This is a genomic window from Maribacter cobaltidurans (assembly GCF_002269385.1).
Classification (GTDB): domain Bacteria; phylum Bacteroidota; class Bacteroidia; order Flavobacteriales; family Flavobacteriaceae; genus Maribacter; species Maribacter cobaltidurans.
Genome location: NZ_CP022957.1, coordinates 3,424,043 through 3,539,385, shown reverse-complemented (window position 1 = coordinate 3,539,385; position 115,343 = coordinate 3,424,043). Strand labels below are relative to the sequence as shown.

Here is a 115,343-nt window from a genome sequence, read left to right as displayed (position 1 = left end):
GACCTTGAACAAGCGGTGGATGTGGCTACATTTGCCCACGGTTTGGTTTTGGTGGCCTCAGCTGACCGAAAAATAAAATGACTTAACGCAGAAATTTATGGCTCAATAAAAACTGAAATCTGCAAGGGATCAGGCAAGAAAAAATAAGAGTGCCGACTGGATTAGAACCTAAAAGGAATTTTACAAACCGAATTATTGATAATGCACCCTTGTTTCGGCCTTGTCCGTGGTGTTTAATTTACTGCGCAACGAACGCATATCCGATGACACTTTTTGTTCGATGACCCTCGCGTAGATTTGCGTTGTGGAAAGCTTTGTATGCCCCAACAATTTTGAAACGGTCTCAATGGGCACCCCGTTGGAAAGCGTGACGGTGGTTGCAAACGTATGCCTTGCCGCGTGGAACGTAAGCTTTTTATTAATTTTTAGAATTGCCGCAATTTCCTTCAAATACTTGTTGATTTTCTGATTGGAAAACACCGGCAACAGTTCTTCTTGCTTGCCTTTAGGTTCTTGGTCATACTTTTTCAGGATGTCAAGGGCTTTATCCAACAGGGGGATTTTAACCGCCTCACCGTTCTTTTCCCTCTTAGTAAATATCCAGTAATCCCCATCAATGCCACGTACAATATGGTCATCACAGAGCAATTTCACATCAATATAGGACAAGCCCGTATAACAGGCAAAAACAAAAACGTCCCTTGTTTTCTGGTGCATCCCTTTGGAAAGCTTACCGGATTCCAAAACTTCAAGTTCCGACTGGGATAAAAATGCCCGTTGGTGTTTTGTGAACTTTAGCGAGAATCTCACAAAAGGGTCTTTCTCGATCCATTCCAATCGAAGTGCAAGGTTCATCATCTTTTTCAAACGTTCCAGATGTTTCATAACCCCGTTGTTCTTTAGGGGCTGGGAACGGTTTATGGATTTTCCGTTGCGCAGGAACTGTTCAAAGTCAATGATGAATTTATAGGAAAGATGTTTCAGGAAAACGTCATTGGTTTTCAATTTGTGCTTCAAATACCTTTTAATGTAGCGTTCCGTAGTGAAATAATTTTTCAGCGTTCCCGGCTTGAGTACCGAAACCATATTCTTGTTGTGGTAGGTAACCAGTTGAAGCAGCGATTTGTGCTGTTCATCTTCCCCAAGGTAACGGGCCTTGATTGCTTGGGCGGTAACATATTTGGATTCGCCCAGAAGCTGTTTGTGGCAAGCCAACAAATCGGAATACACTTGGTCAAGGTAAACATTTAGTGCCTTGCCATCGGAAGTCCTAAGTGTTGACCTTTTGGAACGGGTATCCCAATAGGTAACCGATGTAAATCGTTTTAAACTGATTTCTGCACGTTTTCCATCGACCGTGATTCGGGCATAAATGGGGGCGAAATCATCTTTTTTCTTGGCCATACTCAGCCAAAAATGAATGGTAAAAGTCTTTGAAGTCTGCATAAACTCTCGCTTTAAGTGAATAATCGATTTGTTTACGAAAGTCAAATCGCTGCGAAAGTCAAGTATATTGAATTACCAATGTAGTAAAAATTCTGGTAACAATTTAGGTAACCGAATAGGTAACCTTTGAATTGATATTAAAGCCAATCTTAGGATTTCAAGAAAAATGAAAATCCTTGATTTTCATAAGATTAGCTATAATTTGGTGTCCATTGACACCGTAATTGTCGGGGTGGCAGGGTTAGCCCCTCATTTCCACTCCCCTATGTATCAATGTTTTATATTTCAGTATTCTCAATAGGGCACCTATTAAGGCACCTTCAAAGTTCTTTAGAACTTTCGAGAAAACAAATTTAACCAAATGATTTCAAATAATATCATGCGGCTATTTTTTGTTCGGCAGTTCCGCTGCGTTTTTACCTTTCATTCTTTCGACTACCAAATCTCCCAAGAATTTTGCAAACGGCCCGATATCCTGCCTTACACTGGCCTCTTCCAATGCCTGCATATATTCGTCCCGCTTTTCTACGGGAATTACGGTCCACGGATAGCCACCGGAGGCCAGCATTGCATTCATCAGGAATCTGCCCATACGACCGTTTCCATCCATATACGAGTGGATAAAAACAAAGACAAAATGACCCAGCACGGCACGTACGGAAGCCTCGGGCTCTTCCTCCAGCAGTTCAAATAGGATGGGCATGGCATCGCGCATGGCATCCACATTTAGGGGGACATGCTTGGAATTACCGATATATACTTGGTTATTACGGTAACCGGAAAGGTCGGAAGCCTTCAACAGGCCTGCCACCACACTTGGGTCGAACAACTGCCTGTACCATGCGGCATGGTCTTTATCGACCTGTGTTCCTGAATTTGCACCTTCCAATATGGCTTTGATGCTTTGCTTTACGGATTGGAAAGCCTGATAATACCCCCGGGCGGCCATAGCATCCCGTTGTTTCCTGTCCCCTTCGTTTTCCTCGGTGTCCCATTCGCCAGAACTCACCTTTTGGATCAATTCGGGGGTCACCCGATAGCGCTCAATGGACAGCGAATGGTAGGCATCCGTTATGTATATATCGTCCACGTCCTTCATATAGGATTCATGGTCGGTCCGTATGCCGGGAGCTTGGGGGAAATTGGCCATTACCGCCCTGCGCATCTGTAGCCATATCAGGCGTATACGGTTGGCATAGGGAGAACGTTCCCTTGCCGACAATTTCAATTCCAACCTGGTATCAAAGGGATCTTCCTCCCGGATATCATAATCGGCCTGTTTGAAGGTCTCCATGATCTGGTCGGCTATTCTGTCACGTTGAATGTTACGAAAGGCCCCGGCCAATCGGCCAGCCAATGTGGTATGCCCATTTTCCAATAGTATGGGCAATAATTCCGAAGCATCCCGTATCAACGACAGCGTGGTACGCGCATCGATGGCATTGCTTGTATACACCGACACCCCTGCATAGATGAGGGAGGCCTGTAAATCATACATGCGGATGCCTTCTTCCATTACGGTCTGTTCCGAAGGAGGGATATCGGTCTTCAAATTGAACAGGGAAGTGTTATGGGGTAACGGGGTGGGCTTGTTATTGCCCTTGGGCGACCGTATAAGCAATTGCTGCGGCACCGACCGGTTCCCGGCATGGAGCAGCAAGGACTGGTCTGCCGAAAGCGACCAATCGTCTCCATATTTTCGATTAAGAAACCGTGCTATAAATTCCCAATAGGAACTGTACCACGCTGTGGTCTCACCATCTTTCTCATTGGGGTCCGTGGCAATATACCATCCTTTGGAGACTTCCCGTAAAAAACCATTTTTGACAAGCAATTGACGGTGTTTCACATTAGGGATATCATCGGTATGAATTCCTACCATACCCTGGTCCTGTAACCCTTTCAAAAAGGTAAGGGCCTCTGCGAATCGTTCTCTGGGGGTTGCCATGTTGTTGAATTTATTTTTTTAATCTTTGCTTTTGGGCTAAAATTAGTTTTTTCTGTCGTGTTAATATTAGTAAAACCAAATGTACTAAAATTAGCAAATATAACCGTGGTAAAATTAGTAAATGTATGTCGGTGCATTTTGGAAGCACACAACATAATGGCCCGACTTTGTCAATATATCCCTCTATTTCATCTTGTAATTTTTATTTTACTCTCGATACTTTACATCATTTGAACAGTCCTGTTTTGTAACATATTCAGCAAATATTTGTTACAAATCATTTTGACGGTGGTTTATTTATTTCTCCATTTACAAACCAATAGTTTGTGTATTCGAACATTTTTAAACCATTTGAAAGAATGTGCCCAGGAAAAAGTATGGCAATAGATAGTATTCATACAATATTTCCGAAAATTAAACGTCGCAAAATGTTTGCGTTCAAATTTGTCCGCCTAAAAAATCGGTACCCCCTAAAGGTCTCCCCCAATTTTTCACTTGAAAATTTGAGACAAAATTTTGGCTTCCGTTTGTGTTGTGCTCAAATATTGTTTAATCTAAAATTTCATTATCATGGAAACAAAAACAAAGTCAAACGGAGTAGCAAAAAGACAGACTGCGACCGTTAAAAAGGAAGTACAGGACAAATTGACCAATGAGGCCATTGGAAAAACGGTAGTACCTGAAAAGAAAGTAACGGCTGAAAAGCCCGTTATCAACTTGGATGACCGCATCCAAAAGTTCGAGAAGCTAAGAGGCTTGGCCAATCAACGTGAACGGTTGACGGAAACTTTGAACGAGCTGACCAAGTTCAATTACAACCAAGACGGTTCGAGTTCGTTCCACATCCGGGATTCCAGACATTTGGAGTTCAAGACCACCAACTCCAATCTGATAAAGTTGGTCACTACGCATTTACAGTCCACGTTGGAACAACGTAAAGCTGAAATTGAACAAGAGATTGTCCAATTTGAACTTTAATGAAGCGAATGTCATCAAAAGTGAAAGCCTACTCCACAAGAGTAGGTTTTCTTTTTTTATTCACCTTAAATTTTTCAATTATGTATCTAAATAATTTACAACAGGACGAGATTTTCGTCCCATCGGAAATGAAAACCCTTGAAAGTATTACAGGAATCCAGTCCCGCAGGGGGCTTGAAAATGTCATTGTATCCAATGGCAAAGTGGTCAACGTAGTATCGAACAGCTATGGCCACATTCCCAATGAACTTTTCTTCAGAAAAGCTGAACAGTTATTAATGGATGCCAATTTAAAGTATCACAAACGCACCATTAACAGGAATGATAGGTCTTTCATTACCGATTTTATAATCGAAGACGATAATCAATTCTCGCTAAAGAACGGACAGGACAAGATACTTCCAATGCTACGTTTCAAAAATTCCTATGATGGAAGCGAAAAAACGTCTGGGCATTTTGGATTTTACAGGGAAGTATGCACCAATGGATTGCACGTTGCCCAAGCCGAAATAGCATTTTCTATAAAGCACAGTAAGAACAATACTGATTTGATAATGCCAAAGTTGAACTTGCTCTTTGAAAAGTTTCTCAACAATGAGTACTACGAAATCGCAAGTAAATTTAAAGAAATGGAAGAAATCGAACTTATCAACACCAAAGCATTCGTAAAGGACATATTGGAAAAAACAAAATTGTTCCGTTATGAATGTAGCGACAAGAACGATGACCCATCAAAGAAATCCCGTGAGGTCATAGAACTTATCAACGATGAACCTTTTCCGTCTTATTCCAAACCTAATTTATGGGTAGGTTATAACGCCTTTAATTGGATGTTGCACAATACCTTGAAAAAAAGCTTTTCGCAACAGGAAAAATTGGACAAGATGTTGTTCGATGAAATATATGCAATGGTTTAAGCAACATTGTAAAAGGTTTATCCAGTACCTAACAAAACTGGATTTTTTAATTATACTTCCGCATAACATTCCGCTTAGCACATTTCCTTACATTTTGTTGCTCTGTATTTAGAAAAAAGAACTTCACTACAGACGTTTTGGACACAATTACCTTTTTGGCATTCATTCCTTTAAGCCATTGTGCTTTGTAGAGAAAGTAAGTCTGTCCTGAGCGAAGCCGAAGGACTTCACTCTTTAGCCAAAAATGGATTAAGTCCGTTTTTCTACAAAATTACTCATATCCCTTTATTTTGATTGGCAATAATTTCTCTAAAAACTTGATTTTTCCTCCTGATTATCTTATTGTTTTTAAAACAAATATTATTGTAAAACAATAATTTATTATATCTTTACAACAATTAATTCCTGCAAAGGAAAAAACACAATAAATGAAAAGAACAAAACTGATTTCCAAAACATTGTATATCCTTTGTTTGGCAATGTCATTCATCTATGGCGCAACAACCTTATACGCATTGGTATGTAAATTAACAAACATAAATATTCACTATACAGGAAAGCAAGAGATTATAGCGTATCCCTTTACAGATACACCGTTTCTAATTTTAAATCCAACATGGAGCTATTGGCTGTTTTCATTTCTAATCCCTATCCTTTTCTATGCATTGTTCTTTTTCTTCTTAGCAAATGTGTTCAAGGTGTTTTTACAACAAAGAATTTTTATCGGCGAGAACATTGTACATCTAAAGCGCTTTTATATCCATAACTTATTTGTGCCAGTCATTTTGGTTTTTATCGCTTCTTTCTTTGAGGAAATAGAAACTCCCGTTTTTATCATTGTCGCGTTGCATTTTTTTCTTGGCGTGTTTGTTTTTATTCTGTCTGATATATTCAGACAAGGGCTCAATCTTCAGAACGAACAAGATTTATATATATAGTATGCCAATCATTATCAACATAGACGTTATGCTAGCCAAGCGCAAGATGAAAAGCAAAGATTTGGCAAACGAAATTGGCATTACTCAAGCCAACCTATCGATTTTAAAAACAGGCAGGGCCAAAGGGGTTCGATTTGAAACCTTAGAGGCCATTTGCAAAGTCCTCGAATGTAAACCCGGTGATATCATAGACTATGTAGAATAGCTACGCCTTAAAATATAATAAATGAATACATTGAAAATAAATAATGTATCCCTTGTCTATAGCAATGGATACCAAGCTCTTAATGGTCTAAATTTAGAGATTACAAACGGAATTTTCGGATTGCTGGGGCCTAACGGTGCAGGTAAATCATCGTTGATGAAAACTATTGTAGGATTGCAAAAACCCTCTGGAGGAACAATAACATTTAACGATGTGGATATTGTTGAAAACCCATTGGAGATTCAAAAGCACTTGGGGTTTTTACCGCAGTACTTTGACGTATATCCAAAAGTCTCAGCCTATCACTTGTTGGAACATTTGGCAAAATTGAAAGGAATCAATCAACCAAAAGAACTGAAAGTACAAATTCTAAACCTGCTGGAAAAGGTAAACCTTTTGGAAGCCAGACACAAAGAAGTGCATACCTTTTCAGGAGGGATGAAACAACGCTTTGGGGTCGCACAAGCTCTCTTGGGAAGCCCTAAAATTGTGATTGTAGATGAACCAACCGCAGGTTTGGATCCTGAAGAGAGAAACCGTTTCAATACCCTATTAAGCGGCCTTAGTGAGGATATGATTATCATACTATCAACACATTTGGTGGAAGATGTACGGAATTTATGCTCCACTATGGCCATTATGAAACAAGGTAGTCTTAGAATCCAAGGAAAACCAAAGGACTTTATCAATCAACTGCAAGGGAAACTGTGGAGTAAGGCAGTAGAAAAAGATGACATTCCAACCCTTGAATCGACCCATAAAGTCATCAATAAACAGTTGGTGGAACGTGTAATGCACCTGACTGTTCTTGCGGATAAATGCCCCGATGGTTTTAGTGCCGTAACTCCTACTTTAGAACATGTTTATTTCACTCATTTATCATGATAAAGGCAGTCATCAAAAACGACATATCCGGAATTTTTCGCCAGAAAATAGTTTATGTTGCGTTAGTACTCTTGGTGGGAATTGGACTTTTGGCAGGTTTTCAATTTAAGGTATCATTGGGAGAAGGTGTTACCGAAAATGCTCCATACAATATAGGCTATGTCATGGGCTTGTTAAGCCTCATTCTTATCTTTATAGCAACCGTTTTTGCATTTCCGTTACTGTTTAAAGAGAAAGATGCCAATTTTGGTCCGATAGTTTTTACCACTCCGGTGCAGAAGTCAAATTTTGCAGTTTCTCGTTTTTTCTCCTTTTATACTTTAACAATTCTGGCCTTTTTCATCATCATTGTCGGGTTTATAATCGGTTCCCAAATAAAACTGGCCCATACGGTGGATAGTGCTTTTCATCCGTGGCACTACGTTTATCCGTTTATTGTTTTTGGATGCTTCAATGCCCTACTTATTTGTATGTTACTTTTTGGGGTCGCCCAAAAATTTCAGAATAAGCTTTTGGTTGCCTTGTGTGGGTTGGCACTCTACGTGCTATATATGATCATCATGCTATTTTCAAATGCTCCTTTTATGGCTCAGGCATTGCCACAGTCTTTGTTTGCCCAGAAAATTTCGGCACTGACCGACCCCTTTGGATTATCGGCATATTTCATGGAAAGTAAAGACCTGACCGTGATGCAACGTAACACCCAAGTCGTGCCTTTTTCCAATTACTTTGCATTAAACCGGTTACTATATTTGGCTCTTTCTTGTATTGGCATTTATGTGGGTTGCCGTACTTTTTCCTTCCTGCCAAAATCAAGAAGAAAAGCCAAAACACAAAAGCATTCGGGAGATGTAAAACTTTCGGGAATCAATGTACCTTTCAAAGCTATCGCCCCTATTTTCAGTTTAAAATCACAAAGACAATCCATCTTTTCTTTTTTCAAAATAGATGTTTTGTATCTGTTTAAGAGTATCGCATTAGTTACTGTTTCGGTGCTGCTGCTTTTTTATGTTGGTGTTGAAATGTATTCCGATATTGATATGGGTATTCGTTTTCCTGAAAACTACGCCGGCTCAGGGCTTCTGGCACAAACCATCAATGGTATCTTTTATATAATTGGAGGATTAGTATTGGTATATTTTGTCAATGATGTGTATTGGCGTAGCGACGCTTCTAACTTTTCTATCATTCAAAACACTACCTTTTATAGCCATCAAAAATTAATAGGTCATTTTGGCAGTTTAACGTTGTTGGTCTGTTTCCTGACTGTTTTGCTTTTGGCTGAAGCTATTATTTTTCAATTCCTCTACGGCTATCTGATTTTTGACTGGAATGCCTATTTGGGCATCTTTGTATTCAATACACTGCCCCTGCTATTGCTGGTGGGCTATTTACTTTTCATCAATTATCTTTTCAAGAACAAAACCCTATCATTGGTTGTTTCCATTTTATTCTTTTTCCTGTTGGCTACGCCAATATCAAACTATATAATACACCATTCGCTATTCCGGTTTTTATCCGGTTACCTCGGCACCTATAGTGATTTTATTGGCTATGGAGCATATTTGCCTGTTTTCGGGCTGCGTCTGGTTTTTGGTTTTTCAATAGTAAGCCTATTGTTTCTAATACATTTCCTCCTATACAATAAAGGGAAAAAGAGGATTGGATTCGCCGCTATTTTAATGATGGTTTGTATTGGAGCGTTAAGTTCTAAATTCTATTTGGACGGCTATAAACCGAAGGATAAAGACACGCTTTTGGCCGAAATGGCAGGCTATGAAAAAACCTATAGAAAATACGACGCCATACCGCAACCAACCGTTAAAAACGTAGTCACTCAAATTAGTCTGTCGCCTGAAACGAAGTCTTATACCATCAAGGGCAGTTACGTGATGAAAAATCTTCATTCCGTACCGTTGGACTCGATATTGATTTCTGTTCCCTCGGATTTTGATGTTGAATCGATGGTTTTTCAGACTAAAAATGAAACGATTCCAATAAAAAATGCCGATAACGAACTCGTGCTGAAACATCCGATACAACCGAATGATTCTGCTCATCTTTCGTTTGATTTGCATTACCAATGGCAGGCGGTCAATGGGCATCGATCGTTCAATGCTATTATTGCGGATGGTTCGTTTATGCGAATTAGCCGCTATTTTCCTCTCTTCGGATATGATGAAGACCGCGAAATTAAAGATGACGATATTCGAAGGCAATACCATTTGGGCAAGGCAACAAGCATAAAGCCCTTGGAAGCAAAAAGAACCCATATTGATGATTTTATCGATTTGGAAATGCAAATTTCGGTTTCTGACGATCAAATAGCTGTAGGAACGGGAGAACTCAAAAAAGAATGGCGAAAAGACGGGAAACGTTTCTTTCTTTATGAAGCTAACGATATACCGTTTCGCTTTGCCCTATCATCGGCTAGATATAAAGTGAAAAAAGCCATACATAACGGTGTTCATATCGAGGTACTTTACCACCCGATACACGGGCAAAATGTGGGTGAATTGATAAAGAATACAACACTTACCTTGGATTATTGCAGCAAGAATTTTGGCCCTTATCCCTTTACCTCGATTGTATTTGCAGAGGTGTCTTCTTTTACGCAAGGATTTAACGGAACGGCTTATCCGGGAGTGATTTATATGACAGAGAATATGGCGTTTCATTCCAATGTAAAAGCAGGTGATAATCAAGACGTGATTAATGAATTGGCCGGACACGAAGTTGCTCATTTTTGGTGGGGAAACAATCAAATCTCTCCTGACTATCGTGAGGGCTATGCGATGCTAACCGAAAGCTTGGCGATGTACACCGAAATGATGATTTACAAACAACGGCACGGCGAAGAAAAAATGTTGGAACGCCTGGAAGTTCAAAAACAAATTTACGAGTCGCAAAAAGGTTTTCACGAACCTGTTCCGTTATTAAAAGCAACGCAACAATATACCGATATTGCCTATAACAAAGGGGCGGTTGTTTTTGTAGAATTGAGCCAACTTATTGGAGAAAACACCTTGAACCTTGTGTTAAAAAACTTTTTAAAGGACTTTAAATATCCAAATCCCAAACCTGTTTCAACGGATTTATTGACGGAAATCCTAAAAGTTTCAGATAAGAAATTCCATCAACGGATTAAGGATTTGTTTTGGGAGGAATAAAACTATGTGCCTTAACGAACAACCCGCTCAGCACATTTCCCTACATTTCGTTGCTCTGCATTTCGGAAAAAGAGCTGCACTCAAAAAAGGTCTTAGACCCAATTCCCGTTTTTGGCTCTTCACTCCGCTAACCCCTTCCCGCGATGCGGGGAAGAAACGCTGCATTTCCAAACCAAAACCGTGAATTAAGTCCGCTTTTAAAATAGGAAAGCCAAAGCTTCGGTTTTCTTCACAGGATTATCGGCAAAGCCTACTTTGGGCTTTGCTCGACAATCCTTAAAAACCTAGCTCCGTCTTGTACATTTTAAGGGGTTTATAATGGATAAAGCCTTTGTCGTTTTTCGGGACGTCGAAAAACGGGCACAGTATAACCAATTCTATTCCAAACTCCGTCCCCTTCACTCGCTTAACTACCTGTACGCTCCCTTGTGGACGGCTTTGGAAGAATTGCTAATACTCTTATGGAACTTGTCAAGACCATAGCAGGTTTCAGTGAAAAATAAGGTTTCTACTTCCTTGAATCCACCGAAAAGGTGGATTGCTACGTCGTAGACACTCCTGATTTGTTCCCTGAAAGTCTTGACAAAACCCACTTTATCCATTGGTGCCGTGCACGCAAGAAATCAAACAAACACCCCTTAAAATTCAACTGAATTTAAATCCAAAGGGGATTTATTAACCCTGTCTGCCAAAACAAGGCAGGCTTTTAAAACAATTTATTATGAGTACTATTAAAAATCATGTACAGTTGATCGGGAACGTTGGGCAGGAACCGACCGTTACGAACCTTGAAAACGGCAGGAAAGTAGCACGCTTTTCCTTGGCGACCAATGAGTATTACAAGGACGGCAAGGGCGAAAAGCAAACGGACACCAATTGGCATACCGTTGTCGCTTGGGGCAAGGTTGCCGACATCATCGAAAAATATGCCGAAAAAGGCAAGGAAATCGGCATCGTGGGCAAATTAAAGACCCGAACCTACACTATGGACGATGGCAACCAACGCTATGTTACCGAAGTGGTAGCCGATGAAATCCTGTTAATGGGCAGTAAGTAAACCAAAAATAAAGAGGGTGTTCCCTTGGAAAGTTGCACCCTCTTTTCATTATCAATCTTAATTAGAATAACAATGAGAAACAAAGTTAACGAAATACAGATACGTTACCGGGAAAAAATAAGTATCTCGAAATCACCACAAATGAACAGTTCCGAGAACGTGGCAAAATTGCTATACGAAAATTGGGACAAGGACACTATCGGGTTGCACGAAACCTTTAAGGTACTCTTACTTAACAACTCTAATAAGGTCAAGGGTATTTACCCGTTGTCCACAGGCGGTATTACTGGCACCATAGTAGATATACGGCTATTGTTCGCCATCGCACTGAAAACCCTGTCCGTGGGCATCATACTGACCCACAACCACCCATCGGGGCAGTTGAAGGCATCCCATGCGGATATCGACCTTACCGAAAAAATCAAGAAAGCGGCACGGCTTTTCGACATTCGGGTACTCGACCATTTAATCATTACGCCCAATGGCGACTATTACAGTTTTGCCGATAACGGGGATTTATAAAATTGGATATCATGGAAAACAAGGAAAAGGAAAAGACGGCATTTGAAATATGGTTGGAAAATGGGCAGGACTTGGGGGATTATCCCGATGGCTTCAATCCCGATTTGTACGACCTATAATACTTTGAAAATGGTACATCTAAATTATAACAATCTCGATGACGAAACCCAAGAACGTTTATTGTCGATGTCAAAAAAGGATATTGAAAAGCGGTTCGGGGAACAATTAAGGAACTACGCCAGGGAACACTTTGTAAATTATCAAACCCTGTTGGAGGAAGAAGCGATACGAAATCTATACAATTACAAGTATATTTTTAGAATCTGAAATGTCAAACAGCACTAAACTAGCCCATTTATTATGATGGGCTTTTTTTATGTCCAATACCCTAAATTCCATATCTTTATAGAGTTGGAACGGGATATATTTCCAACGGTCATCACCCCTTTTTGATTTGACTTTCCTTGATGACCACACCCATTATAAAAGCAATTTGAACGGAACGCAGTTTCCGTAAATCGGCAACCGATTTTTAATCGGGTTGTTCGGAAAATTTTGGTCCCTGCGGGACGAAATTTGGAGAAGCAAGAGGGTAACACGCATAGCGGTGTTATAATTATTTGTTTGCTCATAAAGCATTGTTAATCAATATCTTAAAAACATACAAGTATTTGATTAGCAAGGCCTTTTACAGTAAATGCGGCCAGATCGCCCGAAAACAGGGAATTTTTTACTGTAAAAAACCACTGGGATGAACCCGTAAAGAATTTAAAGGAAAATAATTCGGAGACAGGACAAATCTCGAATACTTAAATCTCGATTATCTAGTAAAAATGGGAGATACCTATCAAAAATATCGCTTTTCGGCCATCAGCATCAAAAAGAAAACGGCCGTGCGCTTTCGGACATTTTCCCGTCTGGTGTCGGATTCCCATACCCGTACCCTAGAGATCGTGATGGACTTTTTTGAACGGAACGACCTTTCTCCAAACGATGACCTAGGAATCCGAAATAATCGTACCAACAAACGTATCAATGCCGTGATTGCCATCCTGAAGAACATCGAAAAGCAACAGACCCTGCCCACCAAGGTCATGTTGAATACCCTGTTCCAGGAAATGTCACAAGTGGAAGACCAAGAAAAGGAAGAAAGCTTTGATTTCGGAACGCCGGAACCTTTTAGCAGGGACAGGGAACTGGAGCATTACCAAAACCGCTATGTGGAAATGCGGCAAGAACTCGGGCAGTATAAAAACCGTGTTCAGAATGTAATGGAACAAATGACCTATGTAAAAGGAACATTTGGCAAAGGGCATTTTAAGCTGGATATGGGCAAGGATGAATTTGAAAAACTCAAAAAAGAATTATAGGATGTACATTACCATCACGGCACAAAAAACTGATGGCAACTATGCCCAAAGTTCAGCAGACTTCGTTTCCTATCTGGAAAAGGAAAACGAGGGCAAGACCGTAGAAGAAATGAAACACTTCTTCAATCAATTTGGGGAAGAAATATCCACGGAAGAGGTCATCAGGGAAATAGACGGGAATACGGCCAAGCTCAAAAAGACCGAGCCCAAGTTCTATTCCATCACCCTGAACCCAAGTGCCAGAGAACTGAAAGCCATACAGGATTCCCCCGAAGCGCTCAAAAACTATACACGGGAAGCCATGAAGGAGTACGCCAAAGCTTTTAACAGGGAAATAGACGGAAGGCCAATCAATGTGGATGATATTAAATACTATGCCAAGGTAGAACGGCAACGCACGTTCAAGGGAACAGACAAGGAAATCCGGGAAAACCAACCCTATGCCACACGGATATTGGAATTAAGGAAAGAGATACGTGGCATCGAGGCCGGACAACAATCGGGCAATATCCGTAAACTGAACAAAGAAATCCAAAAACTGGAGGCAAAGGCCCCACACCGATTGAACGGCAAACGTATCGTTCGGGGAATGGCCAAACCAGGACCACAGAGCCATGTACATATCATCGTCAGCCGTAGAGATGCCTCTAACCGGCATGGTCTTTCCCCGGGGAGCAAGCACAAAGCCTCCGAAGTGGAAATGCACGGCAAGTCCGTAAAACGGGGCTTTGATAGGGACACTTTTTTTAAAAATTCGGAAAAGACATTTGATACCTTGTTCAAATATCGGCGCAATTATGTGGAGACCTATACCGCCCGTAAGACCTTTTTAAAAGACCCCAAACTATATTTTTCTATGATAACCAAATTACCGACCAACGAAAAGGCCGTAGCTTTTAAACTACTTCAAAAATCCGGGGTGAACACCACATTGTTGAGTATCCCTACGAACAAGCTCCAGCTCACCATAAAGGCCATCAACCAACTGAAAAAGGGAATCGGCAAGGCTATTGAATCAGGCTCCATCGGGATATGAACTGGCAATGGGAACATATCGCCCTGTATATCGTTGTACCTATTTTGTTTGCTGGAACTGTACTCTATGGTTTGTTCTTTGCAGAATGGAAAAAACCAATGGATAAAAAGTATCAGGTACATTTTAAATTGAAATATGGGAAGTTTAAAATAGACAACATCAAAAGAGGTGTGTCTATTATAGGTTCTGCAGGTAGTGGTAAAACAGAAAGCGTTATCTATAATTTATTGCAGCATTTTAGCAAACATCAATTTTGCGGTATTCTTCATGACTATAAAGATTTTGAATTGACGGAAATAGCCTATCCTTTATTTAAGGAGAATGGGGTGAAATTCTACACCATTGCTTTTGACCAGATCCACTATCGGGTGAATCCCATAGCACCGAGATATTTACCTAATGAGGAAAGCGTGCATGAAGTTTCAAAAGTCTTGATTGAAAATCTTCTGGGATTAGATGAGTCAAGTACAAACAGTACTTCTAAATTTTTCAATGATGCTGTGGAAGGCTTGTTGGGTGGAATGATATGGAAGTTAAAAACGAGCTATCCCCAATTTTGCACCCTGCCCCACATCATCGCTCTGTTCCAATCGCTCAGCACCAAAAAACTGGTTGCCTTCCTGAAATCGGATTTGACTTCCCAAAGTATGGCAAGTGCTTTTTTAAATGGTATCGAATCGGAAAAACAGACCGCCGGAGTAAAAAGCACTCTGGCCAATGCCTTTAAAAAAATCAGTTCACAAAAACTGTTCATGGCACTGTCAAAAGATGAAGTGCCTCTTAATGTCAATAATGAAAAAAATCCTGCGGTACTTTCCATAGTGAACCACCCTAAATATGAATCCGCATATTCGCCTATTATTGCCGCAATCATTCATACAGTAATTAAACAAATGAGCATCAGGGGGCAGAAATCCTCATTTTTGATGATGGAAGAAGCACCTACTATAAAGTTGCTCAATATGCACCGTATTCCGGCTACACTTCGAAGCTATGATATTGCTACCATTTATGTAATGCAGGATAAGATCCAGAACGATATGCTCTATGGTGAAAAAGCGAGTAAGGCCATTTTGAGCAACCTATCTTATCAATTCTTTGGTAAGGTCAATGACCCGGATACTGCAAAATATTATGAACGATTTTTTGAAATTATCAAAACGCCGACCAAAAGCATAAGTAAAAGCAGTGGGTTGAGTTTTGAGAGTCGAATCACCAAAGGCGAAAGAGAGGTATCCAAACGGAGGGCAGACGCTTTCTTTAGATTGAAACAAGGGGAATTTATCACTTTTGCGGATGGGAAGGATAAGAAACTTCATTTCAAACTGCAACCAATTCAAAAGCTATTTCCTAAAAAAGCAAATCTATTTTCAACTGAAGATTTAAGATTGAATTTTGAGAGAGTTTATAGAGAGACTCAAAACATAGTAAAATAATAAGTTATAAACTTAATCTAAAAACAATTCTTTTATTTTTTTTCTTTGGATTAATTTTTTAATTTTGACCAATCGTTCATTTTAAAATATGAGTCCAAGAACTGAAAAACAATTAGAAGCCCATAAAAAAGAAAAGAAGGAAAAAATCATACGAGGGGCACTACGGCTATTTGCAACCAAGGGGTATTTCAATACTTCAATAAGTGACATTGCCAATGAATTGAACATATCAAAAGGATCTCTTTACAACTATTTTGATAATAAAGAGCGATTGTTAAATGAGGCTGTTGATTTTGCTTTAAAAGAAGCATCAGAATTAAACTTGTCTGAAGATGATTTAAAAGATTTAAGCCCTGAAAAAATATTCAAGGCAGTAGTTGAGGGATACTTTAAGTTGCTTGAAGAAAAAAAAGAACTTTGGAGTCTTATAGTGTCTTTGGCCATACATGTAGGGTCAATACCATCAGTTCATAAAACAATTTCATCCATATATGAAGAACTCACCAAACAATTGAGTGAGCTCTTTACCATGATAGGTCACCATGATCCTGAAAATGAAGCTGTCAAACTAGGGGCGCTAATGGATGGCATTGGTATTCAATATATGATTTTTGGTGAATCATATCCTTTAAACTCGATTAAAGAAAACATTATAAAAGGTTACATAAATTCTAAAAAAAATTTACCATGAAATACAAGTTATTATTATTGTTAATGGTTGTTTCTAACTTCTCATTTAGTCAAAATGCTGATGAAATTGTTAAAAATGCTGATGATAAATTAAGGGGAAAATCGTCCTATTCTGAGATCACCATCAATATCAATAGACCAAAGTGGTCCAAAGAATTGAAAATGAAATATTGGTCAAAAGGTTCAGATTATTCAGTTTCAGTAATAACCAGTCCAGCAAAAGAAAAGGGCACTGTTTTTCTCATGCGAGAAAAAGAGGTTTGGAATTACCTGCCAACAATTGAAAGAACAGTAAAGTTTCCGCCTTCAATGATGTTACAGAATTGGATGGGCACCGATTTAACAAATGATGATTTGGTAAAACAATCTTCACTGGTGACAGATTATGATAAAAAAATTATTGGTGAAGAAGAAAAGGAAGGTTACACCTGCTGGAAAATAGAGTTGACCCCAAAGCCTAATGCCGCTGTTGTTTGGGGAAAAATAATCATTTGGATTGATGAAAAAGAATACATGCAGATGCAGACAGATTTTTATGATGAAGATATGTTTTTGGTCAACCAAATGATAGGATCGGACGTAAAAACATTTGATAGCAAGTTACTTCCTTCAAAACTAACTGTTGTGCCGGTCGATAAACCGGGACAATCTACGGTAATTAGTTATAGTCAGTGGAAGTTTGGTATCGATATACCTGATGAATACTTTACCACCAATTACATGAAACGCATCCATTAATTATTAATTAGTAAACAATGATTCTAAAAATTGCCTGGAGAAACATTTGGCGTAATAAAAAAAGGAGTCTAATTACTGTAGCCTCTATACTCATAGCAATATTCCTTTCCTTAATCATGCGTTCTATGCAGTTGGGTACTTATAAGGGTATGATAGACAATGTGGTAGGTTCATATACAGGATATATACAGCTACATCATAAAGGATATTGGGATAATCGATCAATAGATAATTCAATAATTGTAACTAGTAACTTAATTAATCAATTGTCAAACACAGAAGGTGTTGAAACGATTTTACCAAGATTGGAAAATTATGGTTTATTGTCCTTTGGCGACCTTACTAAAGTAATTAGTCTCAATGGGGTTGATTTTAAAAAGGAGCAAAAATTACAGGATATAAATTCAAAATTGATAACAGGTTTCCTTCCTCAAAACCCAAAGGATATTATTATAGGAAAAGGAGTAGCCTCTTATTTTAAAGTAGAAACCAATGATACTTTGGTTTTTGTAGGACAGGGATACCATGGAATGTTGGCTGCTGATAAATTTCATATTTCTGGAATTATAGACTTGAAAAACCCTGCCTTGAATAAAGTTACGGCTATGATGTCCTTGGAAGATGCCCAAAATCTTTTTAGTGCATCTGGCATTGTTACAAGTCTTGTGGTAGATAAAAATGACAATGTCCAACTTAAGTCGTTGCAAAAAGCAATCTCAAGCAAGTTGGACAGTAACTATGAAGTAATGAACTGGCAACAAATGATGCCTGAATTGCAACAAACCATTTTAGCAGATAGTGTTGGTGGATTGTTGATGATAGCTATCCTGTACATGATTCTCATCTTTGGAATTTTTGGCACCGTACTAATGATGACACAAGAAAGAAAATATGAATTTGGTGTGCTCGTCTCTATTGGGATGAAAAAAGGCAAGTTAATGTTTATGGTGTTTATAGAAACCATTATACTATCATTGTTGGGAGTAATTATGGGTGTTCTTCTTGCGTATCCAATCATGTTGTGGAAACACTACGACCCTTTGGTACTACCTGGTACACAAGCCGAAATGATGGAGAACTTCGGGTTTACTGCAGAAATTCCATTTTACATACAACCTGACCTGCCCTTGGTGCATGCTTCACTAATTTTCATAATAGCCTTGTTGGTATCTCTATATCCTATCTTAATTATTAAAAAACTGAATCCTCTGCATGCTATGAGAGGTTAACTTTTTAAAGTAACAAAATGAAAACATTATTAATGATTGCTTGGAGAAACGTTTGGCGTAATAAACTACGAAGCAGTATTGTCATTGCTTCGGTAGTTTTAGGCATCTGGTCTGGGTTGTTTATCATGGCCATGGTCTCCGGTATGAACGATCAGCGTTTGAGTAGTTTTATAAATACAAATTTGTCCCACATCCAAATTCACAATGCTGGTTTTCAGGAAAATTTTGATAAAAAAGATACTATCATAGGAAGTAATACTCTTTTAAAAGAAATAGACACCATGAGTCATGTAACGGCTTATACGAAACGGTTGGTATTACAAGGAATGGCATCTACAGCTCATGGTAATTATGGTGTGAAGATTATGGGAATATTCCCTGATAAAGAAAAAAATGTCACAGATATTTCAGAAAAACTGGTGCAAGGAACCTATTTGTACAAACTAAAAAGAAATCCAATTATCATTGGGGAAAAACTAGCCAATAAATTAGGTGTTAAAGTCAATTCCAAGGTGGTACTCAACTTTCAAGATTCCAATAATAATACCGTTTCAACTGGTTTTAGGGTTGAAGGAATTTTTAAAACCATAAACAGTTCGTTTGATGAGGAAAATGTATTTGTGAAGTATGATGATTTAGCTCCACTAGTTAGTTTAAGTGGCAAATACCATGAAATAGCCATCTTGTGTGATAACATTACTGAAACTGAAACTGTAGAGAACCAAATCAAAACAAACAATTCCGTTGAAAGTTGGGATCAACTTTCACCAGAATTGGGCTATGCCCAAGAAGCCATGAGCAACTTTATTTACATTTTTATGGGGATTATCTTATTAGCCTTGGCTTTTGGCATTGTTAATACTATGCTCATGGCGGTTCTGGAACGAAAACGAGAAATAGGGATGTTGCTATCTGTTGGTATGGATAAACGAAAAGTCTTTACCATGATTATTTTGGAAACACTTTTCTTGGCTTTTATAGCGGCGCTTCTAGGTGTATTGTTGTCAATATGGACGATTGAATATTTTGGTAGGAATGGCATCAATTTATCGGCTGTGGCCAAAGGACTGGAAAGTTTAGGTATGGGTGCAAGAGTATTTACCAAACTGCCATTTGCCATGTATGTAGATATTACACTAATGACACTTTCTGTAGCTTTGATTGCAGCCATTATACCAGCAAGAAGAGCTTTAAAATTAAATCCAGCAGAAGCCGTGAAAGCTATTTGATAAAAATTTAAAACTCAACAAAAATGAATGTTATAAAAACAGAAAACCTAATAAAGGTTTATAATGAGGGTAAAGGTAACGAAGTGAAAGCGCTTAATGGCGTTTCCTTGGATGTAGAAAAAGGAGAATTCACTGCTATTGTTGGACCTTCTGGGTCTGGAAAAAGCACCTTGCTCAACATTATTGGTGGGCTGGACAGACCCCATTCAGGAGAGGTGTTTGTCGACAAAATTGATATCATTGGAATGAAGGAAAACGAACTTATCAATTTCAGATTACAAAATATTGGTTTTGTATTTCAGGCCTATAATTTAATCCCAGTCCTTAATGCCAAGGAAAATGTAGGTTTCATTATGCTTTTGCAGCATAAGTCAAAGAAAGAAATTGATAATAGAGTTGAAGCCCTGTTAAAATCGGTTGGTTTGGATAGTCAAGCATCAAAACGCCCCAATGAAATGAGTGGTGGTCAACAACAGCGCATTGCAGTGGCCAGAGCATTGGCTTCTAAACCTAAATTTGTATTAGCTGACGAACCTACTGCTAATCTAGATTCAAAATCCACATCAGATCTTCTTGACATTATGGAGCAACTCAATGAAAAAGAAGGAATAACATTTGTTTTTTCAACGCATGATCAACGCGTTATTGATAGGGCACATCGTATAGTAACATTGGAAGATGGTAAAATAATTAAGGATACCAAGTAATTAAGTTGAAGTTAACAAAGCACATAGTATTCTATATTTTGGTTATTGCATCAATAATCAATATGACGGCACAGGAAAAGCAAAATTGGGTTTCTGAACATGTAGACTTTTCGGGTTATGTAAAGTATTTAAACACTTCTAGTTTTACTTCCTTGGATAGTATAGGAAATGACAACCTAATTCATAATAGATTAAACTTTAAGATGTATGCCAACGATAATCTTACACTAGCAATCGAATTACGTAACAGGATATTTTGGGGTACTTCAGTTAAATCAATTCCAGACTATGCGTCAATGGTTGAAAATTCAAACCAAGATATAGATATGACTGCTTTATTGATAAATCGGCCAGCACTTATTATGCTTTCAAATATTGACCGGTTGTATGTAGATTATCATTCAAACAAATGGCAGTTGGTTTTAGGTCGTCAGCGTATAAATTGGGGTAAGAATTTGGTTTGGAATCCAAATGACCTTTTTAATGCTTACAGCTTTTTTGATTTTGATTACGAAGAGCGACCAGGGACAGATGCCTTAAGAGCAAAATATTTCACTTCTGGAAATTCCAGTTTAGAAATTGCTATTAATTATACAGATGAATGGAAAAATAATACAGTGGCTATAAAGTATAATTTCAACAAATTTCAATATGATTTTCAAATGATAGTCGCCAAATATTTGGAAAATTACACCTTGGGGTTAGGCTGGGAAGGTGTTATAAAAGATATGGGTTTCAAAGGAGAATTAAGTTATTTTATGCCCTATGGCAATTCCATCGAAGACAATGCTTTTGTAGGTTCCATTTCGTTTGATTATTATTTCAAAAATGATATTTCCTTAAATGTTTCTACATTATATAATAGTGATGGTATAAGTAACACAAATGCTTATGATACTTCTCAATTATACAGTGAATCTATTGACGTAAAACACCTGATGCCAAATAAATGGTCCTTTTTTGGTCAAGCTTCTAAAACATTTACACCAGCAATAGCAGGTTCAATAGCTTCTATATATGCTGCTGATATTGATATGGTTTTTTTTATGCCACAATTTACCTATAGCATATCACAAAACTGGGACTTTGATGTCACAGGTCAGTTATATTATGGTAAACAAGAAGAACAGTTTTCTAATTTAGGAAACAGTGTTTACTTGAGGTTTAGATATAGTTTTTAGAATTTAATTACCTGTCTTTTGCGAATTTACACGAGGTTCAATGAAAGATTTAAGAAAAGTGGCTATGAAAAAACAAATATCAATTTATTATTCAATCATGAATAACTTTTTAATTGAGGAAATAAATAAAATGGGGTTTGAGTGTATTGAAATACATTAGGTGATTTGTTAAATCTATTTAGGTTTTTCTATCCTAAATTCAAAAAAGAAGTTAGGGAAATATACAAAAAGCTAAAATCCATTTTAGAAGAAGCATTTAGAAAGGAAGAGTCTCAAAATGCTTCAATGGATGCAATTGGTTAATATCAAAATATGAAGGTTTAATTTTTTGGTTCGCGATTTACCCTGAAGAAAGAATAAATGAGTTAATTGAAAAAATATAAAGCAGAGGACTAATAATATTTATGGGTTTTTTTAAGTAATAAAATGATAGTGTAAGGATGTTTCTTAAAAAGAAGTAAATCAAAAATTAGATAAAGTTAACCAAATTACAAACTGTTTATTATGAAAGTTTTATTAGTCCTATTTGCTAGTGCCTTCTTTATTAATGTTAATGCTCAAAAAATGAAAGAATATAAAATTGAAATAGCTGTAAAAGCTTCAAAAGAAAAAGCCTGGGAGGTGATAACAGATTTTGAAAATTATCCTAGTTGGAATTCTGTTTTAAAAATGGAAAGTAACAATAACTTAATTATGGGGAATAAATTCAAAGTAACAATTACACAACCAAATGGCAAAAGTTCAAATTTTAAAGCTAAGGCAGTTAGTAAAAATGATTTTAAATCATTTTCTGCTACTCAAGTTGTTATGCTGAATTGTTTTTTTAAGGCAACACATAGTTTTATAATTGAAGAGGTAGACAAACAGAATGTTGTTTTTATTCAAAAATGGGAATTAAAAGGAATTATTGCCTCTCTGTTTAGAAAAAAGATTTTTAAAGAATTAGAAATTTTTAAGAAAATGAATAGAGAACTTAAAGAATTAGTAGAACAGTAGTAAAGTAGGATTGTTATGTTAAGACTTGGTGGATATATAAATATAATAATAGCATTTGCTCACATTATCGGTCTATTTTGGGCAGAAAAAATGTTTGAGATAACAGGGATAGGAGAAGAAATGGTTAAGCTTTCTCAAATACATTTCTCATTACCTTACCTATTGACGATTTTTGTTGCTATTGTCTTTTTCATTTTTGGACTTTATGGCCTTTCCGCAGATGGAAAAATTAAAAAACTCCCAAATTTAAAATATGGAATATTTATAATTTCAGGAGTGTATATAATTCGCGGTGCTGGAGAATTATTGTTTGGTATTCCTCAACAAAAGGCTGTATCCAGTTTAGAAACAATTTATTCTATTGTTGCTTTAGGCATAGGGTTACTGTTTTTATTTGGAGGTTTAAAAAAATGGAAGTTTAAAAATATAAGAGTATAATTAAAACGGGGTGTAAAATTCGCTTAAAATTAAATGGCAGATTTAATAAAAGAAACTTCAAAAAAAGAAATATCAATTTTTCGTACATCAGTAAATTCAGAAAACGAAGTTAGGCTGTAGCCTTCCCCTTCTTAGGACATCGCTAAATTCATAAAATTATCATTAATGTTGTCCGTTTCGGGGAAGAATTCTTCCCCGAAACGGTTCTTGTATTCCCTAGGCGGCATATCCCCGATGGATGAATGGGGATGCCTTGTATTGTAATCCTCCCTCCATTTTTGGGTCAGCGCCCTTACTTGGTGCAGGTCGTTGAACCAGTATGCATCGAGTACGTCCTCCCTGTAAAACCTGTTCAGGCGTTCCATATATCCATTCTGCATGGGCTTGCCCGGTTGGATGAACCTGAGTTCGACCCTTTTCTTTTTGCACCATGCCGCCAAGGTCTTGGAGATGAACTCGGGACCGTTGTCGCACCGTATCGTTTTGGGAAGGCCTATCTCCTCTTCCAGGTGCCCAAGGGTCTCCACGACCTTTCTTGCCGGGTAGTTCAGGCCAACGTCCATTGCCAGTGCCTCACGGTTGCAATCGTCCATGACGTTGAACACCCTTACCTTTCTTCCATCGGACAGTACATCGGCCATGAAGTCCATGCTCCATACCTCGTTGAGCTCGATCGGGGCCTCCAACGGGTTCTTTACCCTTGCCGGGAGTCTTTTCTTATGTTTTCTGCGCAACTTTAGACCCATGTTCCTGTAGACCCTAAGTACACGTTTCCTGTTCCATTTATGGCCTTCGCGACGAAGCCGTTTAAAATATACCTCGAAACCCCTGGTCGGCAGTTCTTCCGCCAACCTCGATAACGCATCGATGACTTCCGTATCGTCCTTTTTGGTACGGTAGTACCACATCGAACGGGCAAGCCCGATTACCCGGCAGGAACGCGATACGCAGACCGAATAGGCCTCCTGGAGATATTTTGCGCGGTGCTTCTTGTCGGAAGGCCCTAGAACTTTTTTGACAGTACATCCTTTAACATACGAACGTCCAGACTTACATCGGCGTACATCTGTTTGAGCTTGCGGTTCTCATCCTCGAGCTCTTTGAGCCGCTTCATATGGGCCACTTCCATGCCCCCGTACTTCTTCCTCCAATAGTAAAAGGTGCTCTTGTCAACACCCATCTCGCGGGAGATGTCCCCGACACTTCTTCCTTGTTCGTTCTCTTTTAATGCCTTGATGATCTGGCTCTCGGTAAACTTGCTTTTTTTCATATGACAGTTAAAATTTAAAGTTAGAAAATTCTAATTTTAAGCTGTCCTATTTTTAGGGAAGGCTACAAGGCAATTAAAGCCTTTACTAGATGTGATAATTGGTTCTAAAAATTGGAACTTCGACTTAGAAGATTGTGCATTCATATAATTCTATGACGTCTGAAGCTATTTTAAAATATTCATCTCCATCCAAAAGAACAAGGATTGATAAACTGCCTTTATGTTTTTCAAAATCAGTTGGAAATCTTAACCAAGTTTCTATTTCTTCATTTAGTATTTCTGATTTTAATGCTAGCTTCTTTCCAAATACCAAAGAAATTGTATCCAATTGTGCTTTTGCAGAAATACAGATTATTAAAAATAGAATACCTTAAAATTTCTTTCTTATCATATTATTGTTCATACACCCAGAGCTTTATCTAAAAATAGGTTAGTAAATTTTAAATTCAATTATTATCCTTTATTCTGCCCTGCTCTTCTTCAGAAGGGTTTCTTTTATCCTTTTCCTTATTAAAATTCGACCCAAAATTGTATGTCAATTGAAAATAGACATTTTGACGGGACCAATCGCTTATAATATCGGCATCAATATTATCATAAATAATATTGCCATAGAATTTGCGATTCAAAATCTCCTCAATACCCAAATTGATTTTGAATTTATCATCCATAAACTTTTTGCTTATGGCAAAACTAAGTCCGGCCAACCAATCGTGTTCTATTTGCCCCTGAAGTCCGCCGGTGGTATAGTATCCCGTCAATTCTGAATTCATATCCCAGGGAAGTTGATACTCCAGGTTTGTGTACCATGTCAAACTCCATTTATCCAAATCGAGTTTTGGGGTCAAATTTTCTGATTCGTATTTATTATAATTTACTATAATTCCGGTATAGCCATCCAAACCATCAAGAAAACTTACAGGTGCAAAACCCCTAAAGCTCCAATTTTCCCTCTTGGCAAGATTGATTACCGACCTGGAGGTTTGGGCCGTGGCATCATCTTGAGATATAATTTCGAATAAGGCGTCGTCTGTATTCTTGTATCCTATGCTAAAAAAGGGTTGATTATCATAAGTAAGATTAAATTGAAAACTATTGGTGAATTCAGGTTTTAAGTTTGGATTTCCTTGCTCAAAAGTATAAGGGTCGTAATAATAGACAAATGCATTTAGGGAATTATAAGAAGGCCTTAAAATTCGATAGCTATAAGATAGATTAGCTCCAAATTTGTCATTAATTTTTCTATCGATGCTAGCACTTGGAAATAATTTCGAAATTCTCCTGCTCCTTACTTCATTTGTATTGGTGGAAGTTCCCTTTGTATTACTGTTTTCCCAACGTAACCCACCAGAAAATGACCAATTTTCCCACTTTTTCACCATTTTTAAGTATATGGCCAAGATGTCTTCATCTACCAAAAAACGGTTACTTTGGTCAGCATCCAAAGTGAAATCCCCATTCGTATTTTGTACAAAAGAACGTAAGTCACTATCCGTGGAAACCCTTGAGTATTTTGTTCCGAACATCCAATTAAAATCTTGATTTAAAGTACGTTTATAATCTCCTTTATAAGTCAATATTTGATATTTTCCATCTTGAAAATATCGTTGGTCATCGTATGAAATTGGACTCTGTCCGACTTTATATAAATTGTTAATATTATCATTGTTGTAATCAACGTAATCAAAATCTAGAATGAACTTATTTTTTTCATCTTCAAACTTATAGTATGGGTTTATATTATAAGTTTTTCTATTACGATCAAAACTATTTTCAGTGAGTAAGGATTCTGATGAACCCGTTTCAATAATTTGGGTACTGTTAGATGCTATCCTGTCGGAATCTGTATTAATAAATCTTGTTCCAAATCCTATGGTATGATGCTCATTTATGTAATAGTCTAGCCCTCCATTGAATCTATAAGTTTTTGGATTATATGGTGAAATAGTCGATTGGTCATAAATTTCTCCATTTACCCTTCTAGTTATAAAAAGGTCTTCTCTCCATGCTGATTTTCTATACCCTGCACCTAATTGCCAATTAAGTTTATTCTTATAGCTTGCAATTGAGCCACTCACCCCATATTCAGGTCGATTATCATATCCCGTATAAAGTTTAAGGTTTCCATTAGTGCCTAGTCTAACATTTTTTTTGAGGATAATATTGATTAATGGACCTGACCCTTCGGCATCAAACTCAGCACCAGGTTGTTGAACCAATTCAACCTTTGAGATATTGTCCGCTGGGAGGTCTCGCAATAAGGATGAAATATCCATATACTCGGTTGTTTTTCCATTTATTAAAATGGTTATGCCTTGTTGTCCGCCATAAGTAATATTTCCATTGGTAACGATAATACCCGGTACTTTCTTCATGACATCCTGTAAATTGGAACTCACCATTTCAGATTGCTCCAAATTAACTATCAATTTTTCCGCTGTTTGCCGAATTATGGGACGATTACTTTTAACAACAACTTCGTTTAATGCTTGAGCTTCTTCCTCTAAGGTAAAACTATATGTTACATTTTGGTTTTCATCAGAAAGGGTAAAGGAATCTGATTTTTGGGTCTTAAAACCTAGGACAGAAACCTCCAGTAAATAATTTCCATTAGGAATATCCATAAAGGAATATACCCCTTTATCATCACTCACGGCTCCTGTTACCACCTTATCAGTATCCGCATGATATAAGACAATATTTGCAAAAGGTAATGGCTCTTCTGATTTATCAACAATCTTACCAGAAATGCTATTTTGAGAATACAATAATCCCGTATTCAGCAAAACATATATTATTATACTAATTCTCATAAATTTTCTTTATTTCACTATATTTTCAATCTTTGACTTGATTGAATTTATTTTGTCATTATATCCCTTATCACTACTATATTTCATTTTGAAGTGATTTTTTTTCAATCTTATTTGAAACGAATAATCTTCATTGTGTTTTTCATAATTAATTTTCCTATTACTCTTCTCTGGAAAATCATCAAAATTGCTCTTAAGTATTTGATAGATTGAAGAATACTCATCATTATCTATGGTTGTAGAAGATACCGTTTCATACTTAGATGGTACGATAGAGTTCGTTGTGCTACAACTAACAGCAACCATCATTAACAAACTGATTTTTAATATTTTTAAATTCATAATTTCTATATATTTAATTGATTTTTAACTAATGTGTAATAAAAATTTTTCTTATCTATTAACTCTGTATGTGTACCTTGTTCTACCATTTTTCCTTCAGATAAAACTATTATCTGGTCTGCCTTTTGAACGGTACTTAAACGATGAGCTATTATGACAACCGTTTTATTCCTAAACAACTTCTGCAAATTATTATGTACTTCTTTTTCATTAGTAGCATCTAAAGCTGAAGTTGCTTCGTCCAAGAAAATATACTTTGGATTTTTATAGATTGCCCTTGCAATTAATATTCTTTGTTTTTGGCCTCCTGAAAGATCATTTCCCCCTGAACCTATTTTAGTGAATTCTTTAAGTGCTAATGAATTGACAAAATCAAATAGATTGACAGCTTTTAAAACATTATTCATTTTTATTTTGTCAACATTTGTATCGTTCATAGCAATATTTCTTTCAATAGTATCATTGAATATATATCCGTCTTGCATCACAATTCCCGAATTCTCTCTGATACTCTTCGCCGATATTTCACTTATTTCATCCAAGCCATATAAAATCTTTCCAGATAATGGAGGAAAAAAGTTCAATAACAACTTCATTAAAGTTGTTTTTCCACTTCCACTATGGCCTACAATTGCTGTAACCTTCCCTTTTGGGATCATCAAATTGATATCCTGAAGGATATATTTATGAGAAAGTATATTGTATTTGAAATTGACATTTTGTATTTTAATATCAACTGGAACTATTTCCGGATTAAGTTTCTTATCTGACTCTTTTTCCTCATTTTTTTGAGTATATACTTCGCTCAGTCTATTAAAACTTAAAAAAGCATCTTGTTGAGATTTTATAAAGTTCAATAGTTGGTGTATTGGGGAATTCATTTGACCAATTATAAAAGAAACACTCAATAAAGCCCCCAATGTCATTGTATCTTTTACAACATAATTAGCCGCCAAGAACGTGACCAAAATATTTTTGAGTTGATTAAAAAATGTAAATCCAATAGATTGGAATTGATCAATCTTAAGTGATTTAATATTAATTTTCAATAAATTGTTTTGAAGGTCAATCCATTCATTTTTCTTATAATCCTCATATTGGTTAAGTTTCATCTCCTTGATACCATTATAAAACTCATAAACCGCTTCCTGGTTTTCTGATTTTGCCCTAAATAATTGATAATCCAAAGTTTTTCTTCTTCTTAACCAAAAGAATGACCATACTACAGATAAGGAAGTAAGTCCTAAGTATATTACAAACAGGTAAATGTCATAGTAGAATAGAATAATGGAATAAATAATTAACGTTAAAATCGAAAAAACAGTTAATATGCTGTCCGAAGTAAAAAACTCTTCAACTTTTACATTGTCCTGTATTCTTTGATTAAAATCACCTGAATTTTTAGTATCAAAGAAACTGATGGGAAGTTTTAGAATCTTATCCAAATACGAATAAATAACATCAATGCTAAAGTTTGCCCCAATGACTAGAGTGTACCAATTCCTCAGAATATTGATTCCCATTATTCCAAGAAAAACAAACAGTTGAGCCAAGAGAATTAAGGTAATAAAGTTTAAATCCTTCTTGCTTACTCCTTTATCTATCAAAGCTTCCGTCAAAAAAGGGAGAGCTATACTTAAAAGGCTGCCTATTAATACAAAAAACATCAACAAGAAAATCTTTTTCTTGTATGGAAGAAATAATCTTAATATGTGATTTATCCGTTCTTTGAAATCGTTTTGGTCCTTTAAAGAATAAAACTTGTCAGTAGGATCGAGAAATAGAGCAATTCCTTTTTCTTCCCCTTTCAGCCATGATTGTTTAAATTGTTCTTCATCCAAAGTAACTTTTCCATGAGCTGGATCTGCAATCTTAAAAGTCCTATTTTCACCTGTGAAAGAGATTGCCTCTAAAACCAAAAAATGGTTTTTGTTCCAATATAGTATGCATGGCGAATTAAAATTATTTACGAGCTGTCTTAAATCCAATTTAACAGATTGAGTCTTAAATCCAATTTTTTTTGCTGCATGAATAATTCCTAGCATAGAAACACCATCCTTACCTATTTGACAAAATTCTCTAAGATTGTGAAGTGAGAATTTATTTCCAAAATAGCTAGTCACCATACTTAATGAAGCTGGCCCACAATCCATTAAATCATGTTGACGGATTAATTCGATATGCTGGTCTTTTTTTCTGAACATTATTATTAATCAAGAAGCCGTTTTGTACATCTTAGAGTAACAGAATCTATAAAAGTTCGTTACGAATTGCTTAAAGTAAAGGGAGTCCTTTTTTATCAGGATACTTAAAATATCACTATTCTTGTTAGGACTAAGAATTAAATTTGTTAGCAGTATATAATTACCATAATATCTTGATATTGAACGATTCCAAAGTTTAACTCTTGACAATCCCCTTCTTTCAATTTTGCCATTATTAATACTTTCTGGTTGATTGTGTATTTGCATATAAATAGCATCATACATACTAGAAACTTCGGCATAGAATTTTGCTAGAGTTTTCACGGTTTTGTAATCTTTACTCGCTGTATTGATATCACAATTAAGAGCCAGTTCAATAACATTTTTATTAGCTCCCTTTGAGTCTTTGTATATAATTCCAGAAGGCTTTATCACTAACTGATATTCAACATTATCATCAGTCACAAAGACGTATTTGTTCCTTCCTTCCTTATTAATGTTATAACTATTCATTATGGTAATGGTTCTATTAATTCCAGTTCTTTCACCCTAACCCCTTTATTATTGATCAAGACTTTTAAGAAATACAGTGTTACTTCTTTTGGTAAACTCTTATGTTCATCAATAATTGATTTAACTTCAACGCCAACTTTGCATGTGTTGATAGTATCTAGTATGGATACGAGTTCTGGAAAATACTTGAATGATAATCTTGAACCTCTGACATAGACATATAATCTATCTTCTATTTTTTCCGAATTAATTTCAAATAAATCGTTTGGAATTATGAATTTGGTTTCAAGATTCGGGAAATACTCTTTTTGACTATCTATTTTTTTATGGTAACTAAGAGGTATATTTTGCCACCCTCCATTACTGATTAAGCATTTTTTGTACTCATTATAAGTTAGCTTTAAAAAATCCAATAAAGGCTTTTCTAAAATGTCTTTATCAATATTTAGGGTATTAACAAAATCAGTAAACGTATTTTCGTTACTTAAATAATCTAACTGACTTTCTATAATACTTTGATCATTTTTGAGAAATAAATTTTTAATGGTCTCAATCATTAATTTGGAAAAATCATACCTGGTAGGATTATTAAACCATAATGTTACTCCAATTGAGAAATCCCCGGAATACCCAATATGATGTTTGTTCCAAGGCATATAATATAAATCCCCAGAGCCAAACTCATATTTTTTTGCATATTTTAGGAGTGGGTCAACATTTTTATTATTAGAAATTCCCTTTCCTACCTTTTCATACAAATCTTCATCCCACACATACATACTCTTATTACCAGGACCCAAATGATAGTGTAATACATTTTCCCCTCTATTATCAGTATGTATTCCCAGTGGTGTCCACCCATAGTTTCCTATAAAAGTTGTTAACTCTAAACCCCACGGTGGAATTCCAACAATATCGAATAGAGGACGAATCGTTTTTAAAATAGTACTTGCAAGAATTTCTGAATGCTTTTCTCCATAATTGGTGATTATTCCAAATTTTTTGCCAAACACACGGGTGCAGTATGATTCGATACTTTCCGAATCGTTAAGTTTATTATCTTTAATCAGCCTTCTTATTTCTGAGTCACTCAACTCCTTATCATCTATATAAAGTCTGAACCCATTCGTAATATCAAGTCTATTTATCCTTGATCTTAACATTTCTCTAGCTCCATTGTTTAATGCATCTAAAGTATCTTCAGAGATTGCCTTTTTATAAACTTGTGTTTCTGAGAAAGAGAGATTTTTCTCGATAAATGAGAACCACCAATCCTTTGTAAAATTTTTTGTCTTCATAATATATTTTTAATTGATCATTTCTTCTGTCATTATTATTTAACTATGGCTACTCTCTTTCCAACCCTCTTATCATCCTGTTCATCAATACCATCTCTTATAGTCAACTTCTCAAGTGCTGATAGTTTTTCAGTTTCTAAAAAGTTATCTGGTGCCTTTATCTTATTTTCTATTTTTAAGTGATTTTTTGGTTATTGGTAATAAGGAGGCGTATATTTATAAACACCTCCTTAATAATCAAAGACTCCCTACTCGGAAGCTTTCTCCTTCTTCTTTTCCTTTTTTACTTCAACATCATCAACAGCGGTATTTCCACCTTTTAAGGTTTCGTTTTCCAAAGCTGATAGTTCTTGAGTGTCCAAGAATTTTTCTGGATTCGAATTTTTCATTTTTAAAAAATTTAAGATTGGTTATTACTCTTGTTTTTTCTCCTTTTTCTTTTCTACCTTAACATCAGTTTCGGCATTTCCACCCTTTAAGGTTTCGTTTTCCAAAGCTGATAGCTCCTGAGTGTCCAAGAATTTTTCTGGATTCGAATTTTTCATTTTTAAAAAAATTTATAATTATATAAGATTCAATTTTAGTTTCAAGACATTAATTGCTCTTCGGTCTATCTCTCGGCCAAGAGTATATTGTTTGTTTTTACAATCAACTCTTCGTGTATAAAACTATATTTTAGTACTTTACTTAATGCTACACTAAAGAGTAGTTGTATTGATGAACAGGAGAAACTACCCTTTTGGGTAGTTCTGAATTCATGGTTGAAGTCAAAAAATCTACAGGAACCAAAGACTTGTTTTTATTATAGAAGCCAATTAAGTCTTTATACCGCATACTCACGGGAATGGTTTCGGAACCTAAATAATTGATAGGTTTATCTACAGGAGTGGCCTTAATTCCCAACGCTAGCATGACCCTTAAAAGTTTACTGTCGCACTCTGCATAAGCTACAGCGTTTTTATCTTGACATATAGGAGCTATGGCACAAACCATAAGCCTCTTAAATAAATTGATATCCTTAACTCCTTTTTTTATGGCGAATCTGCCAATATGCCAAATGGATTTATTAATGTCATAACCATTTAACAGTAATGGATTAATACCGAATATTTTCTGGATAGGCAATATGTCCTTGTAATTCCACCGTAGTACCCTAATCGATCCTATTATGGAATTATCCTCGTCTTTGGAAACAAAAATTCCAGCATTTTTAAAATAAAGCATCTCTTCCTGGAAAATTGAACTTATGTCATTTTCATAATTTTCAGGGTAAATACTACTTGTGTGATGCTTGAAGTTTTCATTGACCACAAACTTGGCCAGGTCAAATAGTTGTTCTAACTCTAATCTTTTTAAATAATTTTTTGGAAGTATCATAATTCTGGTTTTACTTCCAAATCTATTGGGACTACATAGCTCTATTTTTACACAAAATGGTAGTTGTTAGTTAGTTACATAAAAACTATACTAAAGTGTAGTTTTTAAAATGTTAAGAAAAAAGTTACATTTGTAACAGTAAACACTTATACCTACACTATATGGCAGACATGAAAGACTTCTTTTCCTTTAAGAATTCGGTTAATGAAATTCCAGAGGGAAGTCAAGGACAAACATTAGATTATTTAGAAGCTATAAAAGCTTTCTCAAGGACTACATACAAAAGCATCTATGTGATTGATTATCAGAAAAGGGGCTTTGAGTATGTATCGGACAACCCATTGTTTCTTTGTGGCCATACTGCCGAAGAAATTAAGGAGATGGGGTACGCATTTTACTTTAAATATGTAATAAAGTCCGATTTGGATCTGCTGATTAAAATCAACACGGCAGGGTTCGAATTTTATGATAAAATCCCAATGGAGGAAAGAAAGAATCATACTATCTCATATGATTTTCATATAAAAAACCAAGAAGGAAAAACCATTTTGATAAATCAAAAATTGACCCCCATGTTCTTGACCAATAATGGCAAAATATGGAAAGCCATATGTATTGTTTCCTTATCTGCAGAACGACAAGCAGGAAACATAAAAATTTACAAAAAGGGGGACAATAAAATTTTCAAGTATGATCTTGATGGTGACTTTTGGAAAGCCGATGAAAAAATAAAACTTTCATCGAGGGAAAAAGAAATATTACAGCTATCGACCAGAGGTTTTACCATAAATGAAATATCCGAATCAATTTATGTGTCTCCGGATACAGTAAAATTCCATAGAAGAAAGTTATTCGACAAACTGGAAGTGACCAATATATCCGAAGCTATTATGTATGCCACCAATAATAAACTCATTTAGATTGTAAGGCTCTGGCAAACAAACATAATTATGTTAGTCCATTATTCAAGAATTCAATATCGTCGATAAATAAAATTCAGGAAATTTTTTTACTGCTCTTCCTGTAGCGATATCAAAGAGGATATGGGTACACATGGCGGCAACTTTCCAAGAGGCAATTGAAAGTTGTGGAGGTGGCAAATTTTCCTTTTCGCTTTTGTATTTCTCGATGATTTCATCGATCCAATCTTGAGGATTTCCCCAAAATCTCATATACGTTGACATGTATTCAACCATATTGACCTCATTAAATTTCTCATTTGGTTTTGCAATAGCAGATAATGACATACCATCTGGAGCAATTACCGTAACAAGTCCTCCCCAACCTAAATTATACGGGTGAATTACAGGAATATTATTTTCTTGACAAACTTTGTCAAACTGTAATGGGATATCTGTTGTAAAATCCAAGGCATTAATAGCAATTGCATGGCCTTTTATAAACTTTTCAACATTGGTTTCAGTTATAAAACTGTTATAAACCTCAATATTAGCTTCTTTATTGATAGCCTTCAATCTAGCATTTATGGACTCTACTTTCTCGGAGGCGATATCCTCTTCAGTATAATTCTGTCGGTTCAAATTGGATAGCTCTACCTTGTCGCCATCTATAATAGTGATATTCTCAAACCCCAAACGTAGGGCACACTCGGCAATTACACTTCCTATTCCGCTACCCCCCAATATTATGGGACAATCCTTAATGATTTTTTGCTCTTCATCACTAATGTATATTCTATTTCGCAGGTATCGTTCTTGCATTCCTGTTTATTGTTTTGATATCAAAATTAGGGTTAATAGTTGAATTGAATCCTACCCATAAGTGTAGTTTCAATCGGGCTCATTTTTAATAATTTTAACAGAATCCATAACATTCTCATTGAAAAAGTACGCAAACATATTAAGCGACCTTGAAAGGCATATTGAATTCTTGGAGTTTGACAATAGTACCTCAATAATATTCAAAGCTGAAAAAATTATTGAGAAGGCTAAGGAAAGTCTTAAAAAGGCTCGGAAAATCGTGCTTTCTCAAGGGTTTGACAATAAGGAAAGTGAGATTTACTTTTTTAAAATAATCAAGCCCAAGCTCTACAGTAAACTCATTTACCATCTTAAACTATTTGATATTGAAAACAAAAGACCAAGAGGAAGTACGAAATCACAAATCAAATATTTTAATTCCCAGATAAATAAACTGCAAACGTATCTGAATGACAATCTGGATTTCTATACTTATTATCGAAGGGAATCATCTATTTTCGATGAGTATTACTTTTTGAGAGGTAACGCAACAATTAAGCTCTTCCCTGGAACTTTCCACTTTTTAACAGACGAACAATTTTCAACAAGCCATGATAGCATGGTAGCCCAGATTATGGCTTACGACTTGCTCATTATATATATAAAAAGAGAGATAGATAGATTAGAAAATAATGGGTCCCTTCGAGAGTCTCGAATGATGTGGACCAACAATAAAATAGATTTGATAGAACTTATTTATGCTTTGTACAGTACCAATTGTGTAAACAAAGGAAGGGCGGATATCAAAGATATTGCATACGCCGCTGAACGTATTTTCAAAGTCGATCTTGGTGATTATTACAGAGCTTTTTTGGAAATACGAATGCGAAAAAAAGGAAGGACCAAATTCCTTGATGCACTAAAGGAAAATCTCGAAAAACGCATGGATGAAATCGATGAATAAAAACACCAAAGTTCGATAACTTGGGTGTTTCCGTTTTAAGGGACAACGCTCATTTTCTTTGATACCTTTTAGCTAACTATCAAAACTTGCAAACACCCAAACGAATACAATATAAGTCATTTAAAATCAACAAAAAATAATACCCAAGATGTCCTGTCTTGTGAATAAAACTCACCAAAGCCCATCAATTTTGTAAAACGAAAGTCAAATCAGCAAAGAGGCCATCAAATTAGGTGACAGTAATGCGATGGTCTCTTTTATTTAAATCGTTTTATTATGGCAGCAACCATCATTACCACCGAAGATCTTCGGGAATTCAAAACAGAATTGCTCGATGACATCAAACAACTTTTACAAAACCAATCAGGACACGTTTCTAAAAAATGGCTAAAATCCCCAGAGGTAAAAAAGCTTTTGGGAATCTCTTCCGGCACCTTACAGAACCTAAGAATCAATGGCACATTACCCTATACCAAAGTGGGTGGTGTACTCTATTACGATTATGAGGAAATTATGAACGTGATGGAAAAGAACAAAATCCATAACAAATTCTGATATTTCTTTGGAGCAGATAAATTACATCAAGCACCTGAATGCCGTGTTCCTGCAATTCTCGAAAGACGGCCGTTTGAATCCCACGCACATCAGTCTGTACGTGACCTTGTTCCAGTTGTGGAACAATTACCACTTCCCCGTTAATTTCCATATCAACCGGGAAGAAGTGATTCAGTTTTCAAAAATCGGTTCAAAGACCACCTACCACCGTTGTATCAAAGAACTGCACCATTGGAAATACCTGCTATACGAACCTTCCCACAATCCATTCCACGGCAGCAAAATCAAGATGTTCAATTTTGGGACAAGTGATGGACAAGTTCTGTACCCAAGCCATACCAATATCGGGACAAGCAATGGACAAGCGGTGGTACCTATAAACAAACATATACAAACAGTAATAAACAATACAAACGGGAATAAACTTGACCGGCCCAAAAATGAAAATGAGGTCATCGTTTTTTTTCAAGAAGAAAATTGGCCGGAACTGGAGGCCAAAAAATTTTACAACCATTACCAAGGCATCGGCTGGAAAGTAGGCGGTAAAACAAAGATTATCGATTGGCAGGCTACCGCCCGCAACTGGATGCTAAAAGCCGACGAGCTCAAAACAGTTAAGACAGTGGTTGCAGTTAGCCAAAATACGGACAACCTAAAGACAAGTTCCAATAAAAATTATAGTGATCCCCTATGAGTTCCCATAAACCACATATCATCATCGAGGGCAGTGTTCAATATACCTTGGGAACATTCAAGAACAACGAAATCATTTACGATTTTGATAAAATGCTCATTTATCTCAATGCAAAGGGGAAATTGCTCTTTGGCAAAAAATTCAGGATTTATGAGGAAGACCAGAACATACTTTTTAAGCTGTGCAATTATTACATTAAGGACGAGGCGAACTGTAAAAAACTCGGTATCGACATTCATAAGGGCATTTTGCTTTCCGGTCCCGTGGGTTGCGGCAAGACCAGTCTGATGAAACTATTGCGTCATATCGTACCCCACCGTAAACCTTATGAAGTCATCCCCACCCGGAACATTGCCTTTGCCTTTAACAATATCGGCTATAAAATCATTGAGGCTTATGGGGACAAAAAGTTCTACTGCTTTGACGACCTGGGCGTAGAACCCACAGGTAGACATTTCGGGAAGGACTGCAATGTACTTGGAGAAATATTGCTATCTCGTTACGAACTGTTCCTGAACCATAACATCCAGACCCATGCCACCACCAACCTCAATGCCCAGGAGTTGGAGGAACGCTACGGTAATCGGGTACGCTCACGTTTGCGACAGTTGTTTAATTTGGTGGCTTTTGATAAGGGAGCTGGGGATAAGAGAAAATGAGATAATAGTCCTTCTTTCTTCCTGACATCAAGATTGAAAGATACAACTTAACAGTATACATAAAATTTTGATTTGATGTTTTAATTATGTCTTAGCTTTCAGTGTTTTGCAATTCGTTATAATGATTCTTAAAGTATCCTAAATCGTTTATTGCATTCAGTGCATTTCTATCAAATTGATTCGTCCAAACCTCTTGATAGTTATGATAAACTACATCATAAGTGTCTAAATCGTTTTGTTTTTCCCATGCAATACCAATTACTGCGGCTGACTTGTTATATAAAAAAGCAGCTACAAGACATCTAATTTCCAGCTCTTTTCTTCTTTCATTCGAATTATTGAACTTACTGGAAAGGAAGACATAAATGATATGATTAAAGGATGGTGAATAAAATATTCGTGCCCTAACATTTGAGTTTATTACGTGTTCTAAATTATTGACCAATTTTACCCTTTCATGCCGGGTTTCTTGAGCCATCAATTTACAGGCAATTATCATACTGTTAAGAGTATCGGTATTATACCCATTTCTTTGAAAGTGATTATGGGAAATTTGATTAATTATAAAGTCCCACTTATAGCTATTTTTCTTTTTTTCTCTCTCTTTGATGTACTCTGCACTGGTTTTTGCACTTTCATACAAATCATCATCTAAAAAGAGATACGTGTCATTTGGAAAATCAAAACCATTAGATAAATAAAATGCTAATAAATCCTCTTCTCCTTGTCCTGAGAAATGAATGCTTGTAAGTTTCTCTTGTTTTTCTTTTAGATAATCAAGAAAATCGGTTATAGTATCTAGTTCGGAGATAATACAATGAAAAGAAATTTCATCCATGATATTTACATAACCATTGTTCTCAATAGATTCAGGCATAGGGAATTTTCTTTGCCCACCAATTGCTAAAGCTATTTTGTAGAAGTTTTTTTCTTTGGGTAATTCTATTTCTATTTTTCCGTCTTCCAATTTAAAATTAGAAGAACTTATTAAGAACCGTTCAGCCCCATTTAGTTGTTTTAATGAACTCTCAATGGCCCTTTTAGTCCACCTACTATAATCGACTTCAAAATTATCACTTGGCTTAATATTAATTTCTTTAACAGAAATTAGCACAATATCAGAACCGCAGATAATTATTACATCACAAAGTTCTTTACCTTTTTTACCTATAGGATTAGCAAAACTAAACAACGAAAAGAAAGAGTTTTCACACAAATTAAACGCCCATTCTTCTGATTTAGTCATATCAAGCCATTTAGAAAAAACGCTTAAATAGTGTTTCTTTTTCTGTATCTGAGAACTCGGCAATTACATAATCAGAAATATCGAACTCCAACTTACCATATCTGCTACTCACTTCTTCAGTAAAATCAATTTCATCTTCATTAAAAGTAAGAATGTATTGAAAATTTTGAAGTTCATTTGCCTTATGATACATATAGTTCAATACGTTAAATATCGTTCTTTTAGAGATTGCGTGAAATACTCCATCATGAACTAAAAAATCAGGTATATTTCTCTTATTCAATCTATTATTGAGAAAAACCATTAAATCATAAGATACTATTTTTAGTCTTTCTTGTCCCAAAGCATCTGCCTTTGGAATTTGGATGTTTATTGAAAAAGGTAGTTGGTTTCTTTTAGAAGATGGGTTAATGGTAACATCAAAATATGAGTTATCAAACTCCTCATCAAGATATATTGCATTCTCTAAAACATCTTGAAACAAAAGCCTTAGTTCATTCAGCTTCTTGTCAACCTCATTGACTTCATTTACTATATCACGTTTTAATTCGGAAATAACAATGTCTGTATTCGCCATGATAGTCTCAATCTCGTCAATTTCTTTGATGATGGCAGTGTTTCTCTCCAAAAGAGTTTTTTCTTCAATCAATTTTTCATAAGTAGTTTCGATTCTGTCTAAAGCCCCTTTTTCTTTGAGCAAAGAAAATAACTGACTACGGTTTTTTTCTAAGATTTCAAGGTCACTAAGTGCAGTGTGGATAATTTTTGTAAGTTTCTTTTCTTCATCAAGTAAGTACTTATTTCTATTAGCTAAAAGTTGTTTTTTAAACTCTATTACTTCATCTAAACTCTTTTTTACAAAGTTTCCAAATGTTGATAAGGTTTCATTATATAGCTTTTGAATCTTATCAATATCAATACTTGAAACATCAGAATAAGATGATTTTAGTTTTTCTAGCTTTCTGTTTGTTATATGATATAGTGTGGACTTTTCATTTATTTGGCTAATTACTTCGGTAAGTTTACCTTCAATATCCTTATGATTTTCAAGAAAGTTATAATCTTTAAGACTTTTCTCAATTATTGATATTTGCTTTTCTATCTTCAGTATTTCTGTACGAAACTCTTTTACTTCTTTCCCTGTATCAGCCTTTATTTTATTTGTAAGACCTTTTATTGTCTTACTTTTTTCTTCGTAATCTTTAGATACATCATTAAAGTTTACAAGATTTTTAGTTGGTAGATTTAGTAGGTAAAAATTATATAATGCTTTGTCTCTAACATTAGCGTTGTACGAAACGAAATTTAAAGGGTCTATTCGTTGCTGATTTTGCAAGTCATCCTTAACAAAAAACTCCATTAAAGTACCATATCTTTTCCCTTCGAAAAATACTTCACTATTTTCGGTCGGGAAAAAGATGGCTTCAAGTATTCTTGGCATTTCTGATTTTTCGTATTCTTCGTATTTATCTGGGCGATTACTAAAAAATATAGTCTTAAGGTCAGAAAAGTATCGCTTCAAAAAATATTTCTTTCCACGGACTTCAAATTCTAATGTTAAACTATGTTCTTCATCTCTTAAAAAATCATATTTCTTCTGAGAAAATCTTTTTTCCGCTTTTCCACTTAAAAGAGCAAAATCGATTAGACGAACTAATGATGATTTACCAATACCATTTATTCCCCTTGCTTCCTTATCCTCAGAATATTTACCCAAAATGATATTTATACCATTAAGAAATGGAACACTATCTATTAAATTGGTTTCTGAATATAGTCTTATCAACATTATTGAAATAAATCTAATTGCTCTTTATCCGCCTCATTTTTGACTAACCTTATTTTATATTCTTTCTTTTCAATACTTCCTATAGTATGTAAAAAAGTGACTGCATACAAAAAAAGGTCTGGTGTTCTATTTTTATCTACTTGTAAAAATTTATTCATCACATCATCGACCAAAACATACTTTCCCTTAAAAGGACTTTTGCTCATAATTCCTATAATATCAGCCCCTAAAACCATTAAGTTAGTCCTTAAATTACTTTCTGGATGCGGTAATATCATTCTTTACTTGTTTTCTTTCCTATTAGACATTGTTCAAACATATAAAGTAAAATTGCTCTAACATTCAATCTATACCCATCATCATCAAGATTACTATACTGTTTTGTGTATTGCTCCGTCAAATTGTTTAATCTAGCTTTAAAATCGCCTCCAGATTTATTGTAATCTTCAATTACTCTACGCTTTATCAAATCTTTTTCATTATCCTCATATCCTGATATAATATTAGAAATTGTTGTAAAGTCTTTCATAACTAACATCATTTCGGAATTCACTCCATCCCAATCTTGCTCATTAAAATTTAATTCGATTTTTTCTTTTGGAGGGGTTAAATCTTCCTTGTCAAATGGAATAGTGTCATCTTTATTTGCGCCATCCAATAAATCCTGGACAATATCCAAAATATAATCTTGTTTGAAGTATTCACCAATACCTAAAAAGGTGGCTAGTTTTCGCCTTTGGTTACTTGTGAAATCGTTCTCAATTATATGAAGAATTTGCTTTATTCCTCTAATAGAAGTGTTTCCCTCCAGTCCTTCAATAAGACTTAGCTGGTCTGGTGAGATTTCATGATTTACAAGCATTTCCCAATTGGAAAATTGTTCTTTCCAACTATTCAAATACTTAGGAAAATCTCCTTCTTTTTTATCACTACCTAGAACCTTAAACTCAAAATCGGACTTATTATATTTCTTTGGAGCATAACAAGCCAATATCTTTTTTTCGGACAAAATTGTTCCATCATTTCCTTTATCCCTTGTACCTCGAATAGGGATATAGTTTTCTGTACCATATTTCAATAGGAACAACTCATCAACAAACTCCTCGAAGTTTGAGCCTTGTTTTGCCTCAATTTCAATTTTGAAAGCCTTTTTAAGTAGCTGTTCCATTCTATAAATCCAAATCAATATTTAATTCTCCATCCAAGCCTTTTTCTACTATTTCCCTTAAGGTCTGGAGGTTTATTTTATTTCCTTGTTCTGATTCAATTCTTGTAATATAAGCACGTTTTTTACCTACTTTTTGGGCCAATTGCTCTTGGGTTAATTTCTTCTGCTCTCTTGCTTCTTTAAGCATTTCACCTATATTATTACCAGATATTTTCATACAAACAACTTTAAATTATTGTTTTTTAGACGAACAAAGCAATCGCACAAATGTAACTTAAAAGTTTCAATTATTGAGGTTTTTCGAAATGTTCTTATCAATGATTTAGACGACATATAAAAATCTATCTATAATATTTGTCCTGAAATATAATTTTAACTTGTTTAAAAAAAGCAATAATTATCCATTTCATTATTTTGACAGTCTCAACAAAGAACTCCTTCATAGTCCAGCATTAAAATAGTTATATAATCCCATTAAAATAGCCAACGCCATAGCCCGAATATTTTTAGGCTTCAAATAATAACCCGCTTCATCGGTATTGGTCATAAAGCCCATTTCAACAAGTACCGTTGGGCCATGCGCAACAGTCTCCCGAAGTACCTGAAAATTGGCAAACTTTACGCCCCTACTTTCAAAACCAAGCTTCCTATTCAGGTTTGCTTGTATATTATATGCTAGCCAAGTGGCTTCAATGGAATATTTGGCTTTCCGATTTGACACATAAACTTCAACACCCCTTGCATTTGGGTTATCAGAATAATTGCAGTGCAAGGACACAAACACATCCGTTTTGAGTGCCCTGGCCAATCGGCCCCTATCCTTTAGTGAAATCAAAGTATCGGTATATCTGGTCGAATAGATAGCAAATCTATCATCAAAAAGGGTTTTGTTAAGTACGGTAATTTCTTTGGCTACATTCAAAACCACATCTTTTTCCAATATATCATTTATACCTACGGCACCGGAATCGGTTCCACCATGTCCGGGGTCAATGACAATTGTTTTTTGCTGACCGAAAACAAAGCAGAATTGCAGGAGCGAAATCCAAAAACTGACGTTTTTGAGGCCCGGCCCCTTCCAAAATTTTAGAGTTATCAACATAGGTTTTTCAGATTTCCATACGATTTGATGCCAATTCACATCAAACAAAAACAATCGAATTTAAAATTTATTTTATTCACAAATTACTGATTATCAATTATTTGAATTGCAATATACAGTATTTTTCGAATATCAAAATCAAGCAAATTTTAAATCGATTCCATTATGAAAAAATCATTGTATGTAACCATTCTTTCACTGCTCATTTCAAGTACGACTTTTGCCCAGATCGGGGGCATCGAAGATTCCGTCAACGATGTTTCCGATACCATCCGTGCCATTTTCCCGATTATCCTCGGGGTCATATTCTTGATTGGGTTCCTGTTCAATGCAGGACATTTCTTTGGTGAAAATGCCGATTTGAAAAAAGGAATCACGCGGGTACTGGTCTTTGTACTCATTGCGGGAGCCGTAGTGGGCATCTTCACCTATTTAATTGGTATAGTGGTCTAATGAAACGGTTCGAGGTCTATAAAAACATTCGTAAGCGGGCTGTAATTATGGGGTTGCCCATATCCCTGTTCGCCTTGATGATGACATCCGTTATCAGCTCTTTACTGTTCATCATCTTTTCGTTCAGTTTTGCGGTCATCGTTTCCGTATTCCTATGGAACGGGACATTATATACAGTGCTGGCCCACCTTACCAAAAACCCTGCCTTGATGCAAATCAAAAAGGTATTCCCACAGACCATTAGCAACAAGAAGCAAACCAACCTGTACTATGAAGGCCCATAATGGGCATTAATTTGAAAACCTATATGAATAAAATAAATCTATCGGCATACCATCCCATTTTGGACATCCAGGGCCATATAATCTTTGCCAACAATGGCAATGTGGTCTTGGGCTACCAAGTGGACAATCCTGAAATCTACTCCCTGTCGGAAAAAGACTTTGAGGACATTCACGGTTCGTGGTTCCAGGCGTTCAAATCATTGCCCGTGGCTACGGTAATCCACAAACAGGACGTTTACCGCAAAAGCCACTATACGGCGAACGAGTTGCCCAATGATACCTTTCTCCAAAAAGCGATCCACGATTATTTTAAAGGGCGGGATTACCTGCAACATAGTTGCTATCTGTTCTTTGTCCTTCCTCACAACAAGACATTGAACGCTGCCAAGTTTACCAATCCGTTCCGTAAGATCGAAAAGGGTATCCATAAACAGATGGGCCATACCGTACAGGAGTTCATCGCTTCGGTGAACGATGCCGTTTCCTTTGTCAACAATAGCCGGAGGGTGTCCCTTTTTCCATTAAAGGAAAAAGAAATCTTTGAATTGACCGATACTTATTTTAACGGGTTCAACGACGGCTTCGATACCGATATTCAATTGAAGCCTGCCCGCCGTGGTGGGAAATCTAACATTGAAATCGGCGAAAACCATTTTGATGTGCTGGCCATCAATAACGAACTGTGTTTTGGCGATGTGGTACAGAGCAGCAAGACCAATGAAAAATTTACTTCGGACGATTTTGTGTTCCACCAAGGGTATATCGATGGATTGGGACTGAACCTTAATGAAAACCATATCGTCAACCAAATCATCTATCTGGACGACAAGCACAAATGGCGAAAGCTGCTCGATAAAAAAATCGAGGAACTGAAGAAGAGTTCCAATTTCGGTACGCAAAATAAGGTTGTCCTAAAGAAAATCGAGGACATCGTTGCCAAAATCAACGAGGATGACAGTTCGCGGATTATTCGAGGACATTTGAACATTGTTTTTTGGGATAAGGAGGAAGCACAGTTAGAAAGAATCGCTTCCAAAATCAAGACCGAGTTCAAGGAATTGGACGTCGTGCCTTACTACCCAAAGGGAGAGGAACGGAAAAACTATTTTCTGAACTCCTATTGCTGCCATGCCTCCAACTTTTCCAACGAGGATTTATACGTCACCGATTTAAAACACGCCCTTTGCTTGTATATCAACAATACCAATTACCAATCCGATGCCACGGGTATCATCTTTAACGACAGGCAACATAACATACCCGTACTGAAAGATGTATGGGACGAAAAAAAGAAACGCATCAAAGCCAGGAACTTTGCCGTTTTCGCCCCTACGGGCGAGGGCAAATCCTTTTTGGCCAATAACATCTTACGTCAATATTTCGAGCAAAATGTGAGACTGGTCATTATAGATTTAGGTGGTTCTTATGCCAAGTTTGCCAAGCTTTATCCTGATAAACACATCATTCTGCGGTACGAGCAAGGGAAAAATCTGGGCATCAACCCCTTTTATATCTCCGATGACAAGGATTTGACACCAGAGCGATTAGAGGATTTAGCCATTTTCATTTTGGAACTTTTGGCCTCCGGAAAAGCAACGACCAAAGCTGAAGAAGTTGCGGTCAAAAAAGTATTGCGACACTACTATTTACAGAATAGGAACAGTACCCATTCTTTAGAAAACCTATACCGATTCGTCGATGTGAAGAAGGACAGCCTTTTGGAAGAGCTGCACATCCAGGAACAGCATTTCAATATCTATGATTTTCTGCACATCCTTTCGGAGTATGTCGATGATGGACTGTACAGTTTCCTGTTCAACGTCAACGAAGACCAGACCTATAAAATCGAGGACAAACGGCTGATTGTCTTTGAACTGGACGAAGTGAAGGACAACAAGGAAATCCTATCCGTAATGCTCAAGCTCATCAAGTCCGCTATCCAACGCACCATTTGGAGGAACAAGGCCGAAAAAGGCATTATTCTCTTCGATGAGTTTGCCAAACAACTGAAGTTCGGCAACGTACTGGAAAGCGTGGAGTTCTACTATCAGGCCATCCGTAAACAGAACGGGGCCATTGGGATCATTCTCCAGTCCATCAACCAATTGCCCAATAATTCCACATCGGCAAGCATCCTTGAAAATACCCAGGTCATATACAGTCTAAGGAACGAAAAAGGGTATTCTGAACTACAAAAGAGGCTTAACCTCTCCAGTCATGACCTGAACCAATTGAAATCCATCCGGAACAACCTGACCGGGGATAGAAAGTACACCGAGATGTTCATCAAGATAGGAAAGGAAAGCAACATTTTCCGATTGGAAGTACCGCCGGAAGTCTTTGCCGCTTACCTCACCGACGGACAGGAAAACGAGGCCATAATGGCCATCTATAACGAAACAAACGATATGGAAACGGCCATTGGTCGCTTCTTGCAAGAATCACAATAATAATCACTTTAAAACACAGAAAAATGAGAAACAAAATCAAAATTTTAGTATTGGCACTAACCTTGGCCTTTTTATTGCCCGGCCGTGCCACGGCCCAGGGGATGCCCGTGTATGACAACACGAACTTTATTTCCTTTATGAAATCGTTGGTCGAATCCGCTAAACAGACCAGCAACCTGATGCAGACCGTCAAGTTTCTAAAACAGCAAAAAGAGAACATCGATAAGGTCAACAATGTCATCAAACAGTTAAAGGCGGTCAAGGAACTTGCCGAGAACAACCAACGCCTGTACCAAGTGGTGCAGGGCGATTTAAGGGAAATATTGAATTCCCCGTTTATCAAGCCCGATGAAGTTACCCGTATATCGGATTCCTTTGATGCCATTTTGGAAAATTCCATAGCGGCTATGGAATACATCGACCAAATCCTGTCCAGTGACAGTATGAAAATGACGGATGCCGAACGTGCGGCGGTCCTCAAGGAAAAGGAACTGGAATCCAAGGAAATGGTAGCGGAAATCGAGGCGAAGACCAGACGGTATCGGGAGATTATCGCCTTTCGGGAAATGCAACACAAAATCAATAACCGGGAAACGAATTATTGATGTCGGGTATTTTTTTGGGCATAGGACTGGAATATGTGGACACTATTTTTCAAACCATAAAAAATAGTGACTTCTCGCAATATACCATTGGGGGCATGAAGGCCCTTGCGGTACTGTTCTTCTTGGTCAATATCCTGAAAAAATACAACGAGGGCGTAGCGAACAACGAGGGCTATACCTGGGGGTTAACCCCTGCGGAACTGGCCAAGAACTTCGCCGTGGTCATTCTGGTCATTTTCTCAACACAGGTATTGGGCGTTTTCGATGCCATTTTGGTGGCCATCGAGACCCGATACCGGGACACGGCTCCGGCACTCCTCCCGTTGCAGATGCAGGATATTGACATCGAACAGGATGTGGGTGCCTTGGAAGCCGCCAAAAAAGCAATGGCTATATTATATGAAGCATTGGTGACACCATTGTACGGGATGAAGATGCTGGCGTTTATCATCGGGGTGTTCCTTTGGTTGTTGGATTTGTTCATCTATCCCTTGTTTCTGGCGGAGCGGTTTTTCCTATTGGGCATCATGCAGGCTTTTTTCCCGTTGGTCATCAGTTTGGCTGTCTTTGAAAAGTTCAGATCTTTGGCGTACAATTTCTTCAAGCTGTATGCCGGGGTCTATATGTTGGTGCCGGCCTTTTTCTTGGTGAATGTATTCGTGAACAACCTCTACACCGAAATCAATACGAATTTTTGGAGCAACCTGTTCGGAACGGATTGGGGGAGCAGCTTTTTTGCCCCGTTGCTGCAATTGGGTTCCATCGGGTTTATCGTATTCCTGAAGTTCAAACTGTACCGCAGGGCCATCTCCTTCACCTTTAAACTTTTTAGTGCCTAAGACATTAGGTTATTATTCATCCATACTTAAAATGAAAACACCTTATAAAAACATATACGACATTCTAAAGCTCAACCGCTTTATTATATTGACGGTCGTTATAGGGGCCGTACTGACCTGTATTGTTTCCGTACTGATGGTCATCAAATTACATAAGGAAACAGTTAATAATGCCTTTGTGGTCAATTCGGACGGTAGCGTGATTCCCTTGAAATTGGTCTCCCAACGGGAAAATCTGAACGTGGAGGCATTGGCCCATCTGGAGCTGTTCCATACCTATTTCTACAATATCGATGCGAGCAATTACGAAAGAAATCTGGAAAAGGCGCTGTGGTTGGGCAATAGCTCGGTGGATGCCCTGTACCGCCAGAAAAAGGCCGATGGGGTCTATAACCGTTTGTTACAGTATTCGCTCGTTCAAAAAGTGTTGAGTATCGAATCCAAAGTGGATATCCAAAACGAGCCTTACAGATTTGAGACCAGGACCACATTTGAAATCAATCGGGGTTCCATAACCGATACCTACGAGCTTATCACAACAGGCAACCTTATCAAGGTGGACAGGAACTTTCCGAACAATACCCACGGATTGCTGATTACCGCCTTTTTTGAAAAAACATTACGAAAAATCAATGATGAACAATAAAACCTGTACAAAATGAAGGTAGAAAAAAACAAAATCATCTTTTCCATTGTATTGGTATGCATCCTGCTTTTTATAGGTAGCTATGCCATGCTGGTATTGGGAGAGGATGAAGAACCGACCTTGGAAAATAACCAGGTTCCCGTACCGGAACTGGAGGACGACCAAAAACAGTACGATTCCAAATTGGATGCCCTGAACGATTTAAAGGAGGTCAGGCAGACCAACGCACCAAGCATCTATGATGAACGGCTATTGGATTCCACGGGGATATATGACCCGGATTTGTTGGACAAGAGAAAAATGCAATTGGTGGACAGTATCTACCAACAAGGGCAGATTAAGTATTTGGAACAATCCTATGAAAACATCAATCCGAGATACAGGCCATCGAAACCGACTATTGAGGAGAAAAAGGACACTATCGATGTCATTTATGAACAGGAAACCGAGGTCGTAGTCAAGGAACGTGCTTTGGAGCACCAGCTCTTTTTTGCTTCCCATCCCATTGAGAATGATGATTTGAATGCAAAAAGCACGGACGGTTTCATCTATGTCCGTGTGGATGGCACGCAGACCGTCAAGACCAATTATCGCCTACAGATGCGACTCCTTAAAGATGCGACTATTTACGGAAAATGGATTCCCAAGAATACGCCCATTTATGGATTTGTCAGCTTTAAGCCCAATAGGACAATTATCGATATTGAAAACATCAATCATCAACCCGTAAAATTAAAGGCTCATGACTATCAAGACGGTAGCGAGGGGATTTATGTAGAAAACAGCTTTAGGGCCGAGGTCACCAATGAAATCGTTGGCGATATGGTTGACGATATCAACATTGCCGGTGTACCACAGGTCAGCGGGTTCAAGAAGATTTTCCAGCGGAACCACCGCAATGTCAAAGTAACGATTACCGATAACTACAGGCTCATTTTAAAAATATCCAAGACCAAATTTCAAGGAAAGCCCATGATGGGCAATTATTAAATATCAATCTTATGAAAACTTTTATCACTTTACTGTTATTGACTTTTACAATCTCGATACAGGCACAGAGATCACTCGATACCATTTATGCCAATGACCAAAAGAACGTTGCTTTGTTCTTTCCCAAACCTATTCGACAGGGTATTACAGGAGCTTCCCATTTTGTATTTACCTACAACCGTGAGAAGGAACAGTATTTTGGATTGTTACAGGCTAAACAGGGGACCGAAAGCAACCTATTGACCGTCACCAGTGACGGCAAGGTGTATTCCTATATTTTGAAGTATTCCGAAAAACTTCCTAAACTCAACTATTTCATCGATGAGGATGAAAGCATCGGCAATGAAAGTCCTATAATGGAAATACCCAAAACTGGAAACAGTATAACAGCTTCCAATAAGGACAGAACGGCTTATTTTGGAAGGGCAAGCGAATATTTGCTCAGATCCAGTTCTGAAACCATTGCCACAGAACGCAAAAAAGGAATCCGGTTAAAGTTACAGAAAATGGCCTACGATGCTTCCGAAGTGTATCTGGTCATAGAGGTCAAGAACAAATCCGGAATCGATTTTGAAATCGATTATCTCAATATGTACCGTGCCAACGGGAACAGCAAACGTAAGGCCTCCTACCAACGGTTACAGCAAGAGGTAATCTATAAACATAAAATGCCCAAGTCTCTTGCCAATGGACAATCGCAACGATTTGTATTTGTGCTCCCAAAGTTTGTCCTGGGCGATAACGAAAAACTGATGCTGGAGCTGAAGGAACTGAACGGGAGCAGGAAGATGATTTTGGAGACCAAAATTTAAGAGATATTTTTCACCCCTTTTTTTGTGATTAAAAAAGTATATTTGTTATAAATATAACAATATGACAAAACAAATTAATGGAAAATAGAACAGAAGGAGCCTGGATAATTCACCATACAAAAAAACTTCAAGAAGTTACGAGAACCTCTGATTTTGAAGATATAGAACTTGCCGGAAAATGCGGTTTGCTTTTATCTAGTTTAGCCGCTTCTGAACAGGAAAGCACACTCAATAAGGATAAAGTAAATGCAATTTCTGATTCTTTAAACATTAATAAAAAATTAGAGTTACCTATAATAAAACAAACTCTCAAAGATGCTCATTTAATTGACATCTCTCAAAGTGGTGATATTTCAATCTTAGGTATTACAACTTCTGGGGTTTTAACTCACACATCCGAAATTTTTAATGAATCTTCAAATAATTTCCAAAAAGCATCTTTAGAACTAACCAACTATAGTTCTGACAAACCCATAAAAGAGAAATTATTAAAAGAATATATCGGAGATAATTATAAGCTTGACAGTAAAACTAATACAAAACTATTTCAACAATCCGAAGATATTGGAATAATAGATTTTGAACAATTTGATGGTGCAAAAACTTATTTTAATGGAAATCTTTTCAAAAGAGATTCCGTCGAAAAAACAGCGAAAGTATTAAGTTCTTTAAGTTCCGATGATGCAAAAAAAGTTTCAGATCTAGATATTTTAATTTCTAAAGATGGATGTGTAACCATAGAAACTGCTCTTACAATACTTGGACAGACTCTAATGTCAAAATTACAATCTATCGCTATGTATGATTTTAATGAGGTTAGCAATAATCAGCATTCTAAAATATTTTTAACGAAACCTTCTTCTTTTGCAAAATTTGGAAACCCATTTGAGGATGATGCATTGGATTTGGCTAAAGCTTTTATTTCTTCGTTGATTTATGGCTTAAAAGTTAGTACTTCAAATCGAGGAAAGATTCAGGATTATTCAATGCTTACAAACACTTTAAGAAAACTATTAAGAGGTGAAAGAGTTGGTCCATGTACAGCAATTGGGCAAGATTATCAAGTATTAGAAATGAATAGAGTAATTCAATTGGAACATGGTCACGGAAGTAGGTTTTATATGAGATTATTGAAATATGATATTGCACAAATAGCTCTTGATGTAATTGAGAAAGGAGACCTTGCGGAAAAATCTACATTGGAATCAGGAATTAGCAGTACTAGTGTTTCAAATTATACTGGACCTGAAGAGAATAGATGGAAAGTCCGCAGGAAAAAATCAACATCACCTAGTCTAAACGTTGGTGAATTATTAAGAACAATGAGAAATTAATATGGAAAAACAAACAGAACTTTTTAAAGGCGAGTTAATGGAAGAGAAATTACGTTTGTATTTTCTAAATAATGGTTATTATGTAGCACGTGGAATAAAATATGTATTTGAAGGAAATGAAATAACAGATATTGACTTGTTTTTGTATGGCCGAGTGTCAAGTTTGAGTAGGGAACGAACAAATGTTGATATTAAAAACAAAAAATCTCCTAAAGCATTTGAACGAATTTTATGGGCAAAAGGTTTACAGCAATTGCTCGGATTCGACAGTTGTGTGGTTGCAACAACCGACAGAAAAGAAGTTGTTAGAAAATACGGACACAGGCACGATACAACTATTTTAGACGGTAGTTTTCTTCAAAAACTGTCTTATAATAATATAGAACGAATTTCCGAAGAAGAATTATTAGCACTTTTTAATTCTATAAAAAGTTATAAAGAGTTTAAAAATCAAACTTGGAAAACCCTTTATGAAAAATCTAAATCTCGATTACTAAGTGAACTAGATTTTAGCGGTTATAACTCAACCTTAATAATTCTTTATTATTTCATAAAAAAGTGTTTTGATGCACAAAAAAAGGAAATAGCATTAAGAGCTACTTACATTATACTTTCCCATAGCTTTTTAATTCTTGACTATATATTAAAGGATATTGCTTTTTTGGAACCTGACCAAAGAAAATCAATATTAAGCGATGGCTTTAAATATGGAAATTTGGGGCAAGAAGGAGTTGACAGGACTATTGAAATGGCAGTAAAAATTGCCAGTTCCAAAATGTCTGTAAGCCAGATTAAAAAATCTTTAGACACAACCGAAATGGATATTTTAAAAGAATATTACTCTAAAGTTGAAACTATCAAAGGAATATTTAAATGGGCAATATCATTTGAAAAAAAAGCATTTGAAAAAAGTTTAACAAAACCAAATGACCTTGATATCGAATTAAAAGGCTCTTTAGCCCTTATGCTCGATTTTTTCAAAATAAATCGAAAAGATTTTTTTGAACTCTACAAATAAATCATTCAAAGATGTTACTTAAACCCAATCCGCTTCCTGTTCTGTTGGTCAATCTGTACCTTATCCTTTTGTAAAGATAGTTCAACGCTTGGTGGATGTCCTTGAATTTAACGTTCATTTCTTTTTCAAGTTTGGCTACTTGTTCCTTTAAATTACCATAGTCCGCAAGATGTTTCCTATACATGACAAAAGCCCGGACAATGGAAATGTTTGCCTGTATAGCCTTTTTACTCTTCAGTACACTTGAGAGCATGGCAACCCCTTGTTCGGTAAATGCAAAAGGAGCATACCGTAAGCCCATTCTATTTGATTCATTGGACATCACAAATTGTGACCTCCAATTTTTCAGTTCACTCTTTGGTCAAGTTTACTTCAAACAATCCTCAAATGGTCGTGTGCCGTTTCCCTATAGTTCGGACTCCTTTTTGATTCCTTTAGTTTTGCCTTTAATTTGGTCATATCGTTACTGATTTTCCTTTCAATAACCCTGGCATACTTTTGCGTAGTGGACAGTTTGGTATGCCCCAATAATTTAGAGACCGTTTCGACGGGGACATTGTTTAAAAGCGTTACCGTTGTGGCGAAGGTGTGCCTGGCCACATGAAAGGTCAAATGTTTTTTGATATGTGTACGTTTGGCAATTATCTTTAGGTATTCGTTCACTTTTTGATTGGAATAAACGGGCAATAAAGAGTGCCCGTTATCGGCATTGGGAAAATCCGAATAGCGGTCAAGGACTCTTTTTGCCTCTTCAAGAAGTGGAACTTTTACAGGAGTGTTCGTCTTTTTACGCCGCACATTTATCCATTCCTCCCCGTCGATGCCCGTAACGATATCGTTTTTCTTCAACAGCTTTACTTCTATATAGGCAAGCCCCGTATAGCACGAGAAAATAAAAATGTCCCTGACCACTCCTATTCCAATCTCCTGTATATGGGAAGAGGCCAATTTTTCCAGTTCTTGGGAATCCAGATAATCGCTGTCGTATTGTTCAAACTTAAATTCGTAAAAGTTGAAAGGGTTTGTTCGGACGCATCCAAATTTCGTGGCGATGCCCATCAATTTTTGGAACCGTTCCATGTGTTTCATGATGCCATTGTTGTTCAATGGTTGGGATTTCCTCAACGGGGGACAGGTTTGGAGGTAGGTTTCAAATTTGGCAAGAAAGGCATAATCGATGACCGCAAGGTTGATATCGGGGGTATTATACTTTTTCTTTATAAACCTTAATAGGTACTTTATTGTAGCCGAGTAGTTTTTGGCGGTTCCCTGTTCGAGTTTTTGCAGTTCATGGTCGGTATGGTATTTGACCAGTTCCGACAATGTACCAAAGCTCTTGTCCTTGCCCAGATAACGCAGTTTGATGGCCTGGGCGGTAATCAGCCCGTTTTCCGAGTGCAGTTGTCTATGGCAGTCCAATAATTTTGCGTAGACATCGTCCAGATATCCGTTGGTATCCTTCGCCTTAGAAGTTCGGGGGTTCAACCTCCCCGATGCCTTGCACCAATTCTCTTCGGTGGTTGAACGTTTTACGCTGATATCGGCACGGATGCCGTCAACATTGACACGGGCATAGATGGGTATCTGCCCGTTTTTTTTTCGGCACGACCTTTTGAGCCAAAAATAGACATTGAATGTTTTTGAGGTTTTCACGATTTTCGTTTAAATGGAACAATCCGTTAAACGAAAGTCAAATCACTGTGAAGGTCAAATCGGGCAATATCCGCAAGTTACGAAATCCTGCCTGAAAAAATAGGACACCTATTAGGACACCTTGATATATGGTCTTAATTGATATCAAATGAAAACCAATAAAATGTATTTCATTGGTTTTCATTTATTTACAGATTTTAAAATTTCTTTTAAAACCCATTTTGTCGGGGTGGCAGGATTCGAACCTGCGACCTCCTGCTCCCAAAGCAGCCTTTTTATGATTTAATATGGTTTTTAAAAATAATTTTTATGTTGTAAATCAATTATTTACATATTTTATAAAATCATAAACGACCATATAAAACCACATTTTGAGTGCAAATTGAGTGCAAATTTTTAGTATCTTGGGTTATGAAAACAAATACAACCCTTTCCCTTGATGCCCGGCGAGAAAGAAAAGATGGTACCTGCCCCATTATATTTCGATTGAGCCATCACCGCAAAACTATAGCTATTCCATCTGGTATTTCTGTACCTCCCGTATATTGGGACCAAAAGAAAAGGGAGGTCAAAAGAAATTATCAAGGTGTAAGCTCGGTTACCCGACTGAACAATATGCTCACCAAAAAGAAGACCAAATTTACGGATTGTATCAATGTTTTGGAGGAAGAAGGCCGATTGAAAGGTCTGAGTATATTGGAATTGAAGAATATGTTATCCCGACCAACGAACAGTATTTCCTTTTTCGAGTTTACGAAGACCTTGATCGCCGAGATGAAGGAAGCCAAGAAATTTGGGAATGCCCGGGCATATCAGCAGGTATATAATGTCCTAAAGACGTTTAACGGAACAGGAAGCCTTCGATTTGAGGAAATTACCTATCAGTTTCTAAAACGCTTTGAAACAGCTCATTTGAAAAAAGGAAATAGTATCAATGGGCTTTCCGTGTATTTAAGAACATTGCGGGCAATTTATAATAAGGCGATTACCCATGGGTTGGTTGCCCGGGATAGATACCCGTTCACCCGTTATAGGATAAAATCAGAACCTACGGCCAAACGTGCTATTTCCAAGGAAAAAATAAAACGGATTTTGGAGTTGGATTTAAAACCTGCCTCTCCCCTATTCCACGCTCGTAATTACTTTATATGCTCCTACCTTATGAACGGTATTTCATTTATAGATATGGCCTTTCTCAAAGCAAACAATATTGTCGATGAACGAATTCAATATCGTCGGCAAAAAACAGGCAAAACCTATGATATTAAAATTACAAATCAACTTTCACCTATTTTGGATTTTTATCTTATTGATAAAAAAGATTATGATTTTATCTTTCCGGTAATCAAACGAACAAAACTTGAAAACCAACATAGGGACATTCGGGATGCCCGTATCAAATACAATCGTCGGTTAAAGGAAATCGCAAAGCTTTGTGATATTGAGGAAAACTTGACCAGTTATGTAAGTCGCCATTCCATGGCGACCAACCTTATATTAAGTGATGTGCCAATCAATGCGTTAAGTAAAATGTTAGGTCATAGTGACTTACAGACCACTCAAATCTATATTAAAGACCTTCCGACCCATATCATGGACGAATATCAGGAAAGATTGGAAATTTAAATCCGACGGTTAAAAACTTCCGAGTTATTTCTATTTTAGAAAAAATCAAGTATATTTGTTCATATTATTTATTTGTTCACGTTTTCGTGAACAATAAAATAAAGTGAACAATGAACGATCAAGGAATTGTGCAACATGCATTGACCAACCTTCAGAAAACAGGCGAAATCGAAGCCAAATGGCTTGATAATGCCCCCAATAAAGACTTAGATGGCACGATAGCCCTTACGCTAAACGACCGGACTATCAAGCTCGGTATAGAAATTAAAAAAGAGCTAAGAAATATCCATCTCACAAAATTAGAGGCATTGGCCAAGGAGTATCATCCATTTATGGTCGTTGCACAGCGCATATTTCCCAAAATAAAACAAGAGCTTCGTAACAGGAACATTGCCTATCTAGAGGCGAACGGTAATATTTACCTCCACGAAAAAGAAACATTCCTTTGGCTGGATGCCAACGAACCCATCGCAATCAAACACAAAACTACCAACAGGGCATTTACCAAAACCGGCCTAAAGGTTGTTTACGAGTTCCTATTGGACGGAACGTGGATCAATAATACCTATCGTGAAATAGCCGATAAAACGGATACAGGTATCGGCAATATCACGAATATCTTCAATGGCTTAAAGAATGATGGTTTCCTCATTCCACTTAATAAGGATACCTACATCTTAGAGGACAATGAAAAGTTACTCGAAAAATGGATTATGGCCTATGAAAAAAAGTTGAAACCAAATCTGGCCATTGGAACTTATCGATTTGTTGATAACGATACTTTTTTAAATTGGAAAGACATTAAACTAAAACAGGGGCAAACGTTCTGGGGAGGAGAACCCGCCGGAGACATATATACCAATTACCTTCGACCGGAGGAGTTGACGCTATACACTACCGAACCGAGAAACGAATTGATGAAGAACTATAGACTTGTTCCCGATGAAGGGGGTAATGTAAAGATCTATGAAAAATTCTGGAAGGACAATACCGAGGAAAAAAATGCCGTACATCCTTTGCTAGCTTACGCCGATCTGATAATGAAAGGGGATAGACGGTGTACCGAAACTGCAGAAAAAATATATAATGAGTACTTACAGGATAAATTTTAAACAACTCCGCCAAAGACCCGATTTTTTAGAAATGTTGGCAGCTTTGGAACGAGGTTTTAATGAATTCCATGTCGATTTTTATTTGGTTGGTGCGGTCGCCCGTGATGTATGGATGACCGCCATCCATGAGATTCCTCCTAGTCGAATTACAAGGGACATCGATTTCGCGGTCTTCATCGAGGACAAGGGAACTTATGAAAGCTTAAAGCGATACTTAATTGAAATAGAACACTTTCAACCTTCCAAAGAGAATAATTTCGTGTTGCAGTGGCAGGGAAGAATGCAGGTTGACCTACTTCCCTTCGGAAACATTGAAGATGAAAATGCCAAGGTAAGTTTTGAAGGTACAGGGCTTACCAGTTTGAACATGCCTGGCTTCAAAGAAATTTATGAGAGCGGATTGCCCGAAGTAGAATTGGAAGGGGAATATCGATTCAAGTTCTGCACCTTGCCCGGAATCGTGATTCTAAAGCTCATCGCTTGGGAAGACCGTCCTGAAATCCGGAGGGATGACCTAAAGGACATTCTGACAATACTGACTCATTTTTTTGAAATGTACACCGACCAAATTTACGAGCATCATTCAGATCTATTTGGCGACAATGATTTTGGATTATATCTTATTGCCGCACGGGTTATGGGTCGGGAGATGAAGAAAATAGCGATCAAGAATGAAAAACTATATGAAAGGCTGACCAATCTTCTAGAAAAAAATACGATGGATATCAATACAAGTGAAATTGGGAAGATTATGGCAAATTGGGCCAATACTAGTGTTGAGGAAAGTCTAAAACCATTAATTGAAATTCAGCGTGGTTTTCGAGGCGATTAAAAATTAGTTTTCCGTCCCACCCCAAATCTTACCATGACTTACCTGCGCATGGATCCTACGGAGTTTCTTTAGCGTCCCGACAGGTAAGCGTAAAGAAGAAACTTCGTAGGGCGCAAACCGACCTTGGCCCGACGCACCATACCTTTCCTCCCCCTATCCACAAAAAAGCACCCTTTAGGGTGCCAGATTACATTACTAATCCGCTTATCAAATTTACAGCCATAGTCCTCTACCCTTATATTTTGAGTAATCGGTCAATTCATCCTTAAAGCCGTTGAACATTTCTTCTTCTTTGAAGCTACTACTTCCCAACATGTTACCAAGGGCGTAAACACCCTTTCGAAGTAGATGTGCCTGTTTTCGGCTCACTTGCTTTTGGGAAACGGCGACCAGGGCTTCCTTCAACCCGTTCTGCATATGGTGTTCCACTATTTGCACCGGGAGGTTTGGTCTTACCCCGTCCAATACGAAGAGATAGGCCGCCTTCCTGTATTGCCCTGTCTCCACCAAATGACCCGCCCAAAGACTTTTCAAGCTGTCGCGTCCGGATGTTTGAATGTTCCCCAAGATTTTTGTTTGCTCTACTACGGTCTTTTTTAGGTCGGTCGATGATTCCAGATAGGCCTGTGTTTTCAGTGTGATCGGAACGCTTACCGGATACTTGGAATATATTGAACCGATTTGAAGCTTTCCTTCCTTTTTCTCAAAACGGAAGCCTTTTTCATTGAAAAACTTAATATAGTCCTTCGGGGATTTCTCGAAGGATACCTGCTTACGTTCGGCAAATTTATGATAGGTCTTCAAACTCAACCGTTCGAACCGTCGCCTGTATCTTTGGGTCATGGCCGCGTAAAGGTTCGGGAACATCAAGGGCAGGAATATCGCCGTCGGGCCTGGGTGCATTTCTTTTTCGGTCTTGTCGTTCAAAAGTCCGTCCAATATTTTTTCGTTCTCTTTGATGAAGAAAGGGGAAGCGTAAAAGTCGATTTGCTTGGGCAACGGTATTTGGCCCATGTTCAGTTTGACCTGATGTCGACGGGAATTCGAATATCGGAGAACGCCCCTACCGTAATCGGTGCCCAGGCTTCGAACAAGCTCGAAAAGGATTTTTCGCTGGTTTGGCGTATCGAACAACCGTTTTTCGCTGGCCTGTTTTATAAGTTCGGCCTTCCCTATTAATTCTTTTTCTTCCCTGACAGATTCAGCAATGTAAAGCTTGTCCTTTGCAATACCGAATTGTTCTTCTACCATCTTGCCCAAGCTCTTGTTGTCGGTGTGCAGGTATTTCTTGAGAAATAGAAAACGATCGGATTTGACCATTTCATTGACTATCGGTTTTGTAGGCATCCTATCGATGTGTTCGGAGAAAAGTAGCTTCCTCCCCGAGTTTTGATAAGTGTTTTTATAGGCTTCCTTGATGCACTTTTGAAGTTCCAGTTTTAGTTGCTTGCTTTCCCCGTTCATCTGGGTGTATTCCGCCTTGAACAGTTGAGGGTTTTGGCGGATTCCGATAATGGGTGTTATTTCCTCGGCTCTGAGGACATATCCCGATTTGTCATAAATGGTAAAATCAACGGCTTTTTCTTCCTCATCGTAATCCACTTTACAATTTAGATTTTGATAGGATTCCAGGATGTCGGGCAGATGTTCGGGGTTTATCGTCTTGAATAATCCGTAAGTGGTCTGAATTTGTTTTTCCAGCCGTTTTTTGACCATCGGCAACAGTTTCGAGCTTTGGTTCTGTTCAAAGACCTTTTGCAGTTTCGGGCCGCTCAATTGTGGGTGGACGGTATAACCGTTGATGAACCTTGACTTGTAGCCATCCTTTACCGCAACTCCGTAGGATACGCCTACCCTACCATTTCGCTCGGTAGTCCTTACTTCGATGTGATGTTCTTTGAGGTGTCCGGTAAGTTCCTCAAAACTTCGCACCTTATACTTTTGAAGGGTGTTGTTCACGATGTCCTGCATATAGAACCTGACCCCGTTGATGTCATGGTTTCGGAATTCTGGCATTTCGTATTTCGGGAGTTCCTTGGTCTGTTTGGTATCGGGGGAAGGGGAAAGTCCGAACTCTTTTTCGAGGTATTTCTGGGTGGCAATACTCCTTCTGATATCGTTGGAAAGGTTGATCTGTAAACAGTCTTCCTTTATGGTGGACGAGACGATATGCACATGTTCGTGCTTGGTGTCATGATGCCGGATTACGACATAAGGCTGTTCGCCATAGCCCATGTGTTCCATATACATTTTGGAAAGTTCGAAAAAGTCCCTGTCGTTCAAGTGCTCCCCACGGGGAAGGTTAAGGGAGATATGTGCATACCGTTTTTCCGAATCATGTCGATTGCCGAGATGATAAAGAACCCTCCCGAAAAACTTCATATCGGTATTTGCATCGGAATAGGTATTTTGAAATCCGAGTACGGTGCTTTCTTCTTTGCCCGATACATACTTCAGCACGCCCTGTACGTTTTTCCGATAAAGGATCCTAGCTATCATTCTTGGCTTTTGGCGTTTATGGTTTCTATCAGTTCGAGCATGAGTTCGCTGGCCTTTTGCACTTCCCTTATGAAGTTCGAATTCGGGCTTCGCATATTCTTATAATTTGCCACCTTGACGAGCTGGTTGATATTGCTGCCTATCTTATTTATTTGGTAACTGAGGTTCGAGATGCCATCGGGAATACTTTTTTCCTTTGTAGTCTTTCCGTTCAAAATCAGCTTTCTCAAGAATGGGCCGACCGTTCCCCTTTTCCTAAAATCGATGTTATAGGATTGTAGAATTGTCTTCACTTTTTCCAGTTCCGTGCCGTTGAACCTGAGCGTTATGGCATGCTCCCTTTTCTTGTCGCCGAGACGTTTTCTGCCACCTTTGTTGATTGCCATTTTTGAACTCGATTTTTATCGCCTGCCTGTGAGGGCAAGGCAGGTTTTTCACTTCGACAGAAGTAGGCGTTTTGCGAGGCGCGAAACATCACTTGCTATCCACCTACGTGGATAAATATAGCATATCAATTTTAATTTCAACAATCTAATAATCAGTATTTTAAATCGAAAAACCATATAAGACCAATAGAGACCATATGAGACCGATCGACTAGTTTAAATGGTCCAATATGGTCTCTAAATAATTACGGAATTGGGAAATCTTAAAAAAATTTTGCGGGTAGGGAGAGAAAAAGGCAAGCGGGTTTTTCGCCGCTTGGGTTTTTGCGCGGTGCCGAGGAGGTTCAAAAATATGGAACGGAAAGGCCCCGAATGCGAACCGGTGAAGTGGTTCGCTCGGGAAGTCTTGGAGTGGAAGGTTTTTGAACTTCCGCAGGAACATGGCCGAACAAGTCGATGTCCTAAGTAGATGATAGGTTATTTGGCATCAAGGTAAACCCTGTTTTTTAGGGATTGCCTCTGAATGAACAATAATGGGAAAGGTATAGACCGAAGATTTTTGAGCTTCAATTGGTGCACGTAGAAATTATTTGATATCAAAAGGCTCCATGGCATGCGCTTCAAGATAAGCGTTGATGGAGTCGCGGTCGTAAAGAATGTGCTTTTTTTCGGGTTGTGAATACCTTATCTGGCCCTCGTCACGCAATTTTTGTAAGGTGGTATCCGATTTTATTCTCAGTAACCGCTTCGCTTCTTTTTTGTCCATCCATTTATCGGAATTATCCGGTTCCATTGCGGATTTGACATACTTTATTACTTCCCCAATTAGGGTCAAAAATGCTTTTTCTTCGATACAGATTACGTTCATAGACGCCCAATATAGCAAATGATTTTCGGTCTTTCCAAATCTGAAAACAGATGACAATAGATGAAAATAGTTTGCTCGAAAATTGCACCTAATTTCAGGGATTTCAAACAATAGGAGAAAAGTTTGGCTCTTCTTTATTGAATGATATACTGACTTCTTGAACCGCTTTAAAGTGACCACCAGAAATAAATTCATCAGGGATTTTTTTCTAAAATTCTAGTTCATATACTCTTGCCAAGTAACCAGAACATATTTTTCCTTCCCATTTTCATTCTTTTTCAAAAATCCATATTCATAAACGAAAAGGTAGACATCCCCTTTTTGGTTTTTCCAATAGTGGGTAAAAAAGTTCGGGTCAAATCCCACTTCCGATAGTACAGTACTCCTGATTGTGACCTTCCCCCCTTTATTATATTCCTTTAAAATCTTCCGGTTCAGTTTCAGCTGATTGTCCACTTTGTTATAGAACCTTTCCGGTCGTTCTTTTTCCTTTTGGTATTGGTAGGCACTCTTGCAATGCAGGTTGCAATATTTCTTATCCGTCCTTCCGGTAAGTGGCTTTTTACAATACACACATTCATGCTGTAATCTCATTTCCATTAACTTAAGTGAATTTCTATGCGAACATTATTCGCTTAAGATACGACTAAATCATTTTAATGATTGAAATTGCATTTAAATCATATCCATCATGCAAAAACCCGTTATAATTTTTTCAAAGGCCAGCCATAAAGGCAAAGAGGTTCTTCTAATAAATTTTAAATATAATCTTGAGCTCAAGGAATATTTAAAAGAGTTCAAGGGTATTTGCTGGAGCACGGACCTACGAAGCTTTTATCTTTCATTCGATAAAGAAGTCACAAATACCCTGTTCAAATATCTTAGGGCCAAGGATTACTTTATCGATTACTCCGCACTTAGGACCAAAAGGGAAAGTAAGGCAATGGAACGATCCATAAATACAATAACCATAGGTCGCGAAATATCTAATGATGTATTGAACGACATAAAAGAATTTAAAAAGTGGATGGGTCAAAAACGCTATAGTAAAAACACTATGAATACCTATGAAAGCATGTTGCTACTTTTTTTTCGTTTTCAACATCCAAAGGCAATAAATACCATTACCGAAAAGGATATATTCAAATTCAATACCGATTACATTATGGCAAAACGGTTTTCCTATACCTATCAGAATCAGGCCATTAATGCCATTAAACTTTTTTACCGTAATAAAAGTAATTCCCTACTCGTACCCGAAAACTTGGAACGTCCTAAAAAATCAAGGAGGCTACCAGATGTTTTAGCTATAGAGGAAATAAAATTAATCTTGGGGCTTACCTCCAACCTAAAACATAGAACATTACTCAGTTTAATATACTCGTGTGGGCTAAGAATCGGTGAGGCCTTAAAACTTAAGGTAAGGGATATTGACAGGAAACGGAGGTTCATGCATATTAGAGCAGCAAAAGGGGCAAAAGACAGGTATGTGCCCATACCGGTACGAATGATTGTACTTTTGACCGAATATATTGAATGCTATGGACCGGAGAATTATCTTTTCGAGGGCCAAAATGGCGGTATGTATACCGCGGTAAGTGCACGGCAAGTGCTTAAACGCTCCTTGCAAAAGGCCGGAATACGAAAATCCATTACGCTGCATACCCTACGGCACAGTCATGCGACCCATTTACTGGAAAATGGTACCGACCTTAGGTTTATTCAAGAACTGCTTGGACACAATAGCCCGAAGACAACTATGATATACACACATGTAAGTACCACAAGTCTGGATAAAATAAAAAACCCTTTTGATGATTTTGACCTTTAAAATAATGAACAACCCTTTTCATCGGTTTTATTCCTATATTGGAGGTATATAGATGTATTTTACATCTATATAAACAAGTTCTACACCATTTGAAAAAAACTATGAGAATATTAATTACATTATCGCTTTTTATTTCTGTAATTACTTTTGGACAAGAAAATAATAGAATAGATATAACCAATTCGGAACAATATCTTGTCGGGAATTGGGAGTTTGTAAAAACACTTGACCAAAATGGAAAAGAGATTAAGAAGATAGCTCTTGACAGAAATACGCCTGATGGAAAACCAATAACACTTAATGCAAATGGACCTGATATAATAATAAAATCAGACGGAACTTATACCAAAATATTTACACCTGAAAATTCGGATTACGGAGTTTGGCGAATAAAGTCACCAAATGAAATTGAATATGAAATGGTTATTCCAGAAAACTCAAGGCAAGGTCAAATTATAATTCAAACTCAAAAATTTTTTCCCGATAAAAAATGGCGAAAAGATGAAAAAGGTAATTTTCTTGATGCATCAACTGACCGAATTATTGAGCTGACAGAATCGGAAATGAAAATTGAGTATGAAAAAGATTATATATTAGTTTACAAAAAGTCGGCGGAATAAAAACGGTGTAGAACACCGTATATAAGCTATGGCTTGGTCAGTCTACACTTGGAAAATCCTGCGGATTTTCCAAAGCCGGTCTTTATCTGGAAAGGCCTGTGCCGAGACACGCCACAGCTCATATACAAACACGTTGTGTTTCATTTTAAAAAAAGATTCGTGAAAGAATGATAGTAGAATTTCTTGGACAAGGTTTACACTTCGAAGAAGATGAAACGTGCGGAAATCACGTTTGTTCTGCTATTCAAGAAAAGTCATTCACGCAAATTACCTTTTTTATTGCTTTTTTGAGAAAACCCGGTTTAGACTATTTAAAACCTTTTTTAGAACAAGCAAAAAATGAAAACAGAAACATAACTTTTTATGTCGGAATTGATGAAAGAGTTACTTCTAAAGAAGCTTTAGAATTATTACTAGAACTAGAAATTGAAACTTACATCTACTTTTCTGAAAGGTTTATCTATCACCCAAAAGTTTATTTGTTTGAGGGAGAAAAAAACAGAATCATAACTGGCTCATCTAATCTCACAAAATCAGGACTTTTCTATAACGTTGAGTCTTCAATTCTTTTAGATTTTACAAATAGCGATAAAAGTGGATTAAAAGTTTTGAAACAATTAAAAGAATTCTATTCCACGTTATTAGATTTCACAGACCCAAATATTGAACTTTTAACGAATGAATATTTAGAAAAGTTAATTAAGGAACAAAGAGTTTCGACAGAAGCTTTTTCTGATGGTTCTGACTATAATTCAAATATTCACGACAAATCAAAAAAGAGAGGCAGAAATCCAGAAATTACAGATTTAGGAAATATTGAAATAACAGAAAAAAGACCTGTCAAACAATATAAATCCATATTGAAAATCACAGATGAATATCTAGAGAAATGGGATTTTATGTTCCAAAAAATGGAACGCTTTTATACAGAAAATGAACATTGTACTGTTCCGAGAGATTATAAAGACAGAACACTTTATGGATGGTATAGGAAACAAAAATTATTACACCAAGCCGAATTATTACCTGATGAGCATTTCAAAAAATTAAAAAGCATAAATTTCTATTTTGGAGATGGACATACAATATTTTGGGATAGAAAATGGATGAATAGCTACAATCAACTGTAGCCTTCCCCTTCTTAGGACATCGCTAAATTCATAAAATTATCATTAATGTTGTCCGTTTCGGGGAAGAATTCTTCCCCGAAACGGTTCTTGTATTCCCTAGGCGGCATATCCCCGATGGATGAATGGGGATGCCTTGTATTGTAATCCTCCCTCCATTTTTGGGTCAGCGCCCTTACTTGGTGCAGGTCGTTGAACCAGTATGCATCGAGTACGTCCTCCCTGTAAAACCTGTTCAGGCGTTCCATATATCCATTCTGCATGGGCTTGCCCGGTTGGATGAACCTGAGTTCGACCCTTTTCTTTTTGCACCATGCCGCCAAGGTCTTGGAGATGAACTCGGGACCGTTGTCGCACCGTATCGTTTTGGGAAGGCCTATCTCCTCTTCCAGGTGCCCAAGGGTCTCCACGACCTTTCTTGCCGGGTAGTTCAGGCCAACGTCCATTGCCAGTGCCTCACGGTTGCAATCGTCCATGACGTTGAACACCCTTACCTTTCTTCCATCGGACAGTACATCGGCCATGAAGTCCATGCTCCATACCTCGTTGAGCTCGATCGGGGCCTCCAACGGGTTCTTTACCCTTGCCGGGAGTCTTTTCTTATGTTTTCTGCGCAACTTTAGACCCATGTTCCTGTAGACCCTAAGTACACGTTTCCTGTTCCATTTATGGCCTTCGCGACGAAGCCGTTTAAAATATACCTCGAAACCCCTGGTCGGCAGTTCTTCCGCCAACCTCGATAACGCATCGATGACTTCCGTATCGTCCTTTTTGGTACGGTAGTACCACATCGAACGGGCAAGCCCGATTACCCGGCAGGAACGCGATACGCAGACCGAATAGGCCTCCTGGAGATATTTTGCGCGGTGCTTCTTGTCGGAAGGCCCTAGAACTTTTTTGACAGTACATCCTTTAACATACGAACGTCCAGACTTACATCGGCGTACATCTGTTTGAGCTTGCGGTTCTCATCCTCGAGCTCTTTGAGCCGCTTCATATGGGCCACTTCCATGCCCCCGTACTTCTTCCTCCAATAGTAAAAGGTGCTCTTGTCAACACCCATCTCGCGGGAGATGTCCCCGACACTTCTTCCTTGTTCGTTCTCTTTTAATGCCTTGATGATCTGGCTCTCGGTAAACTTGCTTTTTTTCATATGACAGTTAAAATTTAAAGTTAGAAAATTCTAATTTTAAGCTGTCCTATTTTTAGGGAAGGCTACACAACTTTTAGAAATATATAAAGAGACTGGAGATAGCAATATAAAAAGATATAAAGATAATACTCATCCTCTTTTTTACATTTCTAACTGGGTTGCACTCGAGAGAGGAAAATATAAAAAAGGCAAGCTAAAAGATTGGCAAATTGAAAAGTTGGAAAGCATTGGTTTTAAATGGGTAATGACACGTACACCAAATAATTACAGAGTTGTAGATGATTGGTTAGACAAACTTGCATTACTAGAAGACTATAAAAAAGAATTCGGAGATTGTAACGTTTCTCAAAATAACAAAAACCCAAAATACAAAGGACTCGGAAAGTGGCTTAATGACCAAAGGTTCAACTATAAGAAAAAAAGAAAAATCCTAACAAAGGAGAGAATCGAACTTCTTGAAGACCTTGGTGTAGTATGGGATATGGATGTTTACAAATTTGACCAAAAAATATTAGAATTATTAGAATACAAAAAGACACACGGAAATTTTGAAGTTCCTTCTAACTACAAACCAAACAAGAATTTTGGGAATTATATTTATAGAATAAGAACGAAAGGTCTTAAAGAAGATTGGAAAATCAAAAAACTACAAGACATAGGATTCTTCGAAATTGGTACTCGAACTAAAAAGGAAAAAGAGGGGCACGTTACTCAAAATTGGTATAATAATCTTGAAAAGCTGAAAAAACTATCGAATCCTAATTTGCCAAAAGACAGTAAAGAATATCCCAAACTTGCTAAATGGTTGCATAATCAAAAAAGAACTTTTAGATATGGCAGATTGAAAGATGAACAAATAAAAGAGTTGAAAAAACTAAATGTAAAACTTCCTGCAAAAAGTAAAAAAAGAAAAAAATGGGAAGAATATATTGAAATTATTGAGTTATTCAGAGAGGAATATGGAGACAAAAAAATAACATCTGAATTTGATAAAGAACTTTACGAATGGATAAACCAACAGAGAGCAAATTATAAACACAAGAGTTTGAGACTTGAAAAAGTAGAAAAATTAAAGGAATTGAATATCTTACAAACTGAATAAAAAAACGAAAACACAACAATGGCTATAAGTAATTGCTTGTTCTCGCCTACTTTGGAAATTCCTCGCGGATTTTCAGTTTGGTGTGTACTTGCAAAGTTAAGTGCTAACCCACGCAACTACTCATAGCCGAGACCGTTACCTGTAAGCCAAGAACAATAATTAGAATCAAAATAAATGATAGAAAAAAACATAGGATTTATTAAACAAATAATTGAAGAAGGTATTCCAGTTCATAAATTTTTAGGACTAAAATTATTGGAACTTGAAAAAGGGTTTGTAAAAGTTAAAGTTCCCTTTAGAGATGAAATTGTTGGAGATATGAGAACAAACAGGTGGCACGGAGGAATTATTGCTACAATAATGGACTCTGTTGGTGGTATTGCAGGAAGCACTCACTTTACGTCATTGGAAGATAAATTAGTAACTATTGATTTAAGAATAGATTATTTAAAAGGTGCTGAAGCATCTGAAATAATTGTGGAAGGTAAAATAGTTAGGTTAGGTAATAGAATACTTGTAACGAAAATGAAAGCCTTTCAGAATGATGAATTAATTGCAGAAGGAAAAGGCGTATATAATTTCATACGAATTAACAAATCAACGGAAAAATAGGAACTGAAACAAAATAGCCTACAGGTAACAAAGTGTAAAAATAATAAGGGTTTTAGTGCTTATCCCAAAGTGAAGTGCATTTTACAAAGTCCGCAAAATTTACAATTTTGCATGTCTATTAATTAAAGAAAAAATTGCAAATTTGGCTAAGTGATAAATTGAAAGTTCAGTCCTTCGAAATCCCTTACTATTCTTACACAAACCGTTGTGCTTCATTATGACCAACCACTAACCTATGATAAAATTCTTTAGAAAAATTAGACAAAATTTACTTTCAGAAGGAAAAACTGGAAAGTATTTTAAATATGCAATTGGTGAGATTATTCTAGTGGTTATTGGAATTTTGATTGCATTGCAATTGAATAATTATAATGATACCTTAAATAAAAATGATTTTGAACGAAATGCACTTTTGAACCTTAAACTTGATTTTGAGTATAATCAATCAGAATTAAATAAATCTATTAAAGAGTTAGAAGAAATCAAAAAAAACAGTCTTATAATTCTTGATAATACAGGTAGTAAATATCAAGCTTCATTCGATATCGATAGTTTACTACAATCGGTTGGAAGCGTTCCAAAATACTATCCTCAAAATGGATTTTTATTGGATTTAATTAACTCTGGTAATCTCGGTGTAATAAAAAACGGTATTTTACGAAACAAACTTTCTTCTTGGCTACCAACACTTGAAACTTTAAAAGACAGAGAAAAATCTGTAATTGACTTTTCTGATGACTTCATTAGGTACATTATTAAAAATGGTAGTTGGTTAAATTCTGATGAAAAAACCAATGACGAAGAAATAACAAAAATAAGATTTCCTAAATCAGGATTTGAAATAAACAATAATGATTTGCTAAAAAACATTGAATTCGAAAATATCATTGAAAACATGATAGTATATAAATTATTATTACTTGATAGGCATGTAAAATGTCTCGAACTGAATAAGGAAATAATTAATCTCTTGGAAACCGAAATTAAAAAATAACGAAAGCACAACAATGTATAACCACAATTACGGCGGATTCGACTACGTCCGAATCCACTCGGAATTGCTAACGTCAGTGCTTAACCGAAAATTAACGCATATAAACCCGTAACTGACGGTTATACGAGACCGTTGTACGCAAGCTGAAAAAAGAGCCACCACACGTTCAAGCACATTTGGTTTTTCCCAACGCTCAAAGCCAACGCTGAAAAACCAAAAGAGCTTTCACTTCCCCACCGCCACCCGAATTGGAATTTGCAAAATTTTTTCTTAGTTTTGTCAAACAATGACAAGTCTAAAAATTCAAGTCAAATGAAACAATCCTTCGGTGAATACATCAGACATTTGCGGACAAAGAAAGAACTTACTTTAACCCAACTCGGAGCAAAACTTGATTTAGATTCTGCTAATTTGAGCAAGATTGAAAACGGTAAAAGAGATTTTGACGAAAAACGTTTAACTCTACTCGCTCAAGTTTTTGATTTGAATTTAGAAGAACTCAAGACAGAATTTTTTGGCGACCTATTTGCAAAAAAACTTTACGAAAGTAGTTCTTCAACAGATGCTTTGATAGTTGCCGAAAAAAAAGTCAAATACCTACGTCAGATTAATGCTAAACAAGAAAGTCTCAAACTTTAAAATATGCCAAACAATTTAAATAAATACTTAAATAAAGTAATTCAAGGCGATTGCCTTGAAGAAATGAAGGGAATTCCAAGTAAAAGTATCGATATGATTTTATGCGATTTACCTTATGGAACAACTCAAAACAAATGGGATTCAGTTATCGACCTCGATAAGCTTTGGACTGAATATTACAGAATAATTAAAGACAACGGGGCAATAGTATTAACATCTCAGGGTGTTTTTACAGCAAAATTGATTTTAAGTAATGAAAAGCATTTCAAATACAAAATTGTTTGGATAAAATCAAAAGCAACAAACTTCTTAAACGCAAAAAAACAACCATTGAGAAAGCACGAAGATATTTGTGTTTTCTATAAAAAACAGCCGAACTATAATCCTCAAATGACAGAGGGTGAAGCATATGACAAGGGATTCAGAAAAGACCAACTTACAGGTAGTTATGGAGACTTTAAGTCTAATCACGTGAAAAGTAATGGCAATAGATATCCAACAGACGTGATTGCTTATGAAGAACAATCTATTGAAGATTTTGTCTATGTTAAAACAGCAGAATCAGAAGGAACTGTTTATCATCCGACTCAAAAGCCAATTGAATTAGGCAGATATTTAATTAGAACATTTACACAACCTGGAGACGTTGTACTTGACAATGCTTGTGGTAGTGGTAGTTTTTTGCTTTCTGCTATCCTTGAAAATAGAAATTTCATTGGAATAGAAAAAAATGAAGATGTCCTTTTGCACAAAGTCAAAGAGGTAGATTATATTAAAATTTGTACTGATAGAATTCAAGAAACTTTGAAGAGTAAAGAAATTGAAAAATCTACATTACGTTTATTTAATGAACCAATAGCAAAATATCATACGTTAAACTATAACACAAAAGTTCTCAATGGCGAAAGTTACGTATAATGAAAGAAGTTGGGCTATTGACGTTATTAGTGCAATCGAAGTTTTCTTGGCAAATAAAAGTTGGCATTTCAAAGGTGCTGGTGGTGAAAGCACTATAAGCAATAATAAAAAAAGCCTTTTTCCTGACGTTTTACTTTTTAAAGACCAGACAAAAGATATAATTGTACAAGGTTGGGAATTAAAAATGCCTGACACCCAAATAAATGATGCAGAACTAATAAGTAATGCAATCAAGAAAGCTCAAATTTTAAAAAGAGATAGTTTTCTTTTATGGAATGTAAAAAGTGCTGTGCTTTACGTAAGAAATGGGGAAAACTTTGAAATTCATAAAAGTTGGAATGATATTAATATCAATTCTCGATTAGAGGTAAAACCTAACGAACAACTCTGGAAAGAATTGTTGTATGAAATTCTTGCAGACCTTAATAACTTTTTTGAATCGGGAGAAATCCCAGAAGTTACTTCTCAAGAAATTTTGTCTATTGATGAAGTAATAGATGTTGTCTTAGAAAACACCAACAATACTGCTGACACACTAAAAGCAAGAGCTAGAACCAATCGGCAATTAGATGCAGAAATTAATCTTTGGTGGAATTCATCCTCAAGTGAATATGGTTTTTCTTCAACTCAAACTGAACATAAACTAGCTACTTTGTCAATGGTAGTTTTGACAGATTGGGTTTTCAAAATAATTTTTGCACATATACTAAAAAGGCATTTTAACGAAGCAAAAGAAATTGAAACTATAGAAAGGTCAACTTCAATAGTTGATGCAATGGAAATCCTAACGTCTATTTCTCAAAAATGTAATTTCTGGAATATTTTCAGTCCAAACCTTGGTCAGCAATATATTTCTGAAACAGCTTGGAGCGAATTGACAGAATTGAATCAATTCCTTTCAACTGTAAATATTGAGGCTATTGAAATTGAAATTCTTCATCAATTACTTCAAAGTACTATCGCAACGGCTAAAAGAAAGGTAGCAGGTCAATTTTCGACACCTAAAAAATTAGCGGATTTATTAACTCGCCTGACCATTGATGACAAAACAAAAATAGTAATTGACCCTTGTTGCGGAACAGGTACAATTATAAAACAAGCCTATGAATTAAAAGAAGAATACGAAATAAACCCTAATGAGATTCTTAATACCATTTGGGCATCTGATAAACATTCGTTTCCTATTCAACTTTCTACCTTGTCAATGGCTAAACCCTCAAATATTGGCAGAATAATAAATGTTTTTAACTCTGATGTAATTGAACTAAATCAAGGAGAAACAATACAATTTAGAAATCCAAATAATGGGGAACTAGTTGAAAAGGAATTCCCAACCGTAGATTATGTTGTTTCCAATTTACCATTTATTAAGAGTAAGGAAATGAAAGTCTTGAATCCACATATAGTTGATATAAATGATTGGATAAAAGAAGAAGCAGATACAACGGACACATTAAGTGGAAAAAGCGATATTTTCGCATACATCCCTTTCTATCTTCATCAATTTTTATCCGAAAATGGTAAAATTGGTCTTATTTTATCAAATGCTTGGTTGGGTACCGATTATGGAGAAATATTTTTAGAGCTTTTCCAAAAATTCTTCAAAATTGAATTAGTAGTAATCTCTGGTAAAGGGAAATGGTTTGATAATGCAGATGTTGTAACAACAATTTTAGTTGCGTCAAAAAAAGACCCGCAAACACCTACCTCGAATGATAGTGAAATCTCATTTTGTACTTTAAAGAATAAGCTAGAAGAAATTGATGACATCAGGACTTTAAGTGACAATATAATTGTCAATGTTGAATCTGAAAATTTAACCATTAATAGATATTCAATTGCACAAATAAATTCTTTTGAAGATTTTGGGATTCCTTGGTCAGGCTATTTTTCTAATCTAATTTGGGTGGAAAATGTTAGAGACAGTTTTATTAATACTAGTGATATTTTCCATTTTACGCGAGGTGAAAGGCGTGGTTGGAATCCTATGTTTTATCCTGCATCAGGTCACAATATAGAGGAAGAATATATTAAGCCAGTCCTTAAACATTTGAGAGATACCACCAATTTAGAATGCGTTCCAAACGCTGAAGCATTTTGTTGTTCACGTAGTATTGAGGAACTTGAAAATTTAGGACACAATGGTGCTATTGCTTGGATTAGGTCATTTGAAAACCAACGAAATGGGACGAATAGACCTTTACCTGAAGTTTTAGCAAAACCAAATATGAATTGGTATGAAATGTCAACCGAAAATATGGCTGACTTTGTAGCTAATGTAAATTATGACAAAAGCCTTTTCATCGCAAAATTTGAAAATCGTTCATTTATAGACCAAAGAATGATTGGCTTTTCAATAAGAGACGAGTACCAAGAGGAAAACAAAACATTATTCTTAGCACTTTTAAATAGTACTGCAAGTCTGTTCTTGATTGAAAGTTTTGGTTTTGGTCGTGGCTTGGGCGCATTGGATTTACGAGCAACGAAATTTGAAAGAGACTTTAAAATTCTTAACCCAAATATTTTATCACAAGAGGAAAAAAACCAAATAGCGGAATTGTTTAGCCCAATTATGCAACGTAACAGATTACCATTGGTACAAGAATTGGAATCAGAAGATAGAATTGCTTTTGAGAACGCATTAATGGAAATATATGGGATTTCTGAATATTACGAACCCATTAAAAATTCTTTGAAACAATTGTATCGAATTCGTTTTGCCGTTAAAGATTAAAATATGACATACAAAGAAGTACCAGACATAACCTTAAAAATGATTATAAACGCAGGAATTATTAAAAGTGGAACCAAAGTCTATTCATCACCTAATAATGAAATAATTGGCACTTTAGACAAGGAAGGAGCCATAACATTCGAAATCGATAACGAAATAAAAACTTTTCCTTTTCCAAGCGGAGCTGGAAGAGCGATAACGAAAACAAGTATAAACGGATGGAAATACTGGAGAATTTTAGACAACGGAGTTTATAATGATTTGAGTTATTATAAGGAAAAATTTAAGCGGATGGAGAGCCAACGCTAAAAGCCATACACATTTGCAATTCGCTTCAGCCAACACACAGCCAAAAATTGCAAAAGAGTATGTCTTTGCCAACGCTGAATGACAAACTGAAACAGAAAAAAGCCAGCGTACAACAACGTATATAAAAAATAGCGGTTTAATCGCTTAATCGAAAGAAAATGAATAAATTAAAGGTCTGTAAAAATCCGAAAAGTTAGTGCTAAAAATCCGCTACTTTTCATATACAAGACCGTTGTAAGCCATTTGAGAAAACCAACATATGAAAGAACAATTCCAAGAAACTAAAAAGTTAATCCTCTTCGAAGAAAAAGTTGGAGATAAAAAAGTCGTATATCGTCAACACAAAGAAGATGAAGAAAAGGAATTCGTTAAAATCTATGAACAAAAAGGAAAAGATTATTTTTTCGACTACGATGGACAAACTATAAAACAAATTGAATTAAGAGATTTTGAAGAAATTCCTTATCTGTTTAGTTCATTTGGTTATGGATTTAGTGACAATACTGTAAACAGTTTTTTTAGGTATCAATTCGATGATAAGCGAATAAATAAAATCATAATATCTGAAGAAATTGAGTCTAAAAAAGTTAGAAAAACCCTTTTTCTAAATCTAAATGACCTTTCGGCATTAATTTCAAGTACAAATCAAGAACAAAGAGCTTGTAATGACACTAAAAAAATTCTAATTAAAAATTTTTTAGTGGATATATTTCCTGAAATCGCTTTTGACTATAAAGAGACAAATAATAACAAAAAACTGATTTTAAGAAACCTTAATCAAAAACTAATTGACCAACTAACAGCTGATGACATTGAAAAAATTGGGGATTTTTATGTTGATGCTTCGAAAAAATATAAAAGAGCAGATTTAGTCAAAAGAATGACATTTGGTCTTCAAAAAAATGCTCAAATCTTAACACTTCAAGAAATCATTGCTAAATATGAATCTTTGTTAAAGGAAAATCCACCAGAAAGTTCTTGGCAGAAATTTTTTGATGAATACATTACACTTTTTGACACACGATACGCACATAAAATCAACTATAAAAATATTGCTACAGGAATAACAAAATATCCTGATTTGGTTTTGGTTGATATTTATGGATACATTGACTTTTATGAACTTAAAAAAAGTAGTACGCCTTTAATTCAATACGATTCAAGTCATAAAACTTGGTATTGGACAAAAGATGTTTCTATGGTAATCGCACAAGCAACTGATTATTTACAAAAATCAAAGGAAAATGCAATTAGCTATACAAAAGCAATTAAGGAAGAAACTGAAACAGAAAGTGAAGAAGGAATTGATGTTAACATCATTAATCCAAGAGTAATAATTGTAGCAGGTTCAACAAAAGAGCTGAATACAACGAAAAAGCTTAATCACTTTAAAAACCTTCGAGAAAGTCTAAAAGACATTGAATTTGTATTATACGATGAACTTCTCGAAAGACTAAAGAATTTACTGGACAAAATAAAAATTAAATAAAAAACGGCTTACAACAATGGCTATAAGTAATTGCTTGTTCTCGCCTACTTCTGAAAATCCTCGCAGATTTTCAGTTTGGTGTGTACTTGCTAAGTTAAGTGCTAAACCACGCAACTACTCATAGCCGAGACCGTTGTGGTGCATTTTACAACCAACCGAAAAAAATTAAACTAACCGACCAAAGATGAAAAAATGTCCTTATTGTTCAGAATTAATTCAAGACGATGCTATTAAATGTAAGCATTGCGGAGAATGGTTAAACAAAAAGAAAACTAATCTTTTTTCTCAAGCTAAAAGTTTTATAAAAGAACAAAAAGCCAAAGTTGAGAAAAAGAAAAATGAACACTTATACATTCCAACGGCAGATAATCCTTTAATAGTGCAATCTATTAAATTTTACCCTGACAAATGTGTTTTTCCTAACACGACAATAAATTATGCGGATATTGAAACAATTGAGTTTAAAGCAGAAACTACAACAATAAACTTTTCATCAAACACTAGAATATTGTTTGCTCTTCATCATCTTTCTCAAAATAAAATTACTCGAACCATAATAATTGGGGATATTGAAGATGGCATCATTTCCTCAAATAGTTCAAAAAAAGAGAAAGAGCAAGTTAACCTTGCTTACAATTTCATTTCAAAAATGACTTTCAAAAAAAGAGTTTTAAAATATGGAGATGAGTTAATCCAAAAAGGATATTTTACATATAAAAACAAATATTTATTTCATAAAAATGGAGATTTAGAAGTTGATGGCGAAATAAAAGGAAATCTCAAAAAAGCAAATGATAGTGATGAATTAACTTGGATGCCATCTTATCGTGGATATAATTCATCATCATTTAATCCTTATGAATTTTCTATTAAAAACAAAAATGCAAAATGGTACAAACTTTTAGATAAAACAACATTAATATTCACAACCTATGATAAAGATGTTTTTGACCCTATGCTTCTATCCTTTTTTAAAATAGGCTCATTTATTCCAAAAGATAAAATGAATACTGAAGTTGGCAAAAAAATTATTCCAAATGATAAAAATGAACCTAATAAAGAAGACATAACCAATAAAAAGAATATTTCTTCAGTAGAAGAATTTCCTAATTTTATTGAATTTATCACAAAATTCGAAAACGAAAATAATACTAAATTAGCATTAGTTGACAATTCTATTGATAATATGGGAAATAAAGTTTGTGGTCATACACAAATAGTATTTGACAGAAATAATCAACCTAAATATATATTCAAATTTTTATTCGTTTTTAGCAAAATAATTAAAGAAATTTCCTTTAGTGGCTTCATAATTCCTTGGGATAATCCAAAAACCGAACCAAATATGGATAAAGTTGCTTCAATTCATACATCGAGTAAAATTGATTTGACTATAAACGAATACGAAAAATTCCACACCGAACTTTTTAAAAAATCACTAGAAAAACACGGGTTAAATCCAACAGAATATAAATTATCAAAAGAATAAAAAAACGACACCACAACAATGGTAACCGTTGCGCAAGCCCTTGAACAGCAAAAAAGAGACCTCTTTTAAGCCCTTTTTAGGGGCTTTTTATTTTTAGGACGACCGGGCAATCTAGATTTTTGGGCAACCCTACAAGTGTTCTTTCAAGTTCTTGGCACCCGTTTTTTATAAAAAATAACAAAGCAAGTTTCCCCGCCCCGCTCCCGATAGCTATCGGGATGGAACGTTTTTGGTCGAATTTCAGGTATTTTTTCAGGTTGTACGCGATTGCCGAGAGGTGCATCGCCTTGTTGGCCTGTTTCAATCCTATGGTATTTATCTTCCTGAGCCCCATAAACTGGGTAAGGGTGCCGAAAACGGGCTCGACCGTGCTCTGCCGTTTGCCCTTCATATACCTGCCCTGTGGGCCCTCGACCCGGGCAATGTTCCTTTCGTACTCGGCCCGGTAATAGGTAACGGTGAACTTCTTTTCCTGTGCGCTTTTGCCCAGGCACCGTGCCCGTAAGGGACAGCCAAGGCAGACATGCTTTCTTGCGCGGTACTCCTTCTTCTTTGTCTTGGTGCGGTAATCCAAAAACACTTTGGTAAATGGTATCACCTTGCCCTGTGGACAGATATAATGATCTTCCGTATTGTTATAGGTGAACCCGTCCGGACCACCCTTGTACGTGCCATGGGGCGGGATGAAGCTCTTCAGTCCCCGGGCTTCCAGAAAGGCGTAGTTCTCCCCACTGCTGTAACCGGTGTCCGCTACGCAGTTCTCCCATACCAGGCCTTCTTTCCAGAGCCTGCGTTTTACGCGCTTTACGATGTCCGGGAGGTGTTGGTTGTCCTTCCCGTCCGCATGGTAGGCCCTGATGTCCGTAATGACGTGGTGGGCCGTATCAACGCTCAGTTGGCCCAGGTAGTTCAGCTTTCTCGCCTTGCCCGGTTTTACGCTTATACGCGCATCGGGGTCCGTGGGGCTGTAATGTGTTTTGTTACTGGTATACTTGGCCCCCTTGTTACCGGCCCCCGGCCGTTGGTCCTGGTCCTTCGCCCACTTCTTGTTGCGGCCCTTTATGGCGGAGAGCTCATTGGCGTTGGCGGTAACACTTCGTTGTCCTTTATCGGACCTGTCGCCCTTGCTCTTGCGGTGGGGCACTTCTTTATCCATCGAACTAAGGACCCGCACCTTCCGCAGGTGTTCTTGCAGCTCTTCCTCCGGTACCTTCAGTTCCAAGGTATCCATGCTCGCGTTCGCCTTTACCGGCGCACTGTCGATCGCCTGGGTATGCCCGCTGACCATACCCTTGTCCGCGCACATACTCAAAACCTTGGTGAAGACTTCCTCGAACACACTTTCCGGGAACAGTTGGCGCGTACGGCTTATCGTAGAATGCCATGGCAGCTCCTCGTCGATATCGTAGCCGATAAAGTAAAGGACGTCCAAGCGCATCGAACAATGGTCGATCAGCTTGCGGTCGCTGATAATGTTCTCCAGATAGCCCACAAGGCACAGTTTGAAGAAGACCACCGGGTCGATGCTCTTCTGGCCGCTTTCGCCATAATACCCCTTGGTCAAAGGGTAGAGAAAGTCAAGGTCCAAAGCCCCTTTCAAACGCCTGTAGAAATTGTTCTCGGGTATACGCTCGCTCAACTGGAAATGTGCGAACAGTTTTTCCTGGTAATCCTTTTTTCCCTGCATACCTAAAGTTACGATCGATCTACCGAACGGCAATGATCAAGACCGTTTTTTTCTTAACTTGTGCAACAGGCACAATGGCTATAAGTAATTGCTTGTTACCGCCTACTTCTGAAAATCCTCGCGGATTTTCAGTTTGGTGTGTACTTGCAAAGTTAATCGCTAAACCACGCAACTACTCATAGCCGAGAACGTTGGCATTCATTATAACCGAACTTCAAATTGAAAGATAGAATTACAAAATATACTTCTTTGATGGAAAACACATCAAAATCAATCGAAAAAGATTTAAAAGAATATTTTAGAAACTATCACTACTTAAAACCAGATAGCGACATTCAGATTATAAATGTAGAAACAGAAGATGACTTGGATAAAGCTTATTACGGTAGGGGTTTTTATATCATATTAGCCGACCAACAATTTGAAGAAAATAAATGCCTATTTGAATTTAGAGGATTAAAAGCTATTTACAGAGGTCATTCCTATTTTACCAAAAAAAGACTTCTAAGTCATCTTTCGAATGAAAAATACAAGTCAACAAGAAAAAGTAACGAACCGAATTACAAGGTTTGCTTAAAAATTGAAGACAAAGTCAATGGAATAAATATAAACCAAGAACCCTATAAAAACTGGAAATGGATTGTGATAATTCATAAAATGAAAAATAGTTCTAAAATAATCAGAGAGCAAATGGAAAAAGCTTTCGATAACGTATTTCAAAAACCCTGCAAATCAATAAAATAAAAATTATGAAAAAAATTACATTGCTACTTTTATTCTTATCTAACTTTATTTACTCTCAATCTTTGGTAAAAACATATTATGACCCATATTCAAAAACCAAATTAAAAGAAGTATATCAAGTAAAACCGAACACACCGACTATCAATGGATATTATAAATTGTACGATGAATATGGAAATTTGTTAGAACAAAGAAGTTATACCAATAATAAACTGAATGGAAAATCGACAACCTATTTAGGTGCCAATGAAGCTTCAGTAACCTATGGCGGAATAAATAGTTTGGGTAAAATATCTACAGTTTCAAACTATAAAAACGGAAAATTGAATGGCGAACAACTGAGATATAATTTTAGTAAAGATGGCAAACGATATTTAGAGTTCAAACAAATATATAAAAATGACAAACTCGTTAGTAATACTATTTACTTCCCTAATGGACAAGAAAAGCAGATTTTGCAAATTGGAAAGAGTTACGAATATTATGAAAATGGCAATAAATTCGCTGAATATGTTATAAACGAAAATGAACAGATTGATGGCCAATATTTAGGATGGAGTAAATCTGGTTATTTGGAAGTAAAAGGTTTTTTAATAAATGGCGAAAAGGATGGCGAATGGATTGAATATAAAGAGGACGGAACTATTAAGTCTAAAGAATTGTATGAGTTAGGCAAGAGAATACCAACACAAGAAGAAAAGGAATTAACTCAACAAAAAGAAATAGAAAAGGCCAAGAAAGAAGAAGAAAAAAGAAAATTACTGAAAGAAAAGCGTTTGGCTGAAAAGAAAGAGGCAGAACGAATTAAAAGAATAGAAAAAGAAAAATTTGCTCTGACAAAAAAAGTCAATGACCAATCAAAAGAATACGAACGGGAAAAGAAAACTGTTGAGAAATTATATGTAGTTGAAGATAAAGCTGGGTCGATGCTTCTTAGCGAGACAGTTTATAAGACCAAAAAGAAACATTTGTATAATGCATATGTAATCGCAATTAATCATCTTAACTCGGAATTAAAAAATACGACTGATTTGCAAGAGAAAAGCGAATTACTAAGTTTAGCCTTACGACTTACAGATAAAATGAAAGGACTAAGAGACAGTAAAAGCAGAGATTTAGAGAAAAAACTAAAAAAGATAGACCAACCGACAGAAATATTGGAAACTCTCGGATTAAAAAAATAACGAAATGCCAACAATGGCTATAAACAATTGCTATTACAGGTATATCCTGAAAATTCCTGCGGAATTTTCAGCTTGTTGTGTACTTGCAAAAGTCCGTGCTAACACACGCAACTGTTCATAGCCGAGACCGTTCTATGCAATTTAAACGAACACTCGAACATTAAAGAAAAAAATACAGAATATGGAAAAATGGAATGAACTATGTTTTATACTTTCGGAAAGTATTCCTTCCAACGCATCTGAACAAGTTTTTGAACTTAAAGTAATTCAAGCATTTGAAAAGTTAGGCTGGAGTCATTTTAAACGAGAAATTTCGGTTCGAGAAAACATACAATTAGGAGCATCCAACAGAATTACGCCTGATATCATAATAAAATCTGACGACACAAACCTGTTCGTAATTGAAGTTAAAAATCCTTCTGCCGATTTGAAAAATCCAAATTATCAAAACCAACTTTCGTCTTATATGCGAATGTTACGCCTGAACTTTGGAATCTTAATCGGAAATGAAATCAAAATATTTGTTGACGGCTCTTTGGTCGGTTCAAACCAATCCGAACTTTTAGAAAGAATTTCGTTCAAAAAAAACAATCCGAAAGGTTTGAATTTCATCAATCTTTTTCAAAAAGAAACTTTCAGTTATGAAAATATTGAGCGCTATATCCAAAAGAAAATTGAGACAATAAAGGAAAACCAAACAGTTGAAAATCTCAAAAACGAAATCACGACAACCGAGTATGCGGAATATTTAAAAACTGAACTAAAAAACAAACTTTTAAGAGAACACAGCGAAAGCGTGGTCGAAAAAGTTTTGGAGGATTTTAAGATTAAAATATACGATTCAACCCAAACAGAAATTCAACGGACAATTTATGTACAAAGTCCTCAAAATAGTTCGGACAATTATAACGGAACTTCAAAAGAACTCGAATTAGCAAAAATCTATAAAAAAGTGCCTGTTTGGTTCAATAAGCCGAATCAAAAAAACAGTCAGATTTTAATTAACTATATGAGATTGCGAGAACAGAAAACACCAGTTACTTTTTTTGAACTCGAAAAAGCCTGTGAAAGAATTAGAAATTTCAGGAGTAGTTACCAAGCAATGAAAACAATTAGCGAAAGGAACAATGCAAAGGTATTTGACGAAGTTGGTCGGATTATTTCACTTTGGGAACCTGGAAAAAGTTTCGTGGAAAAAGAATATGAGAAATTTAAAAGAAGAAACAGCGGATAAAAAACTGCATAGAACACCGTGTATAGTTAATTGCTTGGTTCTCGCCTACTTACGAAAATCCTCGCGGATTTTCTATTCCGTTTTTATTTGCTAAATTTAGTGCTTAAAACACGCAACTAACCATACACAAACACGTTAGCAAACATTTGACAAAAACCAATCCTGAATGAATTTAACAAAAAAACAAATAGTTCTTGCATCACCATTTTTGATTATTGCAATTAACTTCGGAATTGCCTTTCTGTTCGGGAATATTATTGGAAAATGGGCTTTTATACCAATAATCTTAATTGAATGGTGTCTTTTTCTGTTTTTTATTTTGAGATATACTGAAAAGGAAACAAGAAAAAAATGGTTGCAAAAATCAAAAGGTTCATTCGGTTGGAACATTTTGGCTTTGTTTATTGGAATACTTCCACTTCCATTATTTTTAATGCATTACGAAACATTAGACATTTGGCAAGTCTGGTTACCTTGGATTTTATTAGCTCTAATTAACCCTTGGCTTGAGGAATTTTATTGGCGTGGACTACTTTTGGACTACACAAAAAACTGGTCAAATTGGATTGCAATAATTTTTACAAGTTTAGTATTTGCTCTTAATCACGCGGTTTTCGGTGTGAATTCAGAATTGAATAGTGGAATAACAGTAATAATTTCAACATTCATTATGGGAATAATTTGGGGACTGGTTTATAAGAAAACTGACAGTTTGCGATGGATTATATTGGCTCACTTTTTGGTAGACTTTTTTAATTTGTCAGCATCCTCATTTTTGGATTTATATGAAAAAGGAAATTGGTAGAATAATAAAAAACGATTTGCTAACAAAGAACTGAGCTAAAAAACAACTCTTTTCCGCATTAAATTTGAAACATAGTTATCCTCTACCACAACCCATAGGTAAGGATTATGGTCAAAAAAATCATTTACTTTCATTCTACCTTCTAGTCAGAACAGAGACAAAACCCTCATCATAGGGCAATCCGGATCTGGCGATTGCAAAACTCTGTTTAAGAAGCTTGTTGGCTACAGCTATCAATGCCAGTTTCTTGCTCTTCCCCTTGTTCACGATTCGCTCATATACCTCCTTACATGCCTTGTTGTGCTTGCAGGCGGTAAAGGAACATAGGAACAAAAGATTACGTAGCTTTCTATTGCCCACTTTGCTTATCCGTGCACGACCTCTAACGCTGCTCCCCGATTCTCTGATCGTTGGGGTAATTCCGACATAACTACAGAGCTGTGATGCATTCTCGAACTTGGAAAAACCATCCGTCACAACTATCAAGAACAATGCGGTCTTTTGACCTATTCCCGGTATACTGGTGATTAAGGTCAATTGCTCTTGTTGGTCTTCTTTTACCAAGGAAAGGATTTTTGATTCGATGGCTATCACCTCCTTATCAAGCTGCTTCTTGTTACGCACCAAGGAACGATGGACAAACTTTGAGGGAATACCCAGAACAGCTTCTCCATGTATCTTGTTCTTAGTTGCGGTACGTTGTTTTAAATAGGTGTCCAATAACCGGAACAACTGTAAACATTCACTCTGGGTATCCGTCAAGGAATTGTAGAGTGGAACATCATTGGACAAAGCGTATTCACAAATAGCCTTTGCATCACTTTTGTCCGTCTTTACCTTGGCCAGTTTCATTTGTATGAAACGCTTTATGGACAATGGATTTACAACAGAAACGATTACTCCGTTTTTGTAAAGAAACTGTGCAAGTCTATAATGATAATAACCGGTAGCTTCCATAACCACCAATGAACCTTGGGGCAATTCCTTAAGGTATTTCCTGAATCCCGTTTCATCGTTCTTATACTGGCTGTGACCAATGTTACTACCATGTACATCAAAGACATCCTTACTGATGTCGACTCCAAAAGTTTCTTTATATTTATTCATAACGAATGTTTTATGAAAGAACTGGCTACTTCTGCTCACAACAACTTGAAAACGAGATCTAGGTCTCACAGAACTGAACGTGATTTAAGTAGTAAAAGAGAGAGGATTATCAATGTTGTCGAAGTCTAAAGCTTCACCGTGTATAGTAACCTTAATTCTCTCTTTTGTTCTTTCTGATTTATACAATCAATTTATAGAGAATCAAACTTAAGCCGTGTATAATTAATTGCTTCATTGAGCTTACTTGCGAATATTCCTGCGGAATATTCACGGGTTCGTAAAAGTTTGCTAACTTAGTTGCTAAACCACGCAACTAATCATACACAAACACGTTAGCAAAAATTTAAAACCAACTGAAATGAACAAAATAATTCTAACATCATTAAGCATAATTTTTGCTTGTAATTCAATTTTCGGACAGACGAACGAAGAAAAATATGCAAAAGATGTGCAATCAATAGATGCAATAATTAATGCATATTATGATGTTGTTTCAGGTTCGAGTAGTGACCCTTGGGAATTCGAAAGAGATAAATTTATTCATTCAGAAAATGCTGTAATCACAAGACTGGACGAAAATGGAAAAGCGGAATCGCATAGTCTTGAAGCGGAATATATACCAATCGGATTATCGCCGAAAGAGGATTTTTACGAAAAGGAACTTAAAAGAAAAGTGAGCAAATACGGAAATATTGCACAAGTTTGGAGTGCATTTGAAATACGAACTGACCCAAATACGGAATCTAATATAAGAGGACTGAATAGCGTTCAACTTCATTACGAAAATGGAAGATGGTGGATAGATAGTTGGACTTGCGAAATGGAATCTGAAAAAAGTTCTGTGGTGACTGAATTTATGAAGAATGAATAAAAAAACTTTTGCTAATAACTAGCGTTCGTGTGGTCGGTACGACCCAGCATGAACGTCGTGTTGACTGAACCGGTTCTCTGTCGGTCAGCCTTCTATGGGTATTGGTCTGTTTTAGGATGGGTTATTTAAGGTCTGCACTTGAACCGTATAGTGATTTGGAGGTCTTGTTTTTCTCCCGAGTATGTCCATCACTTCTTAAATTCTATTGAACCTCCTGTTTTTGGGGTATTTTGGCCGCTTTTGCTTGGTTTCGGACATAGGCTTCCCTATCCCGTTCAAAGGGCGTTTATTTTCTTACTGTGCTTTAGTGTATTTTTTAAGTTTTGTGATCCAGTGTGCCGGTGGTCCCCGTGCGGTAAACGTATGCAGGGTCACCAGTTCTCCCTTTTTACAAGATGGGCAGATTCGGTGTTGCAGGGGCGGTTTTTCTTGGAGCTGTACCTTCCCCAGGGTTTTACCCAAGTGGTCAAGACTTTTGCGTTTATGGTAAGCACTTAATATCCCATAATGGCGGATGCGCACAAACCCCTTAGGGAGTATGTGCAGGGCAAAGCGCCTGATGAATTCAGTATCGCTCAGGTACATCAGGGATTTGTTTCCCCCGTGGCGGTAATCTTTTACCGAAAACACCACGCCGCTGTCATCCAGGTTTTTGATTCGGTGGTTGCTGATCGCAATTTTATGGGTATAGCGACCAAGGTATTCCACTACCTGAGGTGGCCCTAAAAACGGACGCTTGCAATAGACGACCCACTCTTTTTTGAACAGGCTTTGGTAAAGGGCCTCTGGTTGTTCTGTTTTAATTTTTTTACGTAACCCTGCAACAAAGCGGGCACGGAATACCTTGCTCATGGCCTTGACCGGGAACAGGTATTTCCCCTTGTTCCGGGCAGGTTTCCACTTACCACTTTTGGTTGCCCCACCACCGGGCACGATACAATGCAAGTGCGGATGCAGGGACAGGTTCTGTCCCCAGGTATGCAGGATGGCGATCATCCCGGGACCGGCACCTAAAAACTTAGGATTGGAAGCAAACCCCGCTATGACTTCCCATGAAGTTTTGAACAGCAGGCCATACAGCAGTTTGGGTTCGTACAGGCACAGGCGGTTGAGTTCTGAAGGCAGGGTAAATACCACGTGGAAGTAAGGAACGTTCAAGAGCTCTTCTTCCCGTGCCCTGATCCATTGTTCCCTTTTGTGCCCCTGACACTTTGGGCAATGCCGGTTGCGGCAACTGTTGTAGCTCAGGTGCAAGGTATTACAGGATGGATTCGTGCAGTGGTCAATGTGACCGCCCAGGGCAGCCGTACGACATTTGCGCAGGGCGTGCAGGGTCCTTAGTTGCCAGCTGGTGGCACAACAGTCTGCTAAAGACTCCCTGTTGCGATTTAATACCTGGGCCACTTCGTGAGCAGCGGATGCCATTACTCTTTGTAGAGCCGATCCAGTGGACTGAAAGGCTTTTGCCTGCCCAGTTGTGCCACGTGAAGGTAGGTCAGTGTGGTCTGTATATCTGCGTGCCCCAAAAGGTCCTTTACACTCATAATATCCAAGCCCATTTCCAGAAGGTGGGTAGCATAACTGTGGCGCAGGCTGTGGGTGGTCACTTCCTTTTGAATACCACTATGTTTACGGGCTTCCCGTACAATCCAGCGAACCCCTTGGGTAGAAAGCGGGACTGGACGCCCTTCGGTATTGTTCCCAGTGAAGCACCAGGTGCAAGGATTTTCTGCCGCAAGATATGTTTTAAGTCCGCGGATCTGCATCCTCGACAAGGGTACATACCGATCTTTCCTGCCTTTGCCTTGGCGGACGTGAAGCATCATACGATCAAAATCCAGATCTTTTAACTGTAGGTTGCACAGTTCAAAACAGCGCAGTCCGCAGCCATAAAGCAGCGCCAATACCAGACGGTGCTTCAGTAGTTTTGGGGCTTTTAAGAGTTGCTTTACTTCCCTACAACTTAAAACTACAGGGAGTTTTTTGGGACGCTCAATAGCGGGGAGCATTACCTGCATCTCTTTACGATTTGATATCCGGTAGGCATACCTCAGACCATAAACGGTATGCTTGAAGAAGCTGCTCGACGGGGTCTTGTGCCGGGACTTTAAAACATGTAGATAATCCAGCACCTGTTCTTCATCCAGATCGAGTGGACTGCACTTAAAATGCAGGGCTATGTGTGAAAGACAGCGGGCATAGTTGGTCAGGGTGCTTTGGCTTTTGCCCGATAGTTCAACAGAACGTTTTAGTTTGAGATACAATTCCTGGAATTCTGGAACACGTTCACAGGCTCGTTCGATCAGGGTACTACTTTTTTTTCATAATTTGCTAAATATTAGTTTTATACATCTTAAAGGTAGTGAATGGAGATTTAGATAACTCCTGAAGCTACCTTTAGGTTTAGTTCAACAAAGAACTGAGCTAAAAAACAACTCTTTTCCGCATTAAATTTGAAACATAGTTATCCTCTACCACAACCCATAGGTAAGGATTATGGTCAAAAAAATCATTTACTTTCATTCTACCTTCTAGTCAGAACAGAGACAAAACCCTCATCATAGGGCAATCCGGATCTGGCGATTGCAAAACTCTGTTTAAGAAGCTTGTTGGCTACAGCTATCAATGCCAGTTTCTTGCTCTTCCCCTTGTTCACGATTCGCTCATATACCTCCTTACATGCCTTGTTGTGCTTGCAGGCGGTAAAGGAACATAGGAACAAAAGATTACGTAGCTTTCTATTGCCCACTTTGCTTATCCGTGCACGACCTCTAACGCTGCTCCCCGATTCTCTGATCGTTGGGGTAATTCCGACATAACTACAGAGCTGTGATGCATTCTCGAACTTGGAAAAACCATCCGTCACAACTATCAAGAACAATGCGGTCTTTTGACCTATTCCCGGTATACTGGTGATTAAGGTCAATTGCTCTTGTTGGTCTTCTTTTACCAAGGAAAGGATTTTTGATTCGATGGCTATCACCTCCTTATCAAGCTGCTTCTTGTTACGCACCAAGGAACGATGGACAAACTTTGAGGGAATACCCAGAACAGCTTCTCCATGTATCTTGTTCTTAGTTGCGGTACGTTGTTTTAAATAGGTGTCCAATAACCGGAACAACTGTAAACATTCACTCTGGGTATCCGTCAAGGAATTGTAGAGTGGAACATCATTGGACAAAGCGTATTCACAAATAGCCTTTGCATCACTTTTGTCCGTCTTTACCTTGGCCAGTTTCATTTGTATGAAACGCTTTATGGACAATGGATTTACAACAGAAACGATTACTCCGTTTTTGTAAAGAAACTGTGCAAGTCTATAATGATAATAACCGGTAGCTTCCATAACCACCAATGAACCTTGGGGCAATTCCTTAAGGTATTTCCTGAATCCCGTTTCATCGTTCTTATACTGGCTGTGACCAATGTTACTACCATGTACATCAAAGACATCCTTACTGATGTCGACTCCAAAAGTTTCTTTATATTTATTCATAACGAATGTTTTATGAAAGAACTGGCTACTTCTGCTCACAACAACTTGAAAACGAGATCTAGGTCTCACAGAACTGAACGTGATTTAAGTAGTAAAAGAGAGAGGATTATCAATGTTGTCGAAGTCTAAAGCTTCACCGTGTATAGTAACCTTAATTCTCTCTTTTGTTCTTTCTGATTTATACAATCAATTTATAGAGAATCAAACTTAAGACGTATATAGCTCATAGCTAGTAAGTTGCTAAATCGAATTTAAGGCGTATTTGGTAAGTCGCCAGATTTTTAAATTTGACGATTTCCAATAAAAAAAGATAAATAGTAAAATTTAAAAATCTGGCTTGTGCTTAATCCGAAAATAATTTTCTAATTTGCACGCTACGAGCCATATACACAACCGTTAGCCACAATTATGACACCCATCAAACATTACAATATGTCCAAAATTATAATCTTTCTGACTTTTATGTGCGTGCTCGGATGTGCTGAAAAGCACGAATCATTGAACACAACTATTAAATCTTTTGGATTCAATGAAATTCCTGATTCAAGTTTTGTGATTAATCCAAAGGTAGAATTTGACATGTCTGATTATATTATTCAGCCTAAGAATTTAAAGAAATATTATGACCATCCTGGCGAACTTGGTTACATAGCTCAGGGTGAAGATTATGATTTTAAATCACTTTCAGTAATAATGGCGAAGGCATTGCCAAATGGCGGGCCACCATTGCACACTCACGACATTGAAGAATTGCATGTAGTTTATGATGGTAAGGTGGAATATATTATAAATGGAAAACGATTTATAGCAAATGGACCATACATTGTGAAAATTCCAGCAGGAGTCCCGCATGCATTTATGAATCGAGGAGAAATCCCAGTAAATGTTGTGGGTATATTACCAGAAAACAACACGAGTTATCACGAACTTGGACCAAACCCATTGTTACATAAGTGAGATTAGAAATAAAATAAAACTGTGGCTAACATTAGGTATAAAACATAGGGCGGACAGTGCTTTCCGTAAGTTTTCGGCAGTTTGTTAAGTTCGTTTCGGGCGGACAGTCAAGAGCTCCGAAATACCCTACGTTTCATACCCGAGACCGTTGTGCAACATTTGACCAAATCAACAAAAACCTGAACAAAATGAAATTAATTGTAGGTAACTATTATGAAAACATAAAATGTGAAAACTTTAAGGACAAGGAAACAGGTAGAATTAGAGTAAGACCTTTAAGTGGACAAAACTTACCAACAAACTTGGTAATTGAATGTAGTAAAAGCGAAAGAGAATCACATCCAATCGGAACTAAATTCATAACGGAAAATGTAAAAGTTTGCCAAAAACCAGATGGACGAATTTACTTGCGAGCTAAAGACCAATTCATTAAAAAAATTGGTTAAGTCACTAAAGAATTATGACTAAACTAAAATACGAAAATGAAGGAGGAAGAGGTTTTAGGACTTTCCATCCATTCGCAAATCTGGAACAGAAAAAAACCGAAAAAAAGGAAAAGACACCGACTAAAACCGAATTGCTATTAAAGGACATCAAAAAAAGTAGCAAAATGAGAAATAGTCGTTGGAATGCTGATGACATCTCTTATAAAAAAATCAAATTGGGTTTAGCAATCAGAATTCTATTGAGTGTTGTTATTCGAAAAAAAAATGGCATATATCCAATACTAAAGAAAATGCAAAAGGATGATTTATTGTATAAAAGAGTAAAAAAGGATATTGAATCAAACTATGCGAATATTTCGAGTTCTGCTCTTAAAATAATAGTTGAACAGAATATAGACGAATATAAATAAAAACGTTGCACAATAACTAGCGTTCGTGTGGTCGGTACGACCCAGCATGAACGTCGTGTTGACTGAACCGGTTCTCTGTCGGTCAGCCTTCTATGGGTATTGGTCTGTTTTAGGATGGGTTATTTAAGGTCTGCACTTGAACCGTATAGTGATTTGGAGGTCTTGTTTTTCTCCCGAGTATGTCCATCACTTCTTAAATTCTATTGAACCTCCTGTTTTTGGGGTATTTTGGCCGCTTTTGCTTGGTTTCGGACATAGGCTTCCCTATCCCGTTCAAAGGGCGTTTATTTTCTTACTGTGCTTTAGTGTATTTTTTAAGTTTTGTGATCCAGTGTGCCGGTGGTCCCCGTGCGGTAAACGTATGCAGGGTCACCAGTTCTCCCTTTTTACAAGATGGGCAGATTCGGTGTTGCAGGGGCGGTTTTTCTTGGAGCTGTACCTTCCCCAGGGTTTTACCCAAGTGGTCAAGACTTTTGCGTTTATGGTAAGCACTTAATATCCCATAATGGCGGATGCGCACAAACCCCTTAGGGAGTATGTGCAGGGCAAAGCGCCTGATGAATTCAGTATCGCTCAGGTACATCAGGGATTTGTTTCCCCCGTGGCGGTAATCTTTTACCGAAAACACCACGCCGCTGTCATCCAGGTTTTTGATTCGGTGGTTGCTGATCGCAATTTTATGGGTATAGCGACCAAGGTATTCCACTACCTGAGGTGGCCCTAAAAACGGACGCTTGCAATAGACGACCCACTCTTTTTTGAACAGGCTTTGGTAAAGGGCCTCTGGTTGTTCTGTTTTAATTTTTTTACGTAACCCTGCAACAAAGCGGGCACGGAATACCTTGCTCATGGCCTTGACCGGGAACAGGTATTTCCCCTTGTTCCGGGCAGGTTTCCACTTACCACTTTTGGTTGCCCCACCACCGGGCACGATACAATGCAAGTGCGGATGCAGGGACAGGTTCTGTCCCCAGGTATGCAGGATGGCGATCATCCCGGGACCGGCACCTAAAAACTTAGGATTGGAAGCAAACCCCGCTATGACTTCCCATGAAGTTTTGAACAGCAGGCCATACAGCAGTTTGGGTTCGTACAGGCACAGGCGGTTGAGTTCTGAAGGCAGGGTAAATACCACGTGGAAGTAAGGAACGTTCAAGAGCTCTTCTTCCCGTGCCCTGATCCATTGTTCCCTTTTGTGCCCCTGACACTTTGGGCAATGCCGGTTGCGGCAACTGTTGTAGCTCAGGTGCAAGGTATTACAGGATGGATTCGTGCAGTGGTCAATGTGACCGCCCAGGGCAGCCGTACGACATTTGCGCAGGGCGTGCAGGGTCCTTAGTTGCCAGCTGGTGGCACAACAGTCTGCTAAAGACTCCCTGTTGCGATTTAATACCTGGGCCACTTCGTGAGCAGCGGATGCCATTACTCTTTGTAGAGCCGATCCAGTGGACTGAAAGGCTTTTGCCTGCCCAGTTGTGCCACGTGAAGGTAGGTCAGTGTGGTCTGTATATCTGCGTGCCCCAAAAGGTCCTTTACACTCATAATATCCAAGCCCATTTCCAGAAGGTGGGTAGCATAACTGTGGCGCAGGCTGTGGGTGGTCACTTCCTTTTGAATACCACTATGTTTACGGGCTTCCCGTACAATCCAGCGAACCCCTTGGGTAGAAAGCGGGACTGGACGCCCTTCGGTATTGTTCCCAGTGAAGCACCAGGTGCAAGGATTTTCTGCCGCAAGATATGTTTTAAGTCCGCGGATCTGCATCCTCGACAAGGGTACATACCGATCTTTCCTGCCTTTGCCTTGGCGGACGTGAAGCATCATACGATCAAAATCCAGATCTTTTAACTGTAGGTTGCACAGTTCAAAACAGCGCAGTCCGCAGCCATAAAGCAGCGCCAATACCAGACGGTGCTTCAGTAGTTTTGGGGCTTTTAAGAGTTGCTTTACTTCCCTACAACTTAAAACTACAGGGAGTTTTTTGGGACGCTCAATAGCGGGGAGCATTACCTGCATCTCTTTACGATTTGATATCCGGTAGGCATACCTCAGACCATAAACGGTATGCTTGAAGAAGCTGCTCGACGGGGTCTTGTGCCGGGACTTTAAAACATGTAGATAATCCAGCACCTGTTCTTCATCCAGATCGAGTGGACTGCACTTAAAATGCAGGGCTATGTGTGAAAGACAGCGGGCATAGTTGGTCAGGGTGCTTTGGCTTTTGCCCGATAGTTCAACAGAACGTTTTAGTTTGAGATACAATTCCTGGAATTCTGGAACACGTTCACAGGCTCGTTCGATCAGGGTACTACTTTTTTTTCATAATTTGCTAAATATTAGTTTTATACATCTTAAAGGTAGTGAATGGAGATTTAGATAACTCCTGAAGCTACCTTTAGGTTTAGTTCAACAATGGTAACCGTTGCGCAAGCCCTTGAACAGCAAAAAAGAGACCTCTTTTAAGCCCTTTTTAGGGGCTTTTTATTTTTAGGACGATGGGCAATCTAGATTTTTGGGCAACCCTACAAGTTTTCTTTCAAGTTCTTGGCACCTGTTTTTTATAAAAAATAACAAAGCAAGTTTCCCCGCCCCGCTCCCGATAGCTATCGGGATGGAACGTTTTTGGTCGAATTTCAGGTATTTTTTCAGGTTGTACGCGATTGCCGAGAGGTGCATCGCCTTGTTGGCCTGTTTCAATCCTATGGTATTTATCTTCCTGAGCCCCATAAACTCTATCAGGGTGCCGAAAACGGGCTCGACCGTGCTCTGCCGTTTGCCCTTCATATACCTGCCCTGTGGGCCCTCGACCCGGGCAATGTTCCTTTCGTACTCGGCCCGGTAATAGGTAACGGTGAACTTCTTTTCCTGTGCGCTTTTGCCCAGGCACCGTGCCCGTAAGGGACAGCCAAGGCAGACATGCTTTCTTGCGCGGTACTCCTTCTTCTTTGTCTTGGTGCGGTAATCCAAAAACACTTTGGTAAATGGTATCACCTTGCCCTGTGGACAGATATAATGATCTTCCGTATTGTTATAGGTGAACCCGTCCGGACCACCCTTGTACGTGCCATGGGGCGGGATGAAGCTCTTCAGTCCCCGGGCTTCCAGAAAGGCGTAGTTCTCCCCACTGCTGTACCCCGTGTCGGCCACGCAGTTCTCCCATACCAGGCCTTCTTTCCAGAGCCTGCGTTTTACGCGCTTTACGATGTCCGGGAGGTGTTGATTGTCCTTCCCGTCCGCATGGTAGGCCCTGATGTCCGTAATGACGTGGTGGGCCGTATCAACGCTCAACTGGCCCAGGTAGTTCAGCTTTCTCGCCTTGCCCGGCTTTACGCTTATACGCGCATCGGGGTCCGTGGGGCTGTAATGTGTTTTGTTACTGGTATACTTGGCCCCCTTGTTACCGGCCCCCGGCCGTTGGTCCTGGTCCTTCGCCCACTTCTTGTTGCGGCCCTTAATTGCATTTAGCTCCTTTTCACTTGCACTTATACTGCGCTGCCCATTATCCGACCTGTCGCCCTTGCTCTTGCGATGGGGCACTTCTTTATCCATCGAACTAAGGACCCGCACCTTCCGCAGGTGTTCTTGCAGTTCTTCCTCCGGTACCTTCAGTTCCAAGGTATCCATAGAAGCGTTCGCCTTTACCGGCGCACTGTCGATCGCCTGGGTATGCCCGCTGACCATACCCTTGTCCGCGCACATACCCAAAACCTTGGTGAAGACTTCCTCGAACACACTTTCCGGGAACAGTTGGCGCGTACGGCTTATCGTAGAATGCCATGGCAGCTCCTCGTCGATATCGTAGCCGATGAAGTAAAGGATGTCCAAGCGCATCGAACAATGGTCGATCAGCTTGCGGTCGCTGATAATGTTCTCCAGATAGCCCACAAGGCACAGTTTGAAGAAGACCACCGGGTCGATGCTCTTCTGGCCGCTTTCGCCATAATACCCCTTGGTCAAAGGGTAGAGAAAGTCAAGGTCCAAAGCCCCTTTCAAACGCCTGTAGAAATTGTTCTCGGGTATACGCTCGCTCAACTGGAAATGTGCGAACAGTTTTTCCTGGTAATCCTTTTTTCCCTGCATACCTAAAGTTACGATCGATCTACCGAACGGCAATGATCAAGACCGTTTTTTTCTTAACTTGTGCAACAGGCACACAACCTAAACGTAATGCGGACTTTAGGGCTAAAACGAAAGGTCTATGTATATTTATAATGTCGCTAAATCTTATGGATTTAGCTTTGGAAAAGAAAAAATAAAACTAAACAATAAGCTTTAGCTTCGTGCGCAGACGGAAACGAAAATGTTTCCTTATCTCCGCACTACGCTTAGCTAAAACGTTGTACTGCATTTGAGCAAACTATGAAAATAACAGAAAAAACAATTAGATTTTTAGGTAGAGCATTATGTGGAGACACAGGATTAGTGCCTTATAAAAGTGGACCTCAATTAGTTGATTTTTTTGTTAATTATGGAGCGGACGACCAATATGGAGAAGGCTTTCCATCAAGATGGCGATATACAGAAGAAAAAATTCGAGAATATAATGGAACAAAATTTTTGAAATCGATATTAGAAGATTCTGTTGACCCAAGAGATTTTATGGAGTCAGATATTAACATATGTGAAACCATAAAAACATTCAATGAACTTTTAAATTTTGATGGTTATGAATTGAAAAAAGTTGGAGCTTTTTACAAAATAGCCGACTCAAAAGGAATATTAGTAGAACCAGAGACCGTGACTGGAATTAATCACGATTTTATTCAAGAACAAATTAAAAAATGTAACGAAAAAATTGAACAAGGAGATTTCAATGGAGCGATTACGAATGCGAGAAGTCTTGCCGAAGCAGTTATGATTGAAATTATCGAAGAACACGAAGGAAAAGAAATTAAGAATGACGGAAAAATAGAAAACCTTTATAAACAAGTAAAGAAAATTCTAAACCTGACCATTGACCCGAAAACAATGCCACAAACAGTTTTGCAAATTCTTTCTGGATTAGATTCAATTGTAGGAGGACTTGCTGGTTTAAGTAATAACTCTGGAGATAGACACGCGAATAAATTTAACACTAAAAAACATCACGCTAGATTAGCAGTTAACTCAACAATGACTCTAGTTGATTTTTTATTAGAAAGTAAAGAATATCAAAAATAAAAACGCAGTACAACAATGTATAACCGCAATTACGGCGGATTCGACTACGTCCGAATCCACTCGGAATTGCTAACGTCTGTGCTAAACCGAATATTAAAGCATATGAACCCGTAACTGACGGTTATACGAAACCGTTAGCTGCAACCTAAAAAAACGAACAACTTATCAGATGAACAAACTATTCCACATATTCAGAGTTGACGAAGAAGAAGCAAAAAAGATTTCTGGACAACCTGACGAACCCCACAATCACGAGTTTGAAGAGTTATTAATTGGCATTGAAGGTGAATTGGAGCATTTCATTGATTTTAACACTACCAAAATCCAATCTCCTTTTGTGAGTTTCGTAACCAAAGGAAAAGTACACAGAGTAGTTCCAAAGCTACATAATGGCAAATGCGATATTTGGGCAATTCGTTTTAAAAGCGAATTTATTCCAGAAACCACATTTCAACTCTATTCGTTTTATCACACTCAAGCAAATTTAGAACTTGAAAAAGGACATTGTTTTCAGAGACTGGTTACCCTTTGTGAGATGATTTATGCCGAAACACAACAAGACACAACAGACCTTTCCATAATAAGGCAACTATTGGGTGTCCTGTTCACGATGATAGAAGCCGAACGAAAAAAGTTAGAACCACAAGACGAGCCTATTCAAAAAACGCAACATATATCCTTCGGAAACTTCCTGACGATTCTTGAAGAAAATTACCGAAGACCATTTGGTGTGGAATTCTATGCGGAAAAACTTTTTATGTCGTCAAGGAATTTGAACATCATCTGCCAAAATATTTTAGCACAGAGTGTTTCAGAAATAATCGAAACCCGAAAATTAATTGAAGCTAAAAACCTATTGATCTCTACAGAAAAAACCATATCTGAAATAGCTTATGAATTGGGCTACAATGAGAATTCTTATTTTTCTAACGTCTTTAAAAAAAAGGCAGGTCAATCGCCAGGTAAGTTCCGTGAAGAGATGAAAAATAGGTTAATTTCCTAAATCTACACTCCTCTTACCGAAAAGTGTAATTTGCTTCATCGTAAGTGCTACTATCTTTGTAAACAAATATTATTAACAATTAAATTTTATATGATTATGAAAAAAGTACTGATTTTATTAGCAATTACATTTTTGAATGTAAACGTATTCGCACAAGCAAACTGGAAGGTAGACCCTTACCATTCGTCCTTAAATTTCAATATTTCACATTCCGGAATTAGTATCGTGAATGGGAAATTTATGGAATATACCGGAAACCTTACTACAAATGGGGAAGCTTTAGAAGGGGCAAATGTTGATTTTACTGTTAAAGTAACAAGTATCAATACCAATGTAGAAGACAGGGACAACCACTTGAGAAGTGCTGATTTTTTTGAAGTTGAAAAATATCCAGAAATGACTTTTAAAAGCACGAAAATCTTAGCTACTGGAAAACCTGATCAGTATTTATTATATGGCGACCTAACCATAAAAGATGTAACCAAACCCGTGATTTTTGATGTGTACTATGGCGGAACTGCCAAAAGTGACCAGGGCGAAAAATTAGGATTGAAAGCCAAAACCACCATTAACAGATTTGACTACAATATTAATTATGATCCTACCGCAGCAGGTATTGGCAAAGATGTAAACATAGTGGTGCACTTACAGTTTGCCAAGCAGTAATACGTTTAAAAATTATCCAATAACATTAAAAATATAAGAAAATGGAAACAACAAAATGGGCAATAGACCCAACACACAGCGAAATTACATTTAAAGTAAAACACCTGATGATTTCTAACGTAAAAGGAGAATTTAAAACCTTTCAAGGAACCATAGATGGCGAAGATTTTACAAAAGCAACCATTTCGGCAAACATTGATGCAAGTTCTATATCAACGAACAATGATGATCGAGACACGCATCTAAAAAGCCCCGACTTCTTTGAAGTTGAAAAATATCCGGAAATTACATTTGTGAGCAAATCCATTAAAAAAGTAGATGATGATGAATACCAATTAGTAGGTGACCTTACAATTAAAGGTACTACAAAAGAAATCACACTAGATACCGAGTTTGGAGGTTATATGAAAGACCCTTACGGAAACGAGAAAGCAGGTTTTTCCATAAATGGTAAACTGAACCGAAAAGACTTTGGCCTTAATTGGAATGCCGCCCTGGAAGCCGGAGGTGTAATGGTTGGAAATGAGATAAAAATTAATGCAGAAGTTCAATTTGTAAAACAATAAGTCATGAAAATAGGAATAACAGGTGCTACAGGCCAACTGGGCCAATTAGTAGTACAAAAGCTAAAAGACAAGAATCCCGATGCCAAATTAGTGGCACTCGTGCGAAATCCCGATAAGGCAAAACCTTTAGGTATAGAGGCCAAAGCTTTCGATTATGAACAACCAGAAGCTTTACCAAAGGCTTTAGAGGACATAGATCGTTTGGTTTTTATATCGGGAAGCGAGATAGGTAAACGTGAAACCCAACATAAAAATGTAATCAATGCGGCAAAACAAGCTCAAGTTAAGCAAATTGCCTACACCAGCTTGCTGCACGCCGATACGTCGCCAATGATATTAGCTCCAGAACACCTTGCTACCGAAAAAATGCTGCAAGACTCGGGCATTCCGCACACGATTTTACGTAATGGATGGTACACCGAAAATTATACTGCGGGATTAAAGCAAGCAGTAGAGCAAGGTGCTATAATTGGTAGTGCGGGAGATGGAAAAATTTCATCAGCAACACGTGAAGACTATGCCGAAGCTATAGCCGAAACCATCATAAACGATGACCATACAGGCAAAACGTATGAATTGGCTGGTGATCAAACCTTCACCATGCAGGATTTGGCTGCCGAAGTGAGCAAACAAACGGGTAAAAACATCGAATTTGTGAACCTTCCAGAAGCAGAATATGCACAAAAGCTACAGGAAATTGGATTACCTGAAGGGATGGCCAAAGCGTTTGCGAGTTTAGATTATAGCGCTTCTAAAAACGATTTGCATGATGAAAGTGGCGAACTCGCCCGTTTAATTAACCGTCCCACTACTTCTTTATCACAGGCGGTTAAAACTGGATTGAATTAAATTTTAAAATTACGGCAATAGAAACATAGAATCTATTGCCGGTTTTATTCTTTATTCAACACAATTGGTTATTAGAATACGAATAGATTATTAATTGATCCTAGTCCACTATTGCAACGCTATAATAGGTCTGAAGAAGTGGTCAATACGGTTTGTTAAATAGCCAGTCCAATTTCTTCAGCTACCAATGGCGAAATATTGCAGATGAAAGGAGGTATTATTGATATTGTAATATAAATATAGAAGATGAAGGTTATTCCAGGACATACATGTCGTGTAATTAAGAAAACTCAACTAACAAAAAATATGCTGCGCATAGATTTTGAAATTTCGCAATCTAATTCGGCTATTGTATTCAAACCAGGTTGCTATGTAAAGTTACACCTCCCTGTGGCCAACCGAAAAAAGCCTAAAGTGCGCACTTATACTTTAAAAAATTACGATGAGGTCAATAAAATTCTCACTATAGATTTTGCATTGCACCAACCCGCCGGCATAGCAACAAACTGGGCAATGTGTGCTTGGGCTATTGAACTGAACGCTTTATTCTTGTTTGGCGCTGTGGGGCTAATTTTTACGGGAGCAGGAAAATATTCAATTGATTATCGGTTGGGTAAAAAAACGGCCTAATCTAATTTTTGCAGCAAATGAATAGAAAGCAATTTTTAAAATCAATAGCTTTATTGCCCTTAATACCTTACAGTATGACATTAAAAGATTTAAACAAAATGACCTCAACAATGAGTAACACAGGTAAAATGCCTGTGCTTTTCTTAGGTCACGGCAGCCCTATGAATGCCATTGAAGAAAACGAATTTGTTTCGGCATTCAGAAAATTAGGTCAAGAAATTATAAGACCAAATGCGATTCTTTGTATTTCAGCACATTGGGAAACTAAAGGAACATTTGTAACAGCAATGCAAAATCCACCAACCATTCACGATTTTGGTGGTTTTCCACAAGCATTGTTTGACGTTCAATACCCAGCAAAAGGAAGCCCAGAATTGGCGGAAGAAACCAAAAGTATTATTACCAAAACAGAAGTTGGATTAGACGATAAATGGGGGCTTGACCATGGAGCTTGGAGCGTAATCAAACATTTATATCCAAATGCCGATATTCCGGTCATACAAATGAGCATTGATTATTCGAAACCGGCAAGGTATCATTACGAATTGGCTCAAGAGCTAAATAGCCTTCGCCATAAAGGCGTTTTAATTATTGGAAGCGGTAATATGGTGCACAACCTGCGTAGGGTGTCCTGGAACAAGCTAAACGAAGAATTTGCTTTCGATTGGGCTATCGAAGCCAACGAAAAAATGAAAAGCCATATTTTAAGTGGAGACCATCAAAAACTTATCGACTTTAAATCGCAAGGAAAAGCATTTGATTTAGCCATCCCAACACCTGAGCATTATTTGCCTTTACTTTATACCTTGGCATTGAAAGAAGAAAATGAAAAGGTAACATTGTTTAACGACAAATCTGTTGGAGGTTCATTGTCAATGACTTCTTTAAAAATAGAACCTAATTGATGAGCATAGAAAAGGCAGCAGCTAACAACGGTAACCGTTGCGCAAGCCCTTGAACAGCAAAAAAGAGACCTCTTTTAAGCCCTTTTTAGGGGCTTTTTATTTTTAGGACGACCGGGCAATCTAGATTTTTGGGCAACCCTACAAGTGTTCTTTCAAGTTCTTGGCACCCGTTTTTTATAAAAAATAACAAAGCAAGTTTCCCCGCCCCGCTCCCGATAGCTATCGGGATGGAACGTTTTTGGTCGAATTTCAGGTATTTTTTCAGGTTGTACGCGATTGCCGAGAGGTGCATCGCCTTGTTGGCCTGTTTCAATCCTATGGTATTTATCTTCCTGAGCCCCATAAACTGGGTAAGGGTGCCGAAAACGGGCTCGACCGTGCTCTGCCGTTTGCCCTTCATATACCTGCCCTGTGGGCCCTCGACCCGGGCAATGTTCCTTTCGTACTCGGCCCGGTAATAGGTAACGGTGAACTTCTTTTCCTGTGCGCTTTTGCCCAGGCACCGTGCCCGTAAGGGACAGCCAAGGCAGACATGCTTTCTTGCGCGGTACTCCTTCTTCTTTGTCTTGGTGCGGTAATCCAAAAACACTTTGGTAAATGGTATCACCTTGCCCTGTGGACAGATATAATGATCTTCCGTATTGTTATAGGTGAACCCGTCCGGACCACCCTTGTACGTGCCATGGGGCGGGATGAAGCTCTTCAGTCCCCGGGCTTCCAGAAAGGCGTAGTTCTCCCCACTGCTGTAACCGGTGTCCGCTACGCAGTTCTCCCATACCAGGCCTTCTTTCCAGAGCCTGCGTTTTACGCGCTTTACGATGTCCGGGAGGTGTTGGTTGTCCTTCCCGTCCGCATGGTAGGCCCTGATGTCCGTAATGACGTGGTGGGCCGTATCAACGCTCAGTTGGCCCAGGTAGTTCAGCTTTCTCGCCTTGCCCGGTTTTACGCTTATACGCGCATCGGGGTCCGTGGGGCTGTAATGTGTTTTGTTACTGGTATACTTGGCCCCCTTGTTACCGGCCCCCGGCCGTTGGTCCTGGTCCTTCGCCCACTTCTTGTTGCGGCCCTTTATGGCGGAGAGCTCATTGGCGTTGGCGGTAACACTTCGTTGTCCTTTATCGGACCTGTCGCCCTTGCTCTTGCGGTGGGGCACTTCTTTATCCATCGAACTAAGGACCCGCACCTTCCGCAGGTGTTCTTGCAGCTCTTCCTCCGGTACCTTCAGTTCCAAGGTATCCATGCTCGCGTTCGCCTTTACCGGCGCACTGTCGATCGCCTGGGTATGCCCGCTGACCATACCCTTGTCCGCGCACATACTCAAAACCTTGGTGAAGACTTCCTCGAACACACTTTCCGGGAACAGTTGGCGCGTACGGCTTATCGTAGAATGCCATGGCAGCTCCTCGTCGATATCGTAGCCGATAAAGTAAAGGACGTCCAAGCGCATCGAACAATGGTCGATCAGCTTGCGGTCGCTGATAATGTTCTCCAGATAGCCCACAAGGCACAGTTTGAAGAAGACCACCGGGTCGATGCTCTTCTGGCCGCTTTCGCCATAATACCCCTTGGTCAAAGGGTAGAGAAAGTCAAGGTCCAAAGCCCCTTTCAAACGCCTGTAGAAATTGTTCTCGGGTATACGCTCGCTCAACTGGAAATGTGCGAACAGTTTTTCCTGGTAATCCTTTTTTCCCTGCATACCTAAAGTTACGATCGATCTACCGAACGGCAATGATCAAGACCGTTTTTTTCTTAACTTGTGCAACAGGCACAACGTATATAGCTCATAGCTAATTAGTTGCTTAATCGAAGTTAAGGCATATTTGGAAAGTCGCCAAATTTTTAAATTTGACGATTTCCAAGAAAAAAATAAATAGTAAAATTTAAAAATCTGGCTTGTGCTCAACCGAATAGAAACAGCTATTTTGCACGCTACGAGCCATATACAAGACCGTCAGACTGTCTCAATACTTAAAGATAGCTTTACCTCGCAAGGTTCGATATTCCTTATCTTTAAGTATGGAGTATCAACAGAAACAATCCCGTACCCAGCTTACCCTCTACACCACTTGTCTGGACGATATGATCGCCGAGGAAAATTCGGCACGCACCATTGACCGTTTTGTGGACGGTCTGGATCTACAGGCCTTAGGGTTTGGGCCCATGGCATCGCAAGGGCGTCCGCCCTATGACCCCGCCGATCTCTTGAAGCTTTACATCTATGGGTATTTGAACCGGATACGTTCATCTAGAAATTTAGAGCTGGAGTGTGCCCGCAACATCGAACTGATGTGGCTGCTCGGCAACCTAAAACCCGACCATAATACTATTGCCCGTTTTAGAAAGGACAATCCCAAGGCGATAAAACGGGTGTTCCGAGCCACGGTGTCCATAGCCAGGAACCACGAGCTGATCGGCGCAATCCTCATTGCCGGAGATTCCACCAAACTCAGGGCGCAGAACAGCAAAAAGAACAACTTTAACCTAAAGAAGGTCGCACGCCACCTGGAATACATCGAAAAAAAGCTCGAAGAACACCAACGGGAACTGGCCGAGGCGGACGGCGACCGAAAGGAGGATATCCGTAAGCTGGCAAAGAACAGGGAACGGCTACGGGAAAGGTATGTACGCATCCAAAAGGAACTGCGTGACGATACCTCCACGGAAAACCCACAGATCTCCACCAGTGACCCGGACAGCCGACACCAGATCGTAAGGGGCACCATAACGGAGGTCTGTTATACCGCACAGACAACGGTGGATGCCGACCATAAGCTCTTGATCGATTACAAGATCACCAACCAAAACGACAAAAAGGCCATGGGCGGTATGCTCAGAAGGGCAAAGGCCATTTTGGGCACCAACTCCTTTACCGCACTGTATGACAAGGGCTACCATACCGGAAGCGAGTTCAAGGTGGCCGACGACCTTGGGGTCGACACCCTGGTGGCCGTGCCCGGTATCGGCCGTGCCAGCCAGGCACCGGACCCGACATATAATGCCGAACATTTCAACTACGACCCACAACGGGAGAGCTATCGCTGCCCACAGGGCCATGAGCTTACCAGTAACGGAAACTGGTACAGGGCACGAAACTACCGGTTCAAGCAATACAAAACGAAAGCGTGCAAAAATTGCCCGGTGCGCAACCGATGCACATCGGCAAAGCAAAATGGAAAGATATTGCAGCGCAGCGAATTCACAACGTTTATCGAACGTAACGCTCGTAGGGTAGCGCAGCGACCAGATGTTTACAAAAAACGGCAGGCCCTTGTCGAACATCCCTTCGGTACCATAAAAAGGCAATGGGGCTTTGACCACATCATTACCAAAAAGGGAATCCCTGCGGCCGGTGCAGACTTTGGGCTTATTGCATTGGCGTATAATTTAAAAAGACTTATCAAATTAGGTTGGAAGTCCGAAATCAGGGAAAATCACCGAACGAACATCTTAAAAACGCCCCTTCCAACCGTTAAAAGGCTGAAGGATGGTGTCTTGGCCCATATATCCGCATTTATGAAAATCCACCCAGCTTTCAGGCCCATATCTCGTATATCCCAAATTGTGTAAATTTATTCAAAATCAAAGGTGGTTTTGAGACAGACTGCCGTTAGGCAACATTTGAAAAAAAATTCTGAAAACATTCAAAAATTTGCTTATCTTTGGCGTTAGTAACGTAAAACAAAACTATGATTATTTCTTTTGGCTCGAAACAAACCGAACAAATTTGGAACGGAATCCGAGTAAAAAAAATGCCGATTGAAATACAGAACGTTGGACGTCGAAAATTAAGAATGTTGAATAATTCCCAAGATATTGCTGATTTGAGAATTCCGCCTTCAAACCGACTTGAAAAACTGACTGGAAAATTAAAAGAGTTTTATAGTATTCGGATTAACAAACAATGGCGCATTATATTCATTTGGCAAAGCGCAAACGCAAGCGAGGTGGAAATAATCGACTATCACTAAAAAAGTAAAATAATGGAAAAGCTAGCAAACGTACATCCAGGAGAAATTTTGAATTTTGAATTTCTTGAGCCACTTGAAATTACTGCATACCGACTTTCAAAGGACTTGAAAATTCCGCAAACTCGAATATCTGAAATCATAAAAGGAAAACGTCGAATAACAGCCGACACAGCTTTACGATTGAGTAAATATTTTGGCAATTCTGCCAAATTCTGGCTCGGAATTCAAGACGATTATGATATCGAAGAAGAAAAGGATGCAAAAGAAAATGAACTGAACGAAATAAAACATTACGGAAATAAAAACGTTGCCTAACAACGTATCCTATGAAAAGCCCTAGTCCAGTTCTCTAAAGTTAAATAATATTTTGTTTTTGCTTTAAACCACCTTTTTTCTTTTAATATAACTTGCTCCGCATCCTATTTGTGATACACCTTTTTTATTAGGGTTCACCAGCATCTGTATGATTATAAATTATAATAAACTCGGCCACTTGCTATAAAGATGTGATTTCAATTCCTTGGATCACCCACGTTGTTTTGTGGTACGAGTTTCACTACTATTTTGTGAGCTTTGTTATGGTTTGTCTTTTATTCTAGTACTCCTATGCAATAAGGGGTCTCTGTTTTAATAACAGCTAATGTTCTACTAAGTAGTTTTCTCGCTACTTTGATAATGATACTCTTTACGTTTCTACCTTGGTGTTTACGATAGTAAGCTTGCATGACCGGATCGGCTCGTATCGCCTGCCAAGATGCCTCTACAAAATAACTCCGTATTAAACGATGTGCCCGTGGAGTTGTAGCCTTCCCTAAAAATGTAGCCTTCCCTAAAAATAGGACAGCTTAAAATTAGAATTTTCTAACTTTAAATTTTAACTGTCATATGAAAAAAAGCAAGTTTACCGAGAGCCAGATCATCAAGGCATTAAAAGAGAACGAACAAGGAAGAAGTGTCGGGGACATCTCCCGCGAGATGGGTGTTGACAAGAGCACCTTTTACTATTGGAGGAAGAAGTACGGGGGCATGGAAGTGGCCCATATGAAGCGGCTCAAAGAGCTCGAGGATGAGAACCGCAAGCTCAAACAGATGTACGCCGATGTAAGTCTGGACGTTCGTATGTTAAAGGATGTACTGTCAAAAAAGTTCTAGGGCCTTCCGACAAGAAGCACCGCGCAAAATATCTCCAGGAGGCCTATTCGGTCTGCGTATCGCGTTCCTGCCGGGTAATCGGGCTTGCCCGTTCGATGTGGTACTACCGTACCAAAAAGGACGATACGGAAGTCATCGATGCGTTATCGAGGTTGGCGGAAGAACTGCCGACCAGGGGTTTCGAGGTATATTTTAAACGGCTTCGTCGCGAAGGCCATAAATGGAACAGGAAACGTGTACTTAGGGTCTACAGGAACATGGGTCTAAAGTTGCGCAGAAAACATAAGAAAAGACTCCCGGCAAGGGTAAAGAACCCGTTGGAGGCCCCGATCGAGCTCAACGAGGTATGGAGCATGGACTTCATGGCCGATGTACTGTCCGATGGAAGAAAGGTAAGGGTGTTCAACGTCATGGACGATTGCAACCGTGAGGCACTGGCAATGGACGTTGGCCTGAACTACCCGGCAAGAAAGGTCGTGGAGACCCTTGGGCACCTGGAAGAGGAGATAGGCCTTCCCAAAACGATACGGTGCGACAACGGTCCCGAGTTCATCTCCAAGACCTTGGCGGCATGGTGCAAAAAGAAAAGGGTCGAACTCAGGTTCATCCAACCGGGCAAGCCCATGCAGAATGGATATATGGAACGCCTGAACAGGTTTTACAGGGAGGACGTACTCGATGCATACTGGTTCAACGACCTGCACCAAGTAAGGGCGCTGACCCAAAAATGGAGGGAGGATTACAATACAAGGCATCCCCATTCATCCATCGGGGATATGCCGCCTAGGGAATACAAGAACCGTTTCGGGGAAGAATTCTTCCCCGAAACGGACAACATTAATGATAATTTTATGAATTTAGCGATGTCCTAAGAAGGGGAAGGCTACAGCTACATAGGGACGGAGTAGTAGGATCAAAAAATCTTTTTATACTACAAATTAATCCACATAAGACCATACAAAACCAGTATTTAAGTGCAAATTGAGTGCAAATAAAAAGAGGTCTATGAAAATTAATCCATAAACCTCTGATTTTCAGGTCGGGGTGGCAGGATTCGAACCTGCGACCTCCTGCTCCCAAAGCAGGCGCGATAACCGGGCTACGCTACACCCCGAAACTCTATTAAATTAAAAGAAATTGCGGAGAGAATGGGACTCGAACCCATGCGACACTTGCGCGTCGACAGATTAGCAATCTGCTCCGTTACCACTCCGGCACCTCTCCTATAATTTATTTCTATGAACGTTCGCTCAAATTGCGGATGCAAATGTAATTTTTACCTCAGAAGCACGCAACTATTTTAGAAGGTTTTTTAAAAAACAGTGTAACATTCGCTTTAACTTTCCCTGTTTCAAATAAATACCTAAAACCAATAGTACATTTTAATAGACAACTTTTAACCTACCCATCTCACCTTTTTCAGTTACGGCGGTAGCCTCCAATTTTATGAACGAAACATTTTCAATGGGCGACTTAAATTCTACCTTAATCTCTCCATTATCATCGGCCTTCAAATTAGGGTTCCAGTAAAGTGTATTAAGGTTATTTTGTTGTCTTCTTGACTTTTTTTCCAATTCTTCAAGGTATTTCTCAAAATTTAACGAATCATGATAACCTTGAAATTTAATATTGGCATCTTTTCTATTATATGAATCCAAAAAAGATCCGGAGCGTGTATAAATAATAATAGCTCCTCCGCCTGCTCTTGAACCATAAATTGAGGCCTGTGCTCCATATAATATTTCAATTCTATCCACATCGACATAATTTACCATAGAAATAATTTCTGAAAGTTTGGTGGGCTGTACTAACGGCATTCCATCAAGAACCCATAAAACTTGGCCCATCCCAGCAGCCCTTGGCAATAAAACCGTAGGTTCAATGGTTCCTAATCCTTGAACGCGTACCCCTGGAATCCCTAAGAATAACTGGGGAATAGTTTGTGGAGTCTCCAAATCCTGAAACTTGACTTTTGTAGGTATAACTCCATAAACCGAAGGTGCAGTTTTTTTTCTTTCACTTTGTTTTTTATCTGTAACAGAAACCTCATCCAATTCTATCAAACGGTCAGGCTCAACTGGCTCCCATGCAGAGGACTGTACAATGTCTCCTTTATCGACTGCTTTATCTTTAGTTCTATTTTCTTCATCGCTCCTATCAGCATTGTTAATATTATCTTCCTTGGGCTCAAATCGTACCAATCTTGACTTGGTATCGTCACCATTGGTTCTGAATACCAATTCGGTTTCCCCTTCAAATTGTAAGTCCTCTAGTCTCAACACTCCTGATGCGTCTGTCATGATTTCCTTGGTAAATACTCCGCCATTGGAAACACCAAAAATTTGGATATTGGTATTGGTTAGAAGTTCATCATCCATGTTATAAGCATAACCATAAAGGTTAAGTCCCCTTTGAAATGGATATTTAATAGTATTTGGTAGACCTTCCACTTTGGTTTGTTGCAAAATTTCCTGAGAGGTCATTATATCCAAATCTTTCCTAAACAGCGTTACCCTGTCCTTATTTTGAAGTTTAAAAGGCCTATTTTTTCCAATCTCCCTATCAATAGGTTTTTCCAAAAAGATACTATCCAAACTATCTGCTTGGGAAATTCCCAAACTAAGGTCCGCCTCAACGGGTTTTCCTTCCAAATCGGTTATCCTTAAGGTAAATGCATTTTTATTTTCCATTGGTGTAATGGAAATATTCAGTTCATTTGAACCAATTTCCACAGGTCTTTTGGCCAAAAGTGCGTTATCTTGGCCAACCAACTGTATTTCAAGTACACCTTGAGGTATTCCTTCTTTGGGTATATCTAAAGTCATACTCGAAGTTTTGACTTCCAATTCTTTCTCAAAGTATGGCACATTGTCCATGACACCCCGCAGAAAAATGTTTGAACCCAAAAGCTCATGAGATGACTGGACCCTGACCATTAAATTTTTTGGATTTAAGGAACTAACATTAACTGCAAATCCACTTTCTTTTATTTCAGGAAGGGCAAAAGACTCATTATTGGTAGTCCTGAAATTATACTTTTTTCCTGCCTTTGGTACAAATATCACTGAAGACATACCATCAAAATAAGTTTTTATCGGAATGCTTATGGATTCTGTTTCATCGACTATCGCACCTTCAACATGTAAGACGGTACCATCTTGGTTGGTAGTTTTGAGCAGTAATCGATTTTCCAAATCTGCAATAAGTTTTCCACCTTCAGGATAAAACGCAACATGTATTTCCACATTTTCTTGCCTACTTTCGTTTCTTTTCTGCCCTCTTCCATTGTAATCAAAACTCCTCTCGTAGTAGGTATCCTTTCTGTAGTTTTTCATCCATTGTGTATAAGCCTTTAGTAGATAATTCCCTTCTTTCATTTTTTTAGGTACAGAAATAGCTCCTTGTGCCATACCATCTTCAATACGGTGATACTGTGTTGCCAGAACCTGGTCTTTGTCATCCAATAGATCTATACGCAACACCTTGCTTAATGTAGCCCTTACCCTTTCCGGTCCCGTAAGGATAAATGCCTTAAAAAACAAAGGCTCCTCACTATCCAATTCGTTCCTATTCGTTTGCAGCACAATATGCTCCTGCCAGGTTCTCAGGAAATCTTTATCATTATTCTGAATTAAGGTAATGTTTTCCTTATTGAACAATCTTTCCAAATCATCCGGAAAAGGTCCGCTATCCTGTGACATTAGCAAAATATGGAATGACAAAAAAATTATGGTACTTACCAAGGAAAAAGGTTTTTTATACATATTTATAATGTTGTTTTCAGTGGGTTTAAAACTTTGGGGAATGACTTAAATATATAGAAAAAATTATCTGGCAAGCCGGGGCCTAACTAAATTTTAACATATAAATAGCTACAAAAACAAGGGGCTACTCTGGATATTCTACCCTCAAATGGTAGATGTTCGTCAACTTCTGTTTGAAGATTTTTTTTATGATTTCTATCTCCTTAAAAGTGATATCGGCATTTAAGAACTGATTTGCCTTCATTTGTCCTGAGATGATCTTATCTACAAATTCATCGATAATGGTAAAGGTTGGGTCCTTAAGACTCTTCGAAGCAGCTTCCACGGAATCTGCCATCATCAAAATTGCCGTCTCCTTCGAAAAGGGCAAGGGCCCAGGATATCTAAATTCTTCTTCGTTGAATTCCAACCCCAGTTCCTTTTGCTTTTTATAAAAATAAAAAACCAAGGTTGTTCCATGGTGGGACCGTATAAAATCGATAATACGATCCGGTAAATTATTCTTTCGAGCCAGTTCTATGCCCTTTATTACATGATCAATAATGATTTTTGCACTTTCCTTTGGTGTAATCTCATCATGGGGATTTACATTGGTAATCTGGTTTTCGGTAAAGTAAGTAGGATTATTCATCTTACCAATATCATGATACAACGCCCCTACCCTAACCAACATGGCATTCGCCCCTATTTCATTGGCGGCCGATTCCGCAAGGTTCGCCACTTGTAAGGAGTGATTGAATGTTCCCGGAGCTTTATTGGAAAGTTCCTTAAGCAATTTTGAGTTGGTATCCGAAAGTTCCAATAAAGAGACATCGGAAACTAGACCAAATATCTTTTCATAAATATAAATTAAAGGCTGTACAAAAAGTGTAATCATACCATTGAGCAAGAAAAGACCCAAAGTAAACCAGGAAATATTGTTCAGGTTGCCTTCATGAATTATATGGAAAGCTAAATAACCCACAACATAAATGGATATAATCTGTCCTATGGATATAAAAAGATTGGCTCTTTTGTAAAGCTCCGAAACCGTTAAAATGGTCACGATTCCCGTAATAATCTGTAAAAATATATACTCAAAACTATTAGGGACCACAAACCCCAAAATCAATACGGTAAGCACATGTGAAAAAAGACCCAATCTAGCGTCAAAGAAAGTCTTTAAAATTAATGGAAGTATACAAAGGGGTACCACAAACACCAATGAATCGTCATATTTGACCACCATGGTGGTTATGAAAACCATATGTAAAATGTTGAAAACAATAAAGGTTACCTTCGTATTGTTTTTATAAATGGTAGCCCTATATTTTTTTAGGAAAAGTAAGAGCATCAGCAACACCAATGCTACCAAAACCGTATAACCTATGAGAATAATGTAGTAATTGTTTGCGGTCCATAGTTCAGATTCATATTCGGCCTTAAGCGATTCCAATATCTTAAGGTTTTCTCCTTCAACAACCTCCCCTTTGGCAATGATTAATTTACCCTCATCAACAGTACCCCTTGTATAGCTTATTTTTGAAAGGGCATCCTCCCTACTTTTTTGGGTAAGGCTCGCATCATAACTCACATTGGGCACGATTAGGTTGAAAAAAATATTTTCAAAATCATTCCTTAACTGCTGCAGGTTTTCATCCTCCAATTTATTCTTGACCAAATTGCTTATGTCCGAAATCCTATAGAATGATGAAACTTGTTTAGTCGTTGCCTCATTATTTCGTACCAAGAATATGGAATTACCCTTAATTTGCTCCGCACTACTATCAAGAATTCCATTTTTATAAATGGAGTCGAGCAGTGTTTCCCCAATATTCTTTAAAAATCGTCTTTGTGAATTGGTGTAATCGGAATTACCGAATCTCCTATTGAATGAATCCTCATATTCCTCATATACATTATTTACCTTCTTTTGATCATACCTAAAATATTGACCACTGATTTCGTTTATATTTTGCTTTTCCTCTGCTATTTCCGCATCTGTCTTTTTGATGGAAAAGTCAAAAGGAGCATAAAGGGTCTCAAACTGCCAAGGTTTACCCTTTTGGAATTCATACTTGAACTTCCCCCCTTTGGGAAAAAAGAAAACAATGAATCCTATAGCCACTACATATAAAACATATTTGTAAATAAGGGACTGTTTTTTATAAAGGTTATCCAAGAGCCTGATTTTAGTATACCTGTATCAAAAATAGAAAATATAAACTTACGATAAGGATTTGATGGTGTTACCGGCAGTTTGATTTAGAATTTAGTAATTTCGCCAGAACAAAAGTCGATTTTTCATATGAAAGAGGTTGTAATAGTTTCTGCAGTACGAACACCTATAGGAAGTTTTATGGGGGCATTATCCACTATTCCAGCACCTAAACTAGGTGCTGAGGCTATAAAAGGAGCTCTTCAAAAAATTAACCTGAAACCGGAAATGGTGGAAGAAGTTCTCATGGGTAATGTTGTACAGGCGGGAACCGGACAAGCCCCTGCACGGCAAGCGGCTCTCTATGCAGGAATACCGGATACTGTACCCTGTACCACGGTCAACAAAGTTTGCTCGTCTGGAATGAAGGCCGTAATGCAAGCAGCACAGGCAATAGCCTTAGGAGACGCTTCGATTATTGTGGCAGGTGGTATGGAAAATATGAGCTTGATTCCACATTATTCATACTTAAGATCTCCAGTGAAATTCGGGCCTTCCTCTATGATAGATGGAATGCAGAAAGACGGCCTTGTGGATGCTTATGACCAAAATGCTATGGGAGTCTGTGCAGATGCCTGTGCTACAAAATACGAATTCTCAAGGGAGGATCAGGACAGATTTGCCGTTCAATCCTATAAAAGGTCGGCGGATGCCTGGAAAAATAATCTGTTCAAAAATGAAGTTATCCCCATTTCCGTACCACAGAAACATGGTGAACCTGTCGTTGTATCCGAAGATGAAGAGTATAAAAATGTGTTTTTGGACAAGATACCGAATTTAAGACCTGCCTTCTCCAAGGATGGTACGGTTACCGCAGCTAATGCTTCAACCATTAATGACGGGGCTGCGGCATTAGTATTGATGAGTGCGGACAAAGCAAAGGAATTGAACTTGAAACCTCTGGCAAGAATTAAGAGTTATGCAGATGCAGCCCAAGAGCCCAAATGGTTTACAACGGCACCGGCCAAAGCATTGCCAAAGGCATTGAATAAAGCAAGTCTAAATATTGAGGATGTAGATTTTTTTGAATTTAATGAAGCATTCTCAGTTGTTGGTTTGGCCAATATGAAAATTTTGGGACTAACCGATGATAAGGTAAATGTTCACGGTGGGGCGGTTTCTTTAGGCCATCCATTAGGTTGTTCCGGGGCAAGGATTCTAGTGACATTATTGAATGTTTTGGAGCAAAAAAATGGAAAAATAGGTGCAGCGGCCATATGCAATGGGGGCGGAGGTGCTTCTTCCATGATTTTAGAGAAAGTCTAAACATCTTTTGAGTTTACATGCAATACGGAATTTGCCCTTTAAGCTTGGTCCCTTTAAGACGTTCGCCAGATGAAACTTCGGAAATGACCACCCAGTTACTCTTCGGTGAACATTTCAAAATATTGGAGTCCAGAAAATACTGGTCAAAAATAAGGGTACTAGCCGATAAATGCGAAGGATGGATTCCCAATAATCAACTGCAATTTATTACAAAGGAGGAGTTTGACGCAATAGAGGAAAAAACCCCCGTATTTGCCTCTGATTTGATTGGTTTTGCCGAAAGGCCAAATGGTATGCTTACGTCTATTCTTTTAGGCTCAGCCATTCCCCTATTGAATTGTTTTCCAATAACTGTAGATGGTAATAAGACTAAAGGTAAACAGACAAAGGAAAACCTCATCAATACTGCTCTTTTGTACCTTAATTCCCCGGAATTGAAGGGAGGTAAATCTCCATTTGGAATAGATGCATCGGGGTTTACACAAATGGTCTATAAAATAAACGGATATAATCTATTGCGAACCTCTGAACAGCAAGCTAAACAGGGCGAAGCTTTAAGTTTTGTAGAGGAGAGCGAACCCGGAGATCTTGCATTTTTTGATGATTCGAATGGAGCAATCAATCATGTAGGCATTATCATGGAAAATAATTATATCATCCATGTAAATGGGATGGTTAGAATAGACCGGATTGACCATACCGGGATTTTCAATAATGACTTAAGAATTTATTCCCATCAGCTCCGGGTCATAAAAAAAATTATATAAAAAGGGCCCTAAAAATTAGGACCCTTTTAGAAGATATAGTTTTAGGAGTATTACTCCCCTAACATCTTTTTAATTCTCATGAAATTTTCATTGTCGCCCATGGCACCATAAATATTCTTTAACTGAGTAAGAATACCTTGATTATCTGGATTAGTTTTTAAAGCGTCCTCCAAAATATTCGCACCCCGCGTGAACAAATCATCCTTTTTGGTCTTAAGCTCATCATATTTTGCAATATCGGCCCTGGAGTTACCCAAAGAATTCATTTCATCAATAAGGGCGTTACCTTCGTTAACGTATGTCGTGGAAAGATTCAAATAAGCATTTGTGTATCCTGGATTAATTTCTATGGCCTTTTTGTAAGATTCCCTAGCCTCTTCAAAATTACCTTGTTCCATGTTAATAACACCAACATTATAGTGAAGGTCTGGATTGTCTGGAGCTAATGCAATGGCCTCGGCCATTAACTCCTTGAATTTATCTTTATCCCCTAATTTGAAATATAGGTTGGCTTCGTTCAAGATAAGGTTCACATCATTAGGGTCATTTGCCCTTGCCGCCTTGTAGGCGTCCAAAGCCTTATCATCCTGACCTAACTGTGTGTATATCAATGCTGTGTTTTTAACTATTTCAGCTTTTTTGGAAGGTGTTTTTTCATCAACCGGATCTTTATAAGTACCTGATTTGATCATAAGATCTCGTTGTACCTTGTCCATAATTTCTTCCTCCCCGGTCGCTACGTTCGTAGCCTTGTATACAATACCGCTACCATCGTATCCTATATCTTGCAGTTCATTATAATATTTAAGGGCCTTTTCATAATGACCTCCATTGACTGCACTACTTGCTGCATAATACAAGTATGTAGTATCTTTAGGACTTAATTTATAGCTCATATATAGTTTGTCCGCGGCAGAGTCGAATTTTTTTTGCTCATTATCGGATACGGCTGAATTCACCAAGTCGGCAGAAACACTTGCCATGTATTGGGTAGCTTCGTCCGAGTACTTGTTTTTACCGGATTGTTCTTCAATGTCCAAAACTTTTTGAAAGGAGTTGGCTGCTGGTTCAAATGCGGAGTCATCTCCTTTTTTTGCCAAATCGGCATAAATCTTACCTCTTGTGTAATAATATTGGGCTTGTAACTTTTCGTCAGCTCCAGATATACTGCCCATTGCGGACTCAATTGAGGTTTTCGCCGCTGCTGCGTCCCCATCTTTTAATGCCTTCTCAGCATCCTTTATCTCGTTTTTTTGGGCAAATCCTACCATTGTTAATGACAGGGCCGCTATTATTGAAATCTTAGTTTTCATTTTTCGAATCTATTTGTTATTAATTAGTGTTATTTATCTTTCGGTGCAAAATTAATCAATTCCCGTGCCAATTTTATTCAGGGTTAACTTCAATATCCTTAATATCGGCTCCATCCAAATCATCTTCCTCCTTCATCACCTTGGCTACCGCGGCAATTGAATCGTCACCTTTAATATTTATTAGTTTTACTCCTTGAGTAGCTCTTCCCATCACGCGCAGATCCTCTACGCTCATTCTAATAGCTATTCCAGATTTATTGATAATCATTAAATCATCAGAATCGGTTACATTTTTAATGGCTACTAAATTACCGGTTTTTTCGGTTATGCTAATAGTCTTGACACCTTTACCTCCACGATTGGTAATTCGATAATCCTCGATGCTTGATCTTTTTCCATAACCATTTTCCGATACGACCAAAAGCTCATCCTCGAAATTATGTACGGAAACCATTCCAATAACCTCATCGTCATCATTGGCCAAGGTAATACCTCTTACACCGGAAGCATTTCTTCCCATCGGCCTAGTTTTACTTTCTTCAAACCGAATCGCCTTTCCAGATTTTAATCCTAAGAATATCTGGCTCGTACCTGTTGTCAACTTAGCCTCTAAAAGCTCGTCACCATCCTTTATCGTAATGGCGTTGATGCCGTTCTGTCTTGGACGGGAATACTGTTCCAAGGATGTTTTCTTAACAGTCCCCTTTTTGGTAGCCATGATCACGTAATGACTGTTCACATAATCTTCATCTTTAAGATCCTGCGTACAGATAAATGCTTTTACCATATCATCCTGTTCAATATTGATAAGGTTTTGGATAGCTCTACCTTTTGAAGTTCTGCTTCCCTCGGGAATTTCGAATACCCTCATCCAGAAACATTTACCCTTTTGGGTAAAGAACAACATGTATTGGTGGTTGGTACCTACAAACAAATATTCCAAAAAGTCTTCATTTCTTGTAGAAGAAGCCTTTTGTCCTACACCACCTCTATTTTGGGTTTTATATTCGGTTAAGGGCGTTCTTTTGATATAACCTGCCCTAGAGATTGTTATGACCACCTGCTCATTAGGTATCATATCCTCCATGCTAAGGTCTCCGCCTGCAAAATTTATTTCGGAACGACGTTCATCACCGTATTTCTCCCTTACCTCAAGAAGTTCATCCTTAATAATCTGCATTCTTCGCTCCTTTTTGGCTAAAATATCCTTTAAGTCGGCGATTGTCTTTATAATTTCTTCATATTCGGAACGTAATTTATCCTGTTCCAGACCGGTCAATTGACGCAGCCTCATTTCCACGATAGCCTTCGCCTGAATCTCGGTCAGCTTGAAACGCTCCATTAGGTTTTCCCTAGCTTCATCCGCATTTGAGGAAGCCCGAATTATGGCAATAACCTCGTCAATATTATCCGAAGCGATTATGAGACCTTCAAGAATATGGGCCCTATCCTCGGCCTTTTTAAGTTCAAACTCAGTACGTCTTACTACTACTTCGTGTCTATGCTCCACGAAGTGATGTATCATATCCTTAACATTAAGCAGTTGAGGCCTACCTTTTACCAATGCTATATTGTTAACACTAAAGGAGGTTTGAAGTGCCGTATATTTATATAATGTATTTAGGACGATATTAGGTATAGCATCCCTCTTTAATATATAAACAATTCGCATCCCTTTACGGTCAGACTCATCCCTAATGGTTGAAATACCTTCAATCTTTTTATCGTTGATAAGGTCGGCCGTTTTCTTGATCATGTCGGCCTTGTTGACTTGATATGGTATTTCCGTGACAATAATACATTCACGCCCTTGAACTTCTTCAAAAGTTGCCTTGGCGCGCATGACTATTCTACCCCTACCTGTATGAAAGGCTTCCTTTACGCCATCATATCCATAAATAATTCCACCAGTAGGAAAATCAGGCGCTTTTATATGGTTCATCAACTCATCCACTTCAATGT

At 38.0% G+C, this 115,343-nt stretch carries 108 protein-coding genes, 2 tRNA genes and 3 pseudogenes (1 of these 113 cut by a window edge); 72 read left to right on the top strand and 41 right to left on the bottom strand.

Translation table 11 applies throughout. The features are described from left to right. Positions 1 to 192: 192 nt before the first annotated feature. Together CJ263_RS15775 and CJ263_RS15770 are read right to left on the bottom strand one after the other, a co-directional pair. Positions 193 to 1,446, bottom strand: coding sequence for a site-specific integrase (locus tag CJ263_RS15775; protein WP_094998156.1), 1,254 nt, complete (start codon positions 1,444 to 1,446; stop codon positions 193 to 195). 385 nt (positions 1,447 to 1,831) lie between these two features. After that, the gene (locus CJ263_RS15770; RefSeq protein WP_094998155.1) at positions 1,832 to 3,394 is read right to left on the bottom strand and encodes a Fic family protein; all 1,563 of its coding nucleotides are present in this window, start codon (positions 3,392 to 3,394) and stop codon (positions 1,832 to 1,834) included. Between the two features lie 570 nt (positions 3,395 to 3,964). On the opposite strand from CJ263_RS15770, the gene CJ263_RS15765 reads away from it, so the two are divergent. The 20 genes from CJ263_RS15765 (at position 3,965) to CJ263_RS15665 (ending at position 23,116) form a co-directional block, all read left to right on the top strand. Next, a complete protein-coding gene (locus tag CJ263_RS15765) occupies positions 3,965 to 4,372 on the top strand; it encodes a hypothetical protein (protein WP_094998154.1) in 408 nt (135 codons plus the stop codon). Positions 4,373 to 4,452: 80 nt separating this feature from the next. Beyond that, positions 4,453 to 5,289 carry a DUF932 domain-containing protein gene (locus tag CJ263_RS15760; protein WP_094999275.1) on the top strand — a complete coding sequence of 279 codons (837 nt, stop codon included), beginning with the start codon at positions 4,453 to 4,455 and terminating at the stop codon, positions 5,287 to 5,289. A 428-nt stretch (positions 5,290 to 5,717) separates the two neighbouring features. Then, the gene (locus CJ263_RS15755) at positions 5,718 to 6,227 is read left to right on the top strand and encodes a DUF2975 domain-containing protein (protein ID WP_094998153.1); all 510 of its coding nucleotides are present in this window, start codon (positions 5,718 to 5,720) and stop codon (positions 6,225 to 6,227) included. Position 6,228: 1 nt separating this feature from the next. Beyond that, positions 6,229 to 6,432 carry a helix-turn-helix domain-containing protein gene (locus tag CJ263_RS15750; protein ID WP_094998152.1) on the top strand — a complete coding sequence of 68 codons (204 nt, stop codon included), beginning with the start codon at positions 6,229 to 6,231 and terminating at the stop codon, positions 6,430 to 6,432. 21 nt (positions 6,433 to 6,453) lie between these two features. Beyond that, positions 6,454 to 7,317 (top strand): ABC transporter ATP-binding protein, encoded by an 864-nt coding sequence (locus CJ263_RS15745; protein ID WP_094998151.1) that lies wholly within the window; start codon positions 6,454 to 6,456, stop codon positions 7,315 to 7,317. Beyond that, positions 7,314 to 10,487 (top strand): M1 family aminopeptidase, encoded by a 3,174-nt coding sequence (locus tag CJ263_RS15740; RefSeq protein ID WP_094998150.1) that lies wholly within the window; start codon positions 7,314 to 7,316, stop codon positions 10,485 to 10,487. The genes CJ263_RS15745 and CJ263_RS15740 overlap by 4 nt, the downstream gene beginning before the upstream one ends. Before the next feature lie 721 nt (positions 10,488 to 11,208). Then, positions 11,209 to 11,544 (top strand): single-stranded DNA-binding protein, encoded by a 336-nt coding sequence (locus CJ263_RS15730; protein ID WP_094998148.1) that lies wholly within the window; start codon positions 11,209 to 11,211, stop codon positions 11,542 to 11,544. A gap of 72 nt (positions 11,545 to 11,616) precedes the next feature. Then, positions 11,617 to 12,066, top strand: a complete 450-nt coding sequence (locus CJ263_RS15725; RefSeq protein WP_094998147.1) for a JAB domain-containing protein — start codon at positions 11,617 to 11,619, stop codon at positions 12,064 to 12,066. 129 nt (positions 12,067 to 12,195) lie between these two features. Further along, positions 12,196 to 12,393 carry a hypothetical protein gene (locus CJ263_RS15720; protein ID WP_094998146.1) on the top strand — a complete coding sequence of 66 codons (198 nt, stop codon included), beginning with the start codon at positions 12,196 to 12,198 and terminating at the stop codon, positions 12,391 to 12,393. A 506-nt stretch (positions 12,394 to 12,899) separates the two neighbouring features. Then, complete coding sequence (locus tag CJ263_RS15715; RefSeq protein WP_094998145.1) at positions 12,900 to 13,436, top strand: BfmA/BtgA family mobilization protein; 537 nt, start codon at positions 12,900 to 12,902, stop codon at positions 13,434 to 13,436. A 1-nt stretch (position 13,437) separates the two neighbouring features. Further along, the gene (gene mobB, locus CJ263_RS15710; RefSeq protein ID WP_094999274.1) at positions 13,438 to 14,472 is read left to right on the top strand and encodes a MobB family relaxase; all 1,035 of its coding nucleotides are present in this window, start codon (positions 13,438 to 13,440) and stop codon (positions 14,470 to 14,472) included. Beyond that, positions 14,469 to 15,908, top strand: a complete 1,440-nt coding sequence (locus tag CJ263_RS15705; protein WP_094998144.1) for a type IV secretory system conjugative DNA transfer family protein — start codon at positions 14,469 to 14,471, stop codon at positions 15,906 to 15,908. Before mobB ends, CJ263_RS15705 begins: the two co-directional genes overlap by 4 nt. 88 nt (positions 15,909 to 15,996) lie before the next feature. After that, positions 15,997 to 16,599 carry a TetR/AcrR family transcriptional regulator gene (locus CJ263_RS15700; protein ID WP_094998143.1) on the top strand — a complete coding sequence of 201 codons (603 nt, stop codon included), beginning with the start codon at positions 15,997 to 15,999 and terminating at the stop codon, positions 16,597 to 16,599. Further along, positions 16,596 to 17,336 carry an outer membrane lipoprotein-sorting protein gene (locus tag CJ263_RS15695; RefSeq protein ID WP_094998142.1) on the top strand — a complete coding sequence of 247 codons (741 nt, stop codon included), beginning with the start codon at positions 16,596 to 16,598 and terminating at the stop codon, positions 17,334 to 17,336. Before CJ263_RS15700 ends, CJ263_RS15695 begins: the two co-directional genes overlap by 4 nt. A gap of 17 nt (positions 17,337 to 17,353) precedes the next feature. Then, positions 17,354 to 18,565, top strand: a complete 1,212-nt coding sequence (locus CJ263_RS15690; RefSeq protein WP_094998141.1) for an ABC transporter permease — start codon at positions 17,354 to 17,356, stop codon at positions 18,563 to 18,565. 17 nt (positions 18,566 to 18,582) lie between these two features. Next, on the top strand, positions 18,583 to 19,794 hold the full coding sequence (locus CJ263_RS15685; RefSeq protein WP_094998140.1) for an ABC transporter permease: 1,212 nt from the start codon (positions 18,583 to 18,585) through the stop codon (positions 19,792 to 19,794). Between the two features lie 23 nt (positions 19,795 to 19,817). Continuing rightward, entirely contained in the window at positions 19,818 to 20,501 is a 684-nt protein-coding gene (locus CJ263_RS15680) for an ABC transporter ATP-binding protein (RefSeq protein WP_094998139.1), read from the top strand. A gap of 62 nt (positions 20,502 to 20,563) precedes the next feature. After that, positions 20,564 to 21,682, top strand: a complete 1,119-nt coding sequence (locus tag CJ263_RS15675; protein ID WP_094998138.1) for a hypothetical protein — start codon at positions 20,564 to 20,566, stop codon at positions 21,680 to 21,682. A gap of 504 nt (positions 21,683 to 22,186) precedes the next feature. Continuing rightward, on the top strand, positions 22,187 to 22,678 hold the full coding sequence (locus CJ263_RS15670) for an SRPBCC domain-containing protein (protein ID WP_094998137.1): 492 nt from the start codon (positions 22,187 to 22,189) through the stop codon (positions 22,676 to 22,678). A gap of 15 nt (positions 22,679 to 22,693) precedes the next feature. After that, complete coding sequence (locus CJ263_RS15665; protein WP_094998136.1) at positions 22,694 to 23,116, top strand: hypothetical protein; 423 nt, start codon at positions 22,694 to 22,696, stop codon at positions 23,114 to 23,116. Positions 23,117 to 23,247: 131 nt separating this feature from the next. Here CJ263_RS15665 and CJ263_RS15660 read toward each other — a convergent pair. The 10 genes from CJ263_RS15660 to CJ263_RS15625 all read right to left on the bottom strand — a co-directional run bounded on the left by CJ263_RS15660 (position 23,248) and on the right by CJ263_RS15625 (position 32,933). Continuing rightward, a protein-coding gene (locus tag CJ263_RS15660) for an IS3 family transposase (protein WP_229702482.1) occupies positions 23,248 to 24,386 on the bottom strand; the annotation gives its coding sequence in 2 pieces (ribosomal slippage) (positions 23,248 to 24,125 and positions 24,125 to 24,386; 1,140 coding nt in all). A 124-nt stretch (positions 24,387 to 24,510) separates the two neighbouring features. Continuing rightward, positions 24,511 to 24,714 (bottom strand): hypothetical protein, encoded by a 204-nt coding sequence (locus tag CJ263_RS15655; protein ID WP_094998135.1) that lies wholly within the window; start codon positions 24,712 to 24,714, stop codon positions 24,511 to 24,513. A 118-nt stretch (positions 24,715 to 24,832) separates the two neighbouring features. Then, positions 24,833 to 27,199 (bottom strand): TonB-dependent receptor domain-containing protein, encoded by a 2,367-nt coding sequence (locus tag CJ263_RS15650; protein WP_094998134.1) that lies wholly within the window; start codon positions 27,197 to 27,199, stop codon positions 24,833 to 24,835. A gap of 9 nt (positions 27,200 to 27,208) precedes the next feature. Next, positions 27,209 to 27,541: a hypothetical protein gene (locus tag CJ263_RS15645; protein WP_158657180.1), complete on the bottom strand. Its 333-nt coding sequence runs from the start codon at positions 27,539 to 27,541 to the stop codon at positions 27,209 to 27,211. A 5-nt stretch (positions 27,542 to 27,546) separates the two neighbouring features. Beyond that, on the bottom strand, positions 27,547 to 29,745 hold the full coding sequence (locus tag CJ263_RS15640; protein WP_094998132.1) for a peptidase domain-containing ABC transporter: 2,199 nt from the start codon (positions 29,743 to 29,745) through the stop codon (positions 27,547 to 27,549). Between the two features lie 9 nt (positions 29,746 to 29,754). Next, positions 29,755 to 30,210: a hypothetical protein gene (locus CJ263_RS15635; RefSeq protein WP_229702476.1), complete on the bottom strand. Its 456-nt coding sequence runs from the start codon at positions 30,208 to 30,210 to the stop codon at positions 29,755 to 29,757. Between the two features lie 47 nt (positions 30,211 to 30,257). Continuing rightward, a complete protein-coding gene (locus tag CJ263_RS15630) occupies positions 30,258 to 31,556 on the bottom strand; it encodes a hypothetical protein (protein ID WP_094998130.1) in 1,299 nt (432 codons plus the stop codon). Positions 31,557 to 31,804: 248 nt separating this feature from the next. Continuing rightward, the gene (locus CJ263_RS21150; protein WP_188669484.1) at positions 31,805 to 31,945 is read right to left on the bottom strand and encodes a hypothetical protein; all 141 of its coding nucleotides are present in this window, start codon (positions 31,943 to 31,945) and stop codon (positions 31,805 to 31,807) included. Between the two features lie 24 nt (positions 31,946 to 31,969). Then, positions 31,970 to 32,101, bottom strand: a complete 132-nt coding sequence (locus CJ263_RS21360) for a hypothetical protein (RefSeq protein ID WP_262494254.1) — start codon at positions 32,099 to 32,101, stop codon at positions 31,970 to 31,972. Between the two features lie 148 nt (positions 32,102 to 32,249). Then, positions 32,250 to 32,933, bottom strand: a complete 684-nt coding sequence (locus CJ263_RS15625; protein WP_094998129.1) for a hypothetical protein — start codon at positions 32,931 to 32,933, stop codon at positions 32,250 to 32,252. A 161-nt stretch (positions 32,934 to 33,094) separates the two neighbouring features. On the opposite strand from CJ263_RS15625, the gene CJ263_RS15620 reads away from it, so the two are divergent. Continuing rightward, positions 33,095 to 33,853: a response regulator transcription factor gene (locus tag CJ263_RS15620; RefSeq protein ID WP_094998128.1), complete on the top strand. Its 759-nt coding sequence runs from the start codon at positions 33,095 to 33,097 to the stop codon at positions 33,851 to 33,853. 45 nt (positions 33,854 to 33,898) lie between these two features. Here CJ263_RS15620 and CJ263_RS15615 read toward each other — a convergent pair whose 3' ends face one another. Next, positions 33,899 to 34,654, bottom strand: coding sequence for a ThiF family adenylyltransferase (locus tag CJ263_RS15615; protein ID WP_094998127.1), 756 nt, complete (start codon positions 34,652 to 34,654; stop codon positions 33,899 to 33,901). 118 nt (positions 34,655 to 34,772) lie between these two features. Here CJ263_RS15615 and CJ263_RS15610 point away from each other — a divergent pair, with 118 nt between their 5' ends. The 4 genes from CJ263_RS15610 (at position 34,773) to CJ263_RS15595 (ending at position 37,505) form a co-directional block, all read left to right on the top strand. Continuing rightward, a complete protein-coding gene (locus CJ263_RS15610; protein ID WP_158657179.1) occupies positions 34,773 to 35,597 on the top strand; it encodes an RteC domain-containing protein in 825 nt (274 codons plus the stop codon). Positions 35,598 to 35,873: 276 nt separating this feature from the next. Then, complete coding sequence (locus CJ263_RS15605; protein WP_094998125.1) at positions 35,874 to 36,152, top strand: helix-turn-helix domain-containing protein; 279 nt, start codon at positions 35,874 to 35,876, stop codon at positions 36,150 to 36,152. 7 nt (positions 36,153 to 36,159) lie between these two features. Beyond that, positions 36,160 to 36,846: a hypothetical protein gene (locus tag CJ263_RS15600; RefSeq protein WP_188669483.1), complete on the top strand. Its 687-nt coding sequence runs from the start codon at positions 36,160 to 36,162 to the stop codon at positions 36,844 to 36,846. Beyond that, the gene (locus CJ263_RS15595) at positions 36,843 to 37,505 is read left to right on the top strand and encodes a P-loop NTPase family protein (RefSeq protein WP_094998124.1); all 663 of its coding nucleotides are present in this window, start codon (positions 36,843 to 36,845) and stop codon (positions 37,503 to 37,505) included. The genes CJ263_RS15600 and CJ263_RS15595 overlap by 4 nt, the downstream gene beginning before the upstream one ends. 91 nt (positions 37,506 to 37,596) lie before the next feature. Here the strand turns inward: CJ263_RS15595 and CJ263_RS15590 are convergent, their stop codons facing one another. From CJ263_RS15590 to CJ263_RS15565, 6 genes are all read right to left on the bottom strand, one after another. Continuing rightward, entirely contained in the window at positions 37,597 to 38,751 is a 1,155-nt protein-coding gene (locus tag CJ263_RS15590; RefSeq protein ID WP_094998123.1) for a hypothetical protein, read from the bottom strand. A gap of 10 nt (positions 38,752 to 38,761) precedes the next feature. Next, positions 38,762 to 40,540, bottom strand: a complete 1,779-nt coding sequence (locus tag CJ263_RS15585) for a DUF2326 domain-containing protein (protein ID WP_094998122.1) — start codon at positions 40,538 to 40,540, stop codon at positions 38,762 to 38,764. Next, the gene (locus CJ263_RS15580) at positions 40,540 to 40,818 is read right to left on the bottom strand and encodes a hypothetical protein (RefSeq protein WP_094998121.1); all 279 of its coding nucleotides are present in this window, start codon (positions 40,816 to 40,818) and stop codon (positions 40,540 to 40,542) included. The genes CJ263_RS15585 and CJ263_RS15580 overlap by 1 nt, the downstream gene beginning before the upstream one ends. Then, positions 40,815 to 41,708: a hypothetical protein gene (locus CJ263_RS15575; RefSeq protein WP_094998120.1), complete on the bottom strand. Its 894-nt coding sequence runs from the start codon at positions 41,706 to 41,708 to the stop codon at positions 40,815 to 40,817. The genes CJ263_RS15580 and CJ263_RS15575 overlap by 4 nt, the downstream gene beginning before the upstream one ends. Position 41,709: 1 nt before the next feature. Beyond that, entirely contained in the window at positions 41,710 to 41,925 is a 216-nt protein-coding gene (locus CJ263_RS15570) for a helix-turn-helix domain-containing protein (protein WP_094998119.1), read from the bottom strand. Positions 41,926 to 42,147: 222 nt separating this feature from the next. Further along, a complete protein-coding gene (locus CJ263_RS15565) occupies positions 42,148 to 42,810 on the bottom strand; it encodes an N-acetylmuramoyl-L-alanine amidase family protein (RefSeq protein ID WP_094999272.1) in 663 nt (220 codons plus the stop codon). 165 nt (positions 42,811 to 42,975) lie between these two features. Between CJ263_RS15565 and CJ263_RS15560 the strand changes: the two genes are divergently transcribed. The 10 genes from CJ263_RS15560 (at position 42,976) to CJ263_RS15515 (ending at position 52,241) form a co-directional block, all read left to right on the top strand. Further along, a complete protein-coding gene (locus CJ263_RS15560) occupies positions 42,976 to 43,263 on the top strand; it encodes a hypothetical protein (protein WP_094998118.1) in 288 nt (95 codons plus the stop codon). Next, positions 43,263 to 43,547, top strand: a complete 285-nt coding sequence (locus CJ263_RS15555; RefSeq protein ID WP_094998117.1) for a hypothetical protein — start codon at positions 43,263 to 43,265, stop codon at positions 43,545 to 43,547. Before CJ263_RS15560 ends, CJ263_RS15555 begins: the two co-directional genes overlap by 1 nt. A gap of 23 nt (positions 43,548 to 43,570) precedes the next feature. Beyond that, the gene (locus CJ263_RS15550; protein ID WP_094999271.1) at positions 43,571 to 45,997 is read left to right on the top strand and encodes a TraG family conjugative transposon ATPase; all 2,427 of its coding nucleotides are present in this window, start codon (positions 43,571 to 43,573) and stop codon (positions 45,995 to 45,997) included. Between the two features lie 23 nt (positions 45,998 to 46,020). Next, entirely contained in the window at positions 46,021 to 46,602 is a 582-nt protein-coding gene (locus CJ263_RS15545) for a conjugal transfer protein (RefSeq protein WP_094998116.1), read from the top strand. After that, complete coding sequence (locus tag CJ263_RS15540) at positions 46,602 to 47,441, top strand: hypothetical protein (RefSeq protein WP_094998115.1); 840 nt, start codon at positions 46,602 to 46,604, stop codon at positions 47,439 to 47,441. Before CJ263_RS15545 ends, CJ263_RS15540 begins: the two co-directional genes overlap by 1 nt. A 31-nt stretch (positions 47,442 to 47,472) precedes the next feature. Further along, complete coding sequence (locus CJ263_RS15535; protein ID WP_094998114.1) at positions 47,473 to 48,087, top strand: conjugal transfer protein TraK; 615 nt, start codon at positions 47,473 to 47,475, stop codon at positions 48,085 to 48,087. 12 nt (positions 48,088 to 48,099) lie between these two features. Then, positions 48,100 to 49,077, top strand: coding sequence for a conjugative transposon protein TraM (traM, locus tag CJ263_RS15530; protein ID WP_094998113.1), 978 nt, complete (start codon positions 48,100 to 48,102; stop codon positions 49,075 to 49,077). A gap of 11 nt (positions 49,078 to 49,088) precedes the next feature. Then, entirely contained in the window at positions 49,089 to 49,889 is an 801-nt protein-coding gene (locus CJ263_RS15525; protein WP_094998112.1) for a DUF4138 domain-containing protein, read from the top strand. Between the two features lie 77 nt (positions 49,890 to 49,966). After that, positions 49,967 to 51,223: a hypothetical protein gene (locus CJ263_RS15520; protein WP_094998111.1), complete on the top strand. Its 1,257-nt coding sequence runs from the start codon at positions 49,967 to 49,969 to the stop codon at positions 51,221 to 51,223. A 1-nt stretch (position 51,224) separates the two neighbouring features. Next, positions 51,225 to 52,241 carry a hypothetical protein gene (locus CJ263_RS15515; protein ID WP_094998110.1) on the top strand — a complete coding sequence of 339 codons (1,017 nt, stop codon included), beginning with the start codon at positions 51,225 to 51,227 and terminating at the stop codon, positions 52,239 to 52,241. A gap of 1 nt (position 52,242) precedes the next feature. Here the strand turns inward: CJ263_RS15515 and CJ263_RS15510 are convergent, their stop codons facing one another. Continuing rightward, a complete protein-coding gene (locus CJ263_RS15510) occupies positions 52,243 to 52,563 on the bottom strand; it encodes an ORF6N domain-containing protein (RefSeq protein ID WP_094998109.1) in 321 nt (106 codons plus the stop codon). Between the two features lie 50 nt (positions 52,564 to 52,613). Continuing rightward, positions 52,614 to 53,894 carry a site-specific integrase gene (locus CJ263_RS15505; RefSeq protein ID WP_094998108.1) on the bottom strand — a complete coding sequence of 427 codons (1,281 nt, stop codon included), beginning with the start codon at positions 53,892 to 53,894 and terminating at the stop codon, positions 52,614 to 52,616. A 411-nt stretch (positions 53,895 to 54,305) separates the two neighbouring features. Here CJ263_RS15505 and CJ263_RS15500 point away from each other — a divergent pair, with 411 nt between their 5' ends. The 3 genes from CJ263_RS15500 (at position 54,306) to CJ263_RS15490 (ending at position 57,464) form a co-directional block, all read left to right on the top strand. After that, positions 54,306 to 55,520 carry a site-specific integrase gene (locus CJ263_RS15500; protein WP_094998107.1) on the top strand — a complete coding sequence of 405 codons (1,215 nt, stop codon included), beginning with the start codon at positions 54,306 to 54,308 and terminating at the stop codon, positions 55,518 to 55,520. Positions 55,521 to 55,630: 110 nt separating this feature from the next. Beyond that, complete coding sequence (locus CJ263_RS15495) at positions 55,631 to 56,632, top strand: type IV toxin-antitoxin system AbiEi family antitoxin (protein WP_094998106.1); 1,002 nt, start codon at positions 55,631 to 55,633, stop codon at positions 56,630 to 56,632. Further along, positions 56,607 to 57,464, top strand: coding sequence for a hypothetical protein (locus tag CJ263_RS15490; RefSeq protein WP_094998105.1), 858 nt, complete (start codon positions 56,607 to 56,609; stop codon positions 57,462 to 57,464). Before CJ263_RS15495 ends, CJ263_RS15490 begins: the two co-directional genes overlap by 26 nt. 213 nt (positions 57,465 to 57,677) lie before the next feature. Here the strand turns inward: CJ263_RS15490 and CJ263_RS15485 are convergent, their stop codons facing one another. The 4 genes from CJ263_RS15485 to CJ263_RS15470 form a co-directional block, all read right to left on the bottom strand. Next, on the bottom strand, positions 57,678 to 59,963 hold the full coding sequence (locus tag CJ263_RS15485) for a relaxase/mobilization nuclease domain-containing protein (protein WP_094998104.1): 2,286 nt from the start codon (positions 59,961 to 59,963) through the stop codon (positions 57,678 to 57,680). Beyond that, the gene (locus tag CJ263_RS15480; RefSeq protein WP_094998103.1) at positions 59,960 to 60,349 is read right to left on the bottom strand and encodes a hypothetical protein; all 390 of its coding nucleotides are present in this window, start codon (positions 60,347 to 60,349) and stop codon (positions 59,960 to 59,962) included. Before CJ263_RS15480 ends, CJ263_RS15485 begins: the two co-directional genes overlap by 4 nt. Before the next feature lie 586 nt (positions 60,350 to 60,935). Further along, complete coding sequence (locus CJ263_RS15475; protein ID WP_094998102.1) at positions 60,936 to 61,217, bottom strand: helix-turn-helix domain-containing protein; 282 nt, start codon at positions 61,215 to 61,217, stop codon at positions 60,936 to 60,938. 216 nt (positions 61,218 to 61,433) lie between these two features. After that, the gene (locus tag CJ263_RS15470; RefSeq protein WP_094999270.1) at positions 61,434 to 61,811 is read right to left on the bottom strand and encodes a hypothetical protein; all 378 of its coding nucleotides are present in this window, start codon (positions 61,809 to 61,811) and stop codon (positions 61,434 to 61,436) included. Between the two features lie 97 nt (positions 61,812 to 61,908). On the opposite strand from CJ263_RS15470, the gene CJ263_RS15465 reads away from it, so the two are divergent. The 3 genes from CJ263_RS15465 to CJ263_RS15455 all read left to right on the top strand — a co-directional run bounded on the left by CJ263_RS15465 (position 61,909) and on the right by CJ263_RS15455 (position 64,798). Beyond that, positions 61,909 to 63,048, top strand: coding sequence for a tyrosine-type recombinase/integrase (locus tag CJ263_RS15465; RefSeq protein WP_094998101.1), 1,140 nt, complete (start codon positions 61,909 to 61,911; stop codon positions 63,046 to 63,048). Positions 63,049 to 63,149: 101 nt separating this feature from the next. Then, positions 63,150 to 63,668 (top strand): hypothetical protein, encoded by a 519-nt coding sequence (locus CJ263_RS15460; RefSeq protein ID WP_094998100.1) that lies wholly within the window; start codon positions 63,150 to 63,152, stop codon positions 63,666 to 63,668. Positions 63,669 to 63,835: 167 nt separating this feature from the next. After that, entirely contained in the window at positions 63,836 to 64,798 is a 963-nt protein-coding gene (locus CJ263_RS15455; protein ID WP_094998099.1) for a Helicase associated domain protein, read from the top strand. Between the two features lie 11 nt (positions 64,799 to 64,809). Here the strand turns inward: CJ263_RS15455 and CJ263_RS15450 are convergent. Beyond that, a protein-coding gene (locus tag CJ263_RS15450; protein ID WP_229702482.1) for an IS3 family transposase occupies positions 64,810 to 65,948 on the bottom strand; the annotation gives its coding sequence in 2 pieces (ribosomal slippage) (positions 64,810 to 65,687 and positions 65,687 to 65,948; 1,140 coding nt in all). A 79-nt stretch (positions 65,949 to 66,027) separates the two neighbouring features. Here CJ263_RS15450 and CJ263_RS21475 point away from each other — a divergent pair. The 10 genes and pseudogenes from CJ263_RS21475 to CJ263_RS21285 all read left to right on the top strand — a co-directional run. After that, positions 66,028 to 66,123 (top strand): annotated as a pseudogene (locus tag CJ263_RS21475) (hypothetical protein); the annotation flags it as partial. A 42-nt stretch (positions 66,124 to 66,165) separates the two neighbouring features. After that, complete coding sequence (locus CJ263_RS15445) at positions 66,166 to 67,050, top strand: helicase associated domain-containing protein (protein ID WP_094998098.1); 885 nt, start codon at positions 66,166 to 66,168, stop codon at positions 67,048 to 67,050. 174 nt (positions 67,051 to 67,224) lie between these two features. Beyond that, positions 67,225 to 67,662, top strand: coding sequence for a PaaI family thioesterase (locus tag CJ263_RS15435; RefSeq protein WP_028284032.1), 438 nt, complete (start codon positions 67,225 to 67,227; stop codon positions 67,660 to 67,662). A gap of 235 nt (positions 67,663 to 67,897) precedes the next feature. Further along, positions 67,898 to 68,656, top strand: a complete 759-nt coding sequence (locus CJ263_RS15430; RefSeq protein WP_094998096.1) for a hypothetical protein — start codon at positions 67,898 to 67,900, stop codon at positions 68,654 to 68,656. A 312-nt stretch (positions 68,657 to 68,968) separates the two neighbouring features. Further along, positions 68,969 to 69,295: a helix-turn-helix domain-containing protein gene (locus tag CJ263_RS15425; RefSeq protein ID WP_094998095.1), complete on the top strand. Its 327-nt coding sequence runs from the start codon at positions 68,969 to 68,971 to the stop codon at positions 69,293 to 69,295. Between the two features lie 3 nt (positions 69,296 to 69,298). Further along, positions 69,299 to 70,213 carry a DNA-methyltransferase gene (locus CJ263_RS15420; RefSeq protein ID WP_094998094.1) on the top strand — a complete coding sequence of 305 codons (915 nt, stop codon included), beginning with the start codon at positions 69,299 to 69,301 and terminating at the stop codon, positions 70,211 to 70,213. Continuing rightward, positions 70,194 to 72,947 (top strand): N-6 DNA methylase, encoded by a 2,754-nt coding sequence (locus CJ263_RS15415; protein ID WP_094998093.1) that lies wholly within the window; start codon positions 70,194 to 70,196, stop codon positions 72,945 to 72,947. The genes CJ263_RS15420 and CJ263_RS15415 overlap by 20 nt, the downstream gene beginning before the upstream one ends. Positions 72,948 to 72,950: 3 nt before the next feature. Continuing rightward, positions 72,951 to 73,256 (top strand): restriction system modified-DNA reader domain-containing protein, encoded by a 306-nt coding sequence (locus tag CJ263_RS15410; protein WP_094998092.1) that lies wholly within the window; start codon positions 72,951 to 72,953, stop codon positions 73,254 to 73,256. 259 nt (positions 73,257 to 73,515) lie between these two features. Further along, a complete protein-coding gene (locus CJ263_RS15405) occupies positions 73,516 to 74,745 on the top strand; it encodes a Shedu immune nuclease family protein (protein ID WP_094998091.1) in 1,230 nt (409 codons plus the stop codon). Positions 74,746 to 74,929: 184 nt separating this feature from the next. Then, positions 74,930 to 76,234, top strand: a complete 1,305-nt coding sequence (locus CJ263_RS21285) for a zinc ribbon domain-containing protein (protein ID WP_094998090.1) — start codon at positions 74,930 to 74,932, stop codon at positions 76,232 to 76,234. 226 nt (positions 76,235 to 76,460) lie between these two features. Here the strand turns inward: CJ263_RS21285 and CJ263_RS15395 are convergent. Next, positions 76,461 to 77,921, bottom strand: a pseudogene (locus CJ263_RS15395) (IS1182 family transposase); the annotation flags it as partial. Positions 77,922 to 78,140: 219 nt separating this feature from the next. Here CJ263_RS15395 and CJ263_RS15390 point away from each other — a divergent pair. The 4 genes from CJ263_RS15390 to CJ263_RS15375 all read left to right on the top strand — a co-directional run bounded on the left by CJ263_RS15390 (position 78,141) and on the right by CJ263_RS15375 (position 81,888). Beyond that, a complete protein-coding gene (locus tag CJ263_RS15390; RefSeq protein ID WP_158657177.1) occupies positions 78,141 to 78,665 on the top strand; it encodes a hypothetical protein in 525 nt (174 codons plus the stop codon). Between the two features lie 5 nt (positions 78,666 to 78,670). Continuing rightward, positions 78,671 to 79,849 carry a toxin-antitoxin system YwqK family antitoxin gene (locus tag CJ263_RS15385; protein WP_094998088.1) on the top strand — a complete coding sequence of 393 codons (1,179 nt, stop codon included), beginning with the start codon at positions 78,671 to 78,673 and terminating at the stop codon, positions 79,847 to 79,849. Positions 79,850 to 80,030: 181 nt separating this feature from the next. Continuing rightward, the gene (locus CJ263_RS15380; protein WP_094998087.1) at positions 80,031 to 81,083 is read left to right on the top strand and encodes a type I restriction enzyme HsdR N-terminal domain-containing protein; all 1,053 of its coding nucleotides are present in this window, start codon (positions 80,031 to 80,033) and stop codon (positions 81,081 to 81,083) included. Positions 81,084 to 81,249: 166 nt separating this feature from the next. Then, positions 81,250 to 81,888, top strand: coding sequence for a CPBP family intramembrane glutamic endopeptidase (locus tag CJ263_RS15375; protein WP_094998086.1), 639 nt, complete (start codon positions 81,250 to 81,252; stop codon positions 81,886 to 81,888). Between the two features lie 135 nt (positions 81,889 to 82,023). On the opposite strand, the gene CJ263_RS15370 is transcribed toward CJ263_RS15375, so the two are convergent. Further along, the gene (locus tag CJ263_RS15370; protein ID WP_094996355.1) at positions 82,024 to 82,995 is read right to left on the bottom strand and encodes an IS110 family RNA-guided transposase; all 972 of its coding nucleotides are present in this window, start codon (positions 82,993 to 82,995) and stop codon (positions 82,024 to 82,026) included. Positions 82,996 to 83,353: 358 nt separating this feature from the next. Here CJ263_RS15370 and CJ263_RS15365 point away from each other — a divergent pair, with 358 nt between their 5' ends. After that, entirely contained in the window at positions 83,354 to 83,866 is a 513-nt protein-coding gene (locus tag CJ263_RS15365; RefSeq protein WP_094998085.1) for a hypothetical protein, read from the top strand. A 294-nt stretch (positions 83,867 to 84,160) separates the two neighbouring features. Here the strand turns inward: CJ263_RS15365 and CJ263_RS15360 are convergent, their stop codons facing one another. From CJ263_RS15360 to CJ263_RS15350, 3 genes are all read right to left on the bottom strand, one after another. Beyond that, positions 84,161 to 85,291 (bottom strand): IS91 family transposase, encoded by a 1,131-nt coding sequence (locus tag CJ263_RS15360; protein WP_094996498.1) that lies wholly within the window; start codon positions 85,289 to 85,291, stop codon positions 84,161 to 84,163. After that, positions 85,291 to 86,130, bottom strand: coding sequence for a tyrosine-type recombinase/integrase (locus tag CJ263_RS15355; protein WP_308423278.1), 840 nt, complete (start codon positions 86,128 to 86,130; stop codon positions 85,291 to 85,293). Before CJ263_RS15355 ends, CJ263_RS15360 begins: the two co-directional genes overlap by 1 nt. A gap of 260 nt (positions 86,131 to 86,390) precedes the next feature. Next, positions 86,391 to 87,362 (bottom strand): IS110 family RNA-guided transposase, encoded by a 972-nt coding sequence (locus CJ263_RS15350; RefSeq protein ID WP_094996355.1) that lies wholly within the window; start codon positions 87,360 to 87,362, stop codon positions 86,391 to 86,393. Positions 87,363 to 87,794: 432 nt separating this feature from the next. Here CJ263_RS15350 and CJ263_RS15345 point away from each other — a divergent pair, with 432 nt between their 5' ends. The 3 genes from CJ263_RS15345 to CJ263_RS15335 all read left to right on the top strand — a co-directional run bounded on the left by CJ263_RS15345 (position 87,795) and on the right by CJ263_RS15335 (position 89,175). After that, positions 87,795 to 88,319 (top strand): cupin domain-containing protein, encoded by a 525-nt coding sequence (locus CJ263_RS15345; RefSeq protein ID WP_158657176.1) that lies wholly within the window; start codon positions 87,795 to 87,797, stop codon positions 88,317 to 88,319. Positions 88,320 to 88,507: 188 nt separating this feature from the next. Continuing rightward, positions 88,508 to 88,765, top strand: coding sequence for a hypothetical protein (locus CJ263_RS15340; protein WP_094998083.1), 258 nt, complete (start codon positions 88,508 to 88,510; stop codon positions 88,763 to 88,765). A 14-nt stretch (positions 88,766 to 88,779) separates the two neighbouring features. After that, positions 88,780 to 89,175 (top strand): hypothetical protein, encoded by a 396-nt coding sequence (locus tag CJ263_RS15335; RefSeq protein WP_094998082.1) that lies wholly within the window; start codon positions 88,780 to 88,782, stop codon positions 89,173 to 89,175. A gap of 292 nt (positions 89,176 to 89,467) precedes the next feature. Here CJ263_RS15335 and CJ263_RS15330 read toward each other — a convergent pair whose 3' ends face one another. The 3 genes from CJ263_RS15330 to CJ263_RS15320 form a co-directional block, all read right to left on the bottom strand. Beyond that, complete coding sequence (locus CJ263_RS15330; protein ID WP_094996498.1) at positions 89,468 to 90,598, bottom strand: IS91 family transposase; 1,131 nt, start codon at positions 90,596 to 90,598, stop codon at positions 89,468 to 89,470. Next, positions 90,598 to 91,437, bottom strand: a complete 840-nt coding sequence (locus CJ263_RS15325) for a tyrosine-type recombinase/integrase (RefSeq protein ID WP_308423278.1) — start codon at positions 91,435 to 91,437, stop codon at positions 90,598 to 90,600. Before CJ263_RS15325 ends, CJ263_RS15330 begins: the two co-directional genes overlap by 1 nt. Before the next feature lie 225 nt (positions 91,438 to 91,662). After that, the gene (locus tag CJ263_RS15320; protein WP_233726857.1) at positions 91,663 to 93,255 is read right to left on the bottom strand and encodes an IS1182 family transposase; all 1,593 of its coding nucleotides are present in this window, start codon (positions 93,253 to 93,255) and stop codon (positions 91,663 to 91,665) included. Between the two features lie 279 nt (positions 93,256 to 93,534). Here CJ263_RS15320 and CJ263_RS15315 point away from each other — a divergent pair, with 279 nt between their 5' ends. The 7 genes from CJ263_RS15315 to ygiD all read left to right on the top strand — a co-directional run bounded on the left by CJ263_RS15315 (position 93,535) and on the right by ygiD (position 98,954). Continuing rightward, a complete protein-coding gene (locus CJ263_RS15315) occupies positions 93,535 to 94,335 on the top strand; it encodes an abortive infection family protein (RefSeq protein WP_094998081.1) in 801 nt (266 codons plus the stop codon). A gap of 169 nt (positions 94,336 to 94,504) precedes the next feature. Next, on the top strand, positions 94,505 to 95,338 hold the full coding sequence (locus CJ263_RS15310; RefSeq protein ID WP_034893272.1) for a helix-turn-helix transcriptional regulator: 834 nt from the start codon (positions 94,505 to 94,507) through the stop codon (positions 95,336 to 95,338). 96 nt (positions 95,339 to 95,434) lie between these two features. Continuing rightward, positions 95,435 to 96,004 (top strand): YceI family protein, encoded by a 570-nt coding sequence (locus CJ263_RS15305; RefSeq protein WP_034887811.1) that lies wholly within the window; start codon positions 95,435 to 95,437, stop codon positions 96,002 to 96,004. Between the two features lie 41 nt (positions 96,005 to 96,045). Continuing rightward, positions 96,046 to 96,570, top strand: coding sequence for a YceI family protein (locus CJ263_RS15300; protein WP_034893277.1), 525 nt, complete (start codon positions 96,046 to 96,048; stop codon positions 96,568 to 96,570). Positions 96,571 to 96,573: 3 nt separating this feature from the next. Further along, positions 96,574 to 97,419, top strand: coding sequence for an SDR family oxidoreductase (locus CJ263_RS15295; RefSeq protein WP_094998080.1), 846 nt, complete (start codon positions 96,574 to 96,576; stop codon positions 97,417 to 97,419). Positions 97,420 to 97,665: 246 nt separating this feature from the next. After that, the gene (locus CJ263_RS15290; RefSeq protein WP_034887672.1) at positions 97,666 to 98,049 is read left to right on the top strand and encodes a siderophore-interacting protein; all 384 of its coding nucleotides are present in this window, start codon (positions 97,666 to 97,668) and stop codon (positions 98,047 to 98,049) included. 74 nt (positions 98,050 to 98,123) lie between these two features. Beyond that, positions 98,124 to 98,954, top strand: coding sequence for a 4,5-DOPA-extradiol-dioxygenase (gene ygiD, locus CJ263_RS15285; RefSeq protein WP_449405336.1), 831 nt, complete (start codon positions 98,124 to 98,126; stop codon positions 98,952 to 98,954). A gap of 235 nt (positions 98,955 to 99,189) precedes the next feature. Here ygiD and CJ263_RS15280 read toward each other — a convergent pair. Continuing rightward, positions 99,190 to 100,650: pseudogene (locus tag CJ263_RS15280) on the bottom strand (IS1182 family transposase); the annotation flags it as partial. A gap of 320 nt (positions 100,651 to 100,970) precedes the next feature. Here CJ263_RS15280 and CJ263_RS15275 point away from each other — a divergent pair. The 4 genes from CJ263_RS15275 to CJ263_RS15255 all read left to right on the top strand — a co-directional run bounded on the left by CJ263_RS15275 (position 100,971) and on the right by CJ263_RS15255 (position 104,946). Next, positions 100,971 to 102,521 carry an IS1182 family transposase gene (locus CJ263_RS15275; RefSeq protein ID WP_229702481.1) on the top strand — a complete coding sequence of 517 codons (1,551 nt, stop codon included), beginning with the start codon at positions 100,971 to 100,973 and terminating at the stop codon, positions 102,519 to 102,521. Positions 102,522 to 102,640: 119 nt separating this feature from the next. Then, positions 102,641 to 102,922 carry a type II toxin-antitoxin system RelE/ParE family toxin gene (locus tag CJ263_RS15270; RefSeq protein WP_094998078.1) on the top strand — a complete coding sequence of 94 codons (282 nt, stop codon included), beginning with the start codon at positions 102,641 to 102,643 and terminating at the stop codon, positions 102,920 to 102,922. 12 nt (positions 102,923 to 102,934) lie between these two features. Next, positions 102,935 to 103,237 carry a HigA family addiction module antitoxin gene (locus CJ263_RS15265; protein WP_094998077.1) on the top strand — a complete coding sequence of 101 codons (303 nt, stop codon included), beginning with the start codon at positions 102,935 to 102,937 and terminating at the stop codon, positions 103,235 to 103,237. Positions 103,238 to 103,807: 570 nt separating this feature from the next. Then, positions 103,808 to 104,946, top strand: a protein-coding gene (locus tag CJ263_RS15255; RefSeq protein ID WP_229702482.1) for an IS3 family transposase whose coding sequence is annotated in 2 segments (ribosomal slippage) — positions 103,808 to 104,069 and positions 104,069 to 104,946 — 1,140 coding nt in all. Because the reading frame shifts where the segments join, the coding sequence is not laid out codon by codon here. A 167-nt stretch (positions 104,947 to 105,113) separates the two neighbouring features. On the opposite strand, the gene CJ263_RS15250 is transcribed toward CJ263_RS15255, so the two are convergent. The 4 genes from CJ263_RS15250 to CJ263_RS15235 all read right to left on the bottom strand — a co-directional run bounded on the left by CJ263_RS15250 (position 105,114) and on the right by CJ263_RS15235 (position 109,999). Then, positions 105,114 to 105,188: transfer RNA gene (locus CJ263_RS15250), tRNA-Pro, on the bottom strand. A 26-nt stretch (positions 105,189 to 105,214) separates the two neighbouring features. Then, a tRNA-Ser gene (locus tag CJ263_RS15245) sits at positions 105,215 to 105,298 on the bottom strand. 158 nt (positions 105,299 to 105,456) lie between these two features. Beyond that, entirely contained in the window at positions 105,457 to 107,775 is a 2,319-nt protein-coding gene (locus tag CJ263_RS15240; protein ID WP_158657175.1) for a TonB-dependent receptor, read from the bottom strand. Positions 107,776 to 107,962: 187 nt separating this feature from the next. Next, a complete protein-coding gene (locus tag CJ263_RS15235; protein ID WP_094998075.1) occupies positions 107,963 to 109,999 on the bottom strand; it encodes an HD family phosphohydrolase in 2,037 nt (678 codons plus the stop codon). A gap of 126 nt (positions 110,000 to 110,125) precedes the next feature. Between CJ263_RS15235 and CJ263_RS15230 the strand changes: the two genes are divergently transcribed. Together CJ263_RS15230 and CJ263_RS15225 are read left to right on the top strand one after the other, a co-directional pair. After that, a complete protein-coding gene (locus CJ263_RS15230; RefSeq protein ID WP_094998074.1) occupies positions 110,126 to 111,301 on the top strand; it encodes an acetyl-CoA C-acyltransferase in 1,176 nt (391 codons plus the stop codon). 17 nt (positions 111,302 to 111,318) lie between these two features. Continuing rightward, complete coding sequence (locus tag CJ263_RS15225) at positions 111,319 to 112,068, top strand: C40 family peptidase (RefSeq protein ID WP_094998073.1); 750 nt, start codon at positions 111,319 to 111,321, stop codon at positions 112,066 to 112,068. A 50-nt stretch (positions 112,069 to 112,118) separates the two neighbouring features. Here CJ263_RS15225 and CJ263_RS15220 read toward each other — a convergent pair whose 3' ends face one another. Together CJ263_RS15220 and gyrA are read right to left on the bottom strand one after the other, a co-directional pair. Further along, positions 112,119 to 113,381: a tetratricopeptide repeat protein gene (locus tag CJ263_RS15220; protein WP_094998072.1), complete on the bottom strand. Its 1,263-nt coding sequence runs from the start codon at positions 113,379 to 113,381 to the stop codon at positions 112,119 to 112,121. A gap of 73 nt (positions 113,382 to 113,454) precedes the next feature. Then, positions 113,455 to 115,343, bottom strand: partial view of a DNA gyrase subunit A gene (gene gyrA / locus CJ263_RS15215; RefSeq protein WP_094998071.1) — the 3' portion only. 601 nt of this gene lie beyond the right edge of the window; 1,889 of the gene's 2,490 nt are visible here — the last part of the coding sequence; its start codon lies off the right edge, out of view; the stop codon is at positions 113,455 to 113,457.

Coding starts and splice junctions, on each gene's coding strand:
- CJ263_RS15425 (WP_094998095.1), top strand. CDS start 68,969: ATGAAACAATCCTTCGGTGAATACATCAGACATTTGCGGACAAAGAAA.
- CJ263_RS15455 (WP_094998099.1), top strand. CDS start 63,836: ATGATAGTAGAATTTCTTGGACAAGGTTTACACTTCGAAGAAGATGAA.
- CJ263_RS15760 (WP_094999275.1), top strand. CDS start 4,453: ATGTATCTAAATAATTTACAACAGGACGAGATTTTCGTCCCATCGGAA.
- CJ263_RS15385 (WP_094998088.1), top strand. CDS start 78,671: ATGAAAAAAATTACATTGCTACTTTTATTCTTATCTAACTTTATTTAC.
- CJ263_RS15745 (WP_094998151.1), top strand. CDS start 6,454: ATGAATACATTGAAAATAAATAATGTATCCCTTGTCTATAGCAATGGA.
- CJ263_RS15545 (WP_094998116.1), top strand. CDS start 46,021: ATGAGAAACAAAATCAAAATTTTAGTATTGGCACTAACCTTGGCCTTT.
- CJ263_RS15500 (WP_094998107.1), top strand. CDS start 54,306: ATGAAAACAAATACAACCCTTTCCCTTGATGCCCGGCGAGAAAGAAAA.
- CJ263_RS15350 (WP_094996355.1), bottom strand. CDS start 87,362: ATGAATAAATATAAAGAAACTTTTGGAGTCGACATCAGTAAGGATGTC.
- ygiD (WP_449405336.1), top strand. CDS start 98,124: ATGACATTAAAAGATTTAAACAAAATGACCTCAACAATGAGTAACACA.
- CJ263_RS15590 (WP_094998123.1), bottom strand. CDS start 38,751: ATGACTAAATCAGAAGAATGGGCGTTTAATTTGTGTGAAAACTCTTTC.
- CJ263_RS15705 (WP_094998144.1), top strand. CDS start 14,469: ATGAACTGGCAATGGGAACATATCGCCCTGTATATCGTTGTACCTATT.
- CJ263_RS15275 (WP_229702481.1), top strand. CDS start 100,971: ATGGAGTATCAACAGAAACAATCCCGTACCCAGCTTACCCTCTACACC.
- CJ263_RS15410 (WP_094998092.1), top strand. CDS start 72,951: ATGACATACAAAGAAGTACCAGACATAACCTTAAAAATGATTATAAAC.
- CJ263_RS15765 (WP_094998154.1), top strand. CDS start 3,965: ATGGAAACAAAAACAAAGTCAAACGGAGTAGCAAAAAGACAGACTGCG.
- CJ263_RS15465 (WP_094998101.1), top strand. CDS start 61,909: ATGCAAAAACCCGTTATAATTTTTTCAAAGGCCAGCCATAAAGGCAAA.
- CJ263_RS15420 (WP_094998094.1), top strand. CDS start 69,299: ATGCCAAACAATTTAAATAAATACTTAAATAAAGTAATTCAAGGCGAT.
- CJ263_RS15585 (WP_094998122.1), bottom strand. CDS start 40,540: ATGTTGATAAGACTATATTCAGAAACCAATTTAATAGATAGTGTTCCA.
- CJ263_RS15515 (WP_094998110.1), top strand. CDS start 51,225: ATGGAAAAACAAACAGAACTTTTTAAAGGCGAGTTAATGGAAGAGAAA.
- CJ263_RS15645 (WP_158657180.1), bottom strand. CDS start 27,541: ATGAATTTAAAAATATTAAAAATCAGTTTGTTAATGATGGTTGCTGTT.
- CJ263_RS15430 (WP_094998096.1), top strand. CDS start 67,898: ATGATAAAATTCTTTAGAAAAATTAGACAAAATTTACTTTCAGAAGGA.
- CJ263_RS21285 (WP_094998090.1), top strand. CDS start 74,930: ATGAAAAAATGTCCTTATTGTTCAGAATTAATTCAAGACGATGCTATT.
- CJ263_RS15265 (WP_094998077.1), top strand. CDS start 102,935: ATGGAAAAGCTAGCAAACGTACATCCAGGAGAAATTTTGAATTTTGAA.
- CJ263_RS15345 (WP_158657176.1), top strand. CDS start 87,795: ATGTCCAAAATTATAATCTTTCTGACTTTTATGTGCGTGCTCGGATGT.
- CJ263_RS15525 (WP_094998112.1), top strand. CDS start 49,089: ATGAAAACTTTTATCACTTTACTGTTATTGACTTTTACAATCTCGATA.
- CJ263_RS15700 (WP_094998143.1), top strand. CDS start 15,997: ATGAGTCCAAGAACTGAAAAACAATTAGAAGCCCATAAAAAAGAAAAG.
- mobB (WP_094999274.1), top strand. CDS start 13,438: ATGTACATTACCATCACGGCACAAAAAACTGATGGCAACTATGCCCAA.
- CJ263_RS15750 (WP_094998152.1), top strand. CDS start 6,229: ATGCCAATCATTATCAACATAGACGTTATGCTAGCCAAGCGCAAGATG.
- CJ263_RS15365 (WP_094998085.1), top strand. CDS start 83,354: ATGAACAAAATAATTCTAACATCATTAAGCATAATTTTTGCTTGTAAT.
- CJ263_RS21150 (WP_188669484.1), bottom strand. CDS start 31,945: ATGAAAAATTCGAATCCAGAAAAATTCTTGGACACTCAAGAACTATCA.
- CJ263_RS15510 (WP_094998109.1), bottom strand. CDS start 52,563: ATGTCCAATGAATCAAATAGAATGGGCTTACGGTATGCTCCTTTTGCA.
- CJ263_RS15375 (WP_094998086.1), top strand. CDS start 81,250: ATGAATTTAACAAAAAAACAAATAGTTCTTGCATCACCATTTTTGATT.
- CJ263_RS15230 (WP_094998074.1), top strand. CDS start 110,126: ATGAAAGAGGTTGTAATAGTTTCTGCAGTACGAACACCTATAGGAAGT.
- CJ263_RS15295 (WP_094998080.1), top strand. CDS start 96,574: ATGAAAATAGGAATAACAGGTGCTACAGGCCAACTGGGCCAATTAGTA.
- CJ263_RS15475 (WP_094998102.1), bottom strand. CDS start 61,217: ATGAACGTAATCTGTATCGAAGAAAAAGCATTTTTGACCCTAATTGGG.
- CJ263_RS15650 (WP_094998134.1), bottom strand. CDS start 27,199: ATGAGAATTAGTATAATAATATATGTTTTGCTGAATACGGGATTATTG.
- CJ263_RS15740 (WP_094998150.1), top strand. CDS start 7,314: ATGATAAAGGCAGTCATCAAAAACGACATATCCGGAATTTTTCGCCAG.
- CJ263_RS15330 (WP_094996498.1), bottom strand. CDS start 90,598: ATGGCATCCGCTGCTCACGAAGTGGCCCAGGTATTAAATCGCAACAGG.
- CJ263_RS15380 (WP_094998087.1), top strand. CDS start 80,031: ATGGAAAAATGGAATGAACTATGTTTTATACTTTCGGAAAGTATTCCT.
- CJ263_RS15550 (WP_094999271.1), top strand. CDS start 43,571: ATGAATAAAATAAATCTATCGGCATACCATCCCATTTTGGACATCCAG.
- CJ263_RS15240 (WP_158657175.1), bottom strand. CDS start 107,775: ATGTCACAGGATAGCGGACCTTTTCCGGATGATTTGGAAAGATTGTTC.
- CJ263_RS15670 (WP_094998137.1), top strand. CDS start 22,187: ATGAAAGTTTTATTAGTCCTATTTGCTAGTGCCTTCTTTATTAATGTT.
- CJ263_RS15615 (WP_094998127.1), bottom strand. CDS start 34,654: ATGCAAGAACGATACCTGCGAAATAGAATATACATTAGTGATGAAGAG.
- CJ263_RS21360 (WP_262494254.1), bottom strand. CDS start 32,101: ATGAAAAATTCGAATCCAGAAAAATTCTTGGACACTCAGGAGCTATCA.
- CJ263_RS15620 (WP_094998128.1), top strand. CDS start 33,095: ATGGCAGACATGAAAGACTTCTTTTCCTTTAAGAATTCGGTTAATGAA.
- CJ263_RS15555 (WP_094998117.1), top strand. CDS start 43,263: ATGAAACGGTTCGAGGTCTATAAAAACATTCGTAAGCGGGCTGTAATT.
- CJ263_RS15415 (WP_094998093.1), top strand. CDS start 70,194: ATGGCGAAAGTTACGTATAATGAAAGAAGTTGGGCTATTGACGTTATT.
- CJ263_RS15730 (WP_094998148.1), top strand. CDS start 11,209: ATGAGTACTATTAAAAATCATGTACAGTTGATCGGGAACGTTGGGCAG.
- CJ263_RS15340 (WP_094998083.1), top strand. CDS start 88,508: ATGAAATTAATTGTAGGTAACTATTATGAAAACATAAAATGTGAAAAC.
- CJ263_RS15460 (WP_094998100.1), top strand. CDS start 63,150: ATGAGAATATTAATTACATTATCGCTTTTTATTTCTGTAATTACTTTT.
- CJ263_RS15690 (WP_094998141.1), top strand. CDS start 17,354: ATGATTCTAAAAATTGCCTGGAGAAACATTTGGCGTAATAAAAAAAGG.
- CJ263_RS15565 (WP_094999272.1), bottom strand. CDS start 42,810: ATGTTGATAACTCTAAAATTTTGGAAGGGGCCGGGCCTCAAAAACGTC.
- CJ263_RS15520 (WP_094998111.1), top strand. CDS start 49,967: ATGGAAAATAGAACAGAAGGAGCCTGGATAATTCACCATACAAAAAAA.
- CJ263_RS15640 (WP_094998132.1), bottom strand. CDS start 29,745: ATGTTCAGAAAAAAAGACCAGCATATCGAATTAATCCGTCAACATGAT.
- CJ263_RS15595 (WP_094998124.1), top strand. CDS start 36,843: ATGAGTTCCCATAAACCACATATCATCATCGAGGGCAGTGTTCAATAT.
- CJ263_RS15715 (WP_094998145.1), top strand. CDS start 12,900: ATGGGAGATACCTATCAAAAATATCGCTTTTCGGCCATCAGCATCAAA.
- CJ263_RS15605 (WP_094998125.1), top strand. CDS start 35,874: ATGGCAGCAACCATCATTACCACCGAAGATCTTCGGGAATTCAAAACA.
- CJ263_RS15570 (WP_094998119.1), bottom strand. CDS start 41,925: ATGAAAATATCTGGTAATAATATAGGTGAAATGCTTAAAGAAGCAAGA.
- CJ263_RS15335 (WP_094998082.1), top strand. CDS start 88,780: ATGACTAAACTAAAATACGAAAATGAAGGAGGAAGAGGTTTTAGGACT.
- CJ263_RS15405 (WP_094998091.1), top strand. CDS start 73,516: ATGAAAGAACAATTCCAAGAAACTAAAAAGTTAATCCTCTTCGAAGAA.
- CJ263_RS15665 (WP_094998136.1), top strand. CDS start 22,694: ATGTTAAGACTTGGTGGATATATAAATATAATAATAGCATTTGCTCAC.
- CJ263_RS15485 (WP_094998104.1), bottom strand. CDS start 59,963: ATGATAGCTAGGATCCTTTATCGGAAAAACGTACAGGGCGTGCTGAAG.
- CJ263_RS15300 (WP_034893277.1), top strand. CDS start 96,046: ATGGAAACAACAAAATGGGCAATAGACCCAACACACAGCGAAATTACA.
- CJ263_RS15675 (WP_094998138.1), top strand. CDS start 20,564: ATGACGGCACAGGAAAAGCAAAATTGGGTTTCTGAACATGTAGACTTT.
- CJ263_RS15470 (WP_094999270.1), bottom strand. CDS start 61,811: ATGAGATTACAGCATGAATGTGTGTATTGTAAAAAGCCACTTACCGGA.
- CJ263_RS15305 (WP_034887811.1), top strand. CDS start 95,435: ATGAAAAAAGTACTGATTTTATTAGCAATTACATTTTTGAATGTAAAC.
- CJ263_RS15580 (WP_094998121.1), bottom strand. CDS start 40,818: ATGATATTACCGCATCCAGAAAGTAATTTAAGGACTAACTTAATGGTT.
- CJ263_RS15770 (WP_094998155.1), bottom strand. CDS start 3,394: ATGGCAACCCCCAGAGAACGATTCGCAGAGGCCCTTACCTTTTTGAAA.
- CJ263_RS15310 (WP_034893272.1), top strand. CDS start 94,505: ATGAACAAACTATTCCACATATTCAGAGTTGACGAAGAAGAAGCAAAA.
- CJ263_RS15480 (WP_094998103.1), bottom strand. CDS start 60,349: ATGGCAATCAACAAAGGTGGCAGAAAACGTCTCGGCGACAAGAAAAGG.
- CJ263_RS15775 (WP_094998156.1), bottom strand. CDS start 1,446: ATGCAGACTTCAAAGACTTTTACCATTCATTTTTGGCTGAGTATGGCC.
- CJ263_RS15560 (WP_094998118.1), top strand. CDS start 42,976: ATGAAAAAATCATTGTATGTAACCATTCTTTCACTGCTCATTTCAAGT.
- CJ263_RS15725 (WP_094998147.1), top strand. CDS start 11,617: ATGAGAAACAAAGTTAACGAAATACAGATACGTTACCGGGAAAAAATA.
- CJ263_RS15290 (WP_034887672.1), top strand. CDS start 97,666: ATGAAGGTTATTCCAGGACATACATGTCGTGTAATTAAGAAAACTCAA.
- CJ263_RS15220 (WP_094998072.1), bottom strand. CDS start 113,381: ATGAAAACTAAGATTTCAATAATAGCGGCCCTGTCATTAACAATGGTA.
- CJ263_RS15320 (WP_233726857.1), bottom strand. CDS start 93,255: ATGCAGGGAAAAAAGGATTACCAGGAAAAACTGTTCGCACATTTCCAG.
- traM (WP_094998113.1), top strand. CDS start 48,100: ATGAAGGTAGAAAAAAACAAAATCATCTTTTCCATTGTATTGGTATGC.
- CJ263_RS15625 (WP_094998129.1), bottom strand. CDS start 32,933: ATGATACTTCCAAAAAATTATTTAAAAAGATTAGAGTTAGAACAACTA.
- CJ263_RS15535 (WP_094998114.1), top strand. CDS start 47,473: ATGAAAACACCTTATAAAAACATATACGACATTCTAAAGCTCAACCGC.
- CJ263_RS15720 (WP_094998146.1), top strand. CDS start 12,196: ATGGTACATCTAAATTATAACAATCTCGATGACGAAACCCAAGAACGT.
- CJ263_RS15270 (WP_094998078.1), top strand. CDS start 102,641: ATGATTATTTCTTTTGGCTCGAAACAAACCGAACAAATTTGGAACGGA.
- CJ263_RS15490 (WP_094998105.1), top strand. CDS start 56,607: ATGAGTACTTACAGGATAAATTTTAAACAACTCCGCCAAAGACCCGAT.
- CJ263_RS15630 (WP_094998130.1), bottom strand. CDS start 31,556: ATGAAGACAAAAAATTTTACAAAGGATTGGTGGTTCTCATTTATCGAG.
- CJ263_RS15685 (WP_094998140.1), top strand. CDS start 18,583: ATGAAAACATTATTAATGATTGCTTGGAGAAACGTTTGGCGTAATAAA.
- CJ263_RS15360 (WP_094996498.1), bottom strand. CDS start 85,291: ATGGCATCCGCTGCTCACGAAGTGGCCCAGGTATTAAATCGCAACAGG.
- CJ263_RS15575 (WP_094998120.1), bottom strand. CDS start 41,708: ATGGAACAGCTACTTAAAAAGGCTTTCAAAATTGAAATTGAGGCAAAA.
- CJ263_RS15540 (WP_094998115.1), top strand. CDS start 46,602: ATGTCGGGTATTTTTTTGGGCATAGGACTGGAATATGTGGACACTATT.
- CJ263_RS15695 (WP_094998142.1), top strand. CDS start 16,596: ATGAAATACAAGTTATTATTATTGTTAATGGTTGTTTCTAACTTCTCA.
- CJ263_RS15755 (WP_094998153.1), top strand. CDS start 5,718: ATGAAAAGAACAAAACTGATTTCCAAAACATTGTATATCCTTTGTTTG.
- CJ263_RS15435 (WP_028284032.1), top strand. CDS start 67,225: ATGATAGAAAAAAACATAGGATTTATTAAACAAATAATTGAAGAAGGT.
- CJ263_RS15225 (WP_094998073.1), top strand. CDS start 111,319: ATGCAATACGGAATTTGCCCTTTAAGCTTGGTCCCTTTAAGACGTTCG.
- CJ263_RS15315 (WP_094998081.1), top strand. CDS start 93,535: ATGAAAATAACAGAAAAAACAATTAGATTTTTAGGTAGAGCATTATGT.
- CJ263_RS15370 (WP_094996355.1), bottom strand. CDS start 82,995: ATGAATAAATATAAAGAAACTTTTGGAGTCGACATCAGTAAGGATGTC.
- CJ263_RS15680 (WP_094998139.1), top strand. CDS start 19,818: ATGAATGTTATAAAAACAGAAAACCTAATAAAGGTTTATAATGAGGGT.
- CJ263_RS15495 (WP_094998106.1), top strand. CDS start 55,631: ATGAACGATCAAGGAATTGTGCAACATGCATTGACCAACCTTCAGAAA.